The sequence below is a fragment of the Pseudomonas sp. SDI genome (assembly GCF_003105155.1).
Taxonomy (GTDB): domain Bacteria; phylum Pseudomonadota; class Gammaproteobacteria; order Pseudomonadales; family Pseudomonadaceae; genus Aquipseudomonas.
Genome location: NZ_QETK01000019.1, coordinates 1 through 103,474 on the forward strand (window position 1 = coordinate 1; position 103,474 = coordinate 103,474).

Below are 103,474 nucleotides of genomic sequence, written 5' to 3' on the forward strand. Positions count from 1 at the left end.
CCGCTCCCACAGTTGCAGCTCTGTGGGAGCGGGCTCGTCCCGCGATAGGGCCCGATCAGGCGCCCGGGATGAAGTGCTTCTGCGCCGTCCCGCGGGCAATCAGCCGCGACAGGTAATCGAGCTTCTGCGCATCCTGGTCGACAAAGCGGAAGGTCAGTTGCAGCCAATCGCTGTCCGGCTTCGGCTCCAGCGCCGCGACCGCGTGCAGGTAGCCGTTGAGCCGCGCCACCTCGGCGTTCTCGCCCTGCTCCAGGTCGAGCACCGCGCCCTCCAGCACCTGCGGCAGCGCTTCGCTGCGGCGCACCACCAGCAACGCTTCCTTCAGGCTCAGCGCCTTGATCACGCACGGCTGGGTACCGCTCGACAGGCGTAACTGGCCCTGACCACGCCCGGTCGGGGCCGCTGGCTTGGCTGCACCCGGTTGCGGGGCATTGATCAACGGCTTGGCCGCGGCCACTGGCGCGGATGCCGGCGCCGTCGGCTTGGCCGCCTCGGCCTTGCCACCAGTCAACGCAGCCAGCGAATCATTGGCGAACGCCGAGTTCTGCCGCACCGGCCCACCGGCCATCAAGGCATCCAGCTTGCCGACCTTGGCCAGCGCTTTCTTCACCTTGGTCAGCAACTGCTCGTTGGTGAACGGCTTGCCAACGAAGTCGGAAACCCCGGCCTGAATCGCCTGGACCACGTTCTCTTTGTCGCCCCGGCTGGTCACCATGATGAACGGCACGCTCTTCATGGTTTCGTGCTGACGGCACCAGGTCAGCAGCTCAAGCCCGGACATCTCCGGCATCTCCCAGTCGCACAGCACCAGGTCGAAACGCTCACGCTCCATCAAGGCCTGGGCCTTGCGGCCGTTTACCGCGTCTTCGATGACCACACCGGGGAAATTGTTGCGCAGACACTTCTTCACCAGGTCACGGATGAACGGCGCGTCATCCACAACCAGCACACTGACTTTACTCATCCCCACTCCTTCCAGTTCCCGGCTAAAACGAAAACGCCCGGCCAAGGCCGGGCGTTCATTCTCGGGGCAGACTTATTTATCGTCAGATTTGCCCGAAACATTAGCCTTTTCGCCGCTACCCTCGACCTCTTCCTTCATCCGTGCCAGCCCCAGGTGGCGTACGTCGGTCCCGCGCACCAGGTAAATCACCAGCTCGGAAATGTTCCGCGCGTGGTCGCCGATCCGCTCCAGCGAGCGCAGCGCCCAGATCACGCTCAACACCCGCGAGATAGAGCGCGGGTCTTCCATCATGTAGGTCACCAGCTCGCGCAGTGCGGTTTTGTACTCGCGATCGATGGTCTTGTCGTACTGCGCCACCGACAGGGCCAGCTCGGCGTCGAAACGGGCAAACGCGTCCAGCGCATCGCGGACCATGTTGCGCACCTGGTCGCCGATGTGTCGCACTTCGACGTAACCGCGTGGCGACTCGCCCTCTTCGCACAGCTGGATGGCCCGACGGGCGATCTTGGTCGATTCGTCGCCGATGCGTTCGAGGTCGATTACCGACTTGGAGATGCTGATGATCAGCCGCAGGTCGGATGCCGCCGGCTGACGCCGGGCGAGGATGCGCACGCACTCCTCGTCGATGTTGCGTTCCATCTGGTTGATCTGCTCGTCGACTTCACGCACCTGCTGGGCCAGGCCCGAGTCGGCCTCGATCAGCGCGGTAACCGCGTCGTTGACCTGCTTCTCGACCAGCCCGCCCATGGCCAGGAGGTGGCTGCGCACTTCCTCGAGCTCGGCGTTGAACTGCTGGGAGATGTGATGGGTGAGGCTGTCTTTGTCGATCATGCGTTCGCTCCGCGAGGCTGCGCTCAAGCTTCAAGCTATAAGCTGCAAGCTTCAAGTTATCCGTGTTGTTCCAGGCTCCGCCTTCTTGCCGCTTATAGCTTGCAGCTTGAAGCTGTCGCGCAACGCGCGACTAGCCGTAGCGACCGGTAATGTAGTCTTCGGTCTGCTTCTTCGCCGGGTTGGTGAACAGGGTATCGGTATCACCGAATTCGACCAGCTTACCCATGTACATGAACGCGGTGTAATCCGACACCCGCGCGGCCTGCTGCATGTTGTGGGTGACGATGACGATGGTGTACTTGGATTTCAGTTCGTAGATCAGCTCTTCGACTTTCAGCGTCGAGATCGGATCGAGTGCCGAGCACGGCTCGTCGAGCAGCAGCACTTCCGGCTCCACGGCGATGGTCCGGGCAATCACCAGACGCTGCTGCTGACCACCGGACAGGCCCAGTGCCGACTCGTGCAGGCGGTCCTTGACCTCGTCCCACAGCGCCGCGCCTTTCAACGCCCACTCAACCGCTTCGTCGAGCACGCGCTTCTTGTTGATGCCCTGGATCCGCAGGCCATAGACCACGTTCTCGTAGATGGTCTTGGGGAACGGGTTGGGCTTCTGGAACACCATGCCGACGCGCCGACGCAGCTCGGCGACGTCCTCGCCCTTGCGGTAGATGTTGTTGCCGTAGAGGTTGATCGCACCCTCCACGCGGCAGCCGTCGACCAGGTCGTTCATGCGGTTGAAGGTCCGCAGCAGGGTCGACTTACCGCAGCCGGACGGGCCGATGAAGGCCGTCACGCGCTGTTTCGGAATGTTCATGCTGACGTCGAACAGGGCTTGCTTGTCGCCGTAGTAGAGGCTCAGGCCCGGTACTTCGATGGCCACGGTTTCTTCGGCCAGACGCAGGCTCTGTTTGTCGCGACCCAGGGCCGACATATCGATGCCGTGGGCGTGGGATTCATGCTGCATGGTTAGACTCCTTTGTAGCCGCAAGCGGCAAGCTACAAGCTGCAAGTTGGGTAAGCGGCCGCTAGCTTGTAGCTTGCCGCTTGTGGCTTAAGTTCTTTAACTGTCCAGCGCCTTGTACTTCTCGCGCAGGTGGTTTCGAATCCATACCGCCGACAGGTTGAGCGTGGCGATCACCAGCACCAGCAGCAGCGCGGTGGCGTACACCAGCGGCCGCGCGGCCTCGACGTTCGGGCTCTGGAAGCCGACGTCGTAGATGTGGAAGCCCAGGTGCATGATCTTCTGGTCCAGGTGCAGGTACGGGTAGTTGCCGTCCACCGGCAGCGACGGCGCCAGTTTCACCACACCCACCAGCATCAGCGGCGCCACTTCACCGGCGGCACGGGCCACGGCGAGGATCATGCCGGTCATCATGGCCGGGCTGGCCATCGGCAGGACGATCTTCCACAGCGTCTCGGCCTTGGTTGCACCCAGTGCCAGCGAGCCTTCGCGCACGGTCCGCGGGATCCGCGCCAGGCCTTCCTCGGTGGCGACGATCACCACCGGCACCGCCAGCAACGCCAGGGTCAGCGAGGCCCAGAGCAGGCCCGGGGTACCCAGGGTCGGCGCCGGCAGCGCTTCGGGGAAGAACAGCCGGTCGAGCGAGCCGCCCAGTACATAGACGAAGAAGCCCAGGCCGAATACCCCGTACACAATCGCCGGTACGCCGGCCAGGTTGTTCACCGCGATGCGGATCAACCGGGTCACCGGGCCCTGGCGGGCGTATTCACGCAGGTACACTGCCGCCAGCACGCCGAACGGGGTGACGATCACGGCCATGATCAGGGTCATCATCACGGTACCGAAGATCGCCGGGAAGATCCCGCCCTCGGTGTTCGCTTCACGCGGGTCGTCGCTGAGGAATTCCCAGACCTTGGCGAAGTACACGCCCATCTTGGTCATGAAGCCCATGCCGTTCGGCTGGTAGGCATGCACCACCTTGCTCAGGGCGATCTCGACTTCCCGACCGTTGCCGTCGCGGGCGACCAGGGCGTCACGGCCGAGGTCTTGATGCAGGCTACCGAGACGTTCCTCAATGGCCTTGTAGCGGTTGTTCAGCTCGGCACGCTCGGCATCCATGTCGGCCTGCGCGGCAGCATCGAGCTTGCCGTCCAGCTCCAGCTTGCGCGCATGCAGGCGCAGACGCTCAAGGCCGTAGTTGATCGCACCGATGTCTTTCTTCTCGAGCCTGGCCAGCTCGCCAACCAGTTGATCGGCACGCTTGAGGCGCGCTTGCAGCTCGCCCCAGGCCGCCTGCCCTTCGGCGACGACCTTGCCGTTTTCCTTCACGCTGACCAGGTAGCCATAGAAGTTGCCCCACTCGCGGCGCTCCAGGGCGATCAGCTCGGCCGGGGTCTGCTGGTCGGTCAGCCACTCGCCGACCACCCAGGTGAAGTCGCTGCCGTTCAGGTCGCGGTTACCAACCTTGATCAGCTCGCGGGTCATGAACTCCGGGCCTTCGTCCGGCACCGGCAGGCCGGCACCTTTCAAGCGCACGCGGGGTACTTCTTCCTTTTGCACCAGTTCGCCGATGACGATGTGGCTGGGCTGGCCAGGCACGTTGTAGCTGGCTTGCAGCAGGTCGGCCGGCCAGAAGTGGCCGAGGCCGCGCACGGCGATCACTGCCAGCAGACCGATGGTCATGATGACGGCGATGGCCACGGCGCCGCCGCTCATCCAGACGCCGGGGGCGCCGCTCTTGAACCAGCCTTTGAGGGAATCCTTTTTCACGGATCTCTACCTTTCTATCAAAGCGACGAGTATTTCTTGCGCAGACGCTGGCGAATCAGCTCGGCCAAGGTGTTCATCACGAAGGTGAACATCAGCAGCACCAACGCGGCGAGGAACAGCACGCGGTAATGGCTGCCACCAACTTCCGACTCGGGCATTTCTACCGCGACGTTGGCAGCCAGGGTGCGCATGCCTTCGAACAGGTTCATTTCCATCACCGGGGTGTTACCGGTAGCCATCAGCACGATCATGGTTTCACCCACGGCGCGGCCCATACCGATCATCAGCGCCGAGAAGATCCCCGGGCTGGCGGTCAGGATGACCACGCGGGTCAGGGTCTGCCATGGCGTTGCCCCGAGTGCCAGAGAGCCCAGGGTCAGGCTGCGCGGCACGCTGAACACGGCGTCTTCGGCGATCGAGTAGATGTTCGGGATCACCGCGAAGCCCATGGCGATACCGACCACCATGGCGTTGCGCTGGTCGTAGGTGATGCCCAGGTCGTTGGTGATCCACAGGCGCATGTCGCCGCCGAAGAACCAGGTTTCCAGGAACGGGCTCATGTACAGGGCGAACCAGCCAGTGAAGAGGATCACCGGAATCAGGATCGCGCTCTCCCAGCCATCCGGTACACGCAAGCGGATCGACTCTGGCAGGCGGCTCCAGAGGAAGCCCGAGACCAGGATGCCGATCGGCAGCATGACGAACAGGCTGAACACCCCCGGCAGGTGACCTTCCAGGTACGGCGCGAGGAACAGGCCGGCGAAGAAGCCGAGGATCACCGTCGGCATCGCTTCCATCAATTCGATCACCGGCTTGACCTTGCGGCGCATGCCCGGGGCCATGAAGTAGGCGGTGTAGATGGCCGCGGCAATCGCCAGCGGCGCGGCCAGGATCATCGCGTAGAACGCGGCCTTGAGCGTACCGAAGGTCAGCGGCGACAGGCTCAGCTTGGGTTCGAAGTCGGTGTTCGAGGCGGTCGACTGCCAAACGTACTTGGGCTCGTCGTAGTTCTCGTACCAGACCTTGCTCCACAACGCGCTCCAGGACACTTCCGGGTGCGGGTTCTTCAGGCTCAGCGGCAGTAGTTGGTTACCTGCTTCGATGAACAGACGGTTGGCCCGTGGCGACAGGGCCAGGGTGCCCGCGCCTTCGGCGACCTGCTCCACCAGCAGGGTACGGTGCGCGGTGCTGTGGAACACCCCGAGCTTGCCGCTGGCGTCGAGGGCCACAAAGCCCTTGCGGCGCTCCTCGGCGTCGATCTGGACGATTGGCGCGGTGCCCATCTGGAAGTCGCGGATCCGCGACAGACGCTGCTCGCCATCCTTGTCGCGGGCCATGAACCATTGTGCCAGGCCACCTTTGGAGTCGCCGACGATCAGCGAGATGCCGCCTACCAGCTGGCCGCTGGCGGTGACTTCGGCATTGCCGTCTTCAAGCAGCTTGTAGCGACCGTTGAGGCTCTTGTCGCGCAGGCTGAACACATCCGCCTGGGCCCGACCGTTGAGCACATACAACCACTGCTGGCGGGGGTCGATGTAGATCGCCTTGACCACCTCGGTCATCTGCGGCAGGTCGATACGGCTCTGCTCGCTGGTGACTTCGCCGGTCATCATGTTTTCTTCGCGGCTCAGTTGCACCACTTGCAGGTGGGCACCAGTGGAGCCAGCAACCACCAGGGTGTCGCCGTTGACGTTGAGGCTGACGTGCTCCAGCGCACGGCCTTCGTCGTCCAGGGTGAAGGCGTCCTGGCCATACGGATAGTCGATGGCCGGGCTGATGGTCTTCTTGTTGTCCGGGTAGGTGATCTTGTAGCTGTGGCTGAACACCAGCGCCTTACCGTTGGACAGGCCCAGTACCACCAGCGGGTTGCCCGGCTGATCGGCACCGATCGAGGCGACCTGGGTGCCAGCCGGCACCGGCAGCTCGACGCGCGCGAGCTCGGCACCCGTCTTGGTGTCGAAGAACAGCGCCTGGCCCTTGTCGGAAACGCGCATGCCGACCAGGTTCTGCTCTTCCAGGGCGATCATCAGCGGCTTGCCGGCGTCCTGTTGCAGCCAGGTCGGCTCCAGCGCCTTCTTGGTGGTCAGGGTAGCGCCCTGGAACAGCGGCACGACCACATAGGCCAGGTAGAAGAAGATCAAGGTGATCGCCGCCAGCACGGCCAGCCCGCCCACCAGTACATACCAGCGGGTCAGGCGATCCTTGAGCGCACGCAGGCGACGCTTGCGTTGCAGTTCGGGCGTATTGAAATCAATCCGCACGGGGGGAGAATTTTGGGTCATGGTTGTGTTGGCCAGATCATTCATGCGCACACCCTAGCGGTCCCGTATGACAAAAACATGACAATGCAGTGACGCAAAAAAGCCCGCCGCTCAGGCATCCCTGGCAGCGGACTCGCAATGAGTGGTGCGGCGTCGGTCGTCGACTGTACCGCACCGGTCCTACTTAGTTCTTCGCAACGCCTTTGGTGTCGTTCAGACCCAGGTCAGCCAGGGTCTTGGCGGCCACTTTGGCTGGCAGCGGGATGTAACCGTCTTTCACCACAACTTGCTGGCCTGCTTGCGACAGCACCAGTTTGACGAACTCGGCTTCCAGCGGGGCCAGAGGCTTGTTCGGCGCCTTGTTGACGTAGACGTAGAGGAAACGCGACAGCGGGTAGGTACCGTTCAGGGCGTTGGTTTCGTTGTCTTCAACGAACTCGCCACCGTCTTTCTTGGCCAAGGCCACGGTTTTTACGCTGGCCGTCTTGTAGCCGATACCCGAGTAACCGATGCCGTTCAGCGAGCTGCTGATCGACTGCACGACCGAAGCCGAACCTGGTTGTTCGTTGACGTTAGGCTTGAAGTCGCCTTTGCACAGGGCTTCTTCCTTGAAGTAGCCGTAGGTGCCGGATACCGAGTTACGACCGAACAGCTGTACTGGCTTGTTGGCCAGATCGCCGGTCACACCCAGGTCGCCCCAGGTTTTCACATCGGCTTTGCCACCGCACAGGCGGGTAGAGGAGAAGATCGCATCGACCTGCGCCATGGTCAGCCCCTTGATCGGGTTGTCCTTGTGCACGAACACGGCCAGGGCGTCGACCGCTACCGGGATGGCGGTAGGCTTGTAGCCGTACTTCTGCTCGAAGGCCTGCAGCTCGACGTCCTTCATCTTGCGGCTCATCGGGCCCAGGTTGGCGGTGCCTTCAGTCAGCGCGGGTGGCGCGGTGGAGGAGCCGGCGGCCTGGATCTGGATGTTGACGTTCGGGTATTCCTTTTTGTAGGCCTCGGCCCACAGGGTCATCAGGTTGGCCAGGGTATCGGAACCGACGCTGGAGAGGTTGCCCGACACGCCGGTGGTTTTGACGTAGGTCGGAATAGCAGGGTCGACAGCGGCAACCGCATTAGCGGTGGCAACGCCAGCAGCGGCGAAAGTCAGGGCCGCCATCAAACGCTTCAGTTTCATGCCTTGCTCCTAGCAGGAATTGGGGTGAGATGGATCGGGCCCAAGTATCTGCAGGCCGTATGACCACTCTATGAAGCGAATGTGACAATTAGATGAAAGGCCATCACCTCAAACGGGTGATGGCCTTTTCAAAATGTTGCGAGGGCTGTGCTAGAGGGGTTCAGCGTTTGGTCGCGAGCAGATAAATGCCAACCAGCAGACCAATGGTGCAGATACCGGCCACATAGTAGGCCGGCCCCATCGGGCTGAACTTGAGCAGGTAGGTCACCACCATCGGGGTCAGGCCGCCGAAGATCGCGTAGGCCATGTTGTAGGAGAACGACAGGCCGCTGAAACGCACCACCGGTGGGAACGCCCGCACCATTACATAGGGCACGGCGCCGACAATGCCGACGCACAGGCCGGTCAGCGCGTACATCGGGAAGAGCCACTCGGGGTGGGTGGGCAGCGTATGGTAGAAGGTCCACGACGAAGCCAGCAGCGCCAGGCTGCCGACCACGAACACGCGGCCGGCGCCGAAGCGGTCGGCGAGCAGGCCGGCGCCGATGCAGCCCAGGCTGAGTAGGACGATGGCCAGGCTGTTGGCCTGCAGCGAAACGGTGGCCGGCACCTGGTAGATGGTCTGCAGCACGGTCGGGGTCATCAGGATGACCACGATGATCCCGGCCGAGAGCAGCCAGGTCAGCAGCATCGACAGCACAATGGCACCGCGGTGGTCGCGCAGCACCGCGCGCAGCGGCACTTCTTCGGCCAGCGCCTTGCGCTGTTGCAGTTCGGCAAACACCGGGGTTTCGTGCAGCCAGCGGCGCAGGTACACCGAGAACAGGCCAAAGACACCGCCGAGCAGGAACGGGATCCGCCAGGCGTAGTCGGCCACTTCGCTGCTGCTGTAGACAGTGTTGATCAGCGTGGCTACCAGCGAGCCGAGCAGAATCCCCGAGGTCAGCCCCGCGGTCAGCGTGCCGCAGGCATAGCCGGTGTTGCGCGCCGGCACGTGCTCGGAAACGAACACCCAGGCGCCCGGCACCTCACCGCCAATCGCCGCCCCCTGGATCACCCGCATCAGCAGCAACAGGATCGGCGCCCACATGCCGATCTGCGCATAGGTGGGCAGCAAACCCATGATCAGGGTGGGCACAGCCATCATGAAGATGCTCAGGGTGAACATCTTCTTGCGCCCCAGCAGGTCACCGAAGTGCGCCATGACGATGCCGCCCAGCGGCCGCGCCAGGTAGCCGGCGGCGAAAATCCCGAAGGTTTGCATCAGCCGCAGCCACTCGGGCATGTCGGCGGGGAAGAACAGCTTGCCGACCACGGCAGCGAAGAACACAAAAATGATGAAATCGTAGAACTCGAGTGCACCGCCAAGGGCAGAAAGCGACAGGGTCTTGTAGTCACTGCGAGTCAGCGGCCGCGATGGCTGCTCGATAGAGGTGGGCACGGAGGTCATCTACATCTCTCTTATTGGCAACGCACGCCGCAGCAGCGCTGGCTGCGGCCCGACAGAAGATCGAACGATAGCCAAATTGCCTGAAAAAGCACAGAGAAGTACACAAAGCGTGCAGATAATGGTGACTGCATGGTCGTCGCTGCCCGCGCGGCTCTATATACTGGGCCGCAGAAGCACATAGTTACGCCCTAACCAACGAAGCGTTACGGGTCAGAGGCACCCCCCGGCATGATTGAACTCGAACAAGAAGATCCTATCCCGCAAGGCGACCTGGCCTTGCAGATCACCGCCTTGCCGCGCGAAACCAACGGTTTCAACGATATCTATGGTGGCTGGCTGGTCGCCCAGATGGACCTGGCCGGCACGGCCATGGCCAGCCGCGTTGCCGGTGGCCGGGTGGCCACGGTGGCCATCGACCGCATGGCCTTCCTGGTGCCGGTGGCGGTAGGCGCGCAGTTGTCCTTCTATACCCAGACCCTGGAAATCGGCCGTAGCTCGATCCAGATGATGGTCGAGGTGTGGAGCGACGACCCGCTGTCCAGCGAATGGCGCAAGGTGACCGAAGCGGTATTCGTCTTCGTTGCCATCGACGGCAGCGGCCGCACCCGTTCGGTGCCACCTCGTCGCTGAGCGGGCGGCGCGCTAAACTCGACGGCCCGCGCAAGGTCCAAGGCCTGACGCAACCGAACGAGATAAGCGCATGTCCACACCCAAGGTCGCAGCCGAACGACACGGCGAACTCAATTGCTGGCGCATCACCAGCGCGGATGCCGAGCTGCTGGTCGCCCAGCAGGGCGCGCAGGTGCTCAGCTACCAGCGCATGGGCCAACCGCCACTGCTCTGGCTCAGCGATCAGGCCATTTTCAAACAAGGCAAATCGGTGCGTGCCGGGGTCCCGGTGTGCTGGCCGTGGTTCGGTCTCTTCACGCGCAACCCCGAGGCGGTGCAGGCCATGTATGCCGATGGCGACGGGCCGGCCCATGGCCTGGTGCGCGGGCGCGACTGGCAATTGCTGGGCATCGACAGCAACGACGGGCGCGTACTGATCGAATTCGGCCTGCCGGAAAGCCAGGGCAACCTACCGGGCTGGCCACACTCGGTCGAGCTGATCCTGAGCATCGAAATGACCGAGCAACTGAGCATTACCCTGACCAGCCGCAACCTCGGCAAGCAGCCAGTGACCATCAGCCAGGCGCTGCACAGCTATTTTGCCGTGAGCGATGTGCGTCAGGTGCAGGTGGAGGGCGTCGACGGCCTGACTTACATCGAGACGCTGGCTGACTGGGAGCAGCGCCAACAGCACGGCACGCTGACATTTGCCGGGGAAACCGACCGGATCTACCTGAATACACCGGCGCAGTTGAGCATTGTCGACCCGGCCTGGAAGCGGCGGATCGCGCTGACGGCCAGCGGCTCGCGCACCGCGGTGATCTGGAACCCGTGGACCGAACGCGCGGCAGAACTGCCGGACATGGCCGACGATGGCTGGCAGCGGATGCTGTGCATCGAGACGGCGAATGTGTGGGATGAGCTGCTGGAGCTGCAACCGGGAGCGCTGCATTCGATGGGGATCAGGATCGCCAGCGAAAGCCTGTAGACCGTCCCGCGATGCTTTTCAGCGGTTACAGATCCGCATCCACCACCACGCGCACGTTCGCTGCATCCAACGCATAAGCTGCATCGGCCAGGTCATTGCTGACCTTCTCCACCTTCAGCGTGCCGCTGACCCACAGCGGTGTGTAGATATCGTCGAGCTTCAAACCCTGCGGATAACGCACCAGCACCAGTTGGTTCGGCGGCGGTGGCGGCACGTGGATGCACGCGCCTGGGTACGGCACCAGGAAGAACAACGTGCTGTTGCCCTTGGCATCGGTTTCCAACGGCACCGGGTACCCCCCAAGGCGGATCTGCTTGCCGTTCATGGCCGCCACCGTCTTGTTTGAGTACATCACCGCCGGCAAGCCCTTGGCCTGCTTCATGCCACCCTTCTCGGTAAACACGCCCTGCGCTTCCGGCGAGTTGTGATCGATCTCCGGCATCGCTTCCAGGGCTTTCTGGTCCGACTTCGGCATCAGCGCCAGCCAGTCGGTTTCAGGCAGCTCGGCACGGGCCAGGCTGCTTACCAGCAACAGGGGAATCAGAAATAGCGCGCGCATGAAAAAGCTCGGCAACCGGTAGGAAAGTTGCCGAGCATTCTATCGCGCAATCAGCTTTTTTTGATGAAACCGTAGATCACCAGCAGAATCACCGCGCCCACCAGGGCGCCGAAGAACCCAGCCGCCTGACCAGCCTGGTAGATGCCCAGCGCCTGCCCGCCGTACGTCGCCGCCAACGACCCGGCAATCCCCAGCAGGATGGTCATGATCCAGCCCATGCTGTCGTCGCCGGGCTTCAGAAAGCGCGCCAGCAAGCCAACGATCAGGCCGATGAAGATGGTTCCGATGATACCCATGGCAGTCCCTCTGAAGTGAGTGCAATTGCCAAAGCCTAGTCAGCGCTTTGGCATCCTGCCATCAGAGGGACGCCGGGGCGGATTGGTTCCGCTCAGCCCTGGAGCAGGGCTTCGACTTGCTGGATCTTCTGTTCCAGGGTCGCCATGTCGTCGCAACGCAGGGTGGCGTGACCGACCTTGCGCCCAGCCTTGAAGGCCTTGCCGTAGTGATGCAGGTGGCAATCGTCGATGGCCACGACCTTATCCACCGCCGGCACTTCACCGATGAAGTTGAGCATGGCGCTCTCGCCGACCTTGGCCGTCGAGCCCAGCGGCAGGCCGGCAACGGCGCGCAGGTGGTTTTCGAACTGGCTGCACTCGGCGCCTTCGATGGTCCAGTGCCCGGAGTTGTGCACCCGCGGGGCGATCTCGTTGGCCTTGAGGCCGCCGTCGACCTCGAAGAACTCGAAGGCCAGCACGCCGACATAGTCCAGTTGCTTGAGTACGCGACCCGCGTAGTCTTCGGCCAGGCCCTGGAGGATGTGGTCTTCGCTGGCCACCGAGAGGCGCAGGATGCCGCTTTCATGGGTGTTGTGCACCAACGGGTAGAAGCGCGTTTCGCCATCGCGGGCACGTACGGCGATCAGCGAGACCTCGCCGGTGAACGGCACGAAGCCCTCCAGCAGGCACGGTACGCTACCAAGCTCGGCGAACGTGTCAACAACGTCGGCTTGCGTGCGGAGAACCTTCTGACCCTTGCCGTCGTAACCCAAGGTGCGGGTTTTCAGCACGGCCGGCAAGCCGATGCTGGCCACGGCGGCGTCCAGGTCGGCTTGCGAGTGGATGTCGGCAAAGGCCGGGGTCGGAATGCCGAGGTCCTTGAACATGGTTTTTTCGAACAGCCGATCACGGGCAATCCGCAGCGCCTCGGCGCTTGGGTAGACCGGCACGAACTGCGACAGGAAGGCCACGGTTTCGGCCGGTACGCTTTCGAACTCGAAGGTCACCAGGTCGACTTCGTCGGCCAACTGGCGCAGGTGCTCCTGGTCGCCGTAGTCGGCACGCAAGTGCTCGCCCAGCGGCGCGGCACAGGCGTCTGGCGCCGGGTCGAGGAAAGCGAAGTTCATGCCCAGCGGCGTACCCGCCAGGGCCAACATGCGGCCCAGCTGGCCGCCACCGATAACACCGATTTTCATGCGTGAGACCTCAAACCTGGCGCGGATCTGGATTGTCCAGAACGCTATCTGTCTGCTCGGTACGGAACTGCTTGAGCACCGCATGGAACTGCGGGTGCTTGGCGCCGAGGATGCTCGCCGACAGCAGCGCGGCGTTAATCGCACCAGCCTTGCCGATGGCCAGGGTGGCGACCGGAATGCCGGCCGGCATCTGCACGATCGACAGCAGCGAATCGACCCCAGAGAGCATCGACGACTGCACCGGCACACCGAGCACCGGCAGGTGGGTCTTGGCGGCGCACATGCCCGGCAGGTGGGCTGCGCCACCGGCACCGGCGATGATCACCTCGATGCCACGGCCTTCGGCCTCTTCGGCGTACTGGAACAGCAGGTCCGGCGTGCGGTGGGCGGAAACCACCTTCACTTCGTAGGGAATGCCGAGTTTTTCCAGCATATCGGCGGTGTGGCTAAGGGTGGACCAATCGGACTTGGAGCCCATGATCACGCCAACCAGTGCACTCATCGTCGAGCCTCTTCTCTTGGGCGCCTTCAGGCGCGTCAAAAAACAACAAGCCACGCAGGGACTACCGGCGTGGCTTGTTATGCGAATTAGGGCCGGGCATACCGACCGAAGGCCGCGCAGTATATCGCAAAGCAGTCGGTTTAATGCACCCCGGCGACCAACTGTTGGGCCTTATTTTTCGGGGCCTGGGCTGACTTTTGAGTCAAGGCGTGGCCGGGTTCGCACCGCCTTCGAGCTTGCGCCACAACAGCCGCACGTTGGCCTTGCGCACCAGCGCACAGCGGTACAGGCGAATCTCCAGCGGCACATGCCATTGCGGGCCGCCACACACCACCAGTTCGCCGCGCTCGAGTTCGGCACGCGCCGACAACCGCGGCACCCAGGCGATGCCGAGGCCTTCGAGGGCCATGCTCTTGAGGCTATCGGCCATGGCCGTTTCGTACACCGTGGTAAAGCGCAGGTTGCGCTGGCGCAGCAACAGATTCACCGACCGCCCGAGGAAGGCCCCGGCGCTGTAGGCCAGCAGCGGTACGCTGCCCTCGCCTTCCAGGTCGAACAACGGCTTGCCGTCTGGCCCGGCCGCGCATACCGGGAGCATTTCGGTGTGGCCCAGGTGCAGCGAGGGGAAGATTTCCGCATCCATCTGCAACGCCGCATCCGGGTCGTAGAACGCCAGCATCAGGTCGCAGCCGCCTTCGCGCAGCGCATGCACCGCGTCGCCGACGTTGGTCGCCACCAGCCGGGTGGCGATGTTCAGCCCGTCGTTGCGCAACTGGGCGATCCAGCGCGGGAAGAAGCCCAGCGCCAGCGAGTGCGCCGCCGACACCTGGATCACCTCGCCCTGCCCGCCTTCAAGGTGATGCAGGTGGCGCAGCACTTCGCCGAGCTGATCGACCACGGTGCGCGCCGTGACCAGGAACAACTGCCCCGCCGCCGTCAGCTCGATCGGCGTACGCGAACGGTTGACCAGGGTCAGCCCCAGCGCCGCTTCCAGGCTGCGGATGCGCCGGCTGAAGGCCGGCTGGGTGACAAAACGCCGCTCGGCCGCCTGGGAAAAACTGCGGGTCGCGGCCAGGGCGCTGAAGTCTTCCAGCCATTTGCTTTCCAGATTCATCACGGTCTCCAGGCATGCACCAAAATGGAACACGCTCGAATGTCAATTGGCGTCACATCAAACAGTATGCCGTTTGTGCATAGGTTAGCGTGCAACAGCATTGGCCGCAAAATCCGCTCAGCCCTAGCATTGGCGCCATTCCGGCATGTGCCGGGCCAAAATCGAGATGATCTCTATCATGTCCGCTGCTGCATCGTTCCGCGTCGAAAAAGACCTGCTTGGTACCCTCGAAGTCCCTGCTGATGCCTACTACGGCATCCAGACCCTGCGCGCTGCCAACAACTTCCACCTCTCCGGTGTTCCGCTGTCGCACTACCCGAAACTGGTAGTCGGCCTGGCCATGGTCAAACAGGCCGCCGCCGATGCGAACCGTGAGCTGGGGCACCTGAGCGATGCCAAGCATGCTGCCATCAGCGAGGCCTGCGCCCGTCTGATCCGCGGTGACTTCCACGAGCAGTTCGTGGTCGACATGATTCAAGGCGGTGCTGGTACCTCCACCAACATGAACGCCAACGAAGTGATCGCCAACATTGCCCTCGAAGCAATGGGTCACCAGAAGGGCGAGTACCAGTACCTGCACCCGAACAACGACGTGAACATGGCGCAGTCGACCAACGACGCCTACCCAACGGCGATCCGTCTGGGTCTGCTGCTGGGCCACGACGCCCTGCTGGCCAGCCTCGACAGCCTGATCCAGGCCTTCGCCGCCAAAGGCGAAGAGTTCAGCCACGTCCTGAAGATGGGCCGGACCCAGTTGCAGGACGCCGTGCCGATGACCCTGGGCCAGGAATTCCGCGCCTTCGCCACCACCATGACCGAAGACCTGCACCGTCTGCGTTCACTGGCTCCGGAGCTGCTGACCGAAATCAACCTGGGTGGTACCGCCATCGGTACCGGCATCAACGCCGACCCGCGCTACCAGATGCTGGCCGTACAGCGCCTGGCGCTGATCAGCGGTCAACCGCTGGTACCGGCTGCCGACCTGATCGAAGCCACCTCGGACATGGGTGCCTTCGTACTGTTCTCCGGCATGCTCAAGCGTACTGCGGTCAAGCTGTCGAAGATCTGCAACGACCTGCGTCTGCTCTCCAGCGGCCCGCGTACCGGCATCAACGAAATCAACCTGCCAGCGCGTCAGCCAGGCAGCTCGATCATGCCCGGCAAGGTCAACCCGGTTATTCCGGAAGCCGTTAACCAGGTGGCCTTCGCCATCATGGGTAACGACCTGGCGCTGACCGTTGCCGCCGAAGGTGGCCAACTGCAGCTGAACGTGATGGAGCCGCTGATCGCCTACAAGATCTTCGACTCGATCCGCTTGCTGCAACGCGCCATGGACATGCTGCGCGAGCACTGCATCGTCGGCATCACCGCCAACGAACAGCGCTGCCGTGAACTGGTCGAACACTCGATCGGCCTGGTCACCGCCCTGAACCCGTACATCGGCTACGAAAACGCCACCCGTATCGCCCGTATCGCGCTGGAAAGCGGCCGCGGCGTGCTGGAACTGGTGCGTGAAGAAGGCCTGCTGGACGAAGCGATGCTCAACGACATCCTGCGTCCGGAAAACATGATTGCTCCGCGTCTGGTTCCGCTGAAGGCGTAACCCACGCAGTGACACCGCTCACCAGGTCGAGGGACTAGACACCTCTCACCTTTGAGGGCCCCGGGATTCTGTCCCAGGGCCCTTTTTTTATCTGCGCGGGAACAGGCTGGGTATCAGCGCATGGCCATGAGTTCGTCGAAGGTTGGACGCGGCTCGTTGCGCCAGAACTCTTCCGCACGCTTTTCCTCTGCGCAAAGGCCCGGCGCCATCGCCAACTGCACGGTACGGGCGTTTTCGGCGTGGGCCTGCCAGCGGGCGAGGGCGTCGGCGAGGCTATGGCCGCAGATGATTATTTTTTGCGCAACCCTGGAACACCACATGTTGTTCCGTCACTGGCTTATCATCAGGTTCTTGACCAAACGGGCAATACACCAAGGTCGACATCAACACGAGCTGATAAAGATTCAAGGCGCTGAATGCCATATTGCCAGAAAACATTGGGCGCAAGGCGCGTAATGGACGAACTTCCAAAACAGTATGCTGAAGGGCTCAACTGTTACGCCCACACGACCATGCTCACGCATAAGTTTTTCGGACCGGCACGAACGGGGAAACGACGCTCCGAAACGGGAGGTAGATGGGCACAAAATTCAACAAGATCGCCAACGTCGAATTGATAAAATATATCAGCGCTTTCTTGTGCCGCATTTCTTTCTGTTCGCGCACCATCACGGTTCACATAATTTGTCTGTTCGGCACGAAGCTGAAGTGCGGAAATTTTCAGCGGGTAGCTATCACGCTTCATAAGGTCAGTATAGAGCGGATCACTTTCAGCATATTCATGTACAAATTTCACCACCCGTGGCCCGGCACAGTGATCCTCTACTTTTCCGCTTCCCTGATCATCAAGCATCCCAACATAGTTCAATCCCTCACTGTCAATGGCGGTATAAAGAAGACCCGCGTAGGGTTTGCCACACCCCGATTCATCCACAAGCCGAAAACTGCTCCAACGCCCCTGTTTGGGACAAACAAACGCACGGCTATTAATAGGCGAACTCAATTCTCTTGAAAAGCGTCCATACTTAGTCACTCCTCACAGCCAGGGTAAACTAAACATTCTTTTCCACCGGGCATCCGGAATTTACTGAAATCTTTAAAATTTCCGTTGCAGTATGCTCGCTCATCCAGTGGCCCATCCCCCATACAACGCTTCCAGCCATTTTCAAATTTAACCCAGGTGTCCTTGAAATAGGGCCGTTCAGTCGCCGCCAACTTTATGTTCATCCGTACGGTCGCCCCGGCTAACTGATCGAGTTCGTACGCGGCAAAAGGGCCACCTCGCTGCGGCGTACCGTCTTTATCAGTTCCCGTGCACTTCAAAATCTTTGTTAACCTCCTTGTCGACGTTGATGTTCGGAAAAGCCATTGACATTCGCCGTAAAACTCACTCACGCCAAGTTTGTCAAAGCCATTTTTATATACATCATCCAATTTTTCCCGAATTGTAATTTCCGCAAAATCCGAACTGAAGTCGCCTCGGTCAGCGCCATAGATTGAAAATATCTCGATCTTAATCACTCGAACGACCATCGGACAGCCTTTGATGACTTTTCGAACTTGAATTTTGGCCTCCGGTGAATACGCCTCTCGCCACGCCCAATTGAATCCAGGGTTTAAATTATCTTTTCTCGACACACTGCAGGTTTCGCCCGACGCAGGTACATACCGGGCATATGCGCGGTAGGTAAAATTCGGCGGCAACTCAGCAGCCAACGTAAACGTATTCGACACCCCCTCCCCGCACCCCACCAACAACACTGCCACCACAAGCAACAACCCTTTAACCAGCCACCGGCTCATAGCGTTCCCCCTCCCGGCCAAAACATCGCCTCCACCTGAACCCGCCTCAGATGCGTCGCCGGACTTTCATTCGGCAGCGGGTCCCACTCCGGCGGCAATACAAAGCCCAACGCCTTGATACTTTCCACAAGGAAGAACTCCAGCAACGCCGAGCTTTCCCAGCCCCAGGTGGCCGCCCGCACCAGTTGCTCGCTTAGCCACAGGTCCGGGTCGATAAAATCGGCCAGGCGCTTGCCGCGGATACCTTGACGTGCCCGGCCAATCAGCCCGTGTACCCCGGCCCCGTGTGCGTCGAAGGCGAGAAAGGCAGGCTGATTCAACAGGGTTTCGAGCGCCAGACCGGCGCGCGTGCTGACCACGTCGATGTCGAAGGAAAAAGGCCTGCTGATGCCTTCGCTACCGCTGAAGGCAACTACCTGAAAGTCGTTTTCGACGGTGTCCAGATGTAAAGACAGCCGCACGCATGAGGCAGTGGTGATCATCCCAGGTTCCCTTGGCAGGTAGCCGGTGCGGTAGGTGCGTGTCGGCACGCCCCCCTGCCAGCAGTCGGAAAAACCCGGACGCTAACAAAGGTTTTTACGGATAGATGTAGGACCATTCCGCAAACGAAGTCAGACCGTTAGGAAGACGCAGCGCCCTCACCCCGGTATAGTGCCCGCCCTCTTGCTCAGGCGGCGCTGCCAATCGGGGCAGGCCAATGGCCGGGCAAGACGCAAAAACACGCTAGGCAATGCCCGTCACCGCGCACTCCGCTGTCGTCCGCCTCCCTTGTGTTCTGCCTCACGGATTCAGACCCCGGGGGTTGGCGTTGTCTATGCTTTTTGGTCACCGGTTAAAGCGAGGAAACATCCATGCTTGAAGTCATCAACGACTTCCTCTCGGGCAAGGTTCTGATCGTGCTGATTGTCGGTCTGGGCAGCTACTTCACGATCCGCTCGCGTTTCGTTCAACTGCGCTACTTCACCCATATGTTCTCGGTGTTCCGCGACAGCCTGCGCAGCAGCAGCGAGCAACTCAGCTCGTTCCAGGCGCTGATGCTCAGCCTGGCCGGCCGCGTGGGCGCCGGAAATATCGCCGGGGTCGGCATCGCCGTGACCCTCGGTGGCCCCGGCGCGGTGTTCTGGATGTGGGTGACGGCACTGGTCGGCATGTCCAGCAGCTTCTTCGAGTGCACCCTCGGTCAGCTCTACAAGCGCTGCGACAGCGAAGGCCAATACCGCGGTGGGCCGTCCTTCTATATCCAGCACGGCCTGGGCAAACGCGGCCTGGGCATGCTCATGGCGTTCCTGCTGCTGGTCACCTTCGGCTTCGCCTTCAACGGCCTGCAAGCCCATGCCGTGACCCACTCGTTGAATAACGCCTTCGGCTTCGACACCACCTACACCGGCATCACCATGGCGGTGTTGCTGGGCCTGGTGTTCATCGGCGGGATCAAGCGCATCGCCTCGGTCGCCGACCTGCTGGTGCCGGTCAAGACCCTGGCCTACATCGCCGTGACCCTGTACGTGATCGTGCTGCAGTTCGACCAGGTGCCGGGCATGCTGATGACCATCGTCAAGAGCGCCTTCGGCCTCGACCAGGCGTTCGGCGGGCTGATCGGCAGCGCCATCGTAATGGGCGTGAAGCGCGGTGTATTCGCCAACGAAGCGGGCCTGGGCAGTGCGCCCAACGTGGCGGCCGTGGCGCAGGTCGAGCACCCGGTCGCCCAAGGCGTGGTGCAGGCGTTCAGCGTGTTCCTCGACACCTTCGTCATCTGCACCTGCACGGCACTGCTGATCCTGCTGTCGGGCTTCTACACGCCAGGCTTCGAAGGCGACGGCATCGCCCTGACGCAGAATTCGCTGGCGGCCGTGGTGGGTGACTGGGGCCGGGTGTTCATCAGCGTCGCGCTGGCGCTGTTCGTGTTCACCTCGATCCTCTACAACTACTACCTGGGCGAGAACAACCTGCGCTTCCTGGTCGGCGAAAACCGCTGGGCGCTGATCGGCTACCGCGCGCTGGTGCTGCTGTTGATCCTCTGGGGCGCGGTGCAAAACCTGAGCACGGTGTTCGCCTTCGCCGACATCACCATGACCCTGCTGGCATTCGTCAACCTGATCGCTCTGGCCATGCTGTTCAAGATCGCCATGCGCGTGCTGCGCGACTACGACGACCAGCGCGCCGCCGGGGTGAAGACGCCAGTGTTCGACTCGGCGAAATTCCCCGACCTGGACCTCGACACCCGCGCCTGGCCGGCCAAGGTCGAGCAGGATCGCGCCAAGCGCTGACAGCCCGCCGGGGGATGGCGTACTGTGAGCGGCCTCGAACAAGACCGATCACGGAGCACTGCGCATGAACCCCGCCGTTTCCCCCCCTGCCCGCAACATCATGGTGCTGTACACCGGCGGCACCATCGGCATGCAGGCCAGTGCCAACGGCCTGGCCCCGGCGTCGGGGTTCGAACAGCGAATGCGCGCGCAGCTCGCCGGCCAGTCTGGCCTGGCGAGCTGGCAGTTCCAGGAACTGCTGCCACTGATCGACAGCGCCAACATGACCCCCCTTTACTGGCAACGCCTGCGCGCAGCGATCATCGACGCGGTAGCGCTGCGTGGCTGCGATGCGGTGCTGGTGCTGCATGGCACCGATACCCTGGCCTACAGCGCGGCGGCCCTGGGCTTCCAGCTCGTCGGCCTGCCGGCACCGGTCCTGTTTACCGGCTCGATGCTGCCGGCCGGAGTGGCCGACAGCGATGCCTGGGAGAACCTCGGCGGCGCGCTCCAGGCATTAAGTGCCGGGCTCACCGCCGGGGTGCAGCTGTATTTCCATGGCCAATTGCTCGACCCGCTGCGCTGCGCCAAGGTGCGCAGCGTTGGTCGGCAGCCGTTCGCGGCGCTGAAGCGCGCCCGCAGCTCAGCGCCACAGGCGCTGTTGCCAGCGGCGCTGGACTATCGGCAGCCGACCACCCTGGCAACGGTGGCGGTACTGCCGCTGGTGCCGGGGATTGCTGCCGGGCTACTCACGGCGGTGCTGGATAGCGGCGTGCAGGGCCTGGTGCTCGAATGCTACGGCAGCGGCACCGGGCCGGGCGACGATCCGGCGTTTCTCGCGGCCTTGCAGCAGGCACAGGGCGTGGTGATCGTGGCGGTAACGCAATGCCATGAAGGCGGGGTGGAACTGGATGTGTATGAAGCCGGCAGCCGACTGCGCCAGGCCGGGGTATTGTCCGGCGGCGGCATGACCCGCGAAGCGGCGTTCGGCAAGTTGCACGGGCTACTCGGGGCGGGGCTGGAGCTCGCCGAGGTGCGGCGGCTGATCGAGCAGGATCTGATCGGCGAGTTGCGCTGAAGCCTTTTCGCCGGCAAGGCCGGCGATGAGGTCCACAGCAGAAATACCGGGCACACAAATTGCTCGCGCTCTACCCCAGCCCCACCGCCGGACGCCGAGCATGCTGCATTCGCACCTCACCACCCTCAACGCGGTTTCCCTGGTTCTGCAAGCCTTCCAGGGCCACGGCCAATGCGCCGAAGAACTGCTCGACGGCAGCGGCATCTGCCCGGCCGACCTGGGCCGCGCCGACTCGCGCATCACCACCCGCCAGGAGATGCTGGTGTGTGCCAACGCCGTCGCAAGACGCCGCGAAGTGGGCCTGGAGCTGGGTGAGCGCATGCACGTTTCGTCCTACGGCATGCTCGGTTACGCCCTGCTCTCCAGTGCCACCTTAGGTGACGCATTACGCCTGGCCATGCAATACCCCGCGCTCCTGGGAACACTTTTCCAGCTGCGCCTGATCGACGACGGCGAGCGGGTCTGGTTCAGCGCCAGCGAATACCACGAAGAACCCGAGCTGGCGGCCTTCAATGCCGAGTTCTGCCTGACCTCGCTGAAGGTCATCTGCGACGACCTGCTCGGCCAGCCACTGCCGCTGCTGGGCGCACGCTTCGCCCACGCCCAGCCCGACTACCACGCGCTGTACCGCGCCAGCTTCCCCTGCCCGCTGCGCTTCGAAGCCGGCGACAACGCCTTCGCCTTCGATCGACGCTGGCTCGAACACCCACTGCCGCTGGCCGACCAGGTCACCCACCGGGCCATGAGCGAACGCTGCCGCAAGCAGAACCTGGAGTTCACCGGCCGCCAGGCCTGGCTCGGGCGCATCCGCCAACTGCTGCTCGAACAGCTCGCTACGCCCCCTGGCCTGGATGGCCTGGCCAGGCAGATGAACTGCTCGTCGCGCACCCTGCGCCGGCACCTGCAAGCCATGGGCAGCAGCTACCAGCAACTGCTCGACGAGCTACGTTTCGAGCGGGCCAAGCAACTGCTGGGTGAAGACCAACTGCCGATCTACCGCATCGCCGAACAACTGGGCTTCAGCGAAACCGCGAGCTTCCGCCATGCCTTCCTGCGCTGGAGCGGCGTCGCGCCGAGCCATTTCCGCGCCTGAGCCGGCCCATCTGCACCGTCGGGGGGCGAAATACGGACCTGCAGGCTGGCCACATCGATCCCCTTTTGGCCATTTTCGCCGTTCTGCCCGGCGTGCTTCTTCTCCAACAATGACGGCACGCCAGTTAACCCGGAGAACAAGAAATGCTGACGATCTATTCCGATGATCATCGCCTGCACCACGGCCGCTGTGAGCTGATCGACGGCAAGCTGATGCCCTGCTTCGAAATGCCCTCGCGCGCCGACCATGTGCTCGACCGCGTCAAAGTCCGTGAGCTGGGCCCGATCAACGGCCCCGATGACTTTGGCCGCGCGCCGCTGCTGCGCGTGCACAGTGCCGACTACCTGGAATTCTTCGAGGGCGCCTGGCAGCGCTGGGCCGCCCTGGGTCACGACGGCGACCTGCTGCCGTTCACCTGGCCGGCCCGCACCCTGCGCAGCGTGAAGCCCAGCGGCCTGCACGGCGAGCTGGGCTATTACAGCTTCGACGCTGGCGCGCCGATTACTGCCGGCACCTGGCAAGCCGCCTACAGCGCTGCGCAAGTGGCGCTGACCGCCCAGGCCGCCGTACAGGCCGGCGCCCGCAGCGCCTTCGCCCTGTGCCGACCACCGGGACACCACGCCGCCAGCGACGTGATGGGTGGCTATTGCTACCTGAACAACGCCGCCATCGCCGCCCAGGCCTTCCTCGACCAGGGCCACCAGCGCGTAGCGATCCTCGACGTGGACTATCACCACGGCAACGGTACCCAGGAAATCTTCTACCGCCGTGGCGATGTGTTCTTCGCCTCGATCCATGGTGACCCGCAGGCCGAGTTCCCGTTCTTCCTCGGCTATGCCGATGAAACCGGCGAAGGTGCCGGCCAAGGCTGCAACATCAACTACCCGCTCGCCGCCGGCAGCGACTGGGCGACCTGGAGCGCCGCCCTCGACGACGCCTGCGATCGCATTGCCGCCTATGCGCCGGACGTGCTGGTGGTTTCGCTGGGGGTGGACACCTTCAAGGACGACCCGATCTCGCAGTTCAAGCTCGACAGCCCGGACTACCTGAAAATGGGCGAGCGTATCGCGCGCCTTGGCAAGCCGACGCTGTTCGTCATGGAAGGGGGTTACGCGGTAGAAGAAATCGGCATCAACGCCGTCAATGTCCTTGAAGGTTTCGAACGCACCCAACAGGAAGCATAAGCATGACCCGACTCAAGCGTCTGCTCGCCCCGCTGCTGTGTACCAGCCTGCTCGCCGCCGCCAGCCTGCAGGCTGCCGAGCAGCGCACGTTGCGGGTCTACAACTGGTTCGACTACATCACCCCGCAAACCCTGAGCGACTTCCAGAAGGACGCTCAGGTGAAGCTGGTGTACGACATCTTCGACACCAACGAAGCGCTGGAGGCCAAACTGCTGACCGGCAACTCCGGCTATGACGTGGTGGTGCCGTCCAACGTGTTCCTGGCCAAGCAGATCGAAGCCGGGGTGTTCCAGCCGCTGGACCGCAGCAAGCTGCCGAACTGGCAGCACCTGGACCCGACGCTGATGAAGCTGATCGAGGCCAACGATCCGGGCAACACGTTCGCCGTGCCGTACATGTACGGCACCGTGCTGATCGGCTTCAACCCGGCCAAGGTCAAGGCGGTCCTTGGCGAGAATGCGCCGGTCGACAGCTGGGACCTGATCTTCAAGGAAGAGAACATTGCCAAGCTCAAGCAGTGTGGCGTGGCGTTGCTCGATTCGCCGTCGGAGATTCTGCCGATTGCCTTGCAGTACCTGGGGCTGCCGCCCAACAGCGACAAGCCGGCCGACTACAAGAAGGCCGAGGCGCTGATGCTGAAGATTCGCCCGCACATCACCTATTTCCACTCGTCGAAGTACATGGGTGACATCGCCAACGGCGATATCTGTGTGGCGGTGGGTTATTCCGGTAGCTTCTCGCAGGCGGCCAACCGCGCCAGCGAGGCGAAGAACGGCGTGGTGGTGGATATGCGCCTGCCCAAGGAAGGGGCGCCGATCTGGTTCGACATGCTGGCGATTCCTAAAGGTGCGGCCAACCCGGCGGATGCCCATGCGTTCATCAATTACCTGCTGCAACCGCAGGTGATTGCACCGATCAGCGATTTTGTCGGCTACCCGAACCCGAACAAGGATGCGACCGCGCGGGTGACCCCGGCGATTCGCAACAACCCGAACCTGTACCCGACGGCCGAGGCGATGGAGAAGCTGTATACCCTCAAGCCATTGCCGCGGGATGCGGAACGGGCGCGGACCCGGGCCTGGACCAAGATCAAGGCGGGGACCTAGGCTCCCAAAGGAGGTGGCTGTTACAGGGGCTCAGCGCTGCTTCCAGGCCTGGCGCAAGCGCCCCAGCGCGTCCGCTATATCAGCCTCCGGCACCGCCGCAAAGCCGAGCACCAACCCGGCCTGCGGCACCGAGCCGGGCAGCCAGTAGTCGCTCAGCGCATTCAACTCCACCCCCACCGCTTCGGCCTGCGCGATCAGCACCTGTTCCCGCGCCAGGTTATCCACATCGACCTTCACATGCAGCCCCGCCGACACCTCCGGCATGCTGCCCAACCCCGGAATATCCACAGGCCAGCCCGCCTGCAGGGCATTGCGCCGGCTCAACGCCGCGCGGCGCATGCGGCGGATATGCCGCTGGAAATGGCCCTGAGCCATGAACCGCGCCATCACCGCCTGCGTGCCCACTTCCGAATGCCGCACCGCCAGCGCCCGGCACTGCGCAAACGGCTGCACCAGCTGCCGTGGCAGTACCAGATAGCCCAAACGCAAGGCCGGAAAGGCGATCTTGCCGAACGTGCCCACGTACAGCACCCGCCCCCTACGATCCAGCGCCGCCAACGGCGCCAACGGTGCACCGCTGTAACGGTACTCGCCGTCGTAATCGTCCTCGACGATCCAGCTGCCATTGCGCTCGGCCCAGGCCAGCAGCTCCAGCCGGCGCGCCAGGCTCATGGTCACCCCGGTAGGGTATTGATGCGCAGGCGTCACATAGGCCAGCCGGCAATCGGCCAGCGCATTCAGCGCTGCACAGTCGAGCCCGTCGTTATCCACAGCAATCCCGTGCACGCTCGCCCCGGTAAGGGCGAAGGCATTGCCCGCCGCCCGATACCCCGGGTTTTCCACAGCCACGCGCTCGCCCGCCTCCAGCAGCAGCTGTGCACAAAGGCTGATGGCCTGCTGTGCACCACTGGTGATCACAATTTGTTCAGCCGTGCAGGAAAGGCCGCGCGAGCGACGCAAATAGGTGGCGATCAGTTCGCGCAACTGCGGCTCGCCCGCCGGGTCACCATAACCGAGCGCGGCCGGTTCCGGATTGCGCCAGAAAGCCGCCTGCAGCTTGGCCCAGACCTCGAACGGGAACAGGTCGAACGCCGGTATGCCAACCCGAAAAGCCCGCGGCGGACCGCTCTTGGGGGGCGGTAAATGGTGGTTCTGCAAGCGCTTCAACGGGCCATTGTGGATAAGTTTACTGGATGAATCCTCAGTATCCTCTAGCGATTTTGTGGATAACCCTGTGGAAAAACCCAGGGATAACCCTGTGGACAGTTTTGTGGATAGTTTTGGCAACTGGCTCACATAGGTGCCGTCGCCAACCCGGCTTTCGATAAAGCCTTCGGCGTACAGTTGATCGTAGGCACGCACCACGCTGTTGCGCGACAGCGCCAGCGCGGCGGCCAGGTCGCGGCTGGCCGGTAGCCGCGTGCCACTGCTCAGGCGCCCGTCCAGCACCCGCAGGCGCAACGCCTGGTACAGCTGACGGCTCAAGCCCTGGCGACGATCGAGGACGATGCCGGTCGGGTCGAAAGACAGGGTTAACGGACTTTCGCTCATGGAATTGGACCTACAAAATCGCCAGGAAATGGCTCTTAACACGAACCAATAGCCTGCCTAGGATAGGGCCATTCGACAAGGACCCTCCGACCATGCACATCGCCGCCGCCAATCGCGAAGAAGACCTTCAGTGCCTGCACGACCATATCGGCCAAACCCGCCTGGCCATTCTGGTCACGCATGGCGTGCACGGCTTGCAGGCGACCCACCTGCCGGTGCTGCTGGATCCGCAGCAAGGCCCGAAGGGTACGCTCTATGGCCATCTGGCACGGGCCAATCGGCAATGGCAGGTGCTCGCCGAAGGTGGCGAGGCGCTGCTGGTGTTTACGCCGGCCGACGCCTATGTCAGCCCCGGTTATTACCCGAGCAAGCTGGACAACCCGCGTACCGTCCCCACCTGGAACTACGTGGCCGTGCACGCCTACGGCAAGGCCGAGGTGATAGACGAGGCGCCAGGCCTGCTCGACATCGTCAGCCGCCTCACCGATCGCCATGAACAAGGCCGGGCCAAGCCCTGGTCGGTGGCCGACGCGCCGGCCGACTATATTGACGGCATGCTCAAGGCCATCGTCGGCTTTGCCCTGCCCATCGAGCGCCTGGAAGGCTCGCGCAAACTCAGTCAGAACCGCTCGGCCGTCGACCACGATGGCGTGCGCACGGGCCTGGCGAACAGCCCCGACCCCCTGGATAACCAACTGGCCGCCCTGATGCGCCAACCTTGAAGGAAGCTCCCATGTCTAGCGTTTCGATCCGCCCGGTGACCGCCGCCGACCACGCTGCCTGGCTGCCGCTGTGGCAAGCCTATCTGCGCTTCTATGAAACCACTCTCGCCGACGAAGTAAGCGCGTCGACCTGGCAGCGCCTGCTCGACCCGAGCGAGCCGACCCACTCGGCGCTGGCCTGGGTCGAGGGCAAGGCGGTGGGCATGGTCAATTTCATCTACCACCGCAGCAACTGGTCGGTGCAGAACGCCTGCTACCTGCAAGACCTGTATGTGACCAGCGAGCAGCGTGGGCTGGGGGTTGGCCGCCAGCTGATCGAGTTCGTCTACGCTAGCGCCAAGCAGGACGACTGCGCCAAGGTGCACTGGCTGACCCACGAAACCAATGCCACGGCCATCGGCCTATACGAGCAGGTGGCCGAGCGTCCCGGCTTTATTCAATTCCGCAAAGGCCTGTAACCCGAGGAATCGAGCATGAGCAGTAGCCCCTTGAACTGGCGCCCGGCCAAGGCGCCGCGCGCGACGCCGCTGAGCGGACGTTTCATCCGCCTGGAAAAGCTCGACCCGCGCCGTGACCGCGAACACCTCTGGGAGGTTTACCAGGGCCCGGAGGCGGATCCGGCGTTGTGGGATTACCTGGCTTACGGGCCGTTCAGCGAACGCGAAGATTTCGATCACTGGCTCGACAGCAATGCGGCCAGCAGCGACCCGCTGTTCTATAGCGTGATCGACCTGGCCAGCGGGCAGACCCAGGGCATTCTCAGCCTGATGTCGATTGTGCCGGAACAGGGCCGGATCGAGATTGGCCACATTGCCTTCGGGGCGGCAATGCAGCGTACACCCAAGGGCAGCGAGGCGATCTACCTGCTCGGCAAGCTGGCGTTCGAGCTGGGCAACCGGCGCCTGGAGTGGAAGTGCAACAACGACAACGCCCGCTCCAAGCGTGCCGCGCTGCGGTTTGGCTTCAGTTACGAGGGGGTGTTCCGCAAGCACATGGTGGTGAAGGACCGTAACCGCGATACCGCGTGGTTCTCGATCACTGATGACGAGTGGCCGGCGATTGCGGCGGGGTTCGAGCGCTGGCTGAGTGCGGAGAATCAGCCGCCGAGTGGGCAGGTGCGGACGCTGGAGGCGTGTCGGCAGCGCTAACAGCATCGCGGGCCAAGCCCACTCCCACAGGGGGACGCACTATGCCTCTGCGCAAGCGTGCGTGTCCGGCGAAGCGCTCGCAAAAAAAGGGGGAGCATTTGCTCCCCGGAGGTTAACCGCTTGTAGATGAAGGCTTTGCTCAGCCTTCGATCTCGATCAGGATCTCGCCCGGGTTCACCCGGTCGCCCTTGGCCACATGAATCGCGGTGACCTTGCCGGCGAGCGCTGCCTGCACTTCGGTCTCCATCTTCATCGCTTCGGTGATCAGCACCGGCTGACCGGCCTTGACCCTGTCACCTTCCTTGACCAGCACTTCAACGATATTGCCCGGCATGGTGGTGCTGACATGGCCCGGCTCGCTGGCCTGTTTGCGCTTGCTGCTGCCACCGCCGACGAATTCGTTGAGCGGCTCGAACACCACCTCTTCCGGCATGCCGTCGATCGACAGGTAGAAGTGCCGCTTGCCTTCGGCTTTCACCCCGACACCGGTGATGTCTACACGGTAAGTCTCACCGTGCACGTCGATAACGAACTCGGTCGGCACACCCTCGCCACCGGCCGACGCCACCGCGCCCGCTTCCGGGATCGGCAGCAGCACTTCCGGCGTCAACGTGCCGGCTTCACGGTCTTCGAGGAACTTGCGCCCGATGTCCGGGAACATGGCGAAGGTCAGTACGTCTTCTTCCGACTTGGCCAGGTTGCCGATGTCGGCCCGCAGCTTGGTCATTTCCGGCTTGAGCAGGTCGGCCGGGCGTACGTCGATCACCTCTTCGCTGCCGATGGCCTGACGGCGCAGCTGCTCGTTGACCACCCCCGGCGCCTTGCCGTAACCACCTTGCAGGTACAGCTTCACCTCGTTGGTGATGGTTTTGTAGCGCTCGCCAGCCAGCACGTTGAAGAACGCCTGGGTGCCGACGATCTGCGAGGTCGGCGTGACCAGCGGCGGGAAGCCGAGGTCTTCGCGCACCCGCGGGATCTCCGCCAGCACTTCGTTCATGCGGTTCAGCGCGCCCTGCTCCTTGAGCTGGTTGGCCAGGTTGGAAATCATCCCGCCCGGTACCTGATTCACCTGCACGCGGGTATCGACCGCGGTGAACTCGCTTTCGAACTGGTGATATTTCTTACGCACGGCGTAGAAGTACAAGCCAATTTCCTGCAACAGTTGCAGGTCCAGGCCGGTGTCGAATTCGCTGCCCTTGAGGGCGGCGACCATCGACTCGGTGCCCGGGTGGCTGGTGCCCCAGGCGAAGCTGGAGATGGCCGTGTCGATATGATCGGCACCGTTCTCGACCGCCTTCAGCTGACACATCGCGGCCAGGCCGGCGGTGTCGTGGGAATGGATGAACACTGGCAGCGACTGCTCGGCCTTCAGCGCCTTGACCAACTCGCCGGTAGCGAACGGGGTCAACAGGCCGGCCATGTCCTTGATCGCCACCGAGTCGCAGCCCATGGCTTCCATCTGCTTGGCCTGGGCGACGAAGGCGTCGATGGTGTGCACCGGGCTGGTGGTGTAGGCAATGGTGCCCTGGGCGTGCTTGCCGGCCGCTTTTACCGCTTCGATGGCCACGCGCAGGTTACGCACGTCGTTCATCGCGTCGAAGATACGGAACACGTCGATGCCGTTGACGGCGGCCTTGGCGACGAAGGCCTTGACCACGTCGTCGCTGTAGTGGCGGTAGCCGAGCAGGTTCTGCCCGCGCAGAAGCATCTGCAGGCGAGTGTTGGGCAGTGCCGCGCGCAGCTTGCGCAGACGCTCCCACGGGTCTTCCTTGAGGAAGCGCACGCAGGCGTCGAAGGTCGCCCCGCCCCAGACTTCCAGCGACCAGTAACCGACCTTGTCGAGCTTGTCGCAGATCGGCAGCATGTCTTCGGTCCGCATGCGGGTGGCCAGCAGGGACTGGTGGGCGTCGCGCAGGATTGTGTCGGTTACGAAAATTTTCTTGGACATTATGGGTTCCTCACAGGCCTGCGTGGGCGGCAATGGCGGCAGCGATGGCCAGGGCCAGCTCTTCGGGTTTGCGCTTGATCGAGTAGTTGGTCAGTTCCGGATGGCTTTCCACGAAGCTGGTGTTGAACTGGCCACTGCGGAATTCCGGATTGCGCAGGATTTCCTGGTAGTACGCCGCGGTGGTCTTCACGCCTTGCACCCGCATGTCGTCCAGGGCCCGCAGGCCGCGGTCCATGGCTTCTTCCCAGGTCAACGCCCAGACCACCAGTTTCAGGCACATCGAATCGTAGAACGGTGGAATGGTGTAGCCGGTGTAGATCGCCGTGTCGGTACGCACGCCGGGGCCGCCGGGCGCGTAGTAGCGGGTGATCTTGCCGAAGCTGGGCAGGAAGTTGTTTTTCGGGTCTTCGGCGTTGATCCGGAACTGCAGCGCGAAGCCACGGTGCTGGATGTCTTCCTGTTTAACCGAAAGCGGCAGGCCCGAGGCGATGCGGATCTGTTCGCGGACGATGTCGATGCCGGTGATTTCTTCGGTGATGGTGTGTTCCACCTGCACCCGGGTGTTCATTTCCATGAAGTACACCTCGCCATCGGCGAGCAGGAACTCCACGGTGCCGGCGTTCTCGTAGCCCACCGCCTTGGCTGCGCGCACCGACAGGTCGCCGATGTAGGCGCGCTGTTCCGGGGTCAGTTGCGGGCTGGGGGCAATTTCGATGAGTTTCTGGTTACGCCGCTGGATCGAGCAATCGCGCTCGAACAGGTGCACGACATTGCCGAAACTGTCGCCGAGGATCTGGGCCTCGATATGCTTTGGATTGACGATGCATTTTTCCAGGAAGACTTCCGCCGAGCCGAACGCTTTGGTGGCCTCGGAAATCACCCGGGGGAACGCCTGTTCCAGTTCTTCACGGCTGTTGCAGCGGCGAATGCCGCGCCCGCCACCACCGGAGGTGGCCTTGAGCATGACCGGGTAACCGATGCGGTCGCCCTCCACCAGCGCTTCATGAATGTCGGCAACGTTGCCTTCGGTACCGGGGGTTACCGGCACACCGGCCTTGATCATGCTGCGGCGCGCTTCGGTCTTGTCGCCCATGCGGCGGATCACGTCGGCAGCCGGGCCGATGAACTTGATCCCGCGCTCGGCGCAGATGTCCGCCAGCTCGGCGTTTTCCGAAAGGAAACCGTAGCCTGGGTGCAACGCATCGCAACCGGTTTCCACCGCCAGGTTCACCAGCTTGCGCGGGTTCAGGTAACCGGCCAGCGGCTCGGCACCAATGCTGTGGGCCTCGTCGGCACGCTTGACGTGCAAGGCATGGCGGTCGGCGTCGGAATAGATCGCTACCGAGCGAATGCCCATCTCGGCGCAGGCACGCACGATCCGAACTGCAATTTCACCCCGGTTGGCGATCAGGATTTTTTTTATCACTGGAGTCTTCCCAAAGCCGTTGGAACAGACGATCCGGCAAAGCCGGTCGGCGCGTGACCAGACGTCGCTGGCCAGTCGCACAATCAACTTAGCGCCGCCAGTGAATAAACAAAAATCAATATTTGTTAGGGGCAGCATTAGCAAAAGCTTATAGTGCCGTTACAAGGTATTGCCGGACTCGGGGAAAAAATGCGTAAGTCATTGATGCGTATGACATTGCGTCAATTGCAGATCTTCAATGAAGTGTGTGATTTGCGCTCCTACAGCCGGGCGGCGGAGGAGATGGCGCTGACGCAACCCGCCGTTAGTCTACAGATCCGCCAGCTGGAAGAACTGGTCGGTCAGCCGTTGTTCGAGTACGTCGGCAAGAAACTCTACCTGACTGAGGCCGCCGAAGCCTTGCAGCGCGCCAGCCGTGACATCTTCGGGCGCCTGGAGAGCCTCGACATGCAGCTCTCCGACCTGCAGGGCTCGCTGCAGGGGCAATTGAAGCTGGCGGTGGAGTCGAGCGCGAAGTATTTCGTCCCGCACCTGTTCGCCGCGTTCAAGAAGCTCCACCCGGAGGTCAACCTGACCCTCACCGTGGTCAACCGCGCCCAGGCCATTCGCCGGCTTTCCGACAACCGCGACGACCTGATCATCATGTCCATGGTGCCGCAGGACATGGGCCTGGAGTTTCTGCCGTTTCTGAACAACCCGATTGTCGCCGTAGCGCCGCCGGATCACCCACTGTGCAAGCTCGACAGCTTGCGCCTGCAAGACCTGGAGCCGCACACCCTGCTGGTGCGCGAACAGGGTTCCGGCACGCGCAAGGCCTGTGAAGAGTACTTCAAGGAAAAGCGTGTGCACTTCACCCAGACCCTGGAAGTGGCGTCTGCCGACGCCCAGCGCGAGTGCGTGATTGCCGGTTTGGGTCTGGCCTTGCTGACCCGGCATGCGCTGAACATGGAGCTGGCCACCGGCGTGCTGCGCGAGTTGCCGGTGGAAGAACTGCCGCTATACCGCAGCTGGTGCGTGGTGCAGTCCAAGGCCAAGCGGCAGTCGCCGGTGGCCTTGGCGTTCCTGGCGTTTATCCGCAGCGAACGTGCGCAGATCAGCGGGCTTGTTGAGCGTTTCTCTGGGGTTCTGCCGCCGATACCTGCCATACGTTGACGTTTTGCAGGTCGGGGTAATCGGCTAGTTCCTGAAGCAGCCGACGTTGCTCGGAATAGCTTTCGATCGCACGGCGAAACTCCATGCGGCGCTGGTCTTTCTCCGCTTGCTTGCGGGATTTGGCGTTGGGTTGGTACGAGCCATCGAATTCACGAGCCATTGCATATCTCCCTGATCGAGTGGAGCTTCAGCGTGACCGGGGTGAGTTACGGTTTGGCGGCGCGGGGGTGACAGAATGGTGAAACCTTGGCCTGGCGGGAACCTTAAAGCCCGTGATGTGATTTTCGGAAACGGACTACATACACGTCAGGCATTTGCTACTTAGATTGAGCCTCTACTCATAAAGGAAGAGGTTCACGTGGCAAATCATAGCTATATGACGATTACCGGCAAGACCATGGGTTTGATCTCCGCAGGGTGCTCCAGCCAAGACTCTATTGGCAACAAGTGTCAGGACGATCATTTTGATGAAATCATGGTGCTGTCTTACGCGCACAGCATGGAGAATATCGGCAATATCAAGCACGCTACACATACTCCGATTGCGATCACCAAGTATATTGATAAATCTTCCCCCCTTTTAGCAGAGGCTCTGACGAGGCGTGAAGAGATTAAATGTGAGATTAATTTCTACAGAACCTCCCCTCAAGGTGCACATGAAAAGTACTACACAATAAAAATCAGTGAAGGGCAAGTTGCCTGCTTGACGACAGAGTCACCTCATTCAGTGCTGCAGGTCGACGCAGAACCCCAAGAAGTTATCACCCTTCGTTACGGCACTATCACCTGGACTCACCATATCGCAAAAACTAGTGGTTACAGTTTTTGGGGAGAGGACATATGAGCCGGATGCCAACTGGCGAGGGTATTGACATATGGGATTTAAATAGCTGCGCCAACAAACTGATAAATCAGTCATGCACACTAGGCGCCCGCTACCTGAAAGACCCAACAATTAGGCTTCAGTTCTCCCGTGAGGTCGCCAATTATACAAAAAAAATTCTACTGCAGGTTGAGGATGGTCAAAAAGATCTAAAGCAAGGAATGGATGCGCTTCTAAAAGAGTACGAGTACCTGATAAGGCAGGGAAAGTATATTGCGCAAAAAGGTATTGGCATCGCTGCGGGTGCAGGGCAAGTGGCTTTAGGTGCAGGTATTTGTGGAGTATCCCTCGGCACCCTCTGCCTCTTTGCAAGCGTCCCCTTAGTTCTTCATGGCGCAAATAATATTTATGAGAACTCCGCTCAGCTATGGACAGGCGATCCATCTGTGCAGGGCCCAGTTAGGCAAGCCTATCAGGCGGTAGCTAAAGCTCTTGGTGAAACTGAGCGAGAAGGAAATCTTGTTTATGGAACCGTAGACATTGGAATGTCGATTTATGGCGCAAGCAGATGGGTCTTACGAGAAGATGCATGGCGACTGTTTCGCTATATTGAAACAGACTACATTCGAGCATGGAAAGTTACGCCCCCCGCTGCAATCATCACCGAGCGCGCCGCGGACGCCATAACAATCGATGGCATGCACAGTGAGTGGAAGAAGGAATAATTCAATGGGTGAGATCTTTTTTTACCTCGTATTCATATTGCTCAGTACGTTGTTTTTAATACCTGCACTATGGATGCGCTGTCATTGGTCAGGAGCCGACTTAAAGTTTTCTCAATTCCTCATTTCTGTAGCATACAATCTATGCTTCTTTTACATACACTGGAATTTTCTGGAAACAGGAACTTTGCCGCTGGTAGGAAAAAAAAGCATCACCATAATCGGCTGGTATTCGCTCTTAATGAGTCTCACCCATGGGTTTTCTTTACCCAGAGGCAAAGAAGTCAAGTTCCTCTGCAAGCGAAAGAAGAACTCGCTCTAAACAGCACCTTCAGTCATCCATCGCCTTGATCGACTTTGGCGACAGGCGCAGGCTGCGCAAGCTGCGTTTGACGCTCTTGAGGTGGTTGACCAGGCTCGGGCCGCGGGCCATGGCCACGCCCATCGCCAATACGTCGATGACCACCAGGTGGGCAATACGCGAAGTCAGCGGGGTGTAGATTTCGGTATCTTCGTGCACGTCGATGGCGAGGTTCACGGTCGACAGCTCTGCCAGCGGGGTCTGGCTTGGGCACAAGGTGATCAGCGTCGCGCCGCTTTCCCGCACCAGGTTGGCAGTGATCAGCAGGTCTTTCGAACGACCCGACTGGGAAATGCAGATGGCCACATCGCCCGGCTTGAGCGTTACCGCCGACATCGCCTGCATGTGCGGGTCGGAATACGCCGCTGCGGTAAGCAGCAAACGGAAGAACTTGTGCTGGGCATCCGCCGCCACCGCCCCGGAAGCACCAAAGCCATAGAACTCGACCCGCTGCGCCTGGGCCATGGCCGTGACCGCACGCTGCAACGCCTGCGCATCGAGGTGCTCGCGCACTTCCATCAAGGTGTGCAGGGTGGTGTCGAAGATCTTCAGGCTGTAATCGGCAACCGAATCGTCTTCATGAATAGCGAACTGGCCAAAGCTGGCACCGGCGGCCAGGCTTTGCGCGAGCTTGAGCTTGAGGTCCTGGAAACCCGAGCAACCAATGGCCCGGCAGAAACGCACGATGGTCGGCTCGCTGATCCCGACGCTGTGCGCCAGGTCGGCCATGGAACTATGCATGACAGCCGCAGGATCAAGCAGTACGTGGTCGGCAACCTTCAGTTCCGACTTGCGTAGCAGATGGCGCGACTGGGCGATGTGTTGCAACAGATTCAAGGGCAGGACTCGGTTATGATCGGCTGACCGGGTTGTAGCTTTCTTGTAGTTATACTACATGACCAGCGACCCGCCCAGCTAAACGAACTAGGAGAGTGGTGGTATTGACTATCCCGTGCGACATTCTGGTCTTCGGCGGAACCGGTGATCTGGCCCTCAACAAACTGCTTCCGGCGCTCTACCATCTGTATCGCGAAGGTCGTCTGCACACCGCCGTGCGCATCGTCGCGCTGGCCCGACGAAATTTGCCGCGCAACGCCTTCCTGCAACTCGCCGAACGCCGTTGCCGGGCGCAGATTGCCCGCAGCGACTTCGACGACGACACCTGGGGCCGCTTCTCCACGCGCCTCGACTACTTCCCCATGGATGCCTCGCAGAGCGCCGACTTCGGCCGCCTGGCACGCTTTCTCGGCGAGCCGGGCGGGCTGACCCGGGTCTACTACCTGGCGACCGCGCCCAACCTGTTCGTACCCATCGCCACCTACCTGCACGTGGCCGGGTTGATCGACAGCGAAGCGCGCATCGTGCTGGAAAAGCCCATCGGCCACTCGCTGGAATCAGCGACGGCAATCAACAGCGCCATCGGCGCCGTATTCGACGAATCCCAGGTGTTCCGCATCGACCACTACCTGGGCAAGGAAACCGTGCAGAACCTCATGGCGCTGCGCTTTGCCAACGCCCTGCTCGAACCGGTGTGGCGCTCCAACCAGGTCGATCACGTGCAGATCAGCGTGTGCGAAACCCTCGGCGTAGAGAACCGTGGCGGCTACTACGAACGGGCCGGCGCCACCCGCGACATGCTGCAAAACCACTTGTTGCAACTGCTCTGCCTGGTGGCGATGGAGCCGCCGGCGCAGTTCGAAGCCGAGGCGGTACGCGATGAGAAAGTGAAGATCCTGCGCGCGCTCAAACCAATCACCGGCCAGGACGTGCAGGACAAGACCGTGCGCGGCCAATACAGCGCCGGCAAGATCGGCGGCCAGGAAGTACCGGCCTACTATTTCGAGAAAGATGTCGACAACGACAGCGATACCGAGACCTACGTCGCCGTTGAAGCGCACATCAACAACTGGCGCTGGGCCGGCGTGCCGTTCTACCTGCGCACCGGCAAGCGGCTGGCGAAAAAATCGTCGCAGATCGTCATCCAGTTCAAGCCGGTGCCGCACCGGCTGTTCGACGGCGACCAGGCCAACCAGTTGCTGATCCAATTGCAGCCGGACGAGCGCATCAGCCTGCAGATGATGACCAAGACCCCCGGCAAAGGCATGCGCCTGGAGCCGGTGGAACTGAACCTGAACCTGGCCCAGGTGTTCGGTCAGACCCGCCGCTGGGACGCCTATGAGCGGTTGTTGCTGGATGTGCTGGAGGGCGATTCGACGCTATTCATGCGCCGCGACGAGGTGGAGGCGGCCTGGGCCTGGATCGATCCGATCATCACCGGCTGGCAGGAACACTTCCAGGCACCGCGGCCGTACCCGGCGGGCTCCCATGGCCCGGACCAGGCCCACAGCCTGCTCGCCAGCCAAGGCCGCAGTTGGCACGGCTGAGCCGCTTGCCGATGCCGCTGGCAACAAGCAATCCTACGCGCCGCCGGCCCTGCATTCGGGGCCGGGGCACTTACCAGACCAGCCCGTCCCCCAGCAGCAGCCCCAGCTTGTGCGCTTCCAGCGGCCGGCTGATCAGGTAGCCCTGCACTTCATCGCAGCCCTGCTCGCGCAGAAACGCCAACTGCTCGGCGGTTTCCACGCCTTCGGCGACCACTTTCAGGTCCAGGCTGTGCGCCATGACAATGATCGCCCGGGTTATCGCGGCGTCCTCGCTGCCCTCCTCCAGGCCACGGATGAAGGTCTGGTCGATCTTCACGTAATTGACCGGGAAGCGCTTGAGGTAGCTGAGCGAAGAGTAGCCGGTACCAAAATCGTCGATGGCCAGCTTTACCCCCAGTTCGTGCAACTGGCGGAAGGTCGCGATGATGTGCTCGACGCTGTCCAACAGCTGGCTTTCGGTCAGTTCCAGCTCCAGCAGGTGCGGCTCCAGCCCGCTTTCCTCCAGTACCTGGCGCACCAGGCTGACCAGTTTGCCCTGACGCAGCTGGTACACCGACAGGTTTACCGACACACGGATCGGCGCCAGCCCCTGGCGTTGCCATTCGCACGCCTGCCAGCAGGCCTGGCGCAAGACAAACTCGCCCATTGGCGCAATCAACCCAGTTTCTTCGGCCAGACCAATAAACTCGCCCGGCGGCACCATGCCCCACTGCGGATGATGCCAGCGCACCAACGCTTCGGCGGCATGCAGGCGGCCGCTAGCCAGGCACAGCTTGGGCTGGTAGTAGACCTCCAGCTGGCGCTCCTCGATGGCCCTGCGCAACTGGTTTTCCAGTTGCAGGCGCTCCAGGGTGCTGGCTTGCAGACTCTCGGTATAAAACTGGAAGTTGTCACCACCCAGGTGCTTGGCGTGCTGCATGGCCATGTTGGCCTGGCTGACCAGCGCATTCAGGTCGAGGGTCACCTCCGACAGCAGGCTGATCCCCACCGAAGCGCTGATTACCAGTTCGTGGCCCTCGACCCGCAGCGGCACACGCAGTTTTTCCAGCAGCCGAGTGGTCACCCGTACCAGACTGGAGAGGTTGCTGTAGCCATCGAACAGCACCACGAACTCGTCGCCAGACAACCGCGCCACGGTGTTCGACTCCGGCACCGCGTTGGCAATACGCTGGGCCATCTGCTTGAGCAACTGATCGGCAATTTCGTGACCAAGGCTGTCGTTGAGCAGCTTGAAACGGTCCAGGTCGATGTGCAGCAGCGCCAGGCTGCGGCCGCTGGTACGCAGGCGCTGTCCGGCCTCGTGCAGGCGCAGGCGGAACAGGGCACGGTTGGCCAGGCCCGTCAGCTCGTCATAATGGGCCAGGTAGCGCAGGCGCTCCTCCGACTCGCGGCGCGCCGACAGATCGGTGAAGAAGCCGACGATATTACTGATGTTGCCCCGCACATCGCGCACGCCATTCAGTTGCAACCATTGCGGATACAGTTCGCCGTCCTTGCGCGCCTCGACCAACTCGCCCTGCCAACTGCCCTGCTGGTCCAGCGCCTGATCGATGGCCGCCATGTGCCGGCGGGCGTCGCGACTACACGGCAGGTCCATAGCGTTGCGCGACAACAGTTCATCGCGGTTGTAACCGGTGATGCGACAGAACGCCTGGTTGACCGCCAGCAGGCTGTAATCGGGGGCGAGAATGGCGATGCCTTCGCTGGCCGCTTCGAACACCGTCGCCGCCAGCCGTTGCTGTTCTTCCTGAACCTTGCCGGCACTGATATCGCGGCGAGTGCCAAGCATGCGCACCACCCGCCCTTGCGCATCGCGCTCGACGGCGCGGCCGCGGTCCTCGATCCAGCACCAGTGACCGAGGTTGTGCAGCACTCGGTACTCGATGCGGTAGTCCTCGGTGCGCCCCTTGAGGTGCTCGACCAGGGTGCGCTTGAGTGCCGGCAGGTCATCGGGATGCAAGCGTGGCTTGAGGTCGGCGAGCATCACCCGCACCTGATCCGGGCTCAGCCCGAACAGCTCGCGCAGTTGGGTGTGATGCACCTCGTCGGTTTGCAGGTTCCAGTCCCACAGGCCCAGCTCGCTGGCATCCAGCGCCAGCGCCAGGCGCTGCTCGCTCTTGCTCAGGGCCTGGTTGGCGCGGTCGAGTTCCTGGCTGCGTTCGGCCACCCGCTCTTCCAGCCCGGCCTGTGCCTCGCGTAACTGGCCTTCGATCAGACGACGTTGCTCGACTTCGCCGGCCAGCGCCTGGTTGAGCCGCTCGCTGCGACTTTGCGCGGCCTGCAGGTGTTCGATCAAAGCCTGATTCTGGAAGCGTCGCAGCAATCCATTGTCGATAACCCGGTTGACCTGCCAGGCCACAACCAGCAAGGCGCCCAGCAGGATCAGGCCGAGCCAGCCCCAGCCTTGCTGCTGCATATCGCCACTCCAGAACAGGAAGGCGATCGGTGGTAAAAGGCATGGCAGGGTAAAACTGAGGAAGGCCGGCAAGCTGACCGCATAGGCGACGCTTGCCGACAGGGTGGCCGCGCCCAGTAGCCCGAACACCCAGGCCTGCTGGACGAAATCGTCGACCGGGACCAGGGCAATGGCCGCACTGGCCAGGGTCAGGCCGCTGAACGCCGAACCGAGCAGGAACATCCGTCGCCAGCTCGGTCGGGCCTGACGGTCGGGCATGGCCGCATCGAAGGCGGCCACCTGGATCACCCGCAGGGCGACCAGCGCCATCAACCAGACCACCCAGACGCTGACCAGCAGGTAGCGCTGCGGGCTCCACAGCAGCCATGCGCAGACCAGGCCGTTGAGCAGCATGAACAACGTAGGCAGCAGCGAGCCCTGGTACAGCAGACGTGTACGCTCGACGGCCAGCTGAGTGGCAAATTGGCGGCGGATGCCCCGAGGCGCATCCAGAGGCGCGCTGACAGGGCCGGAAACGAGGGTCATAGGCAATGTTCTTGTAATGGTGAGCCTTAAACGTGCACGGAGCATACACAAGCAATCGCGTCCGCCAAACTGCTCTGGGTCATAAATTCGCATCGATATTTCACAACACGGTTTCAGCGCCGAGCGCTCAAGCACGCGGGCCAAGGGCTGCAGCCGATGAGCGGGCAGTCGTCGGCGGCAACTTTTTCCATTGCGGGTTTGCCCCTGACTCCATCGCGCCCCTAAAATGGCCGGATGCGCGATGATCTCTCCCTCCTGTTGAACTCCCTCAACGACGCCCAACGTCAGGCCGTAGCGGCCCCACTTGGCCGTCAGTTGGTTCTGGCCGGTGCCGGCTCCGGTAAAACCCGAGTGCTGGTGCACCGTATCGCCTGGTTGATCCAGGTCGAGCAGGCCTCGCCCCATTCGATCCTGTCGGTGACCTTCACCAACAAGGCCGCTGCCGAGATGCGCCAGCGCATCGAGCAACTGATGGGTATCAACCCGGCCGGCATGTGGGTGGGCACCTTCCACGGCCTCGCGCACCGCCTGTTGCGAGCGCACTGGCAGGAAGCCGGGCTGAACCAGAACTTCCAGATCCTCGACAGCGACGACCAGCAACGCCTGGTCAAGCGGGTGATCCGCGAGCTGGGCCTGGACGAGCAGCGTTGGCCGGCGCGCCAGGCGCAGTGGTTCATCAACGGGCAAAAGGACGAAGGCCTGCGCCCGCAGCATATCCAGGCCAGCGGCGACCTGTACCTGGGCACCATGCGCAGCATCTATGAAGCCTACGAGGCGGCCTGCCAGCGTGCCGGGGTTATCGACTTCTCCGAACTGCTGCTACGCGCCCTCGACCTGTGGCGCGACCATCCGGGCCTGCTCCAGCACTATCAGCGGCGCTTCCGCCACGTGCTGGTGGACGAGTTCCAGGACACTAACGCCGTGCAGTACGCCTGGCTGCGCCTGCTGGCACAAGGTGGCCAGAGCCTGATGGTGGTGGGCGACGACGACCAGTCGATCTACGGCTGGCGCGGCGCGAAAATCGAGAACATCCATCAGTACAGCGCCGACTTCCCCGACGCCGAGATGATCCGCCTGGAGCAGAACTACCGCTCCACCGCCGGCATCCTCAAGGCCGCCAACGCCCTGATCGCGAACAACAGCGACCGCCTCGGCAAGGAGCTGTGGACCGACGGCGGCGACGGTGAGCCGTTGAGCCTGTATGCCGCGTTCAACGAACACGATGAAGCGCGCTACGTCGTCGAAACCATCGAAAGCGCGTTGAAAACCGGCATGGCGCGTAGCGATATCGCCATCCTCTATCGCTCCAACGCCCAGTCGCGGGTACTGGAAGAGGCGCTGCTGCGCGAACGCATCCCCTACCGTATTTATGGCGGCCAGCGCTTCTTCGAGCGCGCCGAGATCAAGAACGCGATGGCCTACCTGCGCCTGCTCGAGGGCCGCGGCAACGATGCGGCGCTGGAGCGGGTAATCAACGTGCCGCCACGTGGCATTGGCGAAAAAACCGTCGAGGCGATCCGCGACCACGCCCGCCATGCCCAGGTGTCGATGTGGGAGTCGATGAGCCTGCTGATCGCCAACAAGGGCCTCAAGGGCCGCGCGGCGAGCGCCCTGAGCGCGTTCATCGAGCTGATCGAGAACCTCGCGGCCAAGGTGCTGGACATGCCGCTGCACCTGATGACCCAGACCGTCATCGAGCAGTCCGGGCTGATCGTCTATCACCAGGAAGAAAAAGGTGAAAAGGGCCAGGCACGGGTGGAAAACCTTAAGGAACTGGTCAGCGCGGCGCGCAACTTCGAAAGCAGCGAGGAAGACGCCGACCTGTCGCCACTGGCGGCGTTCCTCGGCCATGCGTCGCTGGAAGCCGGCGATGCCCAGGCCGACGAGCACGAAGACAGCATCCAGTTGATGACGCTGCACAGCGCCAAGGGCCTGGAATTCCCGCAGGTGTTCCTGGTGGGCATGGAAGAAGGCCTGTTCCCGCACAAGATGAGCCTGGAAGAGCCCGGCCGCCTGGCCGAGGAGCGCCGCCTGGCCTACGTGGGAATCACCCGGGCGATGCAGCACCTGGTGATGACCTATGCCGAAACCCGTCGTTTATACGGCAGCGAGACCTACAACAAAGTGTCGCGCTTCGTTCGCGAGATTCCGGCCGGGCTAGTGCAGGAAGTGCGCCTGTCGAACAGCGTGAGCCGGCCGTACGGCTCCGGGCAGAAGCAGAACTCCAGCAGCCTGTTTGGTGGGGCGAGCATTCCCGAAACGGCGTTCAAGCTGGGCCAACAGGTGCAACACGCCGTGTTTGGCGAAGGCGTGATCCTCAACTTCGAGGGCTCCGGCGCGCAGGCCCGGGTGCAGGTGAACTTCGCCGAAGGCAGCAAGTGGCTGATGCTGGGTTACGCCAAGCTGGAAGCGCTCTAATACTGTAGGAGCCGGCCTGCCGGCGATGAGGCGGGTGTGGCTGCAATCGCTGGCAAGGCCAGCGCCCACGGAAAAGCCAGTGCCCACTGGGCACTGCCCCTCCAGGAGAGAAATCTCCTACATCCTGTAGCTGACTGTTCAGGCAAAAGATGGAAACATCTTGTCGCTGGTCATGTGTCCTACAACCTGTGCACCATGACGCGCGTGCAATCCACAAAACGGGAATTCCCTTATATGCAACGTTTTCTTAGCATCGCCCTGGCGCTGTGCATCGGCCTGACGATGAGCCTCGACGCGAATGCCAAACGCTTCGGCGGTGGCAAGAGCTCGGGCGCCGCGCCAACTCACCAAACCCGTCAGGCTGCGCCTGCCACCCCTGCTGCTGCCACGCCAACCGCTCCAGGCCGCGCGCCTGCCGCCAGCGGTGCCTCGCGCTGGCTCGGCCCACTGGCCGGCATCGCCGCCGGTGGCCTGCTCGCGTCCATGTTCATGGGCGACGGCTTCGACGGCATGCAGATCTTCGACATTCTGATCATGGCGGTCATCGCCTTCCTGATCTTCCGCTTTATCGCCGCCCGTCGCCGCAAGCAGCAGCCACAAATGGCCGCCGCCGGTCACGCGCCATTCCAGCGTGAAGCGTTCGAGCAACCTGCCCAGCCGTCGGTATTCGGTGGTTCCGCCGCACCTGCCGCTGCCGCCCGTCCGGTGATCAACGCGCCGGCCTGGTTCAACGAGCAGAGCTTCCTGGCTGCCGCGCGCAACCACTTCCAGTCGCTGCAGCAGCACTGGGACGCCAACGAAATGGACAAGATCGCCGAGTTCGTCACCCCGCAAATGCTGCAGTTCCTTAAACAGGAACGTGCCGCGCTGGGCGATGGCTTCCAGGCCACCTACATCGACAACCTGAACGTGCAGCTGGAAGGCGTCGACGATCGTGCCGACAAGACCATTGCTACCCTGACCTTCAGCGGTCTGTCGAAAACCTCGCGCTTCGACCAGGGCGAAGTGTTCAGCGAAAGCTGGAACATGGAACGCGCCCCGGGCGAAAACCAGCCTTGGCTGGTTGCCGGTATCCGCCAGAACGGCTGATCTTGAGGCATTGCACAAAAAAACCCCGGGCCTGTCCCGGGGTTTTGCTTTTAGCGTAGTGCCCTACTAGGGTATAACGCGCAGCGTGCCAAAAAGGTTAGAGGATAGAGCCGTGGAAGAAGTCATCGAACAACTCCGAGAAGCCAACGAACCGGTCCCTGTGCCGCTTGAGCTGCCTGACGAAGATCAGCTGGTCGAGATCGAAGAAGAGTTGTTCATCAACATTCCGTTCGTCTTCAAGGAATTCCTGCTGACCGTCAGCGACGTGGTGTATGGCAGCCTGGAGCCCGTCACCGTGACCGACCCGCAGTCGCACACCTACCTGCCGGACGTGGCCGCCAATGCCTGGGACGCCGGCGTACCGCGCGACCTGATTCCGATCTGCCAGGACGGCGACAACTACTACTGCGTCGAAGAAGACGGCACCGTGGTGCTGTGGTCGGGCGAAGAAGAGAGTGTCACCGAAGACAGCTGGGAGTCGGTATGGCACTGGGCACGGGATGTCTGGCTGGAAAGTTGAACGCCAATCGCCCTACAAAATGATGGCTCTTGGCTAGCAATGTTCGTAGAATCGCCACGCCTTCCTGTGCGTGGCGGCTTCGCTACCGCTCCATCCCCTCGGACATACGAAGTGTCCGCACAGGATCGCCTTCCCCCCGCCGCGCCTCAGTGGTGCGGCTCTTTCTGATTGTCCAGGGTCTCCAGCAACGCAATCTGCATGCGCGTGTGCACCCGAATGAACCAGCGCCAGAGCACCGCCACCACCACGGCCGCGACCACGGCGATCAGCAACAGCAACTCGCTGGTAGGCAGAATGCTCGCCGACAGTGCCGACAGCAGCAGGAAAATCACCAGCAGCGACAACAGTGGAATCACTTCGGCGATCACCCGGCGTAGCCGCTGGGTATGCCGCCCGGCCATCTCCGGCTTGACCCCCATCTCCGCCAGGAGCATCGACAGGGCCTTGAGCTTGCGATACGCGGCGATCAGGAACGGCAGCGAAAGCAACAGTGCCGCGCCCCAGATCAGCGCCTTCTGCTGGCCAATGTCCGGCAGCCAGTCGCTCAGGTAGGCGCCGATGTGCGCAGCGAAGTAGCCACCACTGAAGAAAATCGCCACCACCAGGGCCAGGTTGACCCCAACCTGCAGCAGGATACGCCGAATCATCGAGGCCAGCATGGCCCCCTCGCCTTGCGGCTGGATGCTGCGCAGCCACTCCCCGTACAGCGACAACACCCGCGCCAGGCGCCCGGGCACTACCTTGGCGAGCTTCAGCGACAGCGGGTCGGCCGCACGAATCAGGTACGGGGTGAGCAAGGTGGTAATCGCCGACACGGCCACCGCCACCGGGTAGAGGAAGGTGCTGGTGACCTGCAGGGTCATGCCCAGCGCGGCAATGATGAAGGAGAACTCGCCAATCTGCGAAAGGCCCATGCCAACCCGCAGCGAGGTGCGCCCGTCGTTACCGGCGATAAAGGCCCCGAGGCCACAGGACAGCATCTTGCCGAGTACCACGGCGACGGTGATGACCACGATGGGCCAGGCATACTCGACCAGCACGCTCGGGTCGATCATCAGACCGATGGCAACAAAGAAGATTGCACTGAACAGGTCACGAACCGGCTCGATCAGCTGTTCGATTTTCAGCAACTGGCGCGATTCGGCCATGATTGCACCGATCAGGAAGGCCCCCAGCACCATGCTGTATTCGAGCTTGACCACCAGCAGGCAGAAGCCGAAACACAGGCCGAGCACGGTGATCAGCAACATCTCGTTGCTTTCGAACTTGGCCACATAAGCCAGCAGGCGCGGCACCAGCAGGATACCGATGACCAGCGCGACAATCATGAACAGCGACAGCTTGCCGACCGTGGAGAAAACTTCGCCGGAGCTTACCGAGCCGCTCACGGCGATACCCGAGAGCAAGGCGATGATGCCGATGCCGAGGATATCCTCGACGATCAGTACGCCAAAGATCAGTTGGGCAAAGCGCTCGTTCTTCATCTTCAGGTCATTGAGCGCCTTGACGATGATGGTGGTCGAGGAAATTGCCAGAATCGCACCGAGGAACAGAGAATCCATGGTGCTCCACTCGAACCAGCGGCCGATCTCGAAACCGATCCAGATCATCAGGACGATTTCCAGGAACGCCGCAATGAACGCCGTGGCGCCGACCTTGAACAACTTGCGCAGGCTGAATTCCAGGCCCAGGCAGAACATCAGGAAGATCACCCCGAGTTCGGCCAGGGTCTTGATGGTGTCTTCGTCGTGGATCAGGCCGAACGGTGGGGTGTGCGGGCCGATGATGAAGCCGGCGACAATGTATCCCAGTACCACGGGCTGCTTGAAGCGGTGAAAGAGGATGGTGACCACCCCGGCAACCAGCATGATCACCGCCAGGTCCTGAATAAAGCTTATGGCATGCATGGCGTGTCACTCCTTTGGTGTGGTCGCTGCCCAAACCACCGCTCGGCTGATAACGCGCTGATTGAGTTGCGGATGGTTAGTCTTTTAAATAGCGGCAGCCCACATTGCATGGGGCCCCCAGAGGTTAACACCGCCACCTTTGGCAGAAAGGCGGTGCAATATGAAGAAACAGATCGGCCATTTCATCACCGCAAATGGCATGAACGGCGTGACGGCAGCGCCGCTATCAGCGTCCCGTTTCTGGATGGGAATCAAAAAGGGGAAAGAAGCGTGAACACCAGTCGCCACCCCGCCTCAGCGCAACCTTACCGTGAGCACACTATGGAACCTGGAAACGCCCAGCTGTCGATGACCGTCCTGATGACCCCGGACATGGCCAACTTTTCTGGCAACGTACATGGCGGCACCCTGCTCAAGTACCTCGACGAAGTCGCCTATGCCTGCGCCAGCCGTTACGCCGGGCGCTACGTGGTCACTCTGTCGGTGGACCAGGTGGTGTTCCGCGAGCCGGTGCATGTCGGCGAGTTGGTGACTTTTCTGGCATCGGTCAACTACACCGGCAACACCTCGATGGAAGTGGGCATCAAAGTGGTCACCGAGAACATCCGCGAGCGTTCGGTGCGCCACAGCAACAGCTGCTTCTTCACCATGGTTGCTGTCGATGACGACCGCAAACCGGTGGCCGTGCCACCGCGTCAGCCGGAATCCAGCGAGGAAAAACGCCGCTTCCTGCAGGGCAAGCAACGGCGTCTGATTCGTCAGGAGCTGGAAAAGCGCTACCAGGAGCTGAAGGAAGAGGCGGTTTAAAACGCCAGGCGTTGCGCCTCGAAGCGCACACGCGGGTGCACGATACGGTCCTGGGCACGCACCAGCTCCAGTTCATAGCTGGCGCAGGCCTGGGTTTCCAGCAGCACTTCGTGCACTGCCGCCGCACTGAATTCGAACGCCGCCAGCCAGCTGTCACCTAGCAGCAGCCGGGCCAGGAACAGCCCGGCGGTGAGGTCGCCAACGCCTACCGGTTGACGCGGGAAGGCCAGCAACGGGCGGCGCAGGTGCCAGCTGCCTTCGGTGGTGACCAGCAGCATTTCGAAGTCTTCCGGCCTGCGTCCTGGATAGGCCAGGTGCTTGACCAGCACCGCCTTCGGTCCGCGCTCGAGCAAGCCACGGGCCATGCCGACACAGTCTTCCAGCGACTCGGCACGACGCCCGGAAAAGCTGTCCAGTTCCAGCTGGTTGGGGCACAGCACATCGGCCACCGCCACCGCCTCGTGCAAGAGGAAGTCACTGACTTCGGCCGGCACGATGCAGCCTTTCTCCGGGTGGCCCATGACCGGATCGCAGAGGTACAGCGCCTTGGGGTTGGCGGCCTTGATCCGGGCCACCCCGCTAAGAATCGCTCGCCCCTGCGCAGCGCTGCCCAGGTAGCCGGACAGCACCGCATCGCAGTTGCCCAACTCGCCGATCGTCGCAATACCGTCCACCAACGCGGGAATTTGCTCTGGCGCAAGCACTTCGCCAGTCCACTGGCCATACTGAGTATGGTTGGAGAACTGGACCGTATTGAGCGGCCAGACATTCACCCCCACCCGCTGCATCGGGAACACCGCGGCACTGTTGCCGGCGTGGCCGAACACCACGTGGGACTGGATAGCGAGCAGATGCGGCGTACGTTTCATGCAGGACTTCCAAAGCGATCGAATGAAAAACAAGGCGCGCAGTATGGCGCCAAATGCCACCTGTACGACAGACCGGAACGGCAGTTAAGCTGAGCACACCTGGTGGGAGCAACCGTAGATGTTAAGCCTCGAAAATATTCTCGTGCTGATGCTGCTGGCGACTGCAGGCGCCTGGCTGTGGCATAACCATGGCTTGCGCGAGAAGGCGCTGGAGCGGGTCAAGCAGCATTGCGCCAAGCTCGATCTGGAGCTGCTGGACGGCAACGTGGCGTTGAAGAAGATCGGTTTTGTCCGCGATGCCAATGGCCGCAAACGGCTGGCCCGTGTGTATAACTTCGAATTCACGGTGACCGGCGAGCAGCGTCACCCGGGCACGGTGACGCAATTTGGCGCGCACACGATGCAGATCGAGCTGGCGCCCTACCCGTTCGAGATCAAGACGCCGCCGCTTGGGGATAACGTCATCGAGATGAACCAGTGGCGACAGGAACACAATCGCTGGCGCAACTGACTTATCCACAGTGGCGTGATGATGCGATCGCGGCACCATGCGGTGCCCTTGTGGGAGCGGGCTAGTCCCGTGATGAGTACACTGCCATTTGGCAGCCGAGCATACCGGCGTTCAACTTTTCCACATCCTGGGCCTCGGCAAAGATCAGTTCGATGCGCGAGTCCTGCCGCCATTCACTCGGCTGCCACAGCAACGCCGCGCCGTTCAGAAGATTCCCCGCAGACCAGCCCTCGTGGCTGTGGATAACCAGCTTTGCCCGCCGCCAGCCAAGGCTTTCGAGGAATGTCCGCAGCCGCTGGCGATCCAGTTGCTGAGCCGGATGCCAACGCCAGCCAATGCTCCAGCCGTCCGCCAACTGTTGATAACTGCAGATCGGTACCTGGGGATTTGTCCACAGGCTGGCCAGTGCCGCAGGGGTTTCCGTCACTGCGAGGTTATCCACAGCGGTTCTTTCCACAGCGCCGTTGGCATAGCCGGGGAGATCGACCAGGTTCAAATAGCCCTGCTCCGACCATACCATCGGCACTTCCGGCAGTTGCGCAGTTATCCACAGGCGCTTTTCCTCCGGCAGCGTATCTGCCTTGTTCAGCAGCAGCAGACCGGCACTGCTCAACGCCTGCGCCTGTGCCGCCGGCAGCGGCTCACCAGCAGCCAGCGCCTGAGCGTCGAGCACCATCAGCGCCGGCTGCACCGACAGCACGCCCAGCCACGGCGCACGATTCAACTGGGCCAGTAGTTGCGCCGGGTGGCCCAGGCCCGAGGGCTCGATAAACAACCGATCTGGCCGCGCCTTGCGCAGCAGGCGCCCGAGCCCGACCTGAAACGGCAGGCCATTGACACAACACAGGCAGCCACCGGCTACTTCGCCCATGGTTACGCCCTGGTCATCGGTGCTGAGCAACGCCGCATCCAGGCCGATCTGTCCGAACTCGTTGATCAACACCGCCCAGCGCTCATCGGCCGGGCGCTGGGCCAGCAACTGGCGAATCAGGCTGGTCTTGCCGGCACCCAGGGGGCCTGCGATCAGGTGCGTAGGTATCTGCTGCAGCATGGGGAAGGTTTCGCCAGGAAGGAATCGCACTATGTTCCCGTCTCACGCCATCCAGTCAAGCGTCAGGATCAAGCGGCGCTCGCCTTCGACCAGGGCCGGCGAGCGATGAACCAGGCCGGCACCTTCGTTACCGAGCCATTTCTCGCCTTTGAGCAGCGCCACATCGCCGGTTGCCAGTTGCCGTATCTGGCCGTTGTCCAGCCACTCGCTGGCCGGCCCGCCATAGGTGGTGATCAGCCGCAGCGGCACATGATCGACGTGAAAGCGCGGGCACATTGCCCGCTCCAGCACGCGCAAGCGCAGGCCAACCCGGCGTGCATCGAGCAGGCAGGCGTAGGCGCCAACCAACCAGCGGACATCGGCGATGAACCCGGCGTACCCCTGCAGATCGGCATAGCCCGACGCCAGGCTGTCCAACGGCGGTGCATCGGCGTCCGGGTCGGTGTCGACTACCAGCGACTCGGCCAGCGACGGCTTCAGCGACAGCAGAATACTGACGAAATCCTCGATCTGCGCCGGCAGGCGGCGCTGCCACACCGCCATGTTCACGCCATCCTGCAGCACCTCGGCCAGCACGCTCGGCGACGTACCGAAGGCCTGGCGTGCCTGTGCCGCCGGTTTAAGCGCCAGCATCATGCCGCCTCCTCGTCGAACCACGGGCCAAACGGGTCGGGCAAGTGCTTCCAGGCGTCGACGCCGCTCGCCATTTCCGCATCGGTCAGCAGGCAGGCGCTCAGTTCGCGATCCAACCGAGCAAAATCGATGTGCTGACCGATAAACACCAGCGCCTGCCGGCAGTCGCCGCATTCGCTGCTCCAGTGCTTGAGGATCTCGGCCGTGCTTTGCGAATCCTGCGGCCATTGCTCACGCGGCACAAAGCGCCACCAGCGTCCGGCAAAACCATGCCGCATCATGCCGCCGGCCTGCGACCAACTGCCGGCGTCCTGAGGTTTACTCGCCAACCAGAAAAAACCTTTGGAACGCAACAACCGGCCATTGCCCCACGGCCTGTGGATAAAGTCGTAGAAGCGCTGCGGGTGCAGTGGCCGGCGGGCCTGCCAGGTGCTGGCGGCAATGCCATATTCCTCGGTTTCCGGCACATGTTCGCCACGCAGCTCCTGCAACCATCCCGGTGCCTGCGCGGCGCGGTCGAAGTCGAACAGGCCGGTATTGAGGATCTGCGCCAGCGGCACCTGGCCCATCACCATCGGCACAATCCGCGCTTCGGCATTGAGGCTGCGCAGGATGGCCATGAGCTCTTCACGGTCCTGGCTGCTGATCAGATCGATCTTGCTCAGCAGCAGCACGTCGGCGAACTCCACCTGCTCGATCAGCAGGTCGCTGATCGAGCGTTCATCGTCTTCACCCAGGGTCTCGCCGCGCGAGGCCAGGCTTTCCGCAGCCTGGTAATCACGCAGGAAGTTCAGGCCGTCGACCACCGTGACCATAGTGTCGAGCCGCGCCTGATCGGCCAGGCTGCGGCCCTGTTCGTCGCGGAAGGTAAAGGTTTCGGCAACCGGCAGCGGCTCGGCGATGCCGGTGGATTCTATCAGCAGGTAATCGAAGCGCCCTTCGCTGGCCAGTCGGCTGACTTCCTCCAGCAGGTCCTCGCGCAGGGTGCAGCAGATGCAGCCGTTGCTCATCTCTACCAGTTTTTCTTCGGCGCGGTTCAGGCTGACGTTGCGCTGCACTTCGCTGGCGTCGATGTTGATCTCGCTCATGTCGTTGACGATCACTGCCACGCGCAGGTTCTCGCGGTTACGCAGTACGTGATTGAGCAAGGTGCTTTTACCGGCACCTAAAAAGCCGGAGAGCACGGTTACGGGAAGACGGTCGGACATAGCGCAGTTCCTCATCAAGGCGGCATTCGAGTGATACTGTGTTTTTATGTTATATTATAACAATAAACTTCAGCCAACCCGTTTTGCGATCTCCGATCGAAGGCAGTCCCTTTTTGAGAAGTGCGGTGCAACAGCCTCTGCTCTGGCAAATCGTTTTACTGATGCTGCTACTCAGCCCATCCGCTACGGCAAACGCCATGCCGAACGTAACGCCTACGTTGTGTACGCGTAGCGCCAATCTGCTTGCCTGCAGCGACCGAGACGGCAATTTTTACAGCGTGCAAAGCCACGGCAACACGCTGTACTTGCGCGGTTATGAAGGGCAGCGACAGCGTTCATGGGCGCAAAGCAGCACACGCTACGGCCAACTGACGTTCTATAGCGGCGTCGCCAGCGATGGCGAAACCTGGGTTGGCTACAGCCGCAGGGTTGGCTGGACCACCCTCAATCGCGTCTCCAGTTCCAGTGGTCAGCGCTTCGATCTGCGCTGTAATCGCCTGGGAGGCTGCCAATGAACTCCGTTAACGATGGTGCCGACATGAATGCCCTGAGCCTCCCCGATATCGCCGCACAGATCAGCCAACAAGCCTTGCCACTGGATTGGGTGGGCATGTGTGGCATTGCCCTACCGATTCAACTGGAGGCTCAGCAGTTGCGTGCCTCAGTGGATGCCGGGGTGAGCCTGGACGACGGTGCAGCGCGCGGCATTCATATGTCGCGCCTGTACGTGGGGCTGGAGGTGCTCGAGCACGAGCCGCTCTCGGTGCCGCTGTTGCGGCGGATCCTCGATGGGTTCTTGAACACGCATCAGAGCCTTTCTGCCAGCGCTTTTCTACGGATCAATTTCGATCTGCTTTTAAAGCGGCCGGCATTGCTCAGCCCACTCGCCGGCTGGAAAGCGTACCCGATTACCCTGAGTGCAGAGCTGAACGATGAATTGTTCCACGTGGAACTAATCGCGAATCTGGATTACTCATCGACCTGCCCGTGCTCCGCCGCACTCGCCAGGCAATTGATTCAACAGCAGTTTCTGACTGATTTCGGCAATCGCAGCCTTAGTCACGAGGCCGTACTGAGCTGGCTAGGCAGCACCCAAGGGATCGTTGCAACACCGCACAGCCAGCGCAGCACAGCCTATTTGCAGACCCGACTGAAGCCAGGCGTCGAGCAATTACCCCTCCGCACATTAATCGACCACGCAGAGCAGGCGCTCGGTACCGCGGTGCAAACGGCGGTGAAACGCGCCGACGAACAAGCCTTCGCGCTGGCCAATGGGCAGAACCTGATGTTCTGCGAAGACGCCGCCCGCCGCCTCAACCTGGCGCTCAAGCAATTGCCCTGGTTGGCCGGTTTCAACCTGCGCGTGGAACATGCAGAAAGCCTGCATGCCCACGACGCGGTTGCGCACAGCCAATGGCAATGGTGAAACGCCGGCTCAGGTGCGTGGCTTGACCGTACCGCAGTCGTTGCCCAGCCACACCGCGCGGGTGCTCATGCTGCCCCGCTGCTGCACGCCGGAAGCATTGAACGTGCCGTTGACCTTGGTCAGGAATTCCCTGTCGCTGAGGAACTGCGCCTCACCGGTGCCCTGGGCTTTCGGGCAACTGAACTGGAACTTCCAGACCTTGCCGGTGCGCTCGGTAATCTTCTGCGTGCAGCCCGATTGTGGATCTTGCAGCGGGATATCGTCAGTCTTGACCTGCTCCGGGGTCAGGCACGAGCGCACGCCGTTGCCCGCCACACTGATGCCCTGCTTGGCCAGCCCGCCTTCGATCATCGCCCGTTGTTCCGGTGGCAGGTTCTTCAGTTGGCCGAGCATGAACGCCATGTCCGGCAGCGGCTTGCCATCGACCTGCATATTACTGGTGGTCAATTCCCACAAGCCGGGTTGCAACATCTGCGCATGCACCAACGGGCTCGATAATCCGACCAGCAATGCCAGCAGTGGCGAACGACTTTTCATGCACTTACTCCTCGGTTCCCCGGCCCCGAGCCGGACACTGGGTTAGACGTCGTTTTGTGCTTTCGGTTGCAAGTGTAGGCGTGAACATGCTCTGTTAGCAGGCAGTGCCTCTGGACAGCAGGATGTGTATGGATTACCACAGCCCCTACTTCTTCGGTTACCTGATCGGCCTGATTCACCTGCTCGGGGTGATCGCTGCACTGCATGCGGTGTTCACCGTGCGTACCGCCCAAGGCGCGATTGCCTGGGCCATGTCGCTGCTGTTCATTCCCTACCTGACGCTGATTCCCTACCTGGTGTTCGGCAGCCGCACCTTCGACGCCTATATCCAGGCCCGGCGCCAGGCCAACCAGGAAATGCACGTGGCGATGGCCGATCTCAACTGGCGACCGTGGGTGGAAGAAGCCCTTGCCGCTCGCAACTCCGAATCCTATGCCGCACTGCGAGCGATGCCCAAGCTGGGACGCATGCCATGCCTGGCGAACAATCAGGTGCGCCTGCTGATCGACGGCAAGGCCACCTTCGATGCGATCTTCGCCGCCATCGAGCAGGCCCGTGACACGGTGCTGGTGCAGTTCTTCATCCTTCATGACGACAACCTCGGCCGTCAGCTACAAAGCCTGCTGTTGAAAAAGGCCGCCGAAGGTGTGCGCATCTATGTGCTCTACGACAGTGTCGGCAGCCACGCCCTGCCGTCGCGCTACGCCCAGACGCTGCGTGACGGCGGCGTCAGTATCCGCGCGTTTGCTACCCGGCGCGGCTGGTTCAACCGCTTCCAGGTCAACTTCCGCAACCACCGCAAGATCGTCGTGGTCGACGGTGTGCAGGGCTTTCTCGGCGGGCACAACGTCGGCGATGAATACCTGGGCGCCAACCCGCATCTGTCGCCATGGCGCGACACCCACGTGCAGGTCAGTGGCCCCGTACTGGCCTGCCTGCAGGAATCGTTTGCCGAAGACTGGTACTGGGCCGCGCGGGAACTGCCGCCGCTGATCCTGCCAGACACTTACCCCGAGGACGGCATACTCTGCCAGGTGCTTGCCAGCGGCCCGGCGGATCCACAGGAAACCTGCTCGCTGTTCTTCGTCGAAGCCATTCATGCCGCGCGCGAGCGGCTGTGGATCACCAGCCCGTACTTCATCCCCGACGAGGCGGTATTCGCCGCCTTGCGTCTGGCAGTGCTACGCGGGGTGGACGTGCGCATACTCATCCCCTCGGTGGCCGACCACCGGATCGTCTATGCCGCCTCCAGCCTGTTTGCCTTCGAGGCAGTGCGCGCCGGCGTGCGGATGTTCCGCTACACACCGGGCTTTCTGCATCAGAAGGTGGTGCTGGTGGACAACGACGTCAGCGCCATCGGCAGCGCCAACCTGGACAACCGCTCGTTCCGGCTGAACTTCGAGATCATGCTGCTGACCGTAGACCGAGCCCTCGCCGATCAGGTCGAGGCCATGCTGCTCAACGACTTCGGTTGCGCCCACGAAATCACCGCCGAGGACAGCCGCGACACCCATCGCATCCAGCAACTGGGGATGCGCATCGCCCGGCTGATCTCGCCGATTCTCTGATTAGCGGTAAAGGTCTTCGCGGGTCAGTGGCAGGTTGTGGCTGCCATCGGCCAGGGGTTTGACCGCAAGAATCTGGTGCAGGTTGATCCAGCCCTTGGCGAAGGCGTACGAGCAGCCGGCCAGGTACAACCGCCAGATGCGCAGGGCGCGTTCCGGAACCAGAGTGGCGGCCTTGTCCAATTGCGCCTCAAGGCGCTTGCTCCATTCGTGCAACGTCCGCGCATAGTGCAAGCGCAGGCTTTCCACATCGACCACTTCCAGCCCGACCTCGCTGATGCTGGCGCTGATCATCGACAGGTGCGGCAGCTCGCCGTGGGGGAACACATAGCGCTCGATGAAATTGCCGGCACCGCGTCCTACCGGGCGACCGTCGACATGCCTGGCGGTGATGCCATGATTCATCACCAGCCCGCCTTCGCGCACGGCGCCGAACAACTTGCGACAATACAACGCGAGGTTGGCGTGGCCGACATGCTCAAACATGCCGACGCTCACCACCTTGTCGAAGCGGCCGTCCTGCGGCAGGTCGCGGTAGTCGAGAATCTGTAGCTCCACCTGCCCTTCCAGGCCTTCGGCCTTGACCCGCTCCCGCGCCAGCTTCAGTTGCTCCTTGCTCAGGGTGATGCCAAATACCTTGGCGCCGAACTCGCGCGCGGCATAGCGCGACAAGCCGCCCCAACCACAACCGACGTCGAGCAGGTAGTCGCCCTGGTGCAAGCGCAGTTTGCGGCACAGGTGTTCGAACTTGTTGTGCTGGGCTTGCTCCAGGGTGTCCTGGTCGGTTTTGTAGTACGCGCAGGAGTACGCCATGTCGCGGTCCAGCCACAGTTGGTAGAAGGCGTTGGACAGGTCGTAGTGGTAGGAGATCGCTGCCGCGTCGGTGGCCTTGTCATGCACCTCGCGCCGCGGTTGATTGTCTTCGTCATCCTTTAACAAGGCCTGGCTCAGCGCGTCGCACACCCGGATCACTTCACCGATGGAACCTTCCAGCTCCAGCTTGCCTTCGACAAATGCTGCGCCTAATTCGTCCAGGCTGGGGTGTGTCAATTGAGTGATCAAGTGCGGATCCTTCACCACGATCGTGACCTTGGGTTCTGGCCCAAGATCGAACTCATGACCATCCCAGAGCTTCAGGCGCAGGGGTAATCGCAGGCTTTGCAAAGCGGGTGGAAGTTGCGCAAGCATAAATAAGCCTCCCTTTTTTCATCGGACGTCACGAAAAAAGGGTAGTTCATCTGCCGGATCTTTCCGTTAATCGCAACCCGGGTCGCAAGCCAGCAAGCCAGTGCCAGCGGCTCGCCCAGCCAGCAAAGTCGGCGAGATAAATTGTATACAATTCATAGCCCAGCAGACTAACCTTGGCGCCATTGTCGATTCTTCATCCGGGAGTAAAACAATGAAAACCTACGATGTAGTCATCATCGGTGGCGGCCCTGGCGGTTACAACGCCGCCATCCGTGCCGGCCAGCTGGGTATGAGCGTTGCCTGCGTGGAAGGCCGCGCCACCCTCGGTGGCACCTGCCTGAACGTCGGTTGCATGCCGTCCAAGGCACTGCTGCATGCCTCCGAGCTGTATGAAGCAGCCATTGGCAGCGAGTTCGCCAACCTCGGCATCGAGGTCAAGCCGACCCTGAACCTCGCGCAAATGATGAAACAGAAAGACGAAAGCGTGACCGGCCTGACCAAGGGCATCGAGTACCTGTTCCGCAAGAACAAGGTCGACTGGATCAAGGGCTGGGGTCAGCTGGACGGTGTTGGCAAGGTCAAGGTAACTGCCGACGACGGTAGCGTCACCGAGCTGGTCGCCAAGGACATCGTCATCGCCACCGGTTCCGAGCCTACCCCACTGCCGGGCGTGGCCATCGATAACCAGCGCATCATCGACTCTACCGGCGCCCTGGCGCTGCCCAGCGTGCCCAAGCACCTGGTGGTGATCGGCGCCGGCGTGATCGGCCTTGAGCTGGGTTCGGTGTGGCGCCGCCTCGGCAGCCAGGTCACCGTGATCGAGTACCTCGATCGCATCTGCCCGGGTACCGACGAGGAAACCGCCAAGACCCTGCAGAAGTCGCTGGCCAAGCAAGGCATGAGCTTCAAGCTGGGCAGCAAGGTGACCCAGGCCACAGCCTCGACCGACAGCGTCAGCCTGACCCTGGAGCCGGCTGCCGGCGGCGCGGCAGAAACCCTGGAAGCCGATTACGTGCTGGTCGCCATTGGCCGTCGGCCATACACCAAGGGACTGAACCTGGAGAGCGTCGGCCTCGCCACCGACAAACGCGGTATGCTCGCCAACGAACATCACGCCAGCGGCGTGCCGGGTGTCTGGGTGATCGGTGACGTCACGTCGGGGCCGATGCTCGCGCACAAGGCCGAAGACGAAGCCGTGGCCTGTATCGAGCGTATCGCCGGTAAAGCGCATGAAGTGAACTACAACCTGATCCCCGGGGTGATCTATACCCGCCCGGAACTGGCCTGCGTCGGCAAGACCGAAGAGCAGCTCAAGGCCGAAGGTCGCGCCTACAAAGTGGGCAAGTTCCCGTTCAGCGCCAACAGCCGCGCCAAGATCAACCACGAGACCGAAGGCTTCGCCAAGGTCCTGGCCGATGCCAACACCGATGAAGTGCTCGGCGTGCACCTGGTCGGCCCGAGCGTCAGCGAGATGATTGGTGAGTTCTGCGTGGCCATGGAGTTCTGCGCATCAGCCGAAGACATCGCGCTCACCTGCCACCCGCACCCGACCCGTTCCGAAGCCTTGCGCCAGGCAGCGATGAACGTCGAAGGTCTGGCCATGCAGATCTGACCTCAGTCAGCCTGTATCCCAGTGGGCGCTGGCCTCGCCAGCGATGGCGCCACATTGGCCCCATCGCCGGCAAGGCCGGCCCCTACAGGTGCCGTTGTAGTGATCAGGCGAGCGCTGTCTGCTTATGCTCGACAAACCGCTCCGCAAGGAACGGTGTGATATCCAGCGGCAGCGCCTCGCGGTGCAACACCTTGTCGATCAGAACTCCGGTAATCGCCGAGGTCAGAATGCCGGTACGGAAATGTCCACAGGCGTTCAGGTAACCCTCCACGCCAAACACCGGCCCGAGAATCGGCAATTCATCCGGCGAACCCGGCCGCAACCCGGCCCAGGTGCGCTTGAGGTTGACCTGCGCCAGCGCCGGAATGCAGCGCACCGCGCCCTGCACCAGCCCGTTGATTTCCGGGTAGGTGGTGGTGACGTCGAAGCCCTTGTCTTCGGTGGTGCTGCCGATCAGGATCTCGCCGTTGTCCTTCTGCGCCATGTAGCAGTCGCTGGTGGTCAGGCAGCCATTGAGCAGCTTGGGCATGCGTTCGGTCAGCAAGATCTGGCCCTTCACCGGCTTCACCGGAATGCGCAACCCGCTGGCCTGCTCGCTCAGATCGGCAGCCCAGGCGCCAGCGGCATTGATCAGCGTCTGGCAGTGGAACACGCCCTCCTCGGCCGTCTTCACCCCGGTTACCCGCGAGCCCTGATGCAGCACCCCCGTCACGTTGGTGTTGAAGTACAGGTCGACGCCATTCTGTCGTGCCCCCTCGGTATAGGCATCGGCCAGGCGGAACGGGCTGACCTGGTGATCGCAGAGGAACTCCAGCGCACCGTGCGCCTGCTCGCTCACCGCAGGCTCGGTGCGGCGCAGGGTATCGCGGTCGAGCCAGCGCACCTGGTCGGCCAGGTGCGGGATCTGCGCGACGATATGCTCGGCGTAGAGCCGGTCTTCGTCGTCATAAATCACGTACTTGAGGCCGGTACGCTCGAACTTGAAGTCCATGCCGTGGCGCTCGATCAGTTCCTGATGCAGCTGTGGATACAACGCGTTGGACTGCAAGGCGAAGTCGAAGAAGGACTGCGGCAGGATATGCGGGGTGCTCGAGTCCACCACCACCGCCGAGCCTTGCGCCTCGCGTTTCTGCTTGGCCGACATCATGCGGAAGAAGATCACCCCGCAACCCAGCCCCACCGACTCACCGATAGCCCACAAGCCGCCAGCCGAAGCACGGGTGGCGTTGCCTGGGCGCTTGGCGTCGATCAGGGCGATCTTCAGGTTCTTGCGCTTGGACAACTGATACGCGCAGGAGGCGCCAATCACGCCGCCGCCAGCAATCACAACATCGTAGGTTTTGCTCATGGTTCAGGCTTCCGTGCCAAGGTGCTGGAATGCAGAGAAAGGTATCGGGTCGATCGGGAAGCGCGGCCGCAGCCAGCCGACGTCGGCGCGACCGGTGGCCTGGCGCAGGCGGTCGTTGCAATAGCCGACGCACATCCGCCCCTGGCAATCGCCCATGCTCACGCGGGTACGCATCTTCAGCCCGGCCATGTCTTGCACACCCTGCTCCAGGGCCAGGTCGATGTCGGCGCGGCTGACGTTTTCGCAGCGGCAGATCAGCGTGTCTTCGTTCGGCAGGTTGATCTGCTGTTTACCGCGCAAGGTATAGCGGTCGACCCCAGCGCGGAAGCGTTTGATCGCCCCCAGCTTGCCCAGGTAGCGCTCGCGCAGATCGAGGGCCTCGCTGTCGCCGATCACCCCAGCCTGCATCAGCATCGACACGGCGGCGATGCGCCCGGTGAGCATCGCCGCTTCACCGCCGCGGATACCGCAAAGGTCGCCGGCCAGGTGGACATGCGCTTCGCTGCTGCGCTGCCAGCCGTCGCTTTCGGCGCGCAGGTAACCGTCTTCGCTGAAACTGTGGTTCAGGCCCATCTGCTGGCTGAGCTGGGTCCGCGGGATAAAGCCGTAGCCCACCGCCAGGGTTTGCGCCTTGACCCGCTGCACGCGGCTCATGTCCGGCTGCCAGTCGTCGCCGTAAGGTGCCAGGCGCACTTCGCCGAGTTCGTCCTGGCCCGTCGCACCGACCACACCCCAGCCGTAATGCATCGGGATGCCATTGAGCTTCAGGTAGCCGAGCATGCTCAAGCCGTCGAGGAACAGCTGCGGTTTGTTCAACAAGGCCAGGCTTTCACGAGCAATCTTGCCCAATGCACAGGCTTCATACACACCCTCGACCTTCACCCCCGCCGCGTGCAACTGGCAGGCCACCAGCGGCAGCAACGGCCCGGTGCCAGCAATCACCGTGGTACCCAGCGGCTTGACCACACCACTCTTGATCTGCAGTTGCAGGCCACCGAGCAGGATCACCCCAGGCAAGGTCCAGCCAGGAAACGGCACATTGCGCTCATGGCAGCCGGCCGACAGCAGCAAGTGGCTGAATTCGACTTCACCGAGCTGCTCGTCGGCGTCCAGCACCATCAAGCGCTGGCCGCCTTCGCCACCGACGACCCGGGTATTCAGGCGTACATCGATATGGCTGCGGCTGGCGTCGAAGTCCTTGTGCAGTTGCTTCAGCGCATTGCTGTAGCGTGCGCCGAGATAGCCGAGGTCGACGCCACTGCGCAGCGGGCCACGGTAAACCACGCCGCCCAGGCGCGAGGCTTCGTCGATCAGCACACTGTCGACGCCATGCCGGGCCAATTCGATGGCCGCCGCCATTCCCGCCGAGCCACCACCGACAATCACCGGGCGCATGCTCATAAGGCCTCCTGTGCGACCACGCGATTGACCAGGGTGTCGACCTGCATGCCGGGCTGCACCACGGTCTGACAGGCGCGGCGCTTGGGCCGACCATTGATTGCGACCAGACAGCATTGGCACACGCCCATACCACAAAAAGCACCGCTGACCTGGCCGTGGTCGTTGCGGCCGATCTGCCGCTGGCCGACCGCGTGCAAAACACTCAACACGGTTTCACCGGCAGCCGCAGCCACCGCTTTGCCGTCGAGCAGGATGGTCATGTCCGCGCCCTGCAAGGGCTGGATATCGAGGGATCGATCAAGGTTGTGCATCGTGTTTCGTCCATGAAGTGAGACTGGGCCCAAAACACTATTCGAAGTCGCCGGAAACAAATTGATCCAAGCCAAGCATCTACTGTAAGAGATCTCCTAAACTGACGAAGGACCGCTATTTAGGGCCGTTGCGCCTCATCTTCTGGCGATAACACCCGGCGTGTAACGGTGAGATAACCCCTCCAGGCTTAGCCGCCGTCGGGGATGATCCCGCGCAGCAACAAGCGCGTCGCCGTGGTTGCGGCGGCGTCGTAGTCGATTTCCTGCAGCCCGCTCTTCGCATTGATCCCCGGCAGTGGCCAGCCCTGGCTGATACACGACTGCGCGATCGCCGCCAGGGTCAGCAGCAGATGGTGCGGGTCGACCGGCGCCAGCAAACCGTTCTCCATCCATTTGCGCAAACAGGCGACACTTTGCTGCGCCTGCTGCGTCCAGCGCTCGAAATACACCGTGGGCAGGCGCGGTGTGTCGTTGGTCAGTTCGACCATCAGCACCTTTGACGCCGACGGCCGTTGCTGGAACAGACGGATCATCGCCCGAACCTTGCGCTCCATCGCATCCAGCGGCTCCTTGATCGGCAGGATGCCCTCGTAATATACGAAAATATATAGCGAAAGAATGCCTGCCAACAAAACAAAAACCCCCTGCCGTGGCAGGGGGTTGTGGATAACGCATCAGTACGACAGCGGCTTACTCCACCGTCACCGACTTGGCCAGGTTGCGCGGCTGGTCGACATCGGTGCCCTTGAGCACGGCAACGTAGTACGACAACAGTTGCAGCGGGATGGTGTAGAGGATCGGCGCCAGCGCATCGATGATGTGCGGCACGTTGATCACGTGCGTACCTTCACCGTTGCTCATGCCAGCTTGCTCGTCGGCGAAGACGATCAGCTCGCCGCCACGGGCCCGCACTTCCTGCAGGTTGGATTTCAGCTTTTCCAGCAACTCGTTGTTCGGCGCCACGGTGACGACCGGCATGTCGTTGTCGACCAGTGCCAGCGGGCCGTGCTTGAGCTCGCCAGCCGGGTAAGCTTCAGCGTGGATATAGGAGATTTCCTTGAGCTTCAAGGCACCTTCCATTGCTACCGGGAACTGCGCACCGCGGCCAAGGAACAGGGTGTGGTGCTTGTCGGCGAACAGCTCGGAAATCTTCTCGACGGTGGCGTCCATGGCCAATGCTTCGCCCAGGCGTACCGGCAGGCGGCGTAGTTCTTCGACCAGCTCGGCTTCGACGCCCGCCGCCAAGGTGCCACGCACCTGGCCCAGGGCCAAGGTCAGCAGCATCAGCGAAACCAGCTGGGTAGTGAAGGCCTTGGTCGATGCCACGCCGATTTCCGGGCCAGCCAGGGTCAGCAGGGTCAGGTCCGACTCACGCACCAGCGAGCTGATGCCGACGTTGCAGATCGCCAGGCTCGCCAGGAAGCCCAGGGCCTTGGCATTGCGCAGGGCGGCCAGGGTGTCGGCGGTTTCGCCGGACTGCGAAATGGAGACGAACAGAGTGTCTGGCTGCACGACTACTTTGCGGTAGCGGAACTCGCTGGCCACTTCGACCTGGCACGGAATACCGGCCAGTTCTTCGAGCCAGTAACGCGCGACCATCCCGGCATGGTAGCTGGTGCCGCAGGCGACGATCTGCACGTTGCGCACCTTGGTAAACAGCTCGGCAGCTTGCGGGCCAAAAGCCTGCACCAGAACATGGTCGCTGCCCAGACGGCCTTCCAGAGTGCGCTGCACCACACGTGGCTGCTCATGGATTTCCTTGAGCATGAAGTGGCGGTACTCGCCCTTGTCGGCCGCTTCGGCGCCTTCGTGGTACTGCACGGTTTCACGCTCGACGGCGTTGCCATCGACGTCCCAGATCCGCACCTGATCGCGACGGATGTCGGCGATATCGCCTTCTTCCAGGTACATGAAGCGGTCGGTAACCTGACGCAGGGCCAGTTGGTCGGAGGCCAGGAAGTTCTCGCCCAGGCCCAGGCCAATCACCAGTGGGCTGCCGCTGCGGGCGGCAACCAGACGGTCAGGCTGCTTCGCGCTGATCACCGCCAGGCCATAGGCGCCGTGCAGTTGCTTGACCACAGCTTTCAAGGCGTCGGCCAGATCAGGCACGCTTTTCAGGGTGTGGTGCATCAGGTGCACGATCACTTCGGTGTCGGTTTGCGAGCTGAACACGTAGCCCAGGCCTTTGAGCTGTTCGCGCAGGGCTTCGTGGTTCTCGATGATGCCGTTGTGCACCACCGCCACTTCGCTGGCGGAGAAATGCGGGTGGGCGTTGTGCTCGGTCGGTGCGCCATGGGTAGCCCAGCGGGTGTGGGCGATACCCAACTGGCCGTTCAGCGGCTCGGCGGCCGCGGCAGCCTCCAGCTCACTGACCTTGCCGATGCGACGGCGGCGTTCCAGGCTGCCCTGCTGGGTGTAGACGGCCAGGCCGGCGCTGTCATAACCACGGTATTCCAGGCGCTTGAGGCCTTCGATCAGAATGGCTGTAATGTTGCGCTCGGCAACGGCACCAACGATCCCACACATACTTAATGCTCCTAGCTGATTGCGGCGCAGATAACGTTGATGCCGCGGTCTTCAATCTGTGAGCGCGCCTCATTTGGCAAGCGCTCGTCGGTAATCAGGGTATTGATGCTGCTCCAGGGCAGCTCAAGGTTCGGGATCTTGCGCCCGACCTTGTCGGATTCGACCATCACGATCACTTCACGGGCCACTTCGGCCATCACCCGGCTCAGGCCAAGCAGTTCGTTGAACGTGGTGGTACCGCGCTGCAAGTCGATGCCATCGGCCCCGATGAACAACTGGTCGAAATCGTATGAGCGCAGAACCTGTTCGGCGACCTGGCCCTGGAACGATTCCGAATGCGGGTCCCAGGTACCGCCCGTCATCAGCAACACCGGTTCGTGCTCCAGTTCGCTCAAGGCTCGGGCCACATTCAACGAATTGGTCATCACCACCAGACCTGGTTGCTGGCCCAGTTCCGGGATCATCGAGGCGGTGGTACTGCCGCTGTCGATGATGATCCGCGCATGTTCGCGGATACGCGCTACCGCCGCCCGGGCAATCGCCTGCTTATACAGGGACACTTGCTGGCCTTGGCCAGCAATCAGTTCCTGCGGCATGGTCACCGCACCACCGTAGCGGCGCAGTAACAGCCCATGCGACTCCAGCGCGGCCAGGTCCTTGCGAATGGTCACTTCGGATGTTTCGAAACGCTTGGCCAACGCATCCACGCTCACCTCGCCCTGCGCGTTGAGCAGCGCCAGGATGTTGTGGCGGCGTTGGGGTGTGTTGCGTTTCGACATGGGGCCTAAGTTTCGATTCGAAAGATAATGGTGGCAATCAAAACCTAAAGCTTTCGAGTCGTCAAGCAGGCGAACAGGATTTTCCGACAGTGTGTATAACGGCGGCGTACCGAGTTTTACCCACAGACACGTGCCTGTGGGCAACATAACGCAGAAAGGCCGACTTATACACAATCCAGTCGGCCTTTCCGCTCAGCTGTGAATAAGATCAGCTTTTCTTGATTTTCTCGGGACGCTTCCAGCCATCGATGTTGCGTTGCCGGGCACGGCCTACGGCCAACTGCGCAGCCTCGACATTCTGGGTGATGGTAGAACCGGCCGCCGTGGTCGCCCCAGCCTGGATATCCACAGGCGCAACCAGCGAGTTGTTCGAACCGATGAACACGTCTTCGCCCAGCACCGTCTTGAACTTGTTCGCCCCATCGTAGTTGCAGGTGATGGTACCGGCACCGATGTTGGTACGAGCGCCGACTTCAGCGTCGCCCAGGTAGGTCAGGTGGCCAGCTTTGGCGCCTTCGCCGAGGTGGGCATTCTTCAGCTCTACAAAGTTACCCACATGGGCGCGGGCTTCCAGCACGCTGCCCGGGCGCAGCCGCGCGAACGGGCCGGCATCGCTGCCCTCGCCCATCACTGCACCTTCCAGGTGGCTGTTGGCTTTGACCACCACGCCTTTGCGCAGCACGCTGTTCTTGATCACACAGTTCGGACCGATGACCACGCCGTCTTCGATTTCGACGCGGCCTTCGAGGATCACGTTGACATCGATCAGCACATCGCGACCGACGCTGACCTGGCCGCGCACGTCGAAACGCGCCGGATCACGCAGGGTGACACCCAGGGCCATCAAACGGCGAGCTTCGCGCAACTGGTAGTGACGCTCCAGTTCGGCCAGTTGGCGACGGTCGTTGGCGCCCTGCACTTCCATCGGGTCGTGCGGTTGCTCGGTGGCCACCACCAGGCCATCGGCCACGGCCATGGCGATCACGTCGGTCAGGTAATACTCACCCTGGGCATTGTTGTTCGACAGACGCCCCAGCCAATCGGCCAGACGTGCAGCCGGCACCGCGAGAATACCGGTATTGCCTTCCTGGATAGCCTTCTGCGCTTCGTTGGCATCCTTGTGCTCGACGATAGCAGTGACCTGGCCCTGGGCATCGCGAACGATGCGACCGTAGCCGGTCGGATCATCCAGCGTGACGGTCAGCAGGCCCAATTGGGTCGGTGTGACCAGCGCCAGCAGGCGCTTGAGGGTGTCGACTTCGATCAGCGGCACATCCCCGTAGAGGATCAGCACGGTGTCGGCAGTCAGCGCCGGCAGGGCCTGGGCGACGGCGTGGCCGGTACCCAGTTGTTTGTCCTGCAGGACAAAATTCAGATCATCGGCGGCCAAGCGCTCGCGAACCAATTCAGCACCATGCCCGATAACCACATGGACACCGTGTGGCTGAAGCTGCCGAGCGCTGTGGATAACATGCCCAAGCATGGAATCGCCGGCGATCGGGTGCAGAACCTTGGGCAGTGCCGAACGCATGCGAGTGCCTTGGCCTGCGGCGAGAATAACGATATCAAGCGACATTACTGGCTACCAATCCTGGGCGGTCAGCGAGATGACCGGAGATAAAAAGCGGAAAAAGAAAAAGGGTAGCCGAGGCTACCCTTTTACTCAATCGCAACGAAAGCAATCGGCAAAATGCCGGCTTACTTGCCTTTGCGCATTTGCTGGACGGTACGCAGCTGAGCTGCGGCCTCGGCCAGACGTGCAGCAGCGGCTCCGTAATCGAAATCCGCGCCTTTCTCGTTCAGGGCTTTCTCGGCGGCCTTGACGGCATCCTGAGCCTGAGCTTCATCCAGGTCGGCAGCACGTTGCACGGTATCGGCAAGCACCTTGACCATGTTCGGCTGAACCTCGAGGAAACCACCAGAGATGTAGAACACCTCTTGGGCGCCACCCTGCTTGGTCAGCGTGATCGGGCCTGGCTTCAAATTGGTGATCAGCGGGGCGTGGCCTGGAGCGACACCAAGGTCACCCAGGTTGCCGTGCGCAACCAACATTTCGACCAGACCGGAGAAAATCTCTCCTTCCGCGCTGACGATGTCGCAATGGACTGTCATAGCCATCTGCTTGCCTCAACCTGATTAGCGCCCCTTGCGGGGCGCCGGGATTACAGTTTCTTGGCTTTCTCGACCGCTTCTTCGATGGCGCCGACCATGTAGAACGCTTGTTCTGGCAGATGGTCGTAGTCACCGTTGAGGATGCCTTTGAAGCCAGCAATGGTGTCTTTCAGGGAAACGTATTTACCTGGGGAACCAGTGAAGACTTCAGCCACGAAGAACGGCTGGGACAGGAAACGCTGGATCTTACGAGCGCGGGATACCAGTTGCTTATCGGTTTCGGACAGCTCGTCCATACCCAGAATCGCAATGATGTCCTTCAGCTCTTTGTAGCGCTGCAGTACGTACTGAACGCCACGCGCGGTGTCGTAGTGCTCGTTGCCGATGACGTTCGGGTCCAGCTGGCGCGAAGTCGAGTCCAGTGGATCGACCGCTGGGTAGATACCCAGGGAGGCGATGTCACGGGACAGTACGACGGTGGCGTCCAAGTGGGCGAAGGTGGTCGCTGGCGACGGGTCGGTCAGGTCGTCCGCAGGTACGTATACGGCCTGGATCGAGGTGATCGAACCTTCCTTGGTCGAAGTGATACGTTCTTGCAGAACGCCCATCTCTTCAGCCAGGGTCGGCTGGTAACCTACTGCCGACGGCATACGGCCCAGCAGTGCGGATACTTCGGTACCGGCCAGGGTGTAACGATAGATGTTGTCGACGAACAGCAGAACGTCGTTACCTTCGTCACGGAACTTCTCAGCCATGGTCAGGCCGGTCAGCGCTACGCGCAGACGGTTTCCTGGTGGCTCGTTCATCTGACCGTAAACAAGGGCAACCTTGTCCAGTACGTTGGAATCCTTCATCTCGTGGTAGAAATCGTTACCCTCACGAGTACGCTCACCCACACCGGCGAACACGGAATAACCGCTGTGCTCGATCGCGATGTTACGGATCAGTTCCATCATGTTTACGGTCTTGCCTACACCGGCACCACCGAACAGACCAACTTTACCGCCTTTGGCGAACGGGCAAACCAGGTCGATAACCTTGATGCCGGTTTCCAGCAGGTCGTTACCGCCTGCCTGGTCAGCGAAGGACGGAGCAGGACGGTGGATACCCCAACGCTCTTCTTCGCCGATCGGACCTGCTTCGTCAATCGGGTTGCCCAGCACGTCCATGATCCGGCCCAGTGTCGCTTTACCGACCGGTACGGAGATGGCTGCGCCGCTGTCTACCACGTCCAGGCCACGTTTCAGGCCTTCGGTGGAACCCATCGCAATGGTACGAACCACGCCGTCGCCCAGCTGCTGCTGAACTTCCAGGGTGGTTTCCGCGCCTTGTACTTTCAGCGCGTTATAGACACTCGGAACGCTGTCACGTGGGAATTCCACGTCGATGACGGCGCCGATGATTTGAACGATACGTCCGCTACTCATAGCTGGATCCTCTGAATATTTGAACCGTTAAACCGCGGCAGCGCCGCCGACGATTTCCGAGATCTCTTGGGTGATCGCAGCCTGACGCGCCTTGTTGTAGATCAGCTGCAATTCGCTGATCAGGTCGCCGGCGTTGTCGGTGGCGTTTTTCATTGCGATCATCCGCGCCGCTTGTTCAGCAGCGTTGTTCTCGACCACCGCCTGGTAGACCTGCGACTCCACGTAACGCACCATCAGGCCGTCCAGCAGCTCTTTGGCGTCAGGTTCGTAGAGGTAGTCCCAGTGGTGCTTGAGTTCTTGATCCGGGGTTGCGACCAACGGAATCAACTGCTCGACCGTTGGCTGTTGCGTCATGGTATTGATGAACTTGTTCGATACCACGGACAGACGATCGATACGACCATCCAGGTAGGCGTCCAGCATGACCTTGACGCTGCCGATCAGATCATTGATCGATGGCTCTTCGCCCAGGTGGCTGATCGCTGCAACGACGTTACCGCCGAAGCTGCGGAAAAACGCCGCACCCTTGCTGCCCACCACGCAAAGATCAATTTCGATACCTTGCTCGCGGTTGGCCGACATGTCCTTGACCAGGGCCTTGAACAGGTTGGTGTTCAAGCCGCCGCACAGACCACGGTCACTGCTCACCACGACATAGCCGACGCGCTTTACAGGGCGATCGATCATGAACGGGTGGCGGTATTCCGGGTTGGCGTTGGCCAGATGACCGATCACCTGGCGGATACGCTCCGCATAAGGACGGCTAGCAGCCATGCGCATTTGAGCCTTGCGCATCTTGCTGACCGCCACTTTTTCCATGGCGCTGGTAATTTTTTGCGTGCTTTTGATGCTCGCAATCTTACTGCGAATCTCTTTTGCGCCTGCCATGTAACACCTATCAGGTTAGCAAGCGGGGGCTGCAAAGCCCCCGCTGCGGCTTACCAGGTTTGGGTGGCCTTGAACTTCTCGATACCGGCTTTGATGCCAGCGTCGATTTCGTCGTTGAAGTCACCCTTCACGTTGATCTTCGCCATCAGTTCGGCGTGATCACGGTTGAAGTAGGAGATCAGCGCTTGTTCGAAGCTACCGATCTTGGCGATTTCAACGTCGGTCAGGAACCCACGCTCAGCGGCATACAGCGACAGCGCCATGTCCGCGATGGACATTGGAGCGTATTGCTTCTGCTTCATCAGCTCGGTAACACGTTGACCGTGTTCCAGCTGCTTGCGGGTGGCTTCGTCCAGGTCAGATGCGAACTGGGCGAATGCTGCCAGTTCACGGTACTGAGCCAGAGCGGTACGGATACCACCGGAAAGCTTCTTGATGATCTTGGTCTGAGCGGCACCACCCACACGGGATACCGAAACACCGGCGTTCACTGCAGGGCGGATGCCCGAGTTGAACATGGCCGATTCCAGGAAGATCTGACCGTCGGTGATCGAGATCACGTTGGTCGGAACGAACGCGGAAACGTCGCCAGCCTGGGTTTCGATGATCGGCAGTGCGGTCAGGGAACCGGTTTTGCCAGTTACAGCACCGTTGGTGAACTTCTCGACGTACTCTTCGGAAACGCGCGATGCACGCTCCAGCAGACGGGAGTGGAGATAGAACACGTCACCTGGGTACGCTTCACGTCCTGGTGGACGGCGCAGCAGCAGGGAGATCTGACGGTAGGCAACGGCCTGCTTGGACAGGTCATCGTAAACGATCAGTGCGTCTTCACCGCGGTCACGGAAGAACTCGCCCATGGTGCAACCGGCGTATGGCGCCAGGAATTGCAGTGCGGCGGATTCCGAAGCACTGGCAACAACCACGATGGTGTTGGCCAGGGCGCCGTTTTCTTCCAGCTTGCGAACGATGTTGGCAACGGTGGAACGCTTTTGGCCGACAGCGACATAAACGCAGAAAATACCGGAGTCTTTCTGGTTGATGATGGCGTCGATCGCCATGGCGGTCTTACCGATCTGACGGTCACCGATGATCAGCTCACGCTGGCCACGGCCGACAGGGATCATGGCGTCAACCGATTTGTAGCCAGTCTGTACAGGCTGGTCTACCGATTTACGCCAGATAACGCCCGGAGCAACTTTCTCGACCGCGTCGGTCTCGGTGTTGCCCAGTGGGCCTTTGCCGTCGATTGGGTTACCCAGTGCGTCGACAACGCGACCCAGCAGTTCCTTACCAACTGGAACTTCCAGGATGCGGCCGGTGCACTTGGCACTCATGCCTTCAGCGAGGGTGTCGTAAGCGCCCAGTACTACCGCACCAACGGAGTCTTGCTCCAGGTTGAGGGCCATACCGAAGACGCCGCCTGGAAACTCGATCATTTCGCCGTACATAGCGTCGGCCAGACCGTGAATCCGCACGATGCCGTCAGAAACGCTGACGACAGTACCTTCGTTGCGGGCTTGGGAGGTCACATCGAGCTTCTCGATGCGACCCTTGATGATTTCACTAATTTCGGAAGGATTGAGTTGCTGCATTGCTCTGCTGCCCCTTCAAACTCAAGATTTCAATGCTTCGGCCAGTTTCGCGATTTTGCCGCGAACAGAGCCATCGATAACCAGGTCGCCGGCGCGGATAACGACACCACCAATCAGGCTGGCATCCTCCGTCGCATGCAGGCGCACTTCCCGGCTGAGCCGTGCACTGAGAACCTTGGCGAGTTTGTCTTGCTGTTCTTGGTTCAACGCAAAAGCACTGGTGACTTCCACGTCCACGGATTTCTCTTGCTCGGCCTTGTACAGGTCGAACAGCGCCGAAATCTCCGGCAACAGCTGGAGACGTTCGTTTTCCGCGGCAACATGAATGAAATTCTGTGCCTGTGCATCGAACTTGTCACCGCACACGTCGATAAACGCGGCGGCCTTTTGTGCGCTCGTCAGTCGCGGGGCCTTGAGCAGGCGCTGCATGGTGTCGTCTTGCGACACCGCAGCAGCCAGGCCGAGCATGGCTGACCAATTGGCCAGTTGCTGATGGGCCTGGGCGTGCTCAAAGGCAGCCTTAGCGTAAGGTCGGGCCAACGTGGTCAGTTCTGCCATGATCGCCCTCGCTTAAATTTCAGCGGCCAGTTTGTTAACCAGCTCCGCATGCGCGTTTTGATCGATTGTGGCGCCAAGGATCTTTTCAGCACCTTCAACAGCCAGGCTACCCACTTGGGCGCGCAGCGCGTCTTTGGCACCGTTCAGTTCCTGTTCGATCTCGGCCAGAGCCTGAGCTTTCACACGGTCAGCTTCGACGCGGGCCTGATCACGGGCTTCCTCGACGATCTGAGCACCGCGTTTCTTCGCCTGCTCTACGATTTCAGCTGCCTGAGCCTTCGCTTCGCGCAGTTGCTGACCCACTTTATCTTGGGCCAGCTCCAGGTCGCGAGCTGCTCGGTTGGCAGCGTCCAGTCCATCCGCGATCTTCTTCTGACGTTCTTGCAAAGCCGCGATGACCGGAGGCCACACGAACTTCATGCAGAACAGCACAAAGATGAAGAACGCAACGGACTGGCCAATCAGGGTTGCATTAATGTTCACGCCAACACCTCGCTCGTTCTTTGTCCATCACACCAACACACTCGAAAAACCGAGTGATTAGCCAGCGATCTGACCAACGAAGGGATTAGCGAAGGTGAAGAACAGAGCGATACCAACACCGATCATGGTTACGGCGTCGAGCAGACCGGCAACGATGAACATTTTAACTTGCAGCATTGGAACCATCTCTGGCTGGCGAGCAGCGCCTTCCAGGAACTTGCCGCCCAGCAGGCCGAAACCAATGGCGGTACCCAGAGCACCCAGGCCGATCAGCAGAGCAACAGCGATAGCGGTAAGACCAACTACAGTTTCCATCTTTCCTCCCGACTTTTACGTCGTATTGGTTAGGTTTTTTAGTTTGAAGCGGTAAAACAAAATCGTTTTTTACAGCTGCCCTTGCGGACGTTTTCGACCCTCCCCCGTGCTGGCGAAAGGGTCATCAGACACGCCAGGCGGTCTTAATGGTTATCTTCGTGAGCCATCGACAGGTAGACGATGGTAAGCATCATGAAGATGAACGCTTGCAGGGTGATGATCAGGATGTGGAACACCGCCCACGCCCATTGCAGCACCACGCCCAGGCCGCTGAGCCACAGCAGGCCGGCACCGAACATCACGGCAATCAGGATGAACACCAGCTCACCGGCGTACATGTTGCCGAACAGACGCAGGGCCAGCGAGATCGGCTTGGCGATCAGGGTGACGAATTCGAGCAGGAAGTTGACCGGAATCAGCAGGATCTGAACAAAGATGTTCTTGCTGCCGAACGGGTGCAGGGTCAGTTCACCGAGGAAGCCGCCCAGGCCCTTGACCTTGATGCTGTAGAAGATGATCAGGGCGAACACGCAGAAGGCCATGGCCATGGTCGCGTTCGGGTCGGTGGTCGACACCGCGCGGAACGGAATGTGCGGATCGCCGGAGATCAGGATGGCCAGCTGAGGAATCCAGTCGACCGGTACCAGGTCGATGGCGTTCATCAGGAACACCCAGACGAAGATGGTCAGCGCCAGCGGAGCGATCACCGGGCTGCGACCATGGAACGAGTCCTTGACGCTGCCGTTGACGAATTCGACCAGCACTTCAACGAAGTTCTGCAGACCGCCGGGCTGACCCGAGGTTGCCTTCTTCGCCGCCGCGCGGAACACGAGGATGAAAATCAGACCCAGTGCAACGGACCAACCCAGGGTGTCCACGTGGAACGCCCAGAAGCCCATTGCTTTGGCTTCTGCTGCGGAATGGGCAAAACCCCAACCGCCGTCTGGTAGTTGACCGAAGGTCAAGTTCTGCAAGTGGTGCTGGATATAGCCCGAAGCGGTTTCTGCTGCCATGTTTGCCTCAAACGCCCTAAGGTCTCGAAAGTCTTATATTCATCAGCAGGGGCGCGAACCAGCTGACCAACTGGGTCAGCAGGAAGACGCCGAATACTGCTAATGGCGCCAATGGCTTCACTCCTGCAAACGTCAGTGCGAACAGCACTGCCGTCAAAATCAATTTGCCTGCCTCGCCCGCGTAAAACGACTTGACGATGGCCTGCGCTGCCCGGGCGCCGGTAAAACGGAACGCCTTATAGGCAAAGTACACATTCGGCAGCCAGGCAATCAGTCCTCCGCAGAGTCCCGAATATCCGCTGACCGCTCCATGCCATTGCCACAACGCCAAGCTTGCCAACAACAGCACGACACATTGAGTCAGCAGTACCGGAAAAACCGCCCAGCGATGGAAAGGCAAGCGGTTTGGCGTGCGGGTTTCCATCACAACTGCTCCTCGAAAGTCGGCCAACCCGTCAGCTATGACTTGGCATAATTTGTGCCGACAAAATGCGCGCAGAGTATAGGGGCGGTTTGACCCCTATTCAACTGCCGGGTAGTGATTTCCGACTGCGCGCTACAAATGGAATTGTTTCAGCGGATGTGAGCTAGCACACCCTGTAACTCATCTAACGAGTTGTAACGAATTACCAACTGGCCTTTGCCCTTGTTACCGTGGCGGATCTGTACGGCCGAGCCCAGGCGCTCTGCCAGCCGCTGTTCAAGGCGAGTGATGTCCGGGTCCGGCTTGGCCGCTTCGACCGGCTCAGGCTTGCCGTTGAGCCACTGGCGCACCAGCGCCTCGGTCTGACGAACGGTCAGGCCGCGTGCGACAACGTGTCGCGCCCCATCCACCTGCTGCTCATCAGGCAAACCCAGCAGGGCGCGGGCATGGCCCATCTCCAGATCACCGTGCGAGAGCATGGTCTTGATCACGTCCGGCAGAGAGATCAACCGCAACAGGTTGGCCACGGTCACCCGCGACTTGCCGACTGCATCGGCGACCTGTTGCTGGGTCAGCTGGAACTCCTGCTGCAGACGCTGCAAGGCGATCGCTTCTTCGACCGGGTTGAGGTCTTCGCGCTGGATGTTCTCGATCAGGGCCATCGCAATGGCCGCTTCGTCGGGCACATCGCGGACCATCGCCGGGATGGTCTCCATGCCGGCCTGCTGGCTGGCACGCCAGCGGCGTTCACCGGCAATGATCTCGAAGCGGTTGTCGCCCACCGGGCGAACCACGATCGGCTGCATCACGCCCTGGCTCTTGATCGAGTGCGCCAGTTCTTCGAGCGCCTGCGGGTCCATGTCGCGGCGTGGCTGATATTTGCCACGCTCGATCAGATCCAGAGGCAGGTGTTGCAGTTCTTTCTGGTCGACCTTGACAGCCTGCTCTTCAAGCGCGCTGACAGTCGGACCACTCAGCAGTGCATCCAACCCACGTCCGAGACCTCGTTTCTTAACGGCCATGCGGATTCCTTAAGTTGCCTGTGCAGTGCGGGTTTGACGACGTTGACGACGGACCAGTTCACTGGCGAGCGCCAGATAGGCCAGGGCGCCGCGCGACTGCTTGTCGTAGGCCAGAGCCGGCATACCGAAACTCGGCGCCTCGGCCAGGCGAATGTTGCGCGGGATCACCGTGTCGTAGAGCTGATCGCCGAAGTGTTCCTTGAGCTGTGCCGAAACATCGTTGATCAGGCTCAGGCGTGGATCGTACATGGTCCGCAGCAGGCCTTCGATCTTGAGCTGGGGATTCAGTCGTTCGCCAATGCGCTTGATGTTATCCACAAGGTCGCTCAGGCCTTCCAGGGCAAAGTATTCACATTGCATTGGAATGATCACGCCATCGGCGGCAACCAGGGCGTTGAGCGTCAGCATCGACAGCGATGGCGGGCAGTCGATCAGGATGTAATCGTAGTTTTCCCGAATCGGCGCAAGGGCCGTGCGCAGACGACTTTCCTTCATCTGCATTTCCAGCAGCACCACCTCGGCGGCAGTCAGGTCGCGGTTGGCCGGCAGCAGCTGATAACCGCCGTGCTCGGAGAAATGCATGGCCTGGGCCAGGTCGCATTCGCCGATCAGCAGGTCATAGACCGAATGTTCCAGGACGTGTTTATCCACACCGCTACCCATGGTGGCGTTGCCCTGTGGATCGAGATCGATCAGCAGCACCCGGCGCTTGGTAGCGACCAACGATGCGGCGAGATTGATACAGGTGGTGGTTTTACCCACACCACCCTTCTGGTTCGCAATTGCGAATACCTTAGCCATTCTTGCTTGTGTTCCCAGTCATGCCGTGCGGCGCAGTATCAGCAGATGGCGTTGGCCTTGGCAACCCGGAACGGTCAAGGCCTGCTCGCTATCCACTTTGAAATCTGCCGGCAATGCTACCAGCTCATCGGCAGGATGCAGCCCTTTCATTGCCAGCCACTGCGTCTGGGCATCGCCCAGGTGCCGCGTCCAGTTGGTGAAGTTTTCCATACTGCTGAACGCGCGCGAGATGATCCCAGTGAACGGCTGTGCCGGCTGGAACGCTTCGACGCGCTTGTGGATAACCGTGAGGTTGGCCAGCTTCAGCTCCAGTTTGACCTGGGTCAGGAAGCGCGTTTTCTTGCCGTTGCTGTCGAGCACCGTGACCTGTTTGTCCGGATGCAGGATCGCCAGTGGAATGCCCGGCATGCCACCACCGCTGCCGACGTCGAGCCAGCGCGGACTGTCGCTGTGGATAAACGCCATGACGCTGAGGCTGTCGAGCAGGTGGCGGGAGACCATCTCGTCCGGGTCGCGGACGGCAGTCAGGTTATACGCCTTGTTCCACTTGATCAGCAGGCCCAGGTACGCCAGCAGTTGTTCCTGCTGCGCGGCACTCAAGTCGAGGCCTAATGCGCGGGCGCCTGTGGACAACTCCTCGGCATGTTTGTCGGTGACCATAGAACTCAAGCGCTTTGCTCCAACTCGCGGCCAGCGCCGCGTTTTTTCAGGTGAATCAGCAACAGGGAAATCGCCGCCGGCGTCACACCGGGAATACGCGAGGCCTGGCCAAGGGTCTCGGGGCGGGTCTGCCCGAGCTTGCCCTGGATCTCCTTGGACAACCCGGAAATACCGCTGTAGTCGATATCCTCGGGCAGGCGGGTGTCTTCGCTGGCACGCAGGCGAGCGATTTCTTCCTGTTGCCGGTCAATGTAACCGGCATATTTGGTCTTGATCTCGACCTGTTCGGCCACTTGCGCCTCGGCGCCTTCGCCGCCGGTCACTTCGATCAGGCCAGCGTAGTCGATCTCCGGCCGGGTCAGCAGGTTGAGCAGGTTGTACTCATGGCTCAGCGGTGTACCGAATTTCTCCGCGATCGCATTGCCCTGCTCGGTACCCGGGCGCACCCAGGTCGACTTCAGGCGTTGCTCTTCACGCTCGATACCCTCGCGCTTGGCAGTGAACGCCGCCCAGCGTGCGTCATCGACCAGGCCAAGCTCGCGACCTTTTTCGGTCAAGCGCAGGTCGGCGTTGTCTTCCCGCAGGATCAGCCGGTATTCGGCACGCGAGGTGAACATCCGGTATGGCTCCTGGGTACCCAGGGTAATCAGGTCGTCGACCAGCACGCCGATGTACGCCTCGTCGCGGCGCGGGCACCAGCTGTCGCGGCCCTGCGCACGCAGTGCCGCATTGGTTCCGGCCAGCAGGCCCTGGGCGCCGGCTTCTTCGTAGCCGGTGGTGCCGTTGATCTGACCCGCGAAGAACAGGCCGCCGATCACCTTGGTTTCCAGGCTGTACTTCAGGTCGCGCGGATCGAAGTAGTCGTACTCGATGGCGTAGCCCGGGCGCACGATGTGCGCGTTTTCCATACCGCGAATCGAGCGCACGATCTGCAGTTGCACGTCGAACGGCAACGAGGTGGAAATCCCGTTCGGATACAGCTCGTGGGTATTCAGCCCTTCCGGCTCGATGAAGACCTGGTGGCTTTCCTTGTCGGCGAAGCGGTGGATCTTGTCTTCGATCGATGGGCAATAACGCGGGCCAATGCCTTCGATCACGCCCGAGTACATCGGCGAGCGATCCAGGTTCGACGCAATGATTTCGTGGGTACGCGCGTTGGTGTGGGTAATCCAGCAACTGACCTGACGCGGGTGCATGGCCTTGTCGCCCATGAACGACATGACCGGGATCGGCGTATCGCCAGGCTGCTCTGACATGACCGAGAAATCCACCGAGCGCCCGTCGATACGCGGCGGCGTACCGGTTTTCAGGCGGCCGACGCGCAGCGGCAGTTCACGCAGGCGATGAGCCAGGGCAATAGCCGGTGGATCGCCGGCACGGCCGCCGGAGTAGTTCTGCAGACCGATGTGGATAAGTCCGGCAAGGAAGGTCCCGGTGGTCAGTACCACGGAATCGGCCATGAAGCGCAGACCCATCTGCGTCACCACACCGCGTACCTGGTCCTGCTCGACGATCAGGTCGTCGCACGACTGCTGGAATATCCACAGGTTCGGCTGGTTCTCGAGTATCTCACGTACCACCGCCTTGTAGATGGCACGGTCGGCCTGGGCCCGGGTAGCACGCACGGCTGGGCCTTTGCGGTTGTTCAACACGCGGAATTGAATACCGCTCTTGTCGGTGGCCAGCGCCATGGCGCCACCGAGGGCATCGATCTCTTTGACCAGATGGCTTTTACCAATGCCACCAATGGCCGGGTTGCAGCTCATGTGCCCGAGGGTTTCCACGTTGTGGGTCAGCAGCAGGGTTTTCACACCCATGCGTGCAGACGCAAGCGCAGCCTCGGTTCCGGCATGGCCGCCGCCGATGACGATCACTTCAAAACGGGAAGGGAAATCCACCACGCACCTCGTGCCTGTTCCGGGAATAAATAGGGATAACGGACAAGTATAGGGACTAACCCCCCCCTAAAGGAACCTTTTGCACAAAATTTAACCAGCCTGTGGATGAGTGGCGAGCAATAGAAATAAAGAGAGAGAAATTTATTAAAGCTTTGTTTTTATGTTTATTCTTAGTGCCGTACCTTTCTGTGGATAACGTTCTACAGGCCTTGTACTCCGCTGTGTACAGCGTTTCAAAAGTCTGTGGTCTAGTGGGTCTGGGGGTTCTGGATAAGCGGGTTTAACCTGTGGATGAAACAGCCACTTACCCACAAGGCGATTTATCTCCAGCCTTGAGGGCTAGTTATCAACGGAGCTGAGGCGGGGTTTTCCACAGGGCTTATTTTCATCCACAGTGGACAAACGCGCAGGCGAACGCACCCGAGGTCGACCAGGGGTGTGGATAAAATCGTAGAAAGAAGTGTTGCCGGAGGGGTCAGTCAGGTCCGTGCAAGACCTGACTGTGGATAACGACGCTTACTTGCCGATGCAGAAGCTGGAGAAGATGCGACCGAGCAGGTCGTCGGAGCTGAAGGCCCCGGTGATTTCGCCCAGGGCGTGCTGAGCCTGGCGCAGATCTTCGGCCAGCAGTTCCCCTGCACCGGCGAGCGTCAGTTGGGCATGACCGTGATCGAGGTGCTCGCTGGCGCTGCGCAGGGCTTCCAGGTGGCGCCGGCGCGCACTGAAGCTGCTTTCGGAGGTCTGCTCATAGCCCATGCAGGCTTTAAGGTGTTCACGTAGCAGGTCGAGCCCGGTATCGGCGTCTCTGGCGCTCAAGGTAATGGTGACGTGGCCGTCAGCGCACTGCTCCACGGCGATGGCTTCACCACTGAGATCGGCCTTGTTACGAATCAGCGTGACCTTGGCCGGGTCGGGACGCTGATCAAGGAATTCCGGCCACAGGGCAAACGGATCACTGGCCTCCGGCGCTGTCGAATCCACCACCAGCAAGACCCGATCAGCCTCGTTGATCGCTTTCAGCGCGCGCTCCACGCCAATCTTTTCCACATGATCGTCGGTATCGCGCAAGCCGGCAGTATCGACCACGTGCAACGGCATGCCATCGATGTGGATATGTTCGCGCAGGATATCCCGTGTAGTGCCGGCGATATCGGTAACGATGGCCGCTTCACGCCCGGCCAGCACATTGAGCAGGCTCGATTTACCCGCATTCGGCCGGCCAGCGATGACCACGGTCATGCCATCGCGCAACAGAGCGCCCTGCCCGGCTTCACGCTGCACTGTGGACAAGTTGCTGCGCACGTCTTCGAGCATGCTCAGCACATGGCCATCGGCAAGGAAATCGATTTCTTCCTCGGGGAAGTCGATGGCCGCCTCGACATAGATGCGCAGGCTGATCAGTTTCTCGGTGAGGTTATCCACACGGCGGGAAAATTCCCCCTGCAGCGAGCGCAAGGCATTGCGCGCCGCCTGTGCAGAACTGGCTTCGATCAGGTCGGCAATGGCTTCGGCCTGGGCCAGGTCGAGCTTGTCGTTGAGGAATGCTCGCTCACTGAACTCACCAGGCCGGGCCAACCGGCAGCCCAGTTGCAGGCAGCGCTGCAACAGCATGTCGAGTACCACCGGGCCACCGTGGCCCTGCAGTTCCAGCACGTCTTCGCCGGTGAACGAGTTCGGTCCGGGGAAATACAAGGCAATGCCTTCGTCGATGACCTGCGCGTCGTCACTGCGGAACGCGCCGTAATGGGCATGCCGCGGTGTCAGGGAGCGACCGGTGATAGCTTGGCCAGCCTTGCTCGCCAGGGGCCCGGAGATACGCACAATCCCTACCCCGCCTCGCCCCTGGGCAGTGGCGATGGCAGCGATGGTTTCACGAGGAGAATTCATGCTCGAAGGCCTCAGAACAAAAACGACAGATAGCAAAACGCCCCACGAGGGGGCGTTTTCCACAGGTTAGCTGACTAACCTATCAAGCAGCGGCTTTACTGGTGGCTGCTTCGATCTTGCGGGTGATGTACCACTGCTGTGCGATCGACAAGCAGTTGTTCACAACCCAGTACAGCACCAGACCAGCAGGGAACCACAGGAAGAAGAAGGTGAAGATGATCGGCATCAGCTTCATCACCTTGGCCTGCATCGGATCCGGCGGCGTCGGGTTCAGACGCTGCTGAATGAACATGGTCGCGCCCATGATGATCGGCAGGATGAAGAACGGATCCTTGATCGACAGGTCGGTGATCCAGAACATCCACGGCGCCTGACGCATCTCGACGCTTTCCAGCAGTACCCAGTACAGCGAGAGGAAGACCGGCATCTGCACCAGGATCGGCAAGCAGCCGCCCAGCGGGTTGATCTTCTCTTTCTTGTACAGCTCCATCATGGCCTGCGACATTTTCTGCCGATCATCGCCATGTTGCTCTTTCAGTGCTGCCAGTTTTGGCGCAACTGCACGCATACGCGCCATCGACTTGTAGCTGGCTGCGGAGAGCGGGAAGAACAGCAGCTTGATCATCATGGTCAGCACGATGATCGACCAGCCCCAGTTACCCAACAGGCTGTGGATATGTTGCAGCAGCCAGAAGATCGGCTGGGCGATGAACCAGAGGATGCCGTAGTCGACGGTCAGTTCCAGGCCTGGGGACAACTCCTTGAGCTTGGACTGAATCTTCGGACCGGCATACAGCATGGTGCTGGTTTCAGCCTGGGCGCCTGGCGCAACGTTCAGCGCAGGGCCGGTGAAGCCGATGATGTAGTTGCCCTGGCTATCCTTGCGGGTCTGAACAATGTTGTTGTCAGTCGAGCTTGGAATCCAGGCGGTCACGAAGTAGTGCTGCAGCCAGGCGACCCAGCCGCCCGTCACGTTTTCCTTCAGGTTGCCCTTGTCGATATCTTTCATCGACACTTTTTTGTATGGCTCGGAACTTGTCCACAGGGCCGCACCCAGGTAGGTCGCGGTGCCAGTCGCAGTGCTCGACGACGGATCGGAGCTGGCGTCGCGCTTCAGTTGCGCGAACAGGTTACCGCTCCAGGGCTGGGCGCTCTGGTTGTCGATCAGGTAGCTGACTTTCAGGTCGTACTCACCGCGCTTGAAGCTGAAGCGCTTGATGTAGTTGACACCGTTGTCGCTGAACTTCAGGTCGACGACCAGTTGGTCCTGACCATCGGCCATCTGGAAGCTTTTCTGATCGGCGGCATACAGCGGACGACCCGTAGAACGTGCATCCGGGCCATTCACGCCGGTCAGGCCGCTTTGTGCCAGGTAGGTACGTTCATTACCGTTGTCGAACAGCTGGAATGGAATGTCCGGATGATCCTGACGACGAGGGTATTTCGGCAACGTCAGTTGCGCGATATCACCACCACTTGGATCGATAGCCAGATCGAGGACATCGGTCTTGACCCGAATCAGGTCCTTGCTCACTGCCACCGGTGCCAGTTCGGCAGGGGCGGATTCGCCAGTAGCGCTCGGAACGTCGGCGCTGGCGCCAGTGTTGCCGGCGGCCGCGGTATCCGGCAGGGCCGGAGCGACATTGTTGGCAGCAGCATTCTGAGTCGGCAAGGCAGCCTGGCCGTAGTCCTGGTTCCACTTGAGGACCATGACATAGGACACGATTGCCAGGGCGGCGATCAGGATCGTGCGTTTAATATCCATGATTACTCGGCTATCGAAGAAGAAGTACGGGATGAAGGAGCAGGCGGGACCGGGTCATAACCGCCGGCATTCCAGGGATGGCAGCGCCCAAGCCGACGAACGGTCAGCCAACCGCCGCGTAAAAGGCCATAGGACTCGATGGCTTCATACGCATAACACGAGCAGGTTGGGTAAAAACGACAGTGGCTGGCCATCAGAGGACTAATGGCGTAACGGTAAAACTGGATCGGAACGAGTGCCAGTTTACGCATCTGTACGGTCTACCCCTGCAGAGTCGTTGTTAACCACTGGAGCGGGCCGACTGCGTGCAAGGCGCTTCCAGAGCTTGCCAAAGTGTTGGTGCAATTCTGGGTTTTCTATCTCGCCCAAACCCTTACGCGCGACGATCACGATATCCCACCCGGCCAGCAATTGCTGGTGCAGACGGAACGAATCGCGCATCAGACGTTTCAGGCGGTTTCGCTGAACGGCGAGCTTGACGCTCTTTTTACCGATCACAAGCCCCAGACGGGGATGATCCAGACCGTTCTCGCGAGCAAGGAGCAAAAGATTCTTGCCTGGGACCTTGCCGGATGGAGAGTCGAAGACCGCTTTGAAATGTCGGGGGGTCAGCAGGCGCTTTTCCCGACCGTAGTCCTGACTCACCACCTGTGCCGAAAAATCAAACTGCCAGACGCTTACGGCCTTTGGCGCGACGACGCGACAGTACGGCACGGCCGTTCTTGGTGGCCATACGGGCACGGAAACCGTGAGTGCGGGCGCGCTTGATGGTGCTTGGTTGGAAAGTACGTTTCATGGCGTGTTACCTGGTTCGTCGACAACGGGCCGGAATGGCCCCCGTTTTTAGAGACCGGCGATTCTAGAGAAAGCAAGGCCGTAGGTCAATTTCCAACCAGCTTTTCCTTGTAACGAAGAAATCCTTCCTTTGTATCCAGGTCTTTCCATGGTGACAGTTCAAGCACTGTGCAGAAGCTCAACGACGGCTTAGATATAGAAAAAAGAAAGGAAAGGTATTTAAAGCTTTTCTGTAAATCTTATAAAGCTTATGTGGAAGATTTCTGTGGATAAGGTTATACAGCCCTTTAAATTCGTACTGTACAGAGAAATTAAACTCTGTCGGGAAGCGGTGCTCTGGCTGTGCTGCGCCCGCGGATAAGCGGTGGATAAAAATGCCACTTATCAACAGGCGTTTTATCCACAGGGTTTGACCCAGGGTTGTGCAAAGACCTCAGGCGCGGTTATGCACAGGGTTTATTCACACCCCCTTGAGGGTATTTTGGCCATTAACCTGCTGATTTATCGCCACTCTGGGTGCACCTGCATGTGGATAAGTGCGCGGTCGGTCGGTACAATGGCTGCTTGTTTTTGCCTCACCGGCTTTCAACTCAGGGGATATCCGTGTCAGTGGAACTTTGGCAGCAGTGCGTGGAGCTTCTGCGCGATGAACTGCCTGCCCAGCAATTCAACACCTGGATCCGTCCGCTACAGGTCGAAGCCGAAGGCGACGAGTTGCGCGTCTATGCGCCTAACCGTTTCGTTCTCGATTGGGTCAATGAAAAGTACCTCGGCCGTTTGCTCGAGCTGCTCGGCGAACACGGCAATGGCATGGCGCCTGCGCTTTCCTTATTAATAGGAAGCCGTCGTAGCTCTGCGCCGCGTGCCGCACCCAACGCGCCATTGGCTGCCTCGGTTGCCGCTTCGCAGGCACAGGCTGCCCAGGCCGCCGTGGCAGCTGAACCGGCCAGCCCTGCCCCGGCGGCTGCGCCTGTTGCACCTGCGCCGCAGGTCGAGGATGCGCCTTCGCGTGACAGCTTCGATTCGATGGGGGAATCGGGCAACAGCGCGCCCGTCACCAACGGCAGTGGTCGTGCCGAGCAACGTACCGTGCAGGTCGAAGGTGCGCTCAAGCACACCAGCTATCTGAACCGTACGTTTACCTTCGAGAACTTCGTCGAAGGTAAATCCAACCAGCTGGCCCGCGCGGCCGCCTGGCAGGTAGCCGACAACCCCAAGCATGGTTACAACCCACTGTTCCTGTATGGCGGCGTCGGCCTGGGTAAAACCCACTTGATGCACGCTGTGGGTAACCATCTGCTGAAGAAAAACCCGAATGCCAAGGTGGTTTACCTGCACTCGGAGCGCTTCGTCGCCGACATGGTCAAGGCCTTGCAGCTCAACGCGATCAACGAATTCAAACGCTTCTACCGCTCGGTGGATGCGTTGCTGATCGACGATATCCAGTTCTTTGCCCGTAAAGAGCGCTCGCAAGAAGAGTTTTTCCACACCTTCAACGCCCTGCTCGAAGGCGGCCAGCAAGTCATCCTGACGAGTGACCGCTATCCGAAGGAAATCGAAGGCCTGGAAGAACGCCTGAAATCGCGCTTCGGCTGGGGCCTGACGGTTGCCGTCGAGCCGCCGGAACTGGAAACCCGCGTGGCAATTCTGATGAAGAAGGCCGATCAGGCCAAAGTCGACCTGCCGCACGACGCTGCATTCTTCATCGCCCAGCGTATTCGCTCTAACGTGCGTGAACTCGAAGGCGCGCTCAAACGTGTCATTGCTCACTCGCACTTCATGGGCCGCGACATCACCATCGAGCTGATTCGCGAGTCGCTCAAGGATCTTCTGGCACTGCAGGACAAACTGGTGAGTGTGGATAACATCCAGCGCACCGTGGCCGAGTACTACAAGATCAAGATTTCCGATCTGCTGTCCAAGCGCCGTTCGCGTTCGGTAGCACGGCCGCGTCAGGTTGCCATGGCACTGTCCAAGGAACTGACCAACCACAGCCTGCCGGAAATCGGCGACGTCTTTGGTGGCCGCGACCACACGACCGTGTTGCATGCGTGCCGCAAGATCAACGAACTCAAGGAATCCGACGCGGATATCCGCGAGGACTACAAGAACCTGCTGCGGACCCTGACGACTTGATGAACGTCAGCGCAGCTTTTTAAGGCAAGGGACTAGACCATGCATTTCACCATTCAACGCGAAGCCCTGTTGAAACCCCTGCAACTGGTCGCAGGCGTCGTCGAGCGCCGCCAGACCTTGCCGGTACTGTCCAACGTGCTGTTGGTTGTGCAAGGCCAGCAACTGTCGCTGACCGGTACCGACCTGGAAGTGGAACTGGTTGGCCGTGTCCAACTGGAAGAACCGGCCGAGCCGGGCGAAATCACCGTACCTGCACGCAAGCTGATGGATATCTGCAAAAGCTTGCCGAACGACGCGCTGATCGACATCAAGGTCGACGAGCAAAAGCTGGTCGTCAAGGCTGGCCGTAGCCGTTTCACCCTGTCGACCCTGCCGGCCAACGATTTCCCGACCGTTGAAGAAGGCCCGGGCTCGCTGACCTGCAACCTGGAGCAAAGCCGCCTGCGTCGTTTGATCGAACGCACCAGCTTCGCCATGGCCCAGCAGGACGTACGCTACTACCTCAACGGCATGCTGCTGGAAGTATCCACCGGCACCCTGCGTGCGGTGGCTACCGACGGTCACCGCCTGGCCATGTGCTCGATGAGCGCTGAGATCGGTCAGGCCGACCGTCACCAGGTGATCGTTCCACGCAAAGGTATCCTTGAGCTGGCGCGCCTGCTGACCGAACCGGATGGCACCGTGAGCATCGTTCTGGGTCAACACCACATTCGTGCGACCACTGGCGAGTTCACCTTTACCTCCAAGCTGGTCGACGGCAAGTTCCCCGACTACGAGCGTGTGCTGCCTAAAGGTGGCGACAAGCTGGTATTGGGCGACCGTCAGGCACTGCGTGAAGCGTTCAGCCGTACGGCAATTCTGTCGAACGAGAAGTATCGCGGCATTCGTCTGCAACTGGCCAGCGGTCAGTTGAAGATCCAGGCCAACAACCCTGAGCAGGAAGAAGCGGAAGAAGAAATCAGCGTCGACTACAACGGTAGCTCGCTGGAAATCGGCTTCAACGTTAGCTACCTGCTGGATGTGTTGGGTGTGATGACCACCGAGCAGGTTCGTCTGATTTTGTCTGACTCCAACAGCAGTGCCCTGCTGCAAGAGGCTGACAACGACGATTCCGCTTATGTTGTCATGCCGATGCGTCTGTAATTTGCCCAGCAGATTCTAGATGTCCCTCAGTCGCGTCTCTGTCACCGCGGTGCGTAACCTGCACCCGGTGACCTTCTCTCCTTCCCCCCGCATCAATATCCTGCATGGCGCCAACGGCAGCGGTAAGACCAGCGTGCTGGAAGCCATTCATCTATTGGGCCTCGCCCGCTCCTTTCGCAGCACCCGCCTGAACCCGGTTATTCAGTACGAGCAGTTGGCGTGCACGGTGTTCGGCCAGGTCGAACTCAGCGATGGCGGCACCAGCAATCTGGGGATTTCGCGGGAGCGCCAAGGCGACTTCACCATTCGCATTGATGGGCAGAATGCCCGTAGTGCGGCGCAGTTGGCGGAGATCTTGCCGCTGCAATTGATCAACCCGGATAGCTTCCGTTTGCTTGAGGGGGCACCGAAAATCCGTCGACAGTTCCTCGATTGGGGGGTGTTCCACGTGGAACCCCGCTTCATGGGAACCTGGCAGCGCCTGCAGAAAGCCCTGCGCCAGCGGAACTCATGGCTGCGGCATGGTACACTTGATGCCGTTTCGCAAGCAGCCTGGGACCGGGAATTGTGCCTGGCCAGTGCGGAAATCGACGAGTACCGCCGTAATTACATCAAAGCTTTGAAGCCTGTCTTTGAGCAAACTTTGAGCGAGTTGTTGGAGCTTGAAGGGCTGACCCTCAGTTATTACCGAGGGTGGGACAAGGATCGAGAGCTGAACGAAGTTCTCGCCTCCTCTCTTCAGCGTGACCAGCAAATGGGCCATACCCAGGCCGGTCCGCAACGCGCAGATTTGCGTCTCAGACTCGGCGCCAACAACGCTGCCGATATTCTGTCTCGCGGTCAGCAGAAGCTCGTGGTGTGCGCCTTGCGTATTGCCCAGGGCCATCTGGTTAGCCAGGCACGCCGCGGCCAATGTATTTATTTGGTGGATGACCTGCCGTCCGAATTGGACGAGCAGCACCGTCTTGCACTTTGCCGCTTGTTGGAAGACTTACGCTGCCAGGTATTTATCACCTGTGTAGATCACGAATTATTGAGGGAAGGCTGGCAGACGGATACGCCAGTTGCTCTGTTCCACGTGGAACAGGGCCGTATCACCCAGACCCACGACCATCGGGAGTGAAGGCATGAGCGAAAATCAAACGTACGACTCCTCCAGCATTAAAGTGCTGAAAGGGCTAGATGCCGTGCGCAAGCGTCCCGGTATGTACATTGGCGACACCGACGATGGCAGCGGCCTGCACCACATGGTGTTCGAGGTGGTCGATAACTCGATCGACGAGGCGCTCGCCGGCCATTGTGATGACATCACCGTTATCATCCACCCGGACGAATCCATCACCGTGCGCGACAACGGTCGTGGCATTCCGGTAGATGTGCACAAAGAAGAAGGCGTTTCCGCAGCCGAGGTCATCATGACCGTCCTGCACGCCGGCGGTAAGTTCGACGACAACTCCTACAAAGTTTCCGGCGGCCTGCACGGTGTAGGTGTGTCGGTGGTTAACGCCCTGTCCGAAGAGCTGACCCTGACTGTTCGCCGCAGCGGCAAGATCTGGGAACAGGTCTACGTGCACGGTGTTCCACAAGCACCGATGAAGATCGTTGGCGAGAGCGAAACCACGGGTACGCAGATTCACTTCAAGCCGTCGGCGGAAACCTTCAAGAACATCCACTTCAGCTGGGACATCCTGGCCAAGCGGATTCGCGAACTGTCGTTCCTCAACTCCGGTGTCGGCATCCTGCTGAAGGATGAGCGCTCCGGTAAGGACGAAAACTTCAAGTACGAAGGCGGCCTGCGTGCCTTCGTTGAATACCTGAACACCAACAAGACCCCGGTGAACCAGGTCTTCCATTTCAGCGTGCAACGCGAAGATGGTGTGGGCGTGGAAATCGCCCTGCAGTGGAACGACAGCTTCAACGAGAACCTGTTGTGCTTCACCAACAACATCCCGCAGCGCGACGGTGGTACTCACCTGGTGGGGTTCCGTTCGGCACTGACGCGTAACCTGAACAACTACATCGAGCAAGAAGGCCTGGCCAAGAAGAACAAGGTTTCGACCACCGGCGACGACGCCCGTGAAGGTCTGACTGCGATCATCTCGGTAAAAGTGCCGGATCCGAAGTTCAGCTCGCAGACCAAGGACAAGCTGGTTTCGTCCGAAGTGAAGACGGCGGTCGAGCAGGAGATGGGCAAGTACTTCTCTGACTTCCTGTTGGAAAACCCCAACGAAGCCAAGGCTGTGGTCGGCAAGATGATCGACGCTGCGCGTGCCCGTGAAGCGGCGCGTAAGGCGCGGGAAATGACCCGCCGGAAAGGTGCGCTGGATATCGCCGGCCTGCCGGGCAAGCTGGCGGACTGCCAGGAGAAAGACCCTGCCCTCTCCGAACTGTACCTGGTCGAGGGTGACTCCGCGGGTGGCTCGGCCAAGCAAGGCCGTAACCGCAAGACTCAGGCGATCCTGCCGCTGAAGGGTAAGATCCTTAACGTCGAGAAAGCACGCTTCGACAAGATGATCTCGTCCCAGGAGGTCGGCACGCTGATTACGGCACTGGGCTGCGGCATCGGTCGCGACGAGTACAACATCGACAAACTGCGCTATCACAACATCATCATCATGACCGATGCTGACGTCGACGGTTCGCACATCCGTACCCTGCTGCTGACCTTCTTCTTCCGTCAGCTGCCGGAGTTGGTCGAGCGCGGCTACATCTACATCGCTCAGCCACCGCTGTACAAGGTCAAGAAAGGTAAGCAGGAGCAATACATCAAGGACGACGAGGCCATGGAAGAATACATGACCCAGTCGGCCCTCGAAGACGCCAGCCTGCACCTGGACGAATCCGCCCCACCGGTTTCCGGCGTCGAGCTGGAGCGCCTGGTGAACGAATTCCGCACGGTGATGAAGACCCTCAAGCGTCTGTCGCGCCTGTACCCGCAAGAGCTCACCGAGCACTTCGTGTACCTGCCGGCGGTCTCTCTCGATCAGTTGGCAGACCACGCGGCCATGCAAGCCTGGTTGGCCAAGTTCGAAGAGCGTCTGCGCACGAGCGAGAAGTCCGGCCTGCTGTACAAGGCCAGCCTGCGTGAAGACCGTGAGCGTGGTGTATGGCTGCCGGAAGTGGAAATCACCTCCCACGGCCTGGCCAGCTACGTCACCTTCAACCGCGACTTCTTCGGTAGCAACGACTACCGCACCGTCACCGCACTGGGCGCTCAATTGAGCACCTTGCTGGGTGAAGGCGCCTATGTGAAACGTGGCGAGCGCAAGAAGGCCGTGGTCGAGTTCAAGGAAGCGCTCGAATGGCTGATGACCGAAAGCACCAAGCGTCACACCATCCAGCGCTATAAAGGACTGGGTGAGATGAACCCGGATCAGTTGTGGGAAACCACCATGGACCCGACCGTGCGCCGGATGCTCAAGGTGACCATCGAAGACGCGATCGCTGCCGATCAGATCTTCAACACCTTGATGGGCGATGCGGTAGAACCACGCCGCGAGTTCATTGAAAGCAACGCTCTGGCAGTGTCCAACCTGGACTTCTGATTGGCGGCCGGTTCTGAACCTGGCCAACAATGGATTGCCACCTCAAGCCCGCTAATCAGCGGGCTTTTTCATGGGCGGAAATCGTTCATGTCAGGCGACCTTCCAGCGCTGAAGATTCAGCTTCCGACGGCCAGCATCGACCAGAGCACCAGCCGCTGGTGGCTGGCCGGCTGCCACAGGTGGTGCTCGTTTAAATCCCCAACTCGCGCAACCGGCGATACAAGGTCCGCTCACTCATCCCCAGCTCTTTCGCCAGTTCGCTGCGCGAACCCTGGTAGCCATCGAGCGCCTGCGCCAGCTGACCGAGGTGGTCGCGCGGTTGGCGTCGCGGGGCAGCACTCAGCGCAGCGCCGGTCAATTCCTGCGGCAGATGTTCCGGGCGAATCACCCCGTCGTCGGTGAACAGTCGCGCCCGCTCCAGCACGTTGCGCAACTCACGGATATTGCCGGGGTAGCCATACAGGCAGAGCTGTTTCATCGCCTCGCGGTCCACCTGTGGCGCGGCTTTGCCGGCCATGCGCTGGAGCAGGCTTTCCACCAGCAATGGCAGATCGTCGACCCGCTCGCGCAGCGCCGGCAGGCGGATCGGAAAGGCACTGATGCGGTAATACAGATCTTCGCGGAAGGTCCCCTCGGCGACCATCTGCTTGAGCGGTTTGTGGGTGGCCGACACCAGGCGGAAATCCGCATGCACCGTGCGCAGGCTCCCCACCGGGCGGAAGCTGCCCGACTCGATCAGGCGCAGCAATTTCACCTGCATCGCCAGCGGCACCTCGCCGATCTCGTCGAGAAACAGTGTGCCGCCATGCGCTGCTTCGGCCAGGCCGATCTTGCGCTGCAAGGCGCCGGTGAACGCGCCCTTCTCGTAGCCGAACAATTCGCTCTCGAACAACGACTCGGTCAGCCCGGTGCAATCGACCACCACCAGTGGGCCGCTGGCGCGTGGGCTGTTCAGGTGCAGCGCACGGGCAAACAACTCCTTGCCGGTGCCCGACTCACCCTGCAGCAATACTGGAATCTGTGCCGGTGCCGCCCGTTGCAAACTGGCCAGGGCCGCTTTGAACGGCTGCGAGCGACCAACCAGACCATGCTGCTGCGGCTGTGCCGAGGCCACACTGATGCTGGTCAGGCGCTCGACGAATGCCACCACCTCGCCCTGCCCGTCGAGAATCGGCCTTAGCTCGACATCCACATGTTCCGGCCCGCGCGGAGTGTGGTGAATATGCAGCACCCGCTCCGGGCTGCGGCTGTCCCAGGCCTTGCGCATCGGGCAATGCTCGCCGGCCTGATCGCACGGCACCGCATAGTGGTGCGATACCCGGTGGCACTTGGCACCCAGCGGCGGCTGGCCCTCGACACCGAACTGGCGCAGGTAGGCGCTGTTGGCCGCGAGGATGTTGTAGTCGGTGTCGAGCACGATGGTTGGTTGCGGATCGTGTTCGAGGTAGGACACCAGCGCCTGAACGGAGGGGCTGATGGGGGGGACGAGAGACGTGGGCATGGCAACACCTGAAAAGCACGCGGGCAGCTTAACCGAAGCGAGCCGCGACTGCCAAAAACTGCCAGCGACTGTCAGATCCCTGCCAGTCACCGCGGCAGTCGCTCTGCCAAACTTGAGCCAGACTCAATGAAACCGGGATCACTGTGCCGCGCCAGCGCTGGCACATATCTTGATGAGTGCATGCCGACTGTCGGCCTGGCGTGTGAGCCGGCATCAACCGATTTGTCTGGAGAGCGGAATGATCATTGGCGGCAACCTGTATGTAGAAGCACTGTTCGACAACGCGACCTCGACCATCAGCTACCTGGTGATGGATCCGGGCAGCCGCTGCTGCGCCATCATCGACAGTGTGCTCGACTACGACCCCAAGTCCGGCCGCACCGATACCCACAGCGCCGATAGCTTGATCGCCCGGGTCCAGCAGTTGCAAGCCACGGTGCAGTGGATTCTGGAAACCCACGTGCACGCCGATCATCTGTCGGCGGCCGACTACCTCAAGCGCCAGCTCGGCGGTCAGGTGGCCATCGGCAGCCAGATCACCAAGGTGCAGAAGGTCTTCGGGGCGTTTTTCAACGCCGAGCCCGGCTTTGCCCGCGATGGCAGCCAGTTCGACGTGCTGTTCGAAGATAACCAGGTGTTCGCCATCGGCAACCTCACCGCCCGCGCGCTGCATACCCCAGGGCATACCCCGGCGTGCATGACCTACCTGGTCGAGTCTGACGCCGAGAGCGCGGCCTTTGTCGGCGACACGCTGTTCATGCCCGACTATGGCACCGCGCGCTGCGATTTCCCCGGCGCCGACGCGCGCACCTTGTTCCGCTCGATCCAGCGCATCCTCGCCCTGCCCGATGCCACCCGGTTGTTCATGTGTCACGACTACCTGCCCGGCGGGCGCGAACTGCGTTACATGACCAGCGTGGCCGAACAGCGTAGCGGCAACATCCATGTGCGCGAAGGCACCAGCGAAGACGGCTTCGTGGCCATGCGCGAAGCCCGCGACGCCACCCTGGAGATGCCGGTGCTGATCCTGCCGTCGGTGCAAGTGAACATGCGCAGCGGCCAGTTGCCCGAGCCCGAGGCCAACGGCGTGCGCTACCTGAAGATCCCGCTCAACGCGCTTTGATTGTGCTGCACAGAATTATTATTAGAAGGAAACACTGCCCATGCCTGCTGCTTCATCCCCTGCCCGGTCGCTTGCGGCCGATCATCACAAGGTGCTGATCGTCGGCGCCGGCGCTGCGGGGATCGCCACCGCCTCCAGCCTGCGGGCCCGTGATCCGTCGTTGGATATTGCGTTGATCGACCCGGCCGATGTGCATTATTACCAGCCCGGCTGGACCATGGTCGGCGCCGGCGTGTTCCAACCGCAGAGCACCGCGCGGACCATGGCCTCGACCCTGCCGGCCGGGGTACGCTGGATCAAGGCTGCTGTGGTCAGCTTCGAACCGCAGGCGCAGACCGTTAGCCTCGAAGACGGCCGCGTGATCAGTTATGAACAGCTGGTGGTGTGCCCCGGCCTCAAGCTGGATTGGGCGGCCATCGACGGTTTGCCGCAAACCCTGGGTCGCAACGGCGTCACCTCCAACTATCGCTACGACCTGGCGCCTTACACCTGGCAACTGGTGCAAGGGCTCAAGCAGGGTCGTGCGGTGTTCACCCAGCCGCCGATGCCGATCAAATGCGCCGGTGCGCCGCAAAAGGCCCTGTACCTGTCCTGCGACCATTGGCTGCGCAACGGCCGGCTCGGCCCGATCCAGGCGCAGTTCTTCAATGCCGGTGCGGTGCTGTTCGGTGTCGCCGAGTATGTGCCGGCGCTGATGGAATACATCGACCGCTACGCCGTCGACCTCAACTATGCCCATCGCCTGGTGGCGGTGGACGGCCCCGGCAAGCGTGCGACCTTCCTGCGCAGCCTGCCCGATGGCAGCACGGAAACCCACGTGCAGCCGTTCGACATGCTCCACGTGGTGCCGCCGCAAGTGGCCCCGGATTTCATCCGTGACAGCCCGTTGGCCGATGCGGCGGGTTGGGTCGATGTCGACCCGAGCACTTTGCGCCATCGGCAGTTCGGCAATATCCACAGCCTCGGCGATGTGACCAATACCAGTAACGCCAAGACCGCTGCCGCCGCGCGCAAGCAAGCGCCGGTGGTCGCCAACAACGTGCTGGTTGCCCTCGGTCGGCGGGCACGGATGGCCGAGTACGATGGCTACGGTTCCTGCCCGCTCACCGTGGCCCGTGGCAAGATCGTGCTCGCCGAGTTCACCTATGGCGGCAAGGTCGCGCCAAGCTTCCCGCGCTGGCTGCTCGATGGCCGCCGGCCGACCCGCCTGGCCTGGTGGCTGAAAGCCCGCGTGCTGCCGCCGCTGTACTGGCGTTGCATGCTCAAGGGCCGTGAATGGCTGGCCAAGCCGCTGGCGGCGTCACGTGAGGTACGCCCGTGAGCGAACACGAATGGCTGGGCGCCGGGCTCGGCGCACTGATTGGGGCGATTCTGGCGCTGACCGGCGCGGGCGGCGGGATTCTTGCGGTGCCGCTGTTGGTGTTCGGTTTGGGCCTGACGATGGTCGAGGCCGGGCCGGTCGGTTTGCTCGCCGTTGGCCTGGCGGCGGGTGTCGGTGCGGTGCTGGGCTTGCGCCAGGGGTTGGTGCGTTATCGTGCGGCGCTGTTCGTCGCGGCCATTGGCATTGCGGCGGCGCCGCTGGGGCTGGCGCTGGCCCATCAGTTGCCCAATACCCCGCTGGCGTTGGGCTTTGCCGGTTTGCTGGTGTATGCCTGTGGGCGTATCTGGCGCAAGGCGAGCCGGGAGCTGAAAGGCATCGCGCCTTGTGCCGGGCGCAACATCCAGCCGTGTGTGCTCAACCCGTTGCAGGGTCGCTTGCGCTGGACCCTGCCCTGCGCCCGCGCCCTGGCTTTCACCGGATTGCTCAGCGGCCTGCTCTCCGGGTTGCTCGGGGTGGGCGGTGGTTTCGTGATCATTCCGGCGCTGGGCCGTTACACCAACCTTGAGATGAAAAGCATCGTCGCCACCTCGCTGGCGGTGATCGCTTTGGTTTCCACTGGCAGTGTGGTGACGGCCAGCCTCAGTGGGGTGATGCACTGGGCGGTGGGCGTGCCGTTCGCCCTTGGCGCGGTGCTCGGTCTGGTGGTCGCCCGCCAGTTCGCCCAGCACCTGGCCGGGCCGCGCTTGCAGCAGGCGTTTGCCGTGGTCGGCGTGGGGGCCGCGTTATTGCTGGCGTTCAACACCCTCAGCCACTGAGCCTCACTCGGCGAGCAGCGCACCCTGCTCGTCGGCGCACAGCGCCAGCAGGTAGTCCCAGACCACCCGCAGGCGCACCGACTTGTGCAGCTCGCGGCGGGTGCTGATCCAGTAACTGCGCTGGATGGTTTCACTGGGCAGGATGCGCACCAGCCCCGGGTCGTGGCGGGCCATGTAGTTGGGCAGCACCGCAATACCGAGCCCGGCGCGCGCGGCATGCTGCTGGGCAATCACGCTGGTGCTACGGAACACCACGTTCGGTGCTCGACAGAAACTGTTGAGAAACAGCAGTTCCTGGCTGAACAGCAAGTCGTCGACGTAACCGATCCAGCTGTGCCGGGCCAGATCCTCGCGGCTGTGCAAGGCCGGCGCCTGGGCCAGGTACGCCGGGCTGGCGTACAGCGCCAGCCGATAGTCGGTGAGTTTTCGAGTGATCAACAGGTCGGCGTTCGGCCGCTCCAGGTGGATGCTGATCTCGGCTTCGCGGTTGATGATGCTGACAAACCGCGGCACCGCCACCAGTTCCACTTCCAGCCCCGGATAGCGCTCGAACAGGCTGCCCATGCGCGGGGTAAAGAACATGATACCGATGCCTTCGGTTACCCCCAGGCGAATCTTGCCCAGCGGGGTAATCGCCTGGGTGATTTCTTCCTGGGCCAGCAAGGCGACGTTTTCCATGGCCTCGGCATGCTTGAGCAGGGCCTGGCCGGACGGCGTCAGCTCATAGCCCTGGGCATGCTGGACGAACAGTGCCGTGCCCAGGCTCTGCTCGATGCTCTCGATATGCCGGGCCACGGTACTGTGGGTGGTGTTGAGGCGTTTGGCCGCCGACAACAGGCGGCCGCTACGCTGCAACTCGAGAAAAAACCGTAGATCATTCCAGTCGAACATGCTTTTCCTTGTGAATCAGAGGTTCACCTGCGTTGTGTTAAAACGCACAGCACTTGCGTGAAATCTAACGTTTTCATCGCGAAAATAATCAATAACACTGAGGGCCACAAGAATAATAAGTCTGGCGCGAGGTCCCTCATGGCATCAGCCGATCATTCCTACGACTACGTCATCGTTGGCGCCGGCCCTGCTGGCTGTCTGCTCGCCAACCGACTTTCCGTCGATCCGGGCTGTCGGGTGTTGCTGCTCGAAGCTGGCGGTCGCGACAACTATCCGTGGATTCACATTCCCGTCGGCTACCTCTACTGCATCGGTAACCCGCGTACCGACTGGTGCTTCAAGACCGAAGCGCAACCGGGCCTGAACGGCCGCAGCCTCGGCTACCCACGCGGCAAGGTGCTCGGTGGCTGTTCCTCGATCAACGGCATGATCTACATGCGCGGCCAGGCCAGCGACTACGATCGCTGGGCTGCCGAAGGCAATCCCGGCTGGGCCTGGAACGACGTGCTGCCGCTGTTCAAGGCCAGCGAACTGCACCATGCCGGCAACAGCGAGCTGCACGGTGCCGAGGGCGAATGGCGGGTTGAACAGCAGCGCTATTCCTGGGCCATTCTCGACGCCTTCCGTGAAGCTGCCGCACAACGCGGTATCGACACGGTGGACGACTTCAACGGTGGCAACAACGAAGGCTGTGGATACTTTCAGGTCAATCAGCGCTCCGGCGTGCGCTGGAATGCCTCCAAGGCGTTTCTGCGTCCTGCCCTGAAACGGCCGAACCTTACGGTGTTGACCGAAGTCGAGGTCGACCGGGTGGTGCTCGACGAAGGCCGCGCCAAGGCGCTGCTGGCGCGCTGGCAGGGCGTCGAGCAGCAGTTCGCCGCACGCCGCGAAATTATTCTGTGTGCGGGCGCCATCGGCTCGCCGAGCATCCTCCAGCGCTCCGGGATCGGCCCGCGGCCGTTGCTGGAACGGCTGGGCATCGGCGTGAAACACGAGCTGCCGGGTGTCGGTGGCAACCTGCAGGACCACCTGCAACTGCGGCTGATCTACCAGGTGAGCAACGTTCGTACGCTCAATCAGGTCGCCAACAGCATGGTCGGCAAACTCGGCATGGGCCTGCGTTACCTGTACGACCGCAGCGGGCCGTTGGCCATGGCGCCGAGCCAGCTGGGTGCGTTTGTCCGTTCCGCTCCGGAACAGGCCACGCCGAACCTCCAGTACCATGTCCAACCGCTCTCGCTCGATCGCTTCGGCGAGCCGCTGCATCGTTTCCCGGCGTTCACGGCCTCGGTGTGCAACCTACGCCCGGCCAGCCGCGGGCGGGTGGATATTCGCTCGGCCAAGCCGACCGATGCACCGCTGATCGACCCCAATTACCTCAGCGACGCAGCCGACTTGCAGGTTGCAGCCCAGGCTATCCGCCTGACCCGGCAGATCGTTCAGTCCCCTGCCCTGGCGCCGTTCGCTCCGCGCGAATACCTGCCGGGTGCTGCCCTGCACACCGAAGCAGATCTGCAGCGCGCCGCTGGCGAGATCGGCACCACCATCTTCCACCCGGTTGGTACCTGCCGTATGGGCAACGGAGCGCTGGACGTGGTCGACGCCCAACTGCGCGTGCATGGTGTAGTGGGGTTGCGGGTGGCGGATGCCTCGATCATGCCGCACATCGTTTCCGGCAATACCTGTTCACCCACGGTGATGATCGCCGAGAAGGCCGCGCAGTTGATCCTGCAAGGGCCGGCGGCGGCCAGCAACGGTAATGGCAAAGCAGCGATAGCGACGCCCTGAGCCTGGCCGGGGTGGCGTGGCAACAGTGACAGTGGCAGCAGTCGGCCGCTGTCGACAGTGGAACAACAACAATAATCACTGTGCCCGCACGGGCCGAGAGGACAGCAACGATGGCAGAGACTCTTCAACAGCAGGGCGCTGCCCCGGTGGTCAACAGCCGCCGGGAAGAACGCAAGATCATTTTCGCGTCATCCCTCGGGACGGTTTTCGAGTGGTATGACTTTTTTCTCTATGGGGCGCTGGCGGCTGTTATCAGCAAGCAGTTCTTCGCCGGGGTCAACGACACCACGGCGTTCATTTTCGCGCTGATGGCGTTTGCCGCCGGATTCCTGGTGCGGCCGTTCGGGGCCTTGGTGTTCGGCCGGCTCGGCGACATGATTGGGCGCAAATACACCTTCCTGGTCACCATCGTGCTGATGGGCCTGTCGACGTTTGCCGTCGGCTTGCTGCCCACCTACGCCAGCATCGGCATCGCTGCACCAATCATCCTGGTGGTGTTGCGCATGCTCCAGGGGCTGGCGCTGGGCGGTGAATACGGTGGCGCTGCCACCTACGTGGCCGAGCACGCCCCGCCGGGCAAGCGGGGCTTCCACACCGGCTTCATCCAGTCCACCGCCACCCTCGGCTTGTTGCTGTCGCTGCTGGTGGTACTGGGCAGCCGCTACATCAGTGGCGACCAGTTCGAAGTCTGGGGCTGGCGCCTGCCGTTCCTGTTGTCGATCGTGCTGCTGGCGATTTCCACCTGGATTCGCATGAGCATGCACGAGTCGCCGGCCTTCGTGAAAATGAAGGCCCAGGGCAAGGCGAGCAAGGCGCCGATCCGCGAGTCGTTCGGTTCCTGGGCGAACCTCAAGGTGGTGCTGACGGCGTTGTTCAGTATCAACGCCGGGCAGGCGGTGACGTTCTACACCGCGCAGTTCTATGTCCTGTTCTTCATGACCCAGATGCTCAAGATGGACCCGGCCCAGGCCAACACCCTGCTGATCATCAGTGTGGTGATCGGTGCGCCGTTCTTCGTGTTCTTCGGCTGGCTGTCGGACCGGGTTGGGCGCAAGCCGATCCTGATGCTCGGCCTGTTGCTGGCCACCGTGCTGTACTTCCCGCTGTTCAAGGCGCTGAGCCATTACGCCAACCCGCAGATCGATGCCGCCAGCCGCCAGGCACCAATCGTGGTGATTGCCGATCCGCAGGGGTGCACCTTCCAGTTCGACCCGGTCGGCAAGGCGCGTTTCGACAGCCCGTGTGACAAGGTCAAAACCTTCCTGGTGAAACAGGGCCTGCCGTACAGCTCGGCCAGTGCTACTGGCGGTGAAGTGGTGGTGAGCATTGGCGAGCAGCGGATCAATGGCTTCGACGAAGCGGCCATGCGGGCGGCCATCGAGCAAGCCGGCTACCCGGCCAAGGCCGACCCTTCCAGCGTCAACCAGCCGATGGTGGTGTTGCTGATCGTGGCGATGATCCTGATTGCGACCATGACCTACGGCCCGCTGGCGGCGGTGATGGTCGAACTGTTCCCGACGCGCATCCGCTACACCTCGATGTCGCTGCCGTATCACATTGGTAATGGCTGGTTCGGTGGCTTCCTGCCCACCGTATCGTTCGCGCTGGTGGTGTACACCGGGGATATCTTCTACGGCCTCTGGTACCCGGTGCTGATTACCGGGGTGAGCCTGGTGGTGGGGCTGTTCTGTTTGAAAGAGACGCGGGATGTGGATATCGACAAGGTTTGAAGGTCTATCGCGGGACGAGGCTTCTCAAAGCACAAAAAAACCGGCGTAAAAGCCGGTTTTTTTATTCCGCGAAAAAACTTATGCACGATTTGCCGTTGCCAGTCATACACAGAAATAAGTAGCTAAATTAATAACTTAGAGAATTATTTCCTGAGAAATCCAAATACTGTACACAAGTTATCCACAGAACGGCTCAGGCCGCTGGCTGCGATTCGCTCGGCGTTTGTGCCGGTAACGAACCCAGGGCGCGCTGGGTCTGTTCGTTCCACGCGGCAGCGCGGTCGTTCAGCTCGGCGATTGCCCGTGGGCCAGTGCCTTCGGCGTACATCGGCGCACCGATTACCACCTCGATGGTGCCGGCGCGCTTGCCCCAGCCTTCCTTCGGCCAGTACTTGCCGGCGTTGTGCGCAATCGGCAGCACCGGCAGTTCGGCGTTCACCGCCAGCGCGGTACCGCCACGGGAGAACTTGCCGACCTTACCGAACGGGACGCGGGTGCCTTCCGGGAAGATCAGTACCCAGACGCCGTCCTTGAGCAGACGGTCGCCCTTGGCCGCCACCTGTTTGAGCGCGGCCTTGGGGTTGTCGCGATCAATCGCGATCGGCCGCAGCATGGCCATGGCCCAGCCGAAAAACGGCACGTAGAGCAACTCGCGCTTGAGCACCTGGCTCAAGGGCTGGAAATAGGCAGACAGGAAAAAGGTTTCCCAGGTGCTTTGATGGTTGGACAGGATCACACAGGGCTGTTTGGGAATATTCTCTGCCCCGGTCACCTTGACCTTGATGTTGAGGAACACGCGCACCAGCACCAGTGCGAAACGGCACCAGTAGACGTTGATGAAGCGGTAACGCGCGCGGAACGACAAAAACGGCGCAATGAAAAAGCTCAGGGAACACCAGAGCAACGCGCTGGTACCCAGCAGCAGGTAAAAAAGAAAGATTCTGATCGCCTGCAGGATCGACATAGCGGCATGTACCGTTGCGGGCTCGCCCGCCTTTAACAGGGCACCTGGAGAGTCTTCAGGCGTCCTGATGATTGTGGATAAGTGCCCTGGCGACTGCCGCCAGGTCCTCGAATACCAGGGTGCCGTCCGGCACACCCTTGCCCAAGGTCGTTTGCCCCTTGCCGGTTTTTACCAGAACGGGTTGTGCATCGACGGCCTTGGCGGCTTCCAGGTCACCCTTGCTGTCACCGACGAACCAGATACCGGCCAGATCGACCGCATAATGTTCGGCGATGCTACGCAACATGCCCGGCTTTGGCTTGCGGCAGGTGCAGCCCTCGTCCGGGCCGTGCGGGCAGTAAATCACCAAGCCGACTTCGCCGCCCCGCTCGGCGACCAGCGCGCGCAGGCGCGCGTGCATGGCCTCAAGGGTTTCCAGCGGGTAATAGCCGCGGGCAATGCCGGACTGGTTAGTGGCTACGGCCACCGTCCAGCCGGCTTTGCTCAACTGCGCGATGGCCTCGATCGAGCCCGGAATCGGGATCCACTCGTCCAGCGACTTGATGTAGGCGTCGGAGTCCTGGTTGATCACCCCGTCCCGATCGAGAATCAGCAGTTTCAAGGCTTACCCCAGCAGCGAGATGTCGGCCACACCCAGGAACAGACCGCGCAGGCGGCTGAGCAGGGCATAGCGGTTAGCCCGCACGTTGGCGTCTTCGGCATTGACCATCACCGCCTCGAAGAAGGCGTCCACCGGCTCGCGCAGGGCCGCCAGGCGGGCCAGCGACTCGCTGTACTGACGCGCTGCCGCCATCGGTTGCACGGCCTGGTCGGCCTGCTGGATGGCCGAGTACAGGGAGAACTCGTTGGCATTGTCGAAGTACTTCGGCTCGACGTTGCTCGCGATCGCGCCCTCGGCCTTGCTCAGCAGGTTCGAGACACGCTTGTTCACTGCAGCCAGGGCGGCGGCTTCGGGCAACTGGCGGAACGCCTGGACGGCCTGCACGCGCTGGTCGAAGTCCAGCGCCGAACCCGGCTGCAGGGCACGTACCGAGAGGTAGGTGGCAACGTCGATACCTTCGTCTTCATAACGCGCACGCAGGCGGTCGAAGACGAATTCCAGCACCTGCTCGGCCAGGCCGGCGGCTTTGACCTTGGCGCCGAACTGGGCGACGGCGAATTCCACCGCTTCGTTCAGGTTCAGGTCCAGCTGCTTCTCGATCAGGATACGCAGCACGCCCAGTGCGGCACGGCGCAGGGCATACGGGTCCTTGCTGCCGGTGGGCAGCATGCCGATGCCGAAGATGCCGACCAGGGTGTCGAGCTTGTCGGCGATGGCCACGGCCGCCCCGGTCAGGGTCGACGGCAGCTCGGCGCCAGCACCGCGCGGCATGTACTGCTCGTTCAGGGCCAGGGCGACGTCTTGTGGCTCACCGTCGTTCAGCGCGTAGTAGTAACCGGCAACGCCCTGCATTTCCGGGAACTCGCCGACCATCTCGGTGGCCAGGTCGCACTTGGACAGGATGCCGGCACGAGCGGCGCGCTGGGCGTCGCCGCCGATGCGCTGGGCGATGAACGCGGCCAGTTTGGCAACCCGCTCGGCCTTGTCGTAGACGCTGCCCAACTGAGCCTGGAAGACCACGTTTTTCAGGCGCTCGTTGAAGCTTTCCAGCGGCTGTTTCTTGTCTTGCTTGAAGAAGAACTCGGCGTCGGTCAGGCGTGGGCGCACGACCTTCTCGTTACCTTCGACGATCTGCTTCGGATCGCGGCTTTCCACGTTGGCCACGGTAATGAAGCGCGGCAGCAGCTTGCCGTCGACGTCCAGCAGGCAGAAGTACTTCTGGTTGTCCTGCATGGTGGTGATCAGGGCTTCCTGCGGCACGTCGAGGAACCGCTCCTCGAACGAGCAGACCAGCGGCACCGGCCATTCAACCAGGGCGGTCACTTCGTCGAGCAGCGCCGGCGGCACGATAGCGCTGCCTTCCTGCTGCATCGCCAGTTCGGCGGTGCGTTTGCTGATCAGTTCGCGACGCTCGGCGAAGTCGGCCAGCACGTAGGCCTTGCGCAGGTCTTCCTGGTAGTTGGCCGGGGCGCTGATCAGCACGTCTTCCGGGTGGTGGAAGCGGTGACCGCGCGAATGCCGGCCGGCTTTCTGGGCGAGGATGGTGCAATCGACCACGGTGTCGCCCAGCAGCATTACCAGCCATTGGGTGGGTCGCACGAATTCTTCTTTGCGTGCACCCCACCGCATGCGTTTCGGGATCGGCAGGTCGTTCAGCGAGTCTTCGACGATGGTCGGCAGCAGGCTGGCGGTGGCTTTGCCCGGAATGTGCTGCGAGAAGCGCAGCTTCGGCCCGCTCTGGTCGATTTCGGCCAGCTCGACGCCGCACTTCTTGGCGAAGCCCAGGGCGGCCTGGGTCGGGTTGCCTTCGGCGTCGAAGGCGGCCTGACGCGGTGGGCCGTCGACGTTGATGCTGCGGTCCGGCTGCTGGGTGTCGAGCTGACGAATCAGCACGGCCAGGCGACGCGGGGCGGCATAGACCTGTTTGGCGGTGTAGTTCAGGCCGGCGGCCTGCAGGCCTTTTTCTATGCCGGCGAGGAAGGCATCGCCCAGGCTGCTCAGGGCTTTTGGCGGCAGTTCTTCGGTGCCCAGTTCAACCAGAAAATCTTGAGCACTCATTGTGCAGCCTCCAGCTTGGCCAATGCTTCATCACGCAATTCAGGGGACGCCATCGGGAAGCCCAGCTTGGCGCGGGCTTGCAGGTAGCTTTGCGCCACGGCCCGGGCCAGGGTCCGTACACGCAGGATGTAACGCTGGCGCTCGGTCACCGAGATGGCGCGGCGGGCGTCGAGCAGGTTGAAGGTGTGCGAGGCCTTGAGGACCATTTCGTAGGTCGGCAGCGGCAGTTCCAGCTCGATCAGGCGGTTCGCTTCGCTTTCGTAGAAGTCGAACAGTTCGAACAGCTTCTCGACGTTGGCGTGTTCGAAGTTGTAGGTCGACTGCTCCACTTCGTTCTGGTGGAACACGTCGCCGTAGGTCACCTTGCCGAACGGGCCATCGGTCCAGACCAGGTCGTAGACCGAGTCGACGCCTTGCAGGTACATGGCCAGGCGCTCCAGGCCATAGGTGATTTCACCGGTCACCGGCATGCACTCGATGCCGCCCACTTGCTGGAAGTAGGTGAACTGGGTGACTTCCATGCCATTGAGCCAGATTTCCCAGCCCAGGCCCCAGGCGCCGAGTGTCGGCGATTCCCAGTTGTCTTCGACGAAACGGATGTCGTGTACCAGCGGGTCGAGGCCGATGGCCTTCAGCGAGCCCAGGTACAGCTCCTGGAAGTTCGCCGGGTTCGGCTTGAGCACCACCTGGAACTGGTAGTAGTGCTGCAGGCGGTTCGGGTTTTCGCCATAGCGACCGTCGGCCGGGCGACGGCTCGGCTGGACATAGGCGGCGTTCCAGGTTTCCGGGCCGACGGCGCGCAGGAACGTGGCGGTATGGAAAGTGCCGGCGCCTACTTCCATATCGTAGGGCTGAAGCACCACACAACCTTGCTCGGCCCAGTAGTTCTGCAGGGCGAGGATCAAGTCTTGGAAGGTACGCACGGCTGGCGTAGGCTGGCTCACGAAATTCACCTGTTTCTAGGGCTGCGAATATAAAGAGCGGGAGTATAACCCGATTCGCCACAGCCTCTACCCTTGGAGCCATATGCCACGCTGCTTTTGGTGTACCGACGATCCGTTGTACCAGGCTTATCACGATCAGGAGTGGGGCACGCCGCAGCGCGACCCGGACCAGTTGTTCGAGATGCTGCTGCTCGAAGGCTTCCAGGCCGGGCTGTCGTGGATCACCGTGCTGAAAAAGCGCCAGCGCTACCGCGAGGTGCTGTTCGGCTTTGAGCCGCAGCGTCTGGCGCAGATGAGCGACGCCGAAATCGAAGAACGCCTGCTCGACCCGGGCATCATCCGCAACCGCCTCAAGCTCAACGCCGCGCGGCGCAATGCGCGCGCTTGGCTGGTGCTGGAGCAGCCGGGCGAGTGGCTCTGGTCGTTTGTCGGCGGGCAGCCGAAGATCAACCATTTTACGGCGCGCAGCGAGGTACCGGCGGTTACCGACGAGGCCAAGGCGATGAGCAAGGCGTTGCAGAAGGCCGGCTTCACCTTTGTCGGGCCGACCATCTGTTATGCCTTCATGCAGGCTACCGGGATGGTCATGGACCACACCACCGACTGTGATCGATACGCCGCGTTGCTGCGCTGACGGTTACAATGGCCGGCTTGCAGAAAGAGGAATCAGCCTGTGGATAAGTTCAAGGGCGCCTTGATGGTCGGGGCGTTGCGGTTGTTTGCCAAGCTGCCTTGGGGCGCAGTTCAGCGCGTCGGTTCGGCGATTGGCTGGATCATGTGGAAGCTGCCGAACAGTTCCCGCGAAGTGGTGCGGATCAACCTGGCCAAGTGTTTCCCGGAGATGGACCCGGTGGCCCGCGAGCAACTGGTGGGGCGCACGCTGATGGATATCGGCAAGTCGTTCACCGAAAGCGCCTGCGCCTGGATCTGGCCGGCGCAGCGCTCGCTGGAGCTGGTGCGTGAAGTCGAGGGGCTGGAGGTGCTCAAGGACGCACTGGCGTCGGGCAAGGGCGTGGTCGGCATCACCAGCCACCTGGGCAACTGGGAAGTGCTCAACCACTTCTATTGCAGCCAGTGCAAGCCGATCATTTTCTATCGGCCGCCGAAGTTGAAGGCGGTCGACGACCTGTTGCGCGAACAGCGCGTGCAGTTGGGCAATCGGGTGGCGGCGTCGACCAAGGAAGGCATCCTGAGCATCATCAAGGAGGTGCGCAAGGGTGGCCAGGTAGGAATTCCGGCAGACCCGGAGCCGGCGGAATCGGCGGGGATCTTCGTGCCGTTTTTTGCCACCAAGGCACTGACCAGCAAGTTTGTGCCGAACATGCTGGCCGGTGGCAAGGCAGTGGGGGTGTTCCTGCATGCCTTGCGGCTGCCGGACGGTTCCGGCTTCAAGGTGATCCTGGAAGCGGCGCCGGAGGCGATGTACAGCGAGGACACCGAAACCTCGGCGGCGGCCATGAGCCAGGTGGTGGAGCGTTATGTGCGGGCCTATCCGAGCCAGTACATGTGGAGCATGAAACGCTTCAAGAAGCGCCCGCCAGGCGAGGCGCGCTGGTACTGAGGGCCTAATCGCGGGACGAGCCCGCTCCCACAAGAGCACCGCCGTACACT

95 protein-coding genes are annotated in these 103,474 nt (G+C 61.5%); 35 read left to right on the plus strand and 60 right to left on the minus strand.

Features of this window, described 5'->3' with window-relative positions; genetic code table 11:
* Window positions 1-55: 55 nt before the first annotated feature.
* From DCO48_RS13960 to DCO48_RS13990, 7 genes are all read right to left on the minus strand, one after another.
* Window positions 56-964, minus strand: a complete 909-nt coding sequence (locus tag DCO48_RS13960; protein ID WP_116551199.1) for a response regulator — start codon at window positions 962-964, stop codon at window positions 56-58.
* Window positions 965-1,036: 72 nt separating this feature from the next.
* The gene (gene phoU / locus DCO48_RS13965) at window positions 1,037-1,795 is read right to left on the minus strand and encodes a phosphate signaling complex protein PhoU (RefSeq protein WP_116551200.1); all 759 of its coding nucleotides are present in this window, start codon (window positions 1,793-1,795) and stop codon (window positions 1,037-1,039) included.
* 130 nt (window positions 1,796-1,925) lie between these two features.
* Window positions 1,926-2,759 carry a phosphate ABC transporter ATP-binding protein PstB gene (gene pstB, locus DCO48_RS13970; protein ID WP_105641050.1) on the minus strand — a complete coding sequence of 278 codons (834 nt, stop codon included), beginning with the start codon at window positions 2,757-2,759 and terminating at the stop codon, window positions 1,926-1,928.
* Window positions 2,760-2,855: 96 nt separating this feature from the next.
* Window positions 2,856-4,472 carry a phosphate ABC transporter permease PstA gene (pstA, locus tag DCO48_RS13975; protein WP_177410616.1) on the minus strand — a complete coding sequence of 539 codons (1,617 nt, stop codon included), beginning with the start codon at window positions 4,470-4,472 and terminating at the stop codon, window positions 2,856-2,858.
* Between the two features lie 71 nt (window positions 4,473-4,543).
* Window positions 4,544-6,832 carry an ABC transporter permease subunit gene (locus DCO48_RS13980; RefSeq protein ID WP_116551202.1) on the minus strand — a complete coding sequence of 763 codons (2,289 nt, stop codon included), beginning with the start codon at window positions 6,830-6,832 and terminating at the stop codon, window positions 4,544-4,546.
* A gap of 139 nt (window positions 6,833-6,971) precedes the next feature.
* Window positions 6,972-7,970 (minus strand): phosphate ABC transporter substrate-binding protein PstS, encoded by a 999-nt coding sequence (locus DCO48_RS13985; RefSeq protein ID WP_116551203.1) that lies wholly within the window; start codon window positions 7,968-7,970, stop codon window positions 6,972-6,974.
* A gap of 160 nt (window positions 7,971-8,130) precedes the next feature.
* Window positions 8,131-9,420 carry an MFS transporter gene (locus tag DCO48_RS13990; RefSeq protein WP_116551204.1) on the minus strand — a complete coding sequence of 430 codons (1,290 nt, stop codon included), beginning with the start codon at window positions 9,418-9,420 and terminating at the stop codon, window positions 8,131-8,133.
* Window positions 9,421-9,648: 228 nt separating this feature from the next.
* Here DCO48_RS13990 and DCO48_RS13995 point away from each other — a divergent pair, with 228 nt between their 5' ends.
* Both DCO48_RS13995 and DCO48_RS14000 read left to right on the plus strand, forming a co-directional pair.
* Entirely contained in the window at window positions 9,649-10,050 is a 402-nt protein-coding gene (locus DCO48_RS13995; protein ID WP_116551205.1) for an acyl-CoA thioesterase, read from the plus strand.
* A gap of 70 nt (window positions 10,051-10,120) precedes the next feature.
* Window positions 10,121-11,017: a D-hexose-6-phosphate mutarotase gene (locus DCO48_RS14000; RefSeq protein ID WP_116551206.1), complete on the plus strand. Its 897-nt coding sequence runs from the start codon at window positions 10,121-10,123 to the stop codon at window positions 11,015-11,017.
* Between the two features lie 25 nt (window positions 11,018-11,042).
* Here the strand turns inward: DCO48_RS14000 and DCO48_RS14005 are convergent, their stop codons facing one another.
* The 5 genes from DCO48_RS14005 to DCO48_RS14025 form a co-directional block, all read right to left on the minus strand.
* Window positions 11,043-11,576, minus strand: coding sequence for a DUF3299 domain-containing protein (locus DCO48_RS14005; RefSeq protein WP_165840774.1), 534 nt, complete (start codon window positions 11,574-11,576; stop codon window positions 11,043-11,045).
* A 50-nt stretch (window positions 11,577-11,626) separates the two neighbouring features.
* Complete coding sequence (locus DCO48_RS14010) at window positions 11,627-11,872, minus strand: GlsB/YeaQ/YmgE family stress response membrane protein (RefSeq protein WP_116551208.1); 246 nt, start codon at window positions 11,870-11,872, stop codon at window positions 11,627-11,629.
* Between the two features lie 92 nt (window positions 11,873-11,964).
* A complete protein-coding gene (locus DCO48_RS14015; RefSeq protein WP_116551209.1) occupies window positions 11,965-13,047 on the minus strand; it encodes a 5-(carboxyamino)imidazole ribonucleotide synthase in 1,083 nt (360 codons plus the stop codon).
* Window positions 13,048-13,057: 10 nt separating this feature from the next.
* Window positions 13,058-13,549, minus strand: coding sequence for a 5-(carboxyamino)imidazole ribonucleotide mutase (gene purE / locus DCO48_RS14020; RefSeq protein ID WP_116551210.1), 492 nt, complete (start codon window positions 13,547-13,549; stop codon window positions 13,058-13,060).
* A 202-nt stretch (window positions 13,550-13,751) separates the two neighbouring features.
* On the minus strand, window positions 13,752-14,663 hold the full coding sequence (locus tag DCO48_RS14025) for a LysR substrate-binding domain-containing protein (RefSeq protein WP_116551211.1): 912 nt from the start codon (window positions 14,661-14,663) through the stop codon (window positions 13,752-13,754).
* A 178-nt stretch (window positions 14,664-14,841) separates the two neighbouring features.
* Between DCO48_RS14025 and aspA the strand changes: the two genes are divergently transcribed.
* Window positions 14,842-16,266 carry an aspartate ammonia-lyase gene (gene aspA / locus DCO48_RS14030; protein ID WP_116551288.1) on the plus strand — a complete coding sequence of 475 codons (1,425 nt, stop codon included), beginning with the start codon at window positions 14,842-14,844 and terminating at the stop codon, window positions 16,264-16,266.
* Between the two features lie 113 nt (window positions 16,267-16,379).
* On the opposite strand, the gene DCO48_RS14035 is transcribed toward aspA, so the two are convergent.
* The 4 genes from DCO48_RS14035 to DCO48_RS14050 all read right to left on the minus strand — a co-directional run bounded on the left by DCO48_RS14035 (window position 16,380) and on the right by DCO48_RS14050 (window position 18,551).
* On the minus strand, window positions 16,380-16,586 hold the full coding sequence (locus tag DCO48_RS14035) for a hypothetical protein (protein ID WP_116551212.1): 207 nt from the start codon (window positions 16,584-16,586) through the stop codon (window positions 16,380-16,382).
* A gap of 176 nt (window positions 16,587-16,762) precedes the next feature.
* On the minus strand, window positions 16,763-17,299 hold the full coding sequence (locus tag DCO48_RS22615) for a hypothetical protein (protein ID WP_133247611.1): 537 nt from the start codon (window positions 17,297-17,299) through the stop codon (window positions 16,763-16,765).
* Window positions 17,296-18,069, minus strand: coding sequence for a hypothetical protein (locus tag DCO48_RS14045; protein ID WP_116551214.1), 774 nt, complete (start codon window positions 18,067-18,069; stop codon window positions 17,296-17,298). Before DCO48_RS14045 ends, DCO48_RS22615 begins: the two co-directional genes overlap by 4 nt.
* Complete coding sequence (locus DCO48_RS14050) at window positions 18,066-18,551, minus strand: contractile injection system protein, VgrG/Pvc8 family (RefSeq protein WP_116551215.1); 486 nt, start codon at window positions 18,549-18,551, stop codon at window positions 18,066-18,068. Before DCO48_RS14050 ends, DCO48_RS14045 begins: the two co-directional genes overlap by 4 nt.
* A gap of 369 nt (window positions 18,552-18,920) precedes the next feature.
* On the opposite strand from DCO48_RS14050, the gene DCO48_RS14055 reads away from it, so the two are divergent.
* The 5 genes from DCO48_RS14055 (at window position 18,921) to DCO48_RS14075 (ending at window position 24,776) form a co-directional block, all read left to right on the plus strand.
* The gene (locus DCO48_RS14055; protein WP_116551216.1) at window positions 18,921-20,336 is read left to right on the plus strand and encodes a sodium:alanine symporter family protein; all 1,416 of its coding nucleotides are present in this window, start codon (window positions 18,921-18,923) and stop codon (window positions 20,334-20,336) included.
* A 64-nt stretch (window positions 20,337-20,400) separates the two neighbouring features.
* Complete coding sequence (locus tag DCO48_RS14060; RefSeq protein ID WP_116551217.1) at window positions 20,401-21,393, plus strand: asparaginase; 993 nt, start codon at window positions 20,401-20,403, stop codon at window positions 21,391-21,393.
* 100 nt (window positions 21,394-21,493) lie between these two features.
* Window positions 21,494-22,486 (plus strand): AraC family transcriptional regulator, encoded by a 993-nt coding sequence (locus DCO48_RS14065; protein ID WP_116551218.1) that lies wholly within the window; start codon window positions 21,494-21,496, stop codon window positions 22,484-22,486.
* 143 nt (window positions 22,487-22,629) lie between these two features.
* Window positions 22,630-23,670 (plus strand): histone deacetylase family protein, encoded by a 1,041-nt coding sequence (locus tag DCO48_RS14070; RefSeq protein WP_116551219.1) that lies wholly within the window; start codon window positions 22,630-22,632, stop codon window positions 23,668-23,670.
* A 2-nt stretch (window positions 23,671-23,672) separates the two neighbouring features.
* Window positions 23,673-24,776, plus strand: coding sequence for a polyamine ABC transporter substrate-binding protein (locus DCO48_RS14075; RefSeq protein ID WP_116551220.1), 1,104 nt, complete (start codon window positions 23,673-23,675; stop codon window positions 24,774-24,776).
* Window positions 24,777-24,806: 30 nt separating this feature from the next.
* Here the strand turns inward: DCO48_RS14075 and DCO48_RS14080 are convergent, their stop codons facing one another.
* Entirely contained in the window at window positions 24,807-26,327 is a 1,521-nt protein-coding gene (locus DCO48_RS14080) for a PLP-dependent aminotransferase family protein (protein ID WP_116551221.1), read from the minus strand.
* Window positions 26,328-26,419: 92 nt separating this feature from the next.
* On the opposite strand from DCO48_RS14080, the gene DCO48_RS14085 reads away from it, so the two are divergent.
* The 3 genes from DCO48_RS14085 to DCO48_RS14095 are packed head-to-tail and all read left to right on the plus strand — an operon-like array spanning window position 26,420 to window position 28,197.
* Window positions 26,420-27,049, plus strand: a complete 630-nt coding sequence (locus DCO48_RS14085) for an FMN-binding negative transcriptional regulator (RefSeq protein ID WP_116551222.1) — start codon at window positions 26,420-26,422, stop codon at window positions 27,047-27,049.
* A gap of 11 nt (window positions 27,050-27,060) precedes the next feature.
* Complete coding sequence (locus DCO48_RS14090) at window positions 27,061-27,507, plus strand: GNAT family N-acetyltransferase (protein WP_116551223.1); 447 nt, start codon at window positions 27,061-27,063, stop codon at window positions 27,505-27,507.
* A 15-nt stretch (window positions 27,508-27,522) separates the two neighbouring features.
* A complete protein-coding gene (locus DCO48_RS14095; RefSeq protein WP_116551224.1) occupies window positions 27,523-28,197 on the plus strand; it encodes a GNAT family N-acetyltransferase in 675 nt (224 codons plus the stop codon).
* Between the two features lie 139 nt (window positions 28,198-28,336).
* Here DCO48_RS14095 and oadA read toward each other — a convergent pair whose 3' ends face one another.
* Window positions 28,337-30,145 carry a sodium-extruding oxaloacetate decarboxylase subunit alpha gene (gene oadA, locus DCO48_RS14100; RefSeq protein WP_116551225.1) on the minus strand — a complete coding sequence of 603 codons (1,809 nt, stop codon included), beginning with the start codon at window positions 30,143-30,145 and terminating at the stop codon, window positions 28,337-28,339.
* 10 nt (window positions 30,146-30,155) lie between these two features.
* Window positions 30,156-31,571, minus strand: a complete 1,416-nt coding sequence (locus tag DCO48_RS14105; RefSeq protein ID WP_116551226.1) for an acetyl-CoA carboxylase biotin carboxylase subunit — start codon at window positions 31,569-31,571, stop codon at window positions 30,156-30,158.
* A gap of 204 nt (window positions 31,572-31,775) precedes the next feature.
* On the opposite strand from DCO48_RS14105, the gene DCO48_RS14110 reads away from it, so the two are divergent.
* Window positions 31,776-32,723, plus strand: a complete 948-nt coding sequence (locus DCO48_RS14110; protein WP_165840775.1) for a LysR family transcriptional regulator — start codon at window positions 31,776-31,778, stop codon at window positions 32,721-32,723.
* On the opposite strand, the gene DCO48_RS14115 is transcribed toward DCO48_RS14110, so the two are convergent.
* Window positions 32,665-32,883, minus strand: coding sequence for a PA3496 family putative envelope integrity protein (locus DCO48_RS14115; protein WP_116551228.1), 219 nt, complete (start codon window positions 32,881-32,883; stop codon window positions 32,665-32,667). The genes DCO48_RS14110 and DCO48_RS14115 overlap by 59 nt on opposite strands.
* A 198-nt stretch (window positions 32,884-33,081) precedes the next feature.
* Here DCO48_RS14115 and DCO48_RS14120 point away from each other — a divergent pair, with 198 nt between their 5' ends.
* Both DCO48_RS14120 and DCO48_RS14125 read left to right on the plus strand, forming a co-directional pair.
* Complete coding sequence (locus DCO48_RS14120; RefSeq protein ID WP_116551229.1) at window positions 33,082-33,567, plus strand: Hcp family type VI secretion system effector; 486 nt, start codon at window positions 33,082-33,084, stop codon at window positions 33,565-33,567.
* Window positions 33,564-34,271: a DUF4225 domain-containing protein gene (locus tag DCO48_RS14125; protein ID WP_116551230.1), complete on the plus strand. Its 708-nt coding sequence runs from the start codon at window positions 33,564-33,566 to the stop codon at window positions 34,269-34,271. Before DCO48_RS14120 ends, DCO48_RS14125 begins: the two co-directional genes overlap by 4 nt.
* Before the next feature lie 328 nt (window positions 34,272-34,599).
* Here the strand turns inward: DCO48_RS14125 and hexR are convergent, their stop codons facing one another.
* Window positions 34,600-35,466: a transcriptional regulator HexR gene (gene hexR / locus DCO48_RS14135; RefSeq protein ID WP_116551232.1), complete on the minus strand. Its 867-nt coding sequence runs from the start codon at window positions 35,464-35,466 to the stop codon at window positions 34,600-34,602.
* A gap of 104 nt (window positions 35,467-35,570) precedes the next feature.
* Here hexR and zwf point away from each other — a divergent pair, with 104 nt between their 5' ends.
* On the plus strand, window positions 35,571-37,013 hold the full coding sequence (gene zwf / locus DCO48_RS14140; RefSeq protein WP_116551289.1) for a glucose-6-phosphate dehydrogenase: 1,443 nt from the start codon (window positions 35,571-35,573) through the stop codon (window positions 37,011-37,013).
* A 70-nt stretch (window positions 37,014-37,083) separates the two neighbouring features.
* Here zwf and DCO48_RS14145 read toward each other — a convergent pair whose 3' ends face one another.
* A complete protein-coding gene (locus DCO48_RS14145) occupies window positions 37,084-39,954 on the minus strand; it encodes an EAL domain-containing protein (RefSeq protein ID WP_116551233.1) in 2,871 nt (956 codons plus the stop codon).
* 234 nt (window positions 39,955-40,188) lie between these two features.
* Between DCO48_RS14145 and uvrD the strand changes: the two genes are divergently transcribed.
* The 3 genes from uvrD to DCO48_RS14160 all read left to right on the plus strand — a co-directional run bounded on the left by uvrD (window position 40,189) and on the right by DCO48_RS14160 (window position 43,981).
* A complete protein-coding gene (gene uvrD, locus DCO48_RS14150; protein WP_116551234.1) occupies window positions 40,189-42,372 on the plus strand; it encodes a DNA helicase II in 2,184 nt (727 codons plus the stop codon).
* Window positions 42,373-42,606: 234 nt separating this feature from the next.
* Window positions 42,607-43,461, plus strand: coding sequence for a Tim44 domain-containing protein (locus tag DCO48_RS14155; protein WP_116551235.1), 855 nt, complete (start codon window positions 42,607-42,609; stop codon window positions 43,459-43,461).
* 112 nt (window positions 43,462-43,573) lie between these two features.
* Complete coding sequence (locus tag DCO48_RS14160) at window positions 43,574-43,981, plus strand: SMI1/KNR4 family protein (RefSeq protein ID WP_116551236.1); 408 nt, start codon at window positions 43,574-43,576, stop codon at window positions 43,979-43,981.
* A gap of 146 nt (window positions 43,982-44,127) precedes the next feature.
* Here DCO48_RS14160 and DCO48_RS14165 read toward each other — a convergent pair whose 3' ends face one another.
* Window positions 44,128-45,888, minus strand: coding sequence for a cation:proton antiporter (locus tag DCO48_RS14165; RefSeq protein WP_116551237.1), 1,761 nt, complete (start codon window positions 45,886-45,888; stop codon window positions 44,128-44,130).
* 321 nt (window positions 45,889-46,209) lie between these two features.
* Between DCO48_RS14165 and DCO48_RS14170 the strand changes: the two genes are divergently transcribed.
* Entirely contained in the window at window positions 46,210-46,695 is a 486-nt protein-coding gene (locus DCO48_RS14170) for an acyl-CoA thioesterase (RefSeq protein WP_116551238.1), read from the plus strand.
* Here DCO48_RS14170 and pdxY read toward each other — a convergent pair.
* Window positions 46,692-47,564 (minus strand): pyridoxal kinase PdxY, encoded by an 873-nt coding sequence (gene pdxY / locus DCO48_RS14175; RefSeq protein WP_116551239.1) that lies wholly within the window; start codon window positions 47,562-47,564, stop codon window positions 46,692-46,694. The two genes, DCO48_RS14170 and pdxY, sit on opposite strands and share 4 nt — an antisense overlap.
* A 118-nt stretch (window positions 47,565-47,682) precedes the next feature.
* Between pdxY and DCO48_RS14180 the strand changes: the two genes are divergently transcribed.
* Window positions 47,683-48,075 carry a DUF3301 domain-containing protein gene (locus DCO48_RS14180; protein WP_116551240.1) on the plus strand — a complete coding sequence of 131 codons (393 nt, stop codon included), beginning with the start codon at window positions 47,683-47,685 and terminating at the stop codon, window positions 48,073-48,075.
* A gap of 61 nt (window positions 48,076-48,136) precedes the next feature.
* On the opposite strand, the gene DCO48_RS14185 is transcribed toward DCO48_RS14180, so the two are convergent.
* From DCO48_RS14185 to zigA, 3 genes are read right to left on the minus strand one after another with little or no spacing between them, the layout of a single operon-like run.
* The gene (locus DCO48_RS14185; protein WP_116551241.1) at window positions 48,137-49,126 is read right to left on the minus strand and encodes a GTP-binding protein; all 990 of its coding nucleotides are present in this window, start codon (window positions 49,124-49,126) and stop codon (window positions 48,137-48,139) included.
* Window positions 49,127-49,168: 42 nt separating this feature from the next.
* Entirely contained in the window at window positions 49,169-49,759 is a 591-nt protein-coding gene (locus DCO48_RS14190; RefSeq protein ID WP_116551242.1) for a DUF1826 domain-containing protein, read from the minus strand.
* Window positions 49,759-50,967 (minus strand): zinc metallochaperone GTPase ZigA, encoded by a 1,209-nt coding sequence (zigA, locus tag DCO48_RS14195; RefSeq protein WP_116551243.1) that lies wholly within the window; start codon window positions 50,965-50,967, stop codon window positions 49,759-49,761. Before zigA ends, DCO48_RS14190 begins: the two co-directional genes overlap by 1 nt.
* Before the next feature lie 197 nt (window positions 50,968-51,164).
* On the opposite strand from zigA, the gene DCO48_RS14200 reads away from it, so the two are divergent.
* On the plus strand, window positions 51,165-51,482 hold the full coding sequence (locus DCO48_RS14200) for a glutamine synthetase (RefSeq protein ID WP_256584075.1): 318 nt from the start codon (window positions 51,165-51,167) through the stop codon (window positions 51,480-51,482).
* Window positions 51,483-51,505: 23 nt separating this feature from the next.
* The gene (folE2, locus tag DCO48_RS14205) at window positions 51,506-52,393 is read left to right on the plus strand and encodes a GTP cyclohydrolase FolE2 (protein WP_116551291.1); all 888 of its coding nucleotides are present in this window, start codon (window positions 51,506-51,508) and stop codon (window positions 52,391-52,393) included.
* A gap of 9 nt (window positions 52,394-52,402) precedes the next feature.
* Here folE2 and DCO48_RS14210 read toward each other — a convergent pair whose 3' ends face one another.
* Window positions 52,403-52,930 (minus strand): DUF3617 domain-containing protein, encoded by a 528-nt coding sequence (locus tag DCO48_RS14210; RefSeq protein WP_116551244.1) that lies wholly within the window; start codon window positions 52,928-52,930, stop codon window positions 52,403-52,405.
* 128 nt (window positions 52,931-53,058) lie between these two features.
* On the opposite strand from DCO48_RS14210, the gene cls reads away from it, so the two are divergent.
* Window positions 53,059-54,498, plus strand: coding sequence for a cardiolipin synthase (gene cls / locus DCO48_RS14215; protein ID WP_116551245.1), 1,440 nt, complete (start codon window positions 53,059-53,061; stop codon window positions 54,496-54,498).
* On the opposite strand, the gene cfaB is transcribed toward cls, so the two are convergent.
* On the minus strand, window positions 54,499-55,683 hold the full coding sequence (gene cfaB / locus DCO48_RS14220; protein WP_116551246.1) for a C17 cyclopropane fatty acid synthase CfaB: 1,185 nt from the start codon (window positions 55,681-55,683) through the stop codon (window positions 54,499-54,501).
* A 211-nt stretch (window positions 55,684-55,894) separates the two neighbouring features.
* On the opposite strand from cfaB, the gene lpdA reads away from it, so the two are divergent.
* On the plus strand, window positions 55,895-57,295 hold the full coding sequence (gene lpdA / locus DCO48_RS14225) for a dihydrolipoyl dehydrogenase (RefSeq protein WP_116551247.1): 1,401 nt from the start codon (window positions 55,895-55,897) through the stop codon (window positions 57,293-57,295).
* 103 nt (window positions 57,296-57,398) lie between these two features.
* Here the strand turns inward: lpdA and hcnC are convergent, their stop codons facing one another.
* The 25 genes from hcnC to rpmH form a co-directional block, all read right to left on the minus strand.
* Window positions 57,399-58,643 carry a cyanide-forming glycine dehydrogenase subunit HcnC gene (gene hcnC / locus DCO48_RS14230; protein ID WP_116551248.1) on the minus strand — a complete coding sequence of 415 codons (1,245 nt, stop codon included), beginning with the start codon at window positions 58,641-58,643 and terminating at the stop codon, window positions 57,399-57,401.
* Window positions 58,644-58,646: 3 nt separating this feature from the next.
* A complete protein-coding gene (hcnB, locus tag DCO48_RS14235; RefSeq protein WP_116551249.1) occupies window positions 58,647-60,044 on the minus strand; it encodes a cyanide-forming glycine dehydrogenase subunit HcnB in 1,398 nt (465 codons plus the stop codon).
* On the minus strand, window positions 60,041-60,355 hold the full coding sequence (gene hcnA / locus DCO48_RS14240) for a cyanide-forming glycine dehydrogenase subunit HcnA (RefSeq protein WP_116551250.1): 315 nt from the start codon (window positions 60,353-60,355) through the stop codon (window positions 60,041-60,043). The genes hcnB and hcnA overlap by 4 nt, the downstream gene beginning before the upstream one ends.
* Window positions 60,356-60,543: 188 nt before the next feature.
* The gene (locus DCO48_RS14245) at window positions 60,544-60,987 is read right to left on the minus strand and encodes a TetR family transcriptional regulator C-terminal domain-containing protein (protein WP_116551251.1); all 444 of its coding nucleotides are present in this window, start codon (window positions 60,985-60,987) and stop codon (window positions 60,544-60,546) included.
* Window positions 60,988-61,045: 58 nt separating this feature from the next.
* Window positions 61,046-62,881, minus strand: coding sequence for a glutamine--fructose-6-phosphate transaminase (isomerizing) (gene glmS, locus DCO48_RS14250; protein ID WP_116551252.1), 1,836 nt, complete (start codon window positions 62,879-62,881; stop codon window positions 61,046-61,048).
* 11 nt (window positions 62,882-62,892) lie between these two features.
* Window positions 62,893-63,660 (minus strand): DeoR/GlpR family DNA-binding transcription regulator, encoded by a 768-nt coding sequence (locus tag DCO48_RS14255; protein ID WP_116551253.1) that lies wholly within the window; start codon window positions 63,658-63,660, stop codon window positions 62,893-62,895.
* Window positions 63,661-63,868: 208 nt separating this feature from the next.
* On the minus strand, window positions 63,869-65,236 hold the full coding sequence (gene glmU, locus DCO48_RS14260; protein WP_116551254.1) for a bifunctional UDP-N-acetylglucosamine diphosphorylase/glucosamine-1-phosphate N-acetyltransferase GlmU: 1,368 nt from the start codon (window positions 65,234-65,236) through the stop codon (window positions 63,869-63,871).
* 122 nt (window positions 65,237-65,358) lie between these two features.
* On the minus strand, window positions 65,359-65,778 hold the full coding sequence (locus DCO48_RS14265; RefSeq protein WP_116551255.1) for a F0F1 ATP synthase subunit epsilon: 420 nt from the start codon (window positions 65,776-65,778) through the stop codon (window positions 65,359-65,361).
* Between the two features lie 44 nt (window positions 65,779-65,822).
* Entirely contained in the window at window positions 65,823-67,199 is a 1,377-nt protein-coding gene (atpD, locus tag DCO48_RS14270) for a F0F1 ATP synthase subunit beta (protein ID WP_116551256.1), read from the minus strand.
* 27 nt (window positions 67,200-67,226) lie between these two features.
* Complete coding sequence (gene atpG / locus DCO48_RS14275) at window positions 67,227-68,087, minus strand: F0F1 ATP synthase subunit gamma (RefSeq protein ID WP_116551257.1); 861 nt, start codon at window positions 68,085-68,087, stop codon at window positions 67,227-67,229.
* Window positions 68,088-68,137: 50 nt separating this feature from the next.
* Complete coding sequence (gene atpA / locus DCO48_RS14280; protein ID WP_116551258.1) at window positions 68,138-69,682, minus strand: F0F1 ATP synthase subunit alpha; 1,545 nt, start codon at window positions 69,680-69,682, stop codon at window positions 68,138-68,140.
* A 21-nt stretch (window positions 69,683-69,703) separates the two neighbouring features.
* Window positions 69,704-70,240: a F0F1 ATP synthase subunit delta gene (locus DCO48_RS14285; RefSeq protein ID WP_116551259.1), complete on the minus strand. Its 537-nt coding sequence runs from the start codon at window positions 70,238-70,240 to the stop codon at window positions 69,704-69,706.
* A gap of 12 nt (window positions 70,241-70,252) precedes the next feature.
* Window positions 70,253-70,723 carry a F0F1 ATP synthase subunit B gene (locus DCO48_RS14290; RefSeq protein WP_116551260.1) on the minus strand — a complete coding sequence of 157 codons (471 nt, stop codon included), beginning with the start codon at window positions 70,721-70,723 and terminating at the stop codon, window positions 70,253-70,255.
* Window positions 70,724-70,780: 57 nt separating this feature from the next.
* On the minus strand, window positions 70,781-71,038 hold the full coding sequence (atpE, locus tag DCO48_RS14295) for a F0F1 ATP synthase subunit C (RefSeq protein ID WP_003097235.1): 258 nt from the start codon (window positions 71,036-71,038) through the stop codon (window positions 70,781-70,783).
* Window positions 71,039-71,181: 143 nt separating this feature from the next.
* On the minus strand, window positions 71,182-72,051 hold the full coding sequence (gene atpB, locus DCO48_RS14300) for a F0F1 ATP synthase subunit A (protein ID WP_116551261.1): 870 nt from the start codon (window positions 72,049-72,051) through the stop codon (window positions 71,182-71,184).
* 16 nt (window positions 72,052-72,067) lie between these two features.
* Window positions 72,068-72,475, minus strand: coding sequence for a F0F1 ATP synthase subunit I (locus DCO48_RS14305; RefSeq protein WP_116551262.1), 408 nt, complete (start codon window positions 72,473-72,475; stop codon window positions 72,068-72,070).
* 149 nt (window positions 72,476-72,624) lie between these two features.
* A complete protein-coding gene (locus tag DCO48_RS14310; RefSeq protein ID WP_116551263.1) occupies window positions 72,625-73,497 on the minus strand; it encodes a ParB/RepB/Spo0J family partition protein in 873 nt (290 codons plus the stop codon).
* A gap of 9 nt (window positions 73,498-73,506) precedes the next feature.
* Window positions 73,507-74,298, minus strand: a complete 792-nt coding sequence (locus DCO48_RS14315) for a ParA family protein (protein WP_116551264.1) — start codon at window positions 74,296-74,298, stop codon at window positions 73,507-73,509.
* Window positions 74,299-74,316: 18 nt separating this feature from the next.
* Entirely contained in the window at window positions 74,317-74,967 is a 651-nt protein-coding gene (gene rsmG / locus DCO48_RS14320) for a 16S rRNA (guanine(527)-N(7))-methyltransferase RsmG (protein WP_116551265.1), read from the minus strand.
* Window positions 74,964-76,856: a tRNA uridine-5-carboxymethylaminomethyl(34) synthesis enzyme MnmG gene (gene mnmG / locus DCO48_RS14325; protein ID WP_116551266.1), complete on the minus strand. Its 1,893-nt coding sequence runs from the start codon at window positions 76,854-76,856 to the stop codon at window positions 74,964-74,966. Before mnmG ends, rsmG begins: the two co-directional genes overlap by 4 nt.
* 516 nt (window positions 76,857-77,372) lie before the next feature.
* Window positions 77,373-78,743, minus strand: a complete 1,371-nt coding sequence (mnmE, locus tag DCO48_RS14330) for a tRNA uridine-5-carboxymethylaminomethyl(34) synthesis GTPase MnmE (protein ID WP_116551267.1) — start codon at window positions 78,741-78,743, stop codon at window positions 77,373-77,375.
* 82 nt (window positions 78,744-78,825) lie between these two features.
* Window positions 78,826-80,508, minus strand: coding sequence for a membrane protein insertase YidC (gene yidC / locus DCO48_RS14335; protein ID WP_116551268.1), 1,683 nt, complete (start codon window positions 80,506-80,508; stop codon window positions 78,826-78,828).
* 2 nt (window positions 80,509-80,510) lie between these two features.
* Window positions 80,511-80,759: a membrane protein insertion efficiency factor YidD gene (yidD, locus tag DCO48_RS14340; RefSeq protein ID WP_116551269.1), complete on the minus strand. Its 249-nt coding sequence runs from the start codon at window positions 80,757-80,759 to the stop codon at window positions 80,511-80,513.
* A complete protein-coding gene (gene rnpA / locus DCO48_RS14345) occupies window positions 80,752-81,156 on the minus strand; it encodes a ribonuclease P protein component (protein ID WP_218276127.1) in 405 nt (134 codons plus the stop codon). The genes yidD and rnpA overlap by 8 nt, the downstream gene beginning before the upstream one ends.
* A gap of 13 nt (window positions 81,157-81,169) precedes the next feature.
* A complete protein-coding gene (gene rpmH, locus DCO48_RS14350; protein WP_002551315.1) occupies window positions 81,170-81,304 on the minus strand; it encodes a 50S ribosomal protein L34 in 135 nt (44 codons plus the stop codon).
* 602 nt (window positions 81,305-81,906) lie between these two features.
* Between rpmH and dnaA the strand changes: the two genes are divergently transcribed.
* Genes dnaA through gyrB form a run of 4 tightly spaced genes read left to right on the plus strand, consistent with a single transcriptional unit; the run spans window position 81,907 to window position 88,127 of the window.
* Window positions 81,907-83,439 carry a chromosomal replication initiator protein DnaA gene (gene dnaA / locus DCO48_RS14355; protein WP_116551271.1) on the plus strand — a complete coding sequence of 511 codons (1,533 nt, stop codon included), beginning with the start codon at window positions 81,907-81,909 and terminating at the stop codon, window positions 83,437-83,439.
* A gap of 39 nt (window positions 83,440-83,478) precedes the next feature.
* Window positions 83,479-84,582: a DNA polymerase III subunit beta gene (gene dnaN, locus DCO48_RS14360; protein ID WP_116551272.1), complete on the plus strand. Its 1,104-nt coding sequence runs from the start codon at window positions 83,479-83,481 to the stop codon at window positions 84,580-84,582.
* Between the two features lie 19 nt (window positions 84,583-84,601).
* Window positions 84,602-85,705, plus strand: coding sequence for a DNA replication/repair protein RecF (gene recF, locus DCO48_RS14365; RefSeq protein ID WP_116551273.1), 1,104 nt, complete (start codon window positions 84,602-84,604; stop codon window positions 85,703-85,705).
* Between the two features lie 4 nt (window positions 85,706-85,709).
* On the plus strand, window positions 85,710-88,127 hold the full coding sequence (gene gyrB, locus DCO48_RS14370; protein ID WP_116551274.1) for a DNA topoisomerase (ATP-hydrolyzing) subunit B: 2,418 nt from the start codon (window positions 85,710-85,712) through the stop codon (window positions 88,125-88,127).
* 190 nt (window positions 88,128-88,317) lie between these two features.
* Here the strand turns inward: gyrB and DCO48_RS14375 are convergent, their stop codons facing one another.
* Window positions 88,318-89,628, minus strand: coding sequence for a sigma-54-dependent Fis family transcriptional regulator (locus tag DCO48_RS14375; protein ID WP_116551275.1), 1,311 nt, complete (start codon window positions 89,626-89,628; stop codon window positions 88,318-88,320).
* 238 nt (window positions 89,629-89,866) lie between these two features.
* On the opposite strand from DCO48_RS14375, the gene DCO48_RS14380 reads away from it, so the two are divergent.
* Genes DCO48_RS14380 through DCO48_RS14390 form a run of 3 tightly spaced genes read left to right on the plus strand, consistent with a single transcriptional unit; the run spans window position 89,867 to window position 92,887 of the window.
* On the plus strand, window positions 89,867-90,751 hold the full coding sequence (locus DCO48_RS14380; RefSeq protein WP_116551276.1) for an MBL fold metallo-hydrolase: 885 nt from the start codon (window positions 89,867-89,869) through the stop codon (window positions 90,749-90,751).
* 40 nt (window positions 90,752-90,791) lie between these two features.
* Window positions 90,792-92,072, plus strand: coding sequence for an FAD/NAD(P)-binding oxidoreductase (locus tag DCO48_RS14385; RefSeq protein ID WP_116551277.1), 1,281 nt, complete (start codon window positions 90,792-90,794; stop codon window positions 92,070-92,072).
* Window positions 92,069-92,887, plus strand: a complete 819-nt coding sequence (locus tag DCO48_RS14390; RefSeq protein ID WP_116551278.1) for a sulfite exporter TauE/SafE family protein — start codon at window positions 92,069-92,071, stop codon at window positions 92,885-92,887. The genes DCO48_RS14385 and DCO48_RS14390 overlap by 4 nt, the downstream gene beginning before the upstream one ends.
* 3 nt (window positions 92,888-92,890) lie before the next feature.
* Here DCO48_RS14390 and DCO48_RS14395 read toward each other — a convergent pair whose 3' ends face one another.
* Entirely contained in the window at window positions 92,891-93,778 is an 888-nt protein-coding gene (locus DCO48_RS14395; RefSeq protein WP_116551279.1) for a LysR family transcriptional regulator, read from the minus strand.
* Window positions 93,779-93,916: 138 nt separating this feature from the next.
* Here DCO48_RS14395 and DCO48_RS14400 point away from each other — a divergent pair, with 138 nt between their 5' ends.
* Window positions 93,917-95,566 carry a GMC family oxidoreductase gene (locus DCO48_RS14400; RefSeq protein ID WP_116551280.1) on the plus strand — a complete coding sequence of 550 codons (1,650 nt, stop codon included), beginning with the start codon at window positions 93,917-93,919 and terminating at the stop codon, window positions 95,564-95,566.
* 110 nt (window positions 95,567-95,676) lie between these two features.
* Window positions 95,677-97,296: an MFS transporter gene (locus DCO48_RS14405; RefSeq protein ID WP_116551281.1), complete on the plus strand. Its 1,620-nt coding sequence runs from the start codon at window positions 95,677-95,679 to the stop codon at window positions 97,294-97,296.
* 193 nt (window positions 97,297-97,489) lie between these two features.
* Here the strand turns inward: DCO48_RS14405 and DCO48_RS14410 are convergent, their stop codons facing one another.
* From DCO48_RS14410 to glyQ, 4 genes are read right to left on the minus strand one after another with little or no spacing between them, the layout of a single operon-like run.
* Window positions 97,490-98,260 (minus strand): 1-acyl-sn-glycerol-3-phosphate acyltransferase, encoded by a 771-nt coding sequence (locus tag DCO48_RS14410; RefSeq protein WP_116551282.1) that lies wholly within the window; start codon window positions 98,258-98,260, stop codon window positions 97,490-97,492.
* Window positions 98,261-98,315: 55 nt separating this feature from the next.
* Window positions 98,316-98,861, minus strand: a complete 546-nt coding sequence (gene gmhB, locus DCO48_RS14415; protein ID WP_116551283.1) for a D-glycero-beta-D-manno-heptose 1,7-bisphosphate 7-phosphatase — start codon at window positions 98,859-98,861, stop codon at window positions 98,316-98,318.
* Window positions 98,862-98,864: 3 nt separating this feature from the next.
* Complete coding sequence (gene glyS / locus DCO48_RS14420) at window positions 98,865-100,919, minus strand: glycine--tRNA ligase subunit beta (protein ID WP_116551284.1); 2,055 nt, start codon at window positions 100,917-100,919, stop codon at window positions 98,865-98,867.
* On the minus strand, window positions 100,916-101,863 hold the full coding sequence (glyQ, locus tag DCO48_RS14425) for a glycine--tRNA ligase subunit alpha (RefSeq protein ID WP_116551285.1): 948 nt from the start codon (window positions 101,861-101,863) through the stop codon (window positions 100,916-100,918). Before glyQ ends, glyS begins: the two co-directional genes overlap by 4 nt.
* A gap of 82 nt (window positions 101,864-101,945) precedes the next feature.
* Between glyQ and DCO48_RS14430 the strand changes: the two genes are divergently transcribed.
* The gene (locus tag DCO48_RS14430; RefSeq protein ID WP_116551286.1) at window positions 101,946-102,497 is read left to right on the plus strand and encodes a DNA-3-methyladenine glycosylase I; all 552 of its coding nucleotides are present in this window, start codon (window positions 101,946-101,948) and stop codon (window positions 102,495-102,497) included.
* A gap of 39 nt (window positions 102,498-102,536) precedes the next feature.
* On the plus strand, window positions 102,537-103,424 hold the full coding sequence (locus tag DCO48_RS14435) for a lysophospholipid acyltransferase (RefSeq protein ID WP_116551287.1): 888 nt from the start codon (window positions 102,537-102,539) through the stop codon (window positions 103,422-103,424).
* Window positions 103,425-103,474 lie beyond the last annotated feature (50 nt).

Excerpts from the sequence above, each read along its gene's own strand:
- DCO48_RS14060 (WP_116551217.1), top strand. The coding sequence starts at position 20,401 with ATGAACCCCGCCGTTTCCCCCCCTGCCCGCAACATCATGGTGCTGTAC.
- DCO48_RS14315 (WP_116551264.1), bottom strand. The coding sequence starts at position 74,298 with ATGGCTAAGGTATTCGCAATTGCGAACCAGAAGGGTGGTGTGGGTAAA.
- DCO48_RS14180 (WP_116551240.1), top strand. The coding sequence starts at position 47,683 with ATGTTAAGCCTCGAAAATATTCTCGTGCTGATGCTGCTGGCGACTGCA.
- DCO48_RS14025 (WP_116551211.1), bottom strand. The coding sequence starts at position 14,663 with ATGAATCTGGAAAGCAAATGGCTGGAAGACTTCAGCGCCCTGGCCGCG.
- DCO48_RS14375 (WP_116551275.1), bottom strand. The coding sequence starts at position 89,628 with ATGCCCACGTCTCTCGTCCCCCCCATCAGCCCCTCCGTTCAGGCGCTG.
- DCO48_RS14385 (WP_116551277.1), top strand. The coding sequence starts at position 90,792 with ATGCCTGCTGCTTCATCCCCTGCCCGGTCGCTTGCGGCCGATCATCAC.
- DCO48_RS13995 (WP_116551205.1), top strand. The coding sequence starts at position 9,649 with ATGATTGAACTCGAACAAGAAGATCCTATCCCGCAAGGCGACCTGGCC.
- yidC (WP_116551268.1), bottom strand. The coding sequence starts at position 80,508 with ATGGATATTAAACGCACGATCCTGATCGCCGCCCTGGCAATCGTGTCC.
- atpA (WP_116551258.1), bottom strand. The coding sequence starts at position 69,682 with ATGCAGCAACTCAATCCTTCCGAAATTAGTGAAATCATCAAGGGTCGC.
- dnaN (WP_116551272.1), top strand. The coding sequence starts at position 83,479 with ATGCATTTCACCATTCAACGCGAAGCCCTGTTGAAACCCCTGCAACTG.
- DCO48_RS14200 (WP_256584075.1), top strand. The coding sequence starts at position 51,165 with ATGCCGAACGTAACGCCTACGTTGTGTACGCGTAGCGCCAATCTGCTT.
- DCO48_RS14065 (WP_116551218.1), top strand. The coding sequence starts at position 21,494 with ATGCTGCATTCGCACCTCACCACCCTCAACGCGGTTTCCCTGGTTCTG.
- hcnA (WP_116551250.1), bottom strand. The coding sequence starts at position 60,355 with ATGCACAACCTTGATCGATCCCTCGATATCCAGCCCTTGCAGGGCGCG.
- glyS (WP_116551284.1), bottom strand. The coding sequence starts at position 100,919 with ATGAGTGCTCAAGATTTTCTGGTTGAACTGGGCACCGAAGAACTGCCG.
- DCO48_RS13980 (WP_116551202.1), bottom strand. The coding sequence starts at position 6,832 with ATGAATGATCTGGCCAACACAACCATGACCCAAAATTCTCCCCCCGTG.
- pstB (WP_105641050.1), bottom strand. The coding sequence starts at position 2,759 with ATGCAGCATGAATCCCACGCCCACGGCATCGATATGTCGGCCCTGGGT.
- DCO48_RS14410 (WP_116551282.1), bottom strand. The coding sequence starts at position 98,260 with ATGTCGATCCTGCAGGCGATCAGAATCTTTCTTTTTTACCTGCTGCTG.
- DCO48_RS14085 (WP_116551222.1), top strand. The coding sequence starts at position 26,420 with ATGCACATCGCCGCCGCCAATCGCGAAGAAGACCTTCAGTGCCTGCAC.
- aspA (WP_116551288.1), top strand. The coding sequence starts at position 14,842 with ATGTCCGCTGCTGCATCGTTCCGCGTCGAAAAAGACCTGCTTGGTACC.
- purE (WP_116551210.1), bottom strand. The coding sequence starts at position 13,549 with ATGAGTGCACTGGTTGGCGTGATCATGGGCTCCAAGTCCGATTGGTCC.
- DCO48_RS14080 (WP_116551221.1), bottom strand. The coding sequence starts at position 26,327 with ATGAGCGAAAGTCCGTTAACCCTGTCTTTCGACCCGACCGGCATCGTC.
- hcnB (WP_116551249.1), bottom strand. The coding sequence starts at position 60,044 with ATGAGCATGCGCCCGGTGATTGTCGGTGGTGGCTCGGCGGGAATGGCG.
- DCO48_RS14075 (WP_116551220.1), top strand. The coding sequence starts at position 23,673 with ATGACCCGACTCAAGCGTCTGCTCGCCCCGCTGCTGTGTACCAGCCTG.
- zigA (WP_116551243.1), bottom strand. The coding sequence starts at position 50,967 with ATGTCCGACCGTCTTCCCGTAACCGTGCTCTCCGGCTTTTTAGGTGCC.
- DCO48_RS14210 (WP_116551244.1), bottom strand. The coding sequence starts at position 52,930 with ATGAAAAGTCGTTCGCCACTGCTGGCATTGCTGGTCGGATTATCGAGC.
- DCO48_RS14110 (WP_165840775.1), top strand. The coding sequence starts at position 31,776 with ATGCGTATGACATTGCGTCAATTGCAGATCTTCAATGAAGTGTGTGAT.
- folE2 (WP_116551291.1), top strand. The coding sequence starts at position 51,506 with ATGAATGCCCTGAGCCTCCCCGATATCGCCGCACAGATCAGCCAACAA.
- DCO48_RS14190 (WP_116551242.1), bottom strand. The coding sequence starts at position 49,759 with ATGCTGGCGCTTAAACCGGCGGCACAGGCACGCCAGGCCTTCGGTACG.
- phoU (WP_116551200.1), bottom strand. The coding sequence starts at position 1,795 with ATGATCGACAAAGACAGCCTCACCCATCACATCTCCCAGCAGTTCAAC.
- gyrB (WP_116551274.1), top strand. The coding sequence starts at position 85,710 with ATGAGCGAAAATCAAACGTACGACTCCTCCAGCATTAAAGTGCTGAAA.
- DCO48_RS14165 (WP_116551237.1), bottom strand. The coding sequence starts at position 45,888 with ATGCATGCCATAAGCTTTATTCAGGACCTGGCGGTGATCATGCTGGTT.
- DCO48_RS14050 (WP_116551215.1), bottom strand. The coding sequence starts at position 18,551 with ATGATCACCACTGCCTCATGCGTGCGGCTGTCTTTACATCTGGACACC.
- atpB (WP_116551261.1), bottom strand. The coding sequence starts at position 72,051 with ATGGCAGCAGAAACCGCTTCGGGCTATATCCAGCACCACTTGCAGAAC.
- DCO48_RS14405 (WP_116551281.1), top strand. The coding sequence starts at position 95,677 with ATGGCAGAGACTCTTCAACAGCAGGGCGCTGCCCCGGTGGTCAACAGC.
- DCO48_RS14125 (WP_116551230.1), top strand. The coding sequence starts at position 33,564 with ATGAGCCGGATGCCAACTGGCGAGGGTATTGACATATGGGATTTAAAT.
- DCO48_RS14305 (WP_116551262.1), bottom strand. The coding sequence starts at position 72,475 with ATGGAAACCCGCACGCCAAACCGCTTGCCTTTCCATCGCTGGGCGGTT.
- recF (WP_116551273.1), top strand. The coding sequence starts at position 84,602 with ATGTCCCTCAGTCGCGTCTCTGTCACCGCGGTGCGTAACCTGCACCCG.
- pstA (WP_177410616.1), bottom strand. The coding sequence starts at position 4,472 with ATGAGCGGCGGCGCCGTGGCCATCGCCGTCATCATGACCATCGGTCTG.
- DCO48_RS14115 (WP_116551228.1), bottom strand. The coding sequence starts at position 32,883 with ATGGCTCGTGAATTCGATGGCTCGTACCAACCCAACGCCAAATCCCGC.
- DCO48_RS14035 (WP_116551212.1), bottom strand. The coding sequence starts at position 16,586 with ATGTGGTGTTCCAGGGTTGCGCAAAAAATAATCATCTGCGGCCATAGC.
- DCO48_RS14000 (WP_116551206.1), top strand. The coding sequence starts at position 10,121 with ATGTCCACACCCAAGGTCGCAGCCGAACGACACGGCGAACTCAATTGC.
- mnmE (WP_116551267.1), bottom strand. The coding sequence starts at position 78,743 with ATGAATTCTCCTCGTGAAACCATCGCTGCCATCGCCACTGCCCAGGGG.
- DCO48_RS14170 (WP_116551238.1), top strand. The coding sequence starts at position 46,210 with ATGGAACCTGGAAACGCCCAGCTGTCGATGACCGTCCTGATGACCCCG.
- DCO48_RS14155 (WP_116551235.1), top strand. The coding sequence starts at position 42,607 with ATGCAACGTTTTCTTAGCATCGCCCTGGCGCTGTGCATCGGCCTGACG.
- DCO48_RS13985 (WP_116551203.1), bottom strand. The coding sequence starts at position 7,970 with ATGAAACTGAAGCGTTTGATGGCGGCCCTGACTTTCGCCGCTGCTGGC.
- DCO48_RS14285 (WP_116551259.1), bottom strand. The coding sequence starts at position 70,240 with ATGGCAGAACTGACCACGTTGGCCCGACCTTACGCTAAGGCTGCCTTT.
- DCO48_RS14070 (WP_116551219.1), top strand. The coding sequence starts at position 22,630 with ATGCTGACGATCTATTCCGATGATCATCGCCTGCACCACGGCCGCTGT.
- atpG (WP_116551257.1), bottom strand. The coding sequence starts at position 68,087 with ATGGCAGGCGCAAAAGAGATTCGCAGTAAGATTGCGAGCATCAAAAGC.
- DCO48_RS14095 (WP_116551224.1), top strand. The coding sequence starts at position 27,523 with ATGAGCAGTAGCCCCTTGAACTGGCGCCCGGCCAAGGCGCCGCGCGCG.
- DCO48_RS14055 (WP_116551216.1), top strand. The coding sequence starts at position 18,921 with ATGCTTGAAGTCATCAACGACTTCCTCTCGGGCAAGGTTCTGATCGTG.
- DCO48_RS14045 (WP_116551214.1), bottom strand. The coding sequence starts at position 18,069 with ATGAGCCGGTGGCTGGTTAAAGGGTTGTTGCTTGTGGTGGCAGTGTTG.
- DCO48_RS14015 (WP_116551209.1), bottom strand. The coding sequence starts at position 13,047 with ATGAAAATCGGTGTTATCGGTGGCGGCCAGCTGGGCCGCATGTTGGCC.
- DCO48_RS14380 (WP_116551276.1), top strand. The coding sequence starts at position 89,867 with ATGATCATTGGCGGCAACCTGTATGTAGAAGCACTGTTCGACAACGCG.
- rpmH (WP_002551315.1), bottom strand. The coding sequence starts at position 81,304 with ATGAAACGTACTTTCCAACCAAGCACCATCAAGCGCGCCCGCACTCAC.
- DCO48_RS14010 (WP_116551208.1), bottom strand. The coding sequence starts at position 11,872 with ATGGGTATCATCGGAACCATCTTCATCGGCCTGATCGTTGGCTTGCTG.
- glmU (WP_116551254.1), bottom strand. The coding sequence starts at position 65,236 with ATGTCGCTTGATATCGTTATTCTCGCCGCAGGCCAAGGCACTCGCATG.
- DCO48_RS14395 (WP_116551279.1), bottom strand. The coding sequence starts at position 93,778 with ATGTTCGACTGGAATGATCTACGGTTTTTTCTCGAGTTGCAGCGTAGC.
- lpdA (WP_116551247.1), top strand. The coding sequence starts at position 55,895 with ATGAAAACCTACGATGTAGTCATCATCGGTGGCGGCCCTGGCGGTTAC.
- oadA (WP_116551225.1), bottom strand. The coding sequence starts at position 30,145 with ATGTCCAAGAAAATTTTCGTAACCGACACAATCCTGCGCGACGCCCAC.
- cfaB (WP_116551246.1), bottom strand. The coding sequence starts at position 55,683 with ATGCTTGCGCAACTTCCACCCGCTTTGCAAAGCCTGCGATTACCCCTG.
- yidD (WP_116551269.1), bottom strand. The coding sequence starts at position 80,759 with ATGCGTAAACTGGCACTCGTTCCGATCCAGTTTTACCGTTACGCCATT.
- DCO48_RS14145 (WP_116551233.1), bottom strand. The coding sequence starts at position 39,954 with ATGACCCTCGTTTCCGGCCCTGTCAGCGCGCCTCTGGATGCGCCTCGG.
- DCO48_RS14255 (WP_116551253.1), bottom strand. The coding sequence starts at position 63,660 with ATGTCGAAACGCAACACACCCCAACGCCGCCACAACATCCTGGCGCTG.
- hcnC (WP_116551248.1), bottom strand. The coding sequence starts at position 58,643 with ATGAGCAAAACCTACGATGTTGTGATTGCTGGCGGCGGCGTGATTGGC.
- DCO48_RS14185 (WP_116551241.1), bottom strand. The coding sequence starts at position 49,126 with ATGCTGCAGCAGATACCTACGCACCTGATCGCAGGCCCCCTGGGTGCC.
- DCO48_RS14400 (WP_116551280.1), top strand. The coding sequence starts at position 93,917 with ATGGCATCAGCCGATCATTCCTACGACTACGTCATCGTTGGCGCCGGC.
- DCO48_RS14265 (WP_116551255.1), bottom strand. The coding sequence starts at position 65,778 with ATGGCTATGACAGTCCATTGCGACATCGTCAGCGCGGAAGGAGAGATT.
- DCO48_RS13960 (WP_116551199.1), bottom strand. The coding sequence starts at position 964 with ATGAGTAAAGTCAGTGTGCTGGTTGTGGATGACGCGCCGTTCATCCGT.
- DCO48_RS13990 (WP_116551204.1), bottom strand. The coding sequence starts at position 9,420 with ATGACCTCCGTGCCCACCTCTATCGAGCAGCCATCGCGGCCGCTGACT.
- atpE (WP_003097235.1), bottom strand. The coding sequence starts at position 71,038 with ATGGAAACTGTAGTTGGTCTTACCGCTATCGCTGTTGCTCTGCTGATC.
- glmS (WP_116551252.1), bottom strand. The coding sequence starts at position 62,881 with ATGTGTGGGATCGTTGGTGCCGTTGCCGAGCGCAACATTACAGCCATT.
- uvrD (WP_116551234.1), top strand. The coding sequence starts at position 40,189 with ATGCGCGATGATCTCTCCCTCCTGTTGAACTCCCTCAACGACGCCCAA.
- atpD (WP_116551256.1), bottom strand. The coding sequence starts at position 67,199 with ATGAGTAGCGGACGTATCGTTCAAATCATCGGCGCCGTCATCGACGTG.
- DCO48_RS14005 (WP_165840774.1), bottom strand. The coding sequence starts at position 11,576 with ATGCGCGCGCTATTTCTGATTCCCCTGTTGCTGGTAAGCAGCCTGGCC.
- cls (WP_116551245.1), top strand. The coding sequence starts at position 53,059 with ATGGATTACCACAGCCCCTACTTCTTCGGTTACCTGATCGGCCTGATT.
- DCO48_RS14430 (WP_116551286.1), top strand. The coding sequence starts at position 101,946 with ATGCCACGCTGCTTTTGGTGTACCGACGATCCGTTGTACCAGGCTTAT.
- DCO48_RS14310 (WP_116551263.1), bottom strand. The coding sequence starts at position 73,497 with ATGGCCGTTAAGAAACGAGGTCTCGGACGTGGGTTGGATGCACTGCTG.
- DCO48_RS14090 (WP_116551223.1), top strand. The coding sequence starts at position 27,061 with ATGTCTAGCGTTTCGATCCGCCCGGTGACCGCCGCCGACCACGCTGCC.
- pdxY (WP_116551239.1), bottom strand. The coding sequence starts at position 47,564 with ATGAAACGTACGCCGCATCTGCTCGCTATCCAGTCCCACGTGGTGTTC.